The sequence below is a fragment of the Azospirillum sp. ST 5-10 genome (assembly GCF_051225715.1).
Classification (GTDB): domain Bacteria; phylum Pseudomonadota; class Alphaproteobacteria; order Azospirillales; family Azospirillaceae; genus Azospirillum.
In genome coordinates, this window is record NZ_JBPJSP010000013.1 from 1 (window position 1) to 110,104 (window position 110,104).

A 110,104-nucleotide genomic window follows, 5' to 3' on the forward strand; every position below is an offset into this window, starting at 1 on the left:
GCGTCGGGTGCGCGGGTGCTGGTGACCCTCCTGCACGAGATGCAGAAGCGCGACGCCAAGAAGGGCCTCGCCACGCTCTGCATCGGCGGCGGCATGGGCATCGCCCTCTGCGTCGCCCGCGACTGAGCGATCGTCGGTCCGGCGGTCCCGTCCCCCTGCGGTTTCCCCGCGATCCCCAGGGGACGGGACCGCCGCTCTCCCCCCGGCGGCGCAAGACCGGAAGATCGAACCTATCGGGTCGGCGTCGGTGAAGAGAAGATATATAAATGCGATAAATGTCAGTGGGGTGTTCAATTGTTTCCCGGATGTCGTGTCCTGACACGGGTAACAAGGCGCCACTCTTTCAAATGTTATTAACACACCCTGGGTAATTTTCCCGCCCAGATGAATTCTGTTCTGTGACGGCTGACTGCCGGTAGAGGAGATCATGGGCGTGTTAAGCAATCTGTCCATCCGGACGAAGCTCACCATTCTGGTCGTGGTGTCGGTCATCGTGCCGTTCGCGGTGATCGCCGTCAGCGGCACGCTCAGCCACCAGCGCATGGTCGATGACCGGGTGGCGACGGTGCGCGCCGTCGTGGAGACGGGGATCGGGCTCGCGAAGGGGCTCCAGGCCGAGGTCGAGGCTGGCACGCTGACGCGGGACGAGGCGCTGGAGCGGTTCCGCAACGCCTTGCACAGCATGTATTACAACGGCGGCGCGGACTACATGTATGCCTACGACATGAAGGGCATCGCGGTCGCCAACCCGTCGAACCACAAGGCGGTGGGCACGGACCGCACGGGGCTCAAGGACAAGAGCCCGGAGCAGAAGCTGTTCGTCCGCGAGATGGTCGACACCATGCAGCGCCAGGACAGCGCGATCGTCCACTATTCCTGGCCGAAGCTGGGCTCCGAGGTCCCGCTGGAGAAGACGAACTACGTGCAGCGCTTCCAGCCGCTCGGCGTCATCATCGGCTCGGGCGTGTACACCGACGACATCGACGAGGCGTACCAGGCCTTCATGGTGCGCCTGGCCACGACGGCGCTCGCGCTGATCGGCGTCCTGGTGGCGACCGCGTTCCTGATCAACCGTGACATCCACCGCTCGCTGCTGGCGCTGCGGACGAGGATGTCGGCCCTGGCCGCCGGCGACCTCACCGTGCGCTTCCCCGAGGCCGGCCGCCGCACGGAGATCGGCGCCATGGCGCAGGCCCTGGAGGTGTTCCGGGAGAACGCCGAGACCCGCCAGCGCCTCGAGGCCGAGCACGCCGAGATGGTCGAGCGGACGGCCAAGGAGAAGCGCCTCGCCATGGAGACGCTGGCCGCCACCTTCGAGAACTCGGTGGGCGACGCCATCCGGTCGATCACCGCCGAGACCGAGACGCTGCAGAAGCAGGCGCAGACGATGCTCGCCGCCGCCAGTGAGACCGGCAAGCTGGCGACGACCGTGTCGGCGACCACCGAGCAGACCTCGACCAACGTGCAGACCGTCGCCTCGGCCTCGGAGCAGCTCTCCGCCTCCATCGACGAGATCAGCCGGCACGTCAACGTGTCCGGCCGCATCGCCGGCGAGGCCGTCGGCCAGGCGCAGCGCGCCAACACCAAGGTCGGCGGTCTCGCCGAAGCGGTCGAGAAGATCGGCGCCGTGGTCGGGCTGATCAACGACATCGCCTCGCAGACCAACCTGCTGGCGCTCAACGCCACCATCGAGGCGGCGCGGGCCGGCGAGGCCGGCAAGGGCTTCGCCGTGGTGGCGAGCGAGGTCAAGCAGCTCGCCACCCAGACCGCCAAGGCCACCGAGGACATCACCGTTCAGATCTCCGGCATCCAGACGGTCACCAACGACGCCGTGCTGGAGATCCGCGGCATCGCCGAGGTGATCGGCCAGATCAACGAGAACACGATCACCATCTCCTCGGCGGTCGAGGAGCAGGGGGCGGCGACCCGCGAGATCGTCCGCAACATCCAGGAGGCGGCGTCCGGCACGCGGGAGGTCGCGTCCGACATCGGCGGCGTCAGCGGTGCCGCCGACCAGAGCGGCAAGGCGGCCCAGGGCGTCCTCGGCACCTCCCAGCTCCTCGCCTCGCAGGCCGACGCGCTGAACCGGGAGGTCGCGACCTTCCTGCGGACGGTCCGCCAGGCCTGACGGACCGGCCCGGCGGCGCGGCTCAGCGCGCCGCGCCGCCGGGCGCGGCCGTGCCCGGCGGCACCGCCGCGGTCTCGCCGGCGCGGACCGCCGCGGCGTCCTCGGCGATCGGCCGCTTCAGCAGGATCAGCGCCGCCGTGGTGACCAGCGTCCCGGCGACGATGGCGACGATGTAGGGCAGCAGCGGCGCCACCGCGTTGGGGATGGCCAGCACGAAGATGCCGCCGTGCGGCGCCCGCAGGCCGCAGCCGAACCACATGGAGAGCGCCCCGGCGACCGCCGAGCCGGCCATGCAGGCCGGGATCACCCGCAGCGGGTCCTTGGCGGCGAACGGGATGGCGCCCTCGGTGATGAAGGCGAGGCCGAGCACGGCGGCGGCCTTGCCGGCCTCCTGTTCCTGGGCGTTGAAGCGGCTGCGGGCGACCACGGTGGCGAGCGCCAGGGCGAGCGGCGGCGTCATGCCGGCGGCCATGGTGGCGGCCATCGGGGTGAAGGTGCCCGACGCCAGCAGGCCGACCGAGAAGGTGTAGGCCGCCTTGTTGACCGGCCCGCCCATGTCGAGCGCCATCATCGCCCCCAGCAGCAGGCCGAGCGCCACCGCGTTGGCGCCGGTCATGCCCTGGAGGAAGGCGGTCAGCCCGGCCATGATGGCGGCGACCGGCGTGCCGATGACGTAGACCATCAGCAGCCCGACCGCCAGGGTGGCGAGCAGCGGGATGATCAGCACCGGCTTCAGCCCTTCGAGCGTCGCCGGCAGGCGGATGGTGTCGCGCAGCCAGCGGGCGACGTAGCCGGCGAGGAAGCCGGCGACGATGCCGCCGAGGAAGCCGGCGCCGATCTTCGAGGCCAGCATGCCGCCGATGAAGCCGGGCGCCAGCCCCGGCCGGTCGGCGATGGAATAGGCGATGTAGCCCGCCAGGACCGGCACCATCAGCGCGAACGCGCTGCCGCCGCCGATCTCCATCAGGGCGGCCGGCAGGGTGCCCTCCTCCTTGAACGCCTCGATGCCGAAGACGAAGGAGAGCGCGATGATCAGGCCGCCCGCCACGACGAACGGCAGCATGAAGGAGACGCCGGTCAGCAGGTGCTTGTAGGGGCCGGACTGCGCCTCCTTCTGGCGCGCCTTGGCGGCGGCCACGGAGTCCGCGTAGCCGGCCGCGGCGGCCGACGGCGGCGGCAGGGCCAGCGCCGCGTCGATGACGCGGGCCGGCTGCTTGAGCGCCTCGCCGACCGACGTCTTCAGGAGGCGCTTGCCGGCGAAGCGGTCGGTGGCGACGTGGGTGTCGGCGCCGATGATGACGGCGTCCGCTTCGGCGATCTCGGCGTCGCTCAGCGCGTTCTTGGCGCCGACCGAGCCCTGCGTCTCCACCTTGATGCGGTAGCCCTTGGCCTCGGCCGCCCGCTTCAACGCCTCGGCCGCCATGAAGGTGTGGGCGATGCCGGTGGGGCAGGCGGTCACCGCGACCAGCAGCCCACCGCCCCCGGCGGGCGCGGCGGCCGGCGCCGGTCCGGGCGCCGGGGCGACGGCCGCCGCGGCCGCCACCGGCGGGCTCTGGGCCAGCGCCTCGTCGAGCACGCGCCCGGTTTCGCGGATGGCGGTGGCGGTGGTGGTGCGCAGCACCGGCTTGCCGGCGAAGCGGGATTCGTCGACGGCGATGTCGGTGGCCAGGATCACCGCGTCGGCGGCGGCGATGGTCGCGGCGTCGAGCGGGGTCCTCGCCCCTTCCGCGCCCTGGGTCTCGACCTCGATGGTGTGGCCCCTCAGCGCGGCGGTGCGGCGCAGCGCCTCGGCGGCCATGATGGTGTGGGCGATGCCGGTGGGGCAGGCGGTCACGGCCACGAGCTTTGCCATGGCGATCCTCCGCTATTCCAGGGTCTCGACGCGCACGGCGTCCATCAGTTCGGCGATCCGATCGGGCGGCGGCAATTCGGGGCCGAGGCGGGCCAGGGTGCCGGCGGCGAAGGCGGTGCCGCGGCGCGCGCAGGCCTCCAGGTCGCCGCCCTCCAGACGGGATGCCAGCACCCCGGCGACCATGGCGTCGCCGGCGCCGACGGTGCTGGCGACGGTGACCGGCGGCGGCACCGCCAGCAGGGCGTGCCCGTCCGCCACGAACACCGCCCCGTCGGCCCCCAGCGAGACCACCACCAGGGCGATGCCGGACGCGGCGAGGTCGCGCGCCGCGGCGACCACCGCCCCGCGGTCGGCCAGCGGCCGGCCCAGCAGCTCCGCCAGCTCGTGCACGTTGGGCTTGACCATGTCGGGGCGGGCGGCGACGGCGCGGCGCAACGGCTCGCCGCTGGCGTCCACCGCGACGAAGGCGCCGTGGCCGCGCAGGTGCGCCACCAGCTCGGCGTAGGCGGTGTCGGGCACGCCGGCCGGCACGCTGCCGGCCAGCACGAAGGTGTCGGCGTCGGCCGCCAGCTCCTCCACCGTCTTGATCAGGGCGCGCCAGGATTCCGCCGGCACGTGCAGGCCGGGCAGGTTGATGTCGGTGACCGAGCGGGCCTCGCGGTCGACCACCTTGATGTTCACCCGGCTGGTGCCGGGCAGGCGCAGGCAGCGATCGCGGATGTGGCGGCGGCGGAACAGCGCCTCGAACACCGCGGCGTTCTCCTCGCCGAGGAAGCCCGTCGCGGTCACCGGCCGCGGGCCCCCGGACAGGAAGGCGGCGACGTTGATCCCCTTGCCGCCGGCGGTGCGCGTCTCCGCCACCGCGCGGTTCACCGCCCCGGCGGTGAAGCCCGGCACGTCGAGGGTCTGGTCGACCGCGGCGTTCAGGGTGACGGTGACGATGGCGTTCTTCATGCCGCACCTCCGGCGCCGGCGAAGCGGTCGCGCACCAGCGCCCGCACCTCGGCCGCGTCGGCGCAGGCCAGCGCGTCGCGGGCGGCCGCCTCGGCGTCGGCCATGGCGATGCCGCGCAGGCGCGCCTTGACCGAGGGCACGGCGGGGATGGCGACGCTCAGCTCGCTCACGCCCAGGCCGGCGAGGACGACGGCGCCCGCCGGATCGCCGGCGATGCCGCCGCACGCCCCCACCCAGATGCCGGCGTCGCGGGCGGCCGCCACCGTGCGCTCGACCATGCGCAGCACGGCCGGGTGCAGCCCGTCGGCGCGCGGGGCGAGCACCGGGTGCAGCCGGTCCATCGCCAGCACGTACTGCGTCAGGTCGTTGGTGCCGATGGAGAAGAAGTCGACCTCGCGGGCCAGCCGGTCGGCCATCATGACCGCCGAGGGCACCTCGATCATGATCCCCAGCTCCACCGGATCGGCACCGACCTCGCGGCGCACCTCCTCGGTGATCGCCTTGGCCCGTGCCAGCTCGTCGGGGGTGGCGATCATCGGATACATGATGCGGACGGGACCGTCGGCCGCAGCCCGCAGCATCGCCCGCAGCTGGGTGCGGAACAGGTCCTCGCGCTCGAAGCACAGGCGGATGCCGCGCACGCCGAGGAACGGGTTGGCCTCGGCCGGCAGGCGCAGGTAGGGCACGTTCTTGTCGCCGCCGATGTCGAGGGTGCGCAGGATGATCGGCAGCCCGTTCATGGCCCGCACCATGGTGCGGTAGGCCGCGAGCTGCTCCTCCTCGTCGGGGGGCAGGTCGCGCTGCAGGAACAGGAACTCGGTGCGCATCAGCCCGACGCCCTCGCCGCCGGCCTCCACCGCCTGGGCGGCCTCGGCGGGGTCGGAGATGTTGGCGGCGACCTCCACCCGCTTGCCGTCGGTGGTGATGGCCGGCTTGTAGCGGTCGAGCCGCTCGGCCTCGCGCCGCTCGCCCACGGCGACGCGGGCGGTCTCGGCGCGGGCGCGGTCGCGCTCGCTGGGGTCGGCCACCAGCACGCCGCCGTCGCCGTCGAGGATGGCCTCCCGTCCGTTCTCCAGGTCGAGCACCGCCGGGCCGGCGGCGACCACGGCGGGGATGTCGAGCGAGCGGGCGATGATCGCCGTGTGCGAGGTGGCGCCGCCGCCGCCCGTGCACAGCCCCAGCACCATGGCGGGGTCGAGCTTGGCGGTGTCGGACGGCTCCAGGTCCTCGGCGAGCAGGATGACGGGGTGGTCGGGCAGGGCGGCGGCGGTCCCGCGGACCTCGGCCAGCAGGCGCAGCACCCGGCGGCCGACGTCGCGCAGGTCGGCGGCGCGGCCGGCCAGCAGGGCGTCCGAGAGCTGCGCCAGGGTGGCGGCGCGCTCCTCGTACACCGCCCGCCACGCCCAGCCGGCGCTTGCCCCCTGATCGATGCGGGCGTGCGCCTCGGCGACCATCTCGGGATCGTCCAGCAGCTCCTGGTGGGCCTTGAAGATGGCCGCCTTGGCGGCGCCGGCCTTCTTCCAGAACGCCTCGTGCAGGGTGCGCAGGTCGGCGGCGGCGCCGGACAGCGCCTCGTCCAGGCGGCGGTGCTGCACCGCCGGGTCGGCGGCGGTCTCCGCCACCCGCAGCTCCTCGCGCTGGAAGCGCCAGACCGTGCCGATCGACACGCCGGGCGAGGCGGCGATGCCGACGATGGCGTGCCCGTCGTAGTCGAGGTCGGCCGGCGCGGCCCGCGCCGGCGGCGGCGCCGGCGGCGGTGCGGCGGCGGCGGCCGGCTCGTCGAGGCCGGCCGCGAAGGCGTCGGCGATGGCGGCCAGCGCGGCGTCGGCGTCGTCGCCCGCCGCGGTGACGGTGATCGGCTGGCCGCCCGACACGCCGAGGCGGAGCAGCGACACCAGGCTGCGGGCGTTGGCGACGCCGTCGCCGTGGCGCACGGCGATTTCGGCGCGGAAGCGCTTGGCGACCTCCACCAGCGCGGTGGCGGGGCGGGCGTGCAGGCCGTGCGGCACCGGGGCGACGAGGTCGATCGAGCGGCCGCCGGCCGGCGTGGCGGCGGCGGGCGCCGCGGGCGCCGGCGCCGCGGCGCCGTTGAGCGTGGCGACGATCTCGTCCGGGTCGGTGGTCGTGCCCAGCCGTTCCGCCTGCGCCGGGTCGCCGAGCACGCCGGTGAGGCGTTGCAGGACGGCGATGTGCTCGTCCGACTTGGCGGCGATGCCGACGACGACGCGGGCCGGCTCGCCGGTGCCCCAGTCGACCCCCCGGGGGAACTGGGCGACGACGACGCCGGTGCGGCGCACGAGGTCGCGCGCCTCGGGCTGGCCGTGCGGAATGGCGATGCCGCTGCCGAGATAGGTGCCGGCGATGCGCTCGCGCCCCAGCATGCTGTCGACGTATCCGGGCTCGATCAGGCCGCTGTCGACCATGAGCTGGCCGGCACGGCGGATGGCGTCGGTCTTGTCCGTCGCCGTGAGCCCCAGGCGCACCTGCGCCGCGCTGACCTTCAGCATCGGCTGTTCCCTCCCTTGGAGAATTTCTGTGCCGATCGGGTGGTGCTCACGACACCACGGCACGGCTTGCCTTATCAAGAGGTGTAACGCCGCATGCCGGGCGGCGTTCCTCGAACGGCCGGACGTGCCGTCGGCCGCCGGCCGCTGTTGGTGGTGTGCCGCATTGCAACAGCCCGACGCCCGCATACCGCCGATGGACAGCCCCGACCGCACTCCCCGCGACCCCGGCCCGCTCGCCGGCGACCGCTCGCCCCGCGTCGTCATCGTCGGCGCCGGATTCGGCGGCCTCGCCTGCGCCCGCGAGCTGGGCCGCCGCGGCGTCCACGTGACGGTGATCGACCGCAACAACTATCACCTCTTCGTGCCGCTGCTCTACCAAGTCGCCACCGCCGCCCTGTCGCCGGCCGACATCGCCACGCCGATCCGCTCCATCCTCGGCCGGCACCGCAGCGTGGAGGTGCTCCTGGCCGAGGTGACCGGGGTCGACACGGCGGGCCGGCGGGTGCAGCTGGCCGGCGGCGCCGCCGTTCCCTACGACCGGCTGGTGCTGGCGACCGGCTCGGTCTACAGCTATTTCGGGCATGCGGACTGGCCGGCCTTCGCCCCCGGCCTGAAGACCGTGGAGAACGCCCGGCACATCCGCACCCGCCTGCTGACGGCGTTCGAGCAGGCGGAGATGTGCGACGATCCGGCCCGCCGCGAGGACCTGATGACGACGGTGATCGTCGGCGGCGGTCCGACCGGCGTCGAGATGGCCGGGGCGGTGGCCGAGCTGACCCGCTTCGCCCTGGCCCGCGACTTCCGCCGCATCGACCCGCGCTCGGCCCGCGTGCTGCTGGTGGAGGCGGGACCGCGCATCCTCGCCGCCTTTCCCGACGATCTCGCCGATTACGCGCGGCGCCGGCTGGAAGGGCTGGGGGTCACGGTGATGACGGGACAGGCGGTGGAGCGGATCGACGCCGCCGGGGTCACCGTGTTCGGGCGGACCATTGCCGCCGGGACGGTGGTCTGGGGGGCCGGCGTGGCGGCCTCGCCGGCCGGCCGGTGGCTCGGCGTGGAGACCGACCGCGGCGGGCGCATCCGCGTCGCCGCCGACCTGTCGGTGCCCGGCCGTGACGGCGTCTACGCGCTGGGCGACACGGCCCTGGCGGCCGGCGACGACGGCAAGCCGCTGCCGGGGCTGGCCCAGGTCGCCAAGCAGCAGGGCGAGCATCTCGGCCGGGCGCTGGCCGCCGACCTGCGCGACGGCACGCCGCCGCCGCCCTTCCGCTTCCGCAACCGCGGCAACACGGCGATCATCGGCCGCAACGCCGCGGTGTTCGATTTCGGCCGGCGTCGGCTCAAGGGCTGGCTCGCCTGGGTGCTCTGGGCCATCGTCCACGTCTACCTGCTGGTGGGCGGCGAGAAGCGCCTCCTCGTCACCACCCAATGGCTGTGGCGCTATCTCACCTACGAGCGCGGTGCCCGCCTGATCGCCGACGGCCCGCCGCCCGTCCCGGACGCCGTGGCCGCCGAACGGCCACGGCGCCACGGCTGAGGCTTTCGCCCCCGATGCACGGAGCAGCGACCATGCCAACGTCCAGCATCGCCGATCCGCAGCCGGGCGGCGTCATCCCGACGCGCGTCCACGGGCTGATCGATTACGCCGCCGGGGCGGCGCTCGCCGCCGCGCCGCGGGCGATGGGCTGGCACGGCGCCACCGGCCGGCTGATGACGGCGGCCGCCGCCGGCAGCGCCGCCTACGCGCTCGCCACCGACTACGAGTGGGGCGTGGCGCCGCTGCTGAGCATGGACGCGCACCTCGCCATCGACGCGGTGCAGGGGGCCGGCTTCCTCGGCGCCGCCCTGCTGCTCCGCCGCGAGCCGGTGCCGGCCCGGCTGGCGATGGCGGGCTACGGCCTGTTCGCCCTGGCGGTCGTCGCGCTGAGCGAACGGCGCCCCGGGCGATGATGTATTCTTGAACGCCGCCCGGTCGTGCGCGATGCGCCGGGCAGCCGGGTCGCCGCCGAGATCTCCCCGCCGGCCGCGGGGCGATTCCGGGCCGGCGCCCGCCCCGACCCCCCTGTTCGATCGGAGAGCAACGATGCGACTCGACGGCTCCTGCCATTGCGGCGCGGTGCGGTTCTCGGTGGAGGCCTACGCGCCGGTCCCCTTCCTGCGCTGCTACTGCTCGATCTGCCGCAAGACGGCCGGTGGCGGCGGCTACGCCATCAATCTCGGGGCCAAGGCGCCGACCTTGACGGTCTCCGGCGAGGAGGCCATCGGCGTCTTCCACGCCACCGTCGACGGCCGGCCGAGCCCGGCCGAGCGCCGCTTCTGCACGCGCTGCGGTTCGGCCCTGTGGCTGTGGGACCCGCGCTGGCCCGACCTCGTCCATCCCCACGCCAGCGCCATCGACACGCCGCTGCCCGAACCGCCGGAGCAGGTGCACATGATGCTGGGGTCCAAGGCCAACTGGGTGCGCGTCGACGCCCGGCCCGACGAGGGGCGGTACGAGGACTACCCCACCCAGTCGCTGGAGGACTGGCACCGGGAGCACGGGCTGCTGGACGAGGGGTGAGACACCGCCGGCATTGTTGTGCATCGAGCAACATAGAGGCGATCAATGCGCTGATTATCTCCAGGTTGGGAGTGCCTATCTTCCTGGTCAGACGAGGCCCGCGGCGATCCCGCCCGGGCCCAAGCGACAGGAGACCCGCAATGATCGTCGTTCGTCCCGCCGAAGAGCGTGGTGCCGTCGATTTCGGCTGGCTGGACAGCCACCACACCTTCTCCTTCGGCCATTACCACGATCCGCGCCACATGGGGTTCGGCGCGCTGCGCGTCATCAACGACGACCGCGTGGCGCCGGGCGGCGGCTTCGGGGCGCACCCGCACCGCGACATGGAGATCATCTCCTACGTGCTGGACGGCGCCCTGGAGCACAAGGACAGCCTCGGCACCGGATCGGTGATCCGGCCCGGCGACGTGCAGCGGATGAGCGCCGGCACGGGGATCGTCCACAGCGAGTTCAACCACTCCGCCAGCGATCCCGTGCACTTCCTGCAGATCTGGATCATCCCCGAGTCGCGGGGGCTGGCGCCCGGCTATGAGCAGCGGTCGTTTCCGGCGGCCGAGCGTCAGGGCGCGGCGCGTCTGGTGGCGTCGCGCGACGGCCGCGACGGCAGCCTGACCGTGCACCAGGACGTCGACCTCTACGCCACCCTGCTCGGCGCCGGCGGCACGGTCGCCCTCGACCTGCGGCCGGGCCGGCGGGCCTGGGTGCAGGTCGCCCGCGGCGCCGTGACCCTGGACGGCACGCCCCTGAAGGAGGGTGACGGCGCCGCCGTGACCGACGCCGCCCGCCTCACCCTCGCCAGCGAGCACGGTGCGGAGGCCCTGGTGTTCGACCTCGCCTGATCCTTCCGAGGTCGTTTGACACGCGGACATTGCGTTGATATCAACGCAATGTCCGTCGCCGTGACGACCAACAGGGAGGGAAGGATGACACCGGCCGAACCGCACGCGATGCATCGCTGGCTTCAGACGCTCGTCGGGGACTGGGCGGTGTCCTGCGAGGCGCCGCCGGGGGCGCCGCCGGGAACGCCGATGCCGGACTGGACCGAGACGGTGCGGTCGCTGAACGGCCTGTGGGTCGTCGCCGAGGGGCGCGGCGAAATGCCCGGCGGGGGAACCGCGACGACCGTCATGACGCTCGGCTACGATCCGCAGCGGGAACGCTTCGTCGGCACCTGGGTCGGCTCGATGATGACCCACCTCTGGGTCTATGACGGGACGCTGGACGGGAGCGGCCGCACGCTCACCCTGGACACCGTCGGGCCCGACATGGCGGGGCAGGGAAAGCTCGTCCGCTACCAGGACATCGTCACCGTCGAGGACGGGGATCACCGGGTGCTGCGGTCGCAGGCGCTGGGCGACGACGGCGTCTGGAAACCGGTCGTGACGATGCGCTACCGGCGGACGGCGTGACCGCGCCGCCCCTCGATCCGTCCACAGGGAGACATCGGATGTCCAGTGTTCAAGGCCGGTTCGTCTGGTACGAGCTGATGACCACCGACGCCACGGCCGCCCTGGCCTTCTACCGCGACGTCGTCGGCTGGGACGGCCGCGACGCCGGCATGCCGGGCATGGCCTACACCATCCTGTCCGCCGGAGAGGCCGCCATCGGCGGGCTGATGGATCTGCCGGAGGAAGCCCGCGCCGCCGGCGCACGGCCGGGCTGGATCGGCTACGTCGCGGTCGACGACGTCGACGCGGCGGCGGCGGCCGTGACGGCCGGTGGCGGCGCGGTCCACCGCGCCCCGGCGGACATCCCCGGCGTCGGCCGCTTCGCCATCGTCGCCGATCCCGGCGGCGCCGTGTTCGCGCTGTTCGTCGGCGGCCCGTGCGACGGCCCGGCCGCCGCGCCGCCCGTCGCGCCGCCTGCCGCGCCGATGGGCAGGCCGGGCCATGTCGGCTGGCACGAGCTGTACGCCGCCGACCGCGAGGCGGCCGCCGCCTTCTACGCCGGCCTCTTCGGCTGGACCAAGGGGGACGCCCTGGACATGGGCCCGCTGGGGATCTACCAGCTGTTCGCCCGCGACGGCGAGACCTTGGGCGGCATGATGACCCGGCCGGACTCGGTGCCGGCGCCGTTCTGGCTCTACTACGTCCAGGTCGCCGGCATCGACGCCGCGGCCGATCGCGTGTGGGCGGGCGGCGGCCGCATCCTGCTCGGCCCCCAGGAGGTGCCGGGCGGGGCGTGGATCGTCCAGTGCCTCGACCCGCAGGGCGCCATCTTCGCCCTGGTTGGCCCCAGGGGCTGAGCGCGGCGGCGGCGACCGGGCGGATCAGGCCCGCTGCCGCCGCTCGATGTCCTGGACGGACTCGCGCACCACGCGCACCAGCGCGGTGCGCAGATCGTCGACGCTCTTCGACACGGTGCTGGCGGCGGCGCGCAGGTCGGCCGCGCGGCCGCCGCTGGCGCCGGCCTCGGTGGAGACGGTGGCGATGCGCGTCGACACCTCCTGCACCGCGTGTGCCGTCTCGCCGACGTTGCGGCTGATCTCCTGGGTGGCGGCCGCCTGCTCCTCCACCGCCGCGGCGATCGACCCGGCGACATGGTCCATCTCGGCGATGGAGCGGCCGATCTCCGCCACCGCGTTCACCGCCCGGCCGGTGACCGTCTCGATCTCGGCGATCTGCGCGGCGATCTCCTCGGTGGCCTTGGCGGTCTGCGTGGCCAGCGTCTTCACCTCGCCGGCCACCACGGCGAAGCCCTTTCCCGCCTCGCCGGCGCGCGCCGCCTCGATCGTGGCGTTCAGCGCCAGCAGGTTGGTCTGGCTGGCGATGCTCTGGATCAGCTTGGTGACGTCGCCGATGCGGACCACGGTCTCCGACAGGGAGCGGATCGTCCGATGCGCCCGTTCGCCGCTGTCGACCGCGGTCTTGGCAACCGCGCTGGCGTGGACGACCTGGCCGCCGATCTCGCGGATCGACGCCGCCAGCTCCTCGGTCGCCGAGGCGACGGCCTGGGCCGTCTGCATCGCCTGGGCGGCGGCGGCGGCCACCGACTGGGAATCCGCGCCCACCGCCTCGGCCGACCGGGCCATGGCGCCGGCGCTGTCGTCCATCCGCCGGGCATGCCCGCCGACCTGGGTGACGGCGTCGGCGGTGGCACGCTCGACCGCCTGGGCCAGTTCCGCCAGGGCGTCCATCATGGCGCGCGCCGCCTCGGTCCGATGCCGCTCCTGGACGGCGAGCAGGCGCCGGTTCTCCAGCCCGTTGCTCTTGAACACCTCGACCGCCCGGGCCATGGCGCCGATCTCGTCGCGCGCCCCGGTGGCGGGGATGGCCACGCCGTAGTCGCCGCCGGCCATCCGCTCCATGGTGTCGGTCAGGCGGTTGACCGGCCCGACCACCCGGCGCTGCACCACCGCGGCGGCCCCGGCGATGGTCACCGCCGCCACCCCCAGCAGCAGCCAGGACACCAGCGTCGCCTCCTCGTGGTCGGCCTGGGCGGCGGCGTAGCTCTCGCCGGCCACCCGGACCTGCAGGTCGATGAGCGCGCCGATCCGTTCGGTCACGGGGTCGATCGTCTGATAGAGGGTGTTGCGCACGAAATCGTCCAGCGCCGCGGCGTCCCTGGCCGACAGGATGCCCTGCAGGCGCTCCACCGCGCGGTCGGCCGCCGCCATGAGCGGCTTGGCCTGCTCCGCCAGCGCGGCCTCCTCGGCGACGAGCCTGGTGGCGAGGTAGGCCTGCCAGCGGGCGCGGATGTCCTTCGCGGCGGTGGCGACGGAGCGCTGCCCCTCCTCCCACACGAAGTTGCCGTTGCGCACCTTGTGCGAGGCGTCGACGATGAAGACGGCGTAGGCGTCGGAGACGATCTTGAGATCGCGCAACGGCACCACCCGGTCGGCATAGACGGTTTCGAGGCCGCGGTTGGCGGTGGTGAGGGCGCGCATGCCGACGAGATCGCTCAATGCCAGCAGGCCGCCGAGGACGGCCAACAGCGCCAGCAGAACGAACCGGATGGTCAAACGCATGGGGAAATCCTTCCGAGTGCGTCCGTCGAACCGCCGGCCGGTGGGGAACGCGATCGGATGCTAAACCTAAAATTTGCGCTCCTCAACAGTATCCGCCTGTAACAAACGCCGTCGTCACCCGTGCCTATGCAGTGAACGCGACGTATCGCGCGACAGCTTCTTGCGTGTTACTTGATTGAAACAAACCTGTCGTAGTGCCGTTTTTCCTGTGCCGCTGCACCTCGGGCGCCGGCCCCGCCTCCGCGACGAGATCCCCGTCCCGCCGCCGGGAGAGGGGATCGGTCCCGGCGGGGCGGGGACGAGGCGGGCGCCGGATGCCGGTGAACCGGCCGCTCAGCCGAACTTGTAGGAGATGCCGTAGCCGCCGCGCGGGTAGTCCCAGAGGATGTTGCCCTTGTCCTGGCACACCACCCGGCAGGTGCCGCACTCCAGGCAGCCGTCGGTCGCCAGGTTCACCGCACCGTTCTCGTCCTTGGTGTAGCAGGCGGCCGGGCAGCACCAGGTGCAGGGCTGCGTCGCGCAGGTCCGGCAGGTCTCCTCCGCCTTGATGCGGATGTGCGGCCGGCTCTCGTCGACGATGTAGCGGTTCTGGTAGAGCTTGTCTTCGACCTTGATCGTCATGTGGCTCATCGGAAGGCCCTCGCCAGCTTGATCGCGTCGCCCATCAGACCGAGGAAGGAGCGCTTCTTCACGAAGGAACGCATGATCTCCTTCTCCTTGGTCAGCTTGTCGACGCTGTCCACGGTGAACAGGGAGTGTGCCGCGCCGTTGATCAGGTCCGGGTAGGCCCCGAAGAACTGCTTGTTGGCGTGCATGATGTCGGGCAGGTCCTTGTACTTCTTCAGGTCCTTCATGACGAAGGAGGCGTCCAGCCGCTTCTTGTAGGCGGCGAGGTTGGCGGCGGTCGCCGGCTTGCCCGCCCGCTTCAGCTCGACGATGGTCTCCGCCGCCATGCGGCCCGACGCCATGGCGAGGTTGGAGCCCTCGCGGTGGGCGGCGTTGTTGAGATGGGCGGCGTCGCCCACCACCATCCAGCCGTCGCCGACGAGGTCCGGGACGGCGTTGTAGCCGCCCTCGGGGATCATGTGGGCGGCGTACTCCTTCATCTCCGCGCCGTCGATCAGCGGCTTGATGACGGGATGGTTCTTCAGGTCCTCCAGCAGCCGGTAGGGCGCCACGCCGGCCGTCTTGAAGTCGGAGATCAGGCAGCCGATGCCGATCGTGAGCGACTCCTTGTTGGTGTAGAGGAAGGCCGTGCCCACCATGCCCTTGGTGACCTTGCCCATGATCTCGATGACCACGCCTTCCTCGTCCTTGAGGCCGAAGCGCTGCTCGATCAGCTCGGGGTCGATGAACAGGATCTCCTTGACCGCCAGGGCCACGTTCTGCGGCGCCAGTTCCGGGTGGAAGCCGGCGCGCTTGGCCAGCAGCGCGTTGACCCCGTCGCCCATCACCACCACGTCGGCGTGGATCTCGCCGCCGGCCCGGTCGGTGCGCACGCCGTAGACCCGGCCCATCTCGTCGCGCAGCAGCTCGGTCACCGTGGTCTCGCAGATCTGCAGGCCGCCGGCCTTGCGGATGCGCTCGGAGAACCACTTGTCGATGTTGGCGCGGATGATGGTGTAGCGGTTGGGGGCGTCGCTGTTGAAGCTGTCGGAGCGGTAGTTGGTGCCGATGTAGCTGTCGTCGCCGAGCAGCCAGATCCGCTGCTCGATGATGTGGCGCTCGGTGGGGCAGTCGTCGCGGAAGTCGGGGATGATCTTCTCCAGCTCCGCGGCGTACATGATGCCGCCCTGCACGTTCTTGGCGCCGGGATACTCGCCGCGCTCGAGCTGGAGCACGTTCAGGCCGGCCTTGGCCAGGGTGTAGGTCGCCGCGTTGCCGGACGGGCCGGCACCGATGACGATGGCGTCGAACGTCTCGACCATGTCCTGTGGACCTCCTCGTCCGTCAGCTTGCCAGCCGGTTGACCGCGAGCCGCGACGAGAAGGCGGCGGTCAGGGCGGGCAGGATCTTCAGCGCGTCGCCGACGATGCCCTGGTGGGCGAAGTCGAAGATGGGCGCGTTGGGGTCGGTGTTGATGGCCAGGATCAGGTCGGACTTCTCCATGCCGACCCGGTGCTGGATGGCGCCGGAGATGCCGGCGGCGATGTAGAGCTTCGGGCGCACCGTCTTGCCGGTCTGCCCCACCTGGCGGTCGTTGCCGACCCAGCCCGCCTGGACCAGCGGGCGCGACGCGCCGACCTCGGCCCCGAGGACCCTGGCGAGGTCCCACACCAGGCTCATGTTCTCGGGCTTCTGCAGCCCCTTGCCGGCGGCGACGATGACGTCGGCGAAGGCGAGCTGGGCCTCGTTGCGCTCGCTGTCGGGGATGAAGCTCAGCACCTTGGTGACGAAGTCCTCCTCGGCCAGGGTCGGCGTCACCGGGACGACGCGGCCGACGCGGCTCTCGTCGCGCTCCGGCATGGCCATGACGCGCGGGCGCACGGTCGCCATCTGCGGCCGGTAGGCGAGCGTCTGGATGGTGCAGAGCAGGGTACCGCCGAAGGTCGGCCGGGTCGCCGCCAGGCTGCGGTTCTCGGCGTAGATGTCGAGCTCGGTGCAGTCGGCGGTGAGGCCGGTGGTGAGCGTGGTGGCGATGGCGCCGGCGAGGTCGCGGCCGAGCGTGGTGGCGCCCAGCAGCACGATCTCCGGCTTGTGGGTGTTGACCACCTCGGTCATCACCCGGGCGTAGGGGTCGGTGCGGTAGTCGGCCAGCACCGGGTGGGTGACCCGGTAGACGAGGTCGGCGCCGTAGCCGAAGGCCTCGCCGCAGATGCGGTCGATGTCGGGGCCGTCGGCGCCCAGCACCACGGCGCCCACCTCGACGCCCAGCTTGTCGGCGAGCTTGCGGGCCTCGCCCACCAGCTCCCAGGACACGGAATGGACGGCGCCGCGCTCCTGCTCGACGATCACCCACACGCCCTGGTAGGCCTTCAGGTGCTCGGGCAGTTGGAAGCGGCGGCCCTGCGGCTTGCTCGGTGCGGCTTCGCTCATGGCTTCTCTCTCGACGCGGGGAGGGGTGGGGTGGGGGAGGGCGGCCTAGAAGCCGGCCGCGGCGCGGGCCAGAAGGTCGGCGGCCAGCTTGGGCTGGGCGGCGAAGACCGTGTCCACCGCGGCCGCGGCGAGCGCCGCGGGGGCGCCGCCCTCCGCCTCGATGAAGCGGGCCTTCTCGGCGCGCGGCTTGGGCACGAACACCTTGGACACGACGGTGGGCGAGCCCTTGAGGCCCACCTTGCTCTCGTCCTCGACGCAGTCGTCCTTGCTCCACACCTTGATCTCGGTGCGGGCGGCGCGGAACAGGTCGTCCATGGTGCCGAAGCGGATGGCGTTGGTGCCCTCCAGCATCGTCACCATCACCGGCAGCCTGGTCTTGAGCACCTGCACGCCGCCCTCGGAGCGGCGGTGCACGGTGACCTCCCGCCGCTCCAGGTCGAGGTCCTCGATGGCGGAGATGTAGGTGAGCTGCTGCAGGCCGAGCCGGGTGGCGATGCCGGGGCCGACCTGGGCGGTGTCGCCGTCGACCGTCTGCTTGCCGCAGAACACCATGTCGACCGGCTCCTCCTCGCCCAGCTTGCGGATCGCCGAGGCGAGCGCGTAGGAGGTGGCGAGCGTGTCGGAGCCGGCGAACTTGCGGTCGGTCAGCAGCACCGCCCGGTCGGCGCCGAACGACAGCGCCTTGCGCAGCGACGCCTCGGCCATCGGCGGGCCCATCGTCAGCATGGTGACCCTGGCGCCGGTCCTGTCCTTGATGCGCAGCGCCTCTTCCAGCGAGAACAGGTCGTAGGGGTTGATGATCGCCGGGACGCCCTGGCGCATGATGGTGTTGGTCACCGGGTGTATGCGGATCTGGGCGCTGTCGGGCACCTGCTTGATACAGACGACGATGTGCATCCCGGTCTCCTGAAAACGTGCGTGCCGCTTGCCTCCCTCCCGTACAGCAAGCGGCGTGCCAGCGGATCGGGAGGCTCTAACGGCTTGGTTTTCCCAGGATTCCTCCCGGACGGGACGGGTGCGCCGACGTGTCGCGATTCCGACACGGGCGGGGTTTTGTCGGGTTCGGGACAGGCGCGGCGGTGCGGGCGGACCGGCCGTTCCTCGAGGCCCCCCGCCGCCCCGGGCCGGACCGGGAGAGGGGCGGGCCGCCCGCCGGGAGATGTGTGGCTCCGCTAGCCGACGCCGGGAGCGGGATCGGGTGGCGGCGCGTGGCGCGGCGCGAGGGAGCCCAGGGGCCGTTTCTGCAGCGAGCGGAAGAAGGCGGTCACGCACGCCTGCGCCGGGGCGACGGCCGCCTCGGGGGTGTCGCTCTGCAGCATGCGGTCCAGCAGGCCCATCATCAGGGCGTGCATGGCGAGCGCCGCCGTGGCCGGCGTCCACAGCGGCGACAGCTCGCCGCGCTGGGCCGCCCGCTCGAAGAAGCGCGCCGCCCGCTCGATCATCTGGTCGATGTGGTCCTGCTTGCGCTGGGCGATCGCCCGCATGTCCTCCACGAACTCGCAGCGGTGGTGGAGGATGGTGAAGACCCGGCGGCGGCGGAGGTCGGTCGCCATGACGGCGATCACGTCGTTGAGGGTGTCGCAGAGCCGCGCCACCGAGTCCTCGTGATCGGTGTCGAGCAGCCATTCCAGCACGTCGGCCTGGGGCAGGCGGGCGCGCGCCTGCATCGCCTCGAACAGGGCGACCTTGTCGCGGAAGTGCCAGTAGACGGCGCCGCGCGTCACCCCGGCCGCCCGCGCCACCTCCTCCAGGCTGGTGCGGGCGACCCCGCGCTCGTGGAACCGTTCCTCCGCGGCGTCGAGGATCGCGTCGCGGGTCCGCTCCGCCTCCTCCTTCGTCCGTCGCGCCATCAGCGTTTCCCCCCGCCGGCCGGTGACCGATCTTTACATACATACATGATTGTCGGTATATAGCGGGCCAAGTGTGCGCTGCACAAGCTCCGCGGGATCCACCATGACCGGCCGTTCAGCACCCCGCCTTTCCACCGTTTCCGCCGCCTTCCTCGTCCTCGGCGTGCTGGCCCTCGCCGCCTGCGACGATTCGCCCAAGGCCGCCCAGGCCCAGCAGGCGCCCCCGCCGCCGCCCGAGGTGGTCGCCATGACGACGGCGGCGCGCGACGTGCCGCTCGGCTTCGAGTACGCCGGCCGGGTGACCGGATCGCGCGAGGTCGAGGTGCGGGCGCGGGTCGGCGGCATCCTCCTGGAGCGCGCCTACGTCGAGGGGGCGGTGGTCAAGCAGGGCGAGGTGCTGTTCCGCATCGATCCCGAGCCCTACCGGGTGAAGCTGGCGCGGGCCGAGGCGCAGCTGCGCCAGGAGCAGGCGCGGCTGCTGCAGGCCGAACGCAACTGGAAGCGCATCGCGCCGCTGTACGACCGCGGCACGGTGAGCGGGCGCGAGCACGACGAGGCGCTGTCGGCGCTCGACCTCGCCAAGGCCAGCGTCGCGGTGGCCGAGGCCGAGCTGGAAGCGGCGCGCATCGACCTCGCCTACACCGAGGTCAGGGCGCCGGTCAGCGGCGTCACCAGCCGCGAGGTGGTGTCGGAGGGCAGCCTGATCGGCACCGCCACCGACGACAGCCTGCTGACCCACATCACCCAGCTCGATCCGGTCTACGTGAACTTCGCCATTCCCGACGCCGAGGCGGCGCTCTACCGCGGCGCCGTGCGGCGCGGCGACGTGGCCCTGCCCGCCGACGGCCGCCTGGCGGTCGAGGTCCGCACCACCGCCGGCGGCGTGCTGGGGGCCGGCCGGCTCGACTACACCGACCGCACGGTCGACCCCAGGACCGGCACGATCCAGGCCCGCGCCGTCGTGCCCAACCCCGATGGCACGCTGATGCCCGGCCAGTTCGTGCGGGCGGTGGTGAAGGGCATGACCCTGAAGGACGCGGTGACGGTGCCGCAGAAGGCGGTGATGCAGGGTCCCCAGGGCCCCTTCGTCTACGTCGTGCCGGGCGAGGGCGCGGTGCAGGCCCAGGTGCGCCCGGTGGCGCTGGGGCGCAGCGTCGGCCAGGACTACGTGGTGGCCGACGGGCTGAAGCCCGGCGAGCGGGTGGTGACCGAGGGCGTCATCAAGGTGCGCCCGGGCGCCACCGTGCGCGCGGTCCCGCCGCCGGTCAAGGAGGCCGCGGCCGAGACGGGGCAGGCGCGATGATCTCCCGCTTCTTCATCGACCGTCCGGTCTTCGCCACGGTGCTCTCGGTGATCATCGTGCTGGCCGGCCTCGTCGCCATGCGGGCGCTGCCGATCTCGCAGTATCCGGAGATCGTGCCGCCGGAGGTGGTGGTCTCCGCCACCTATCCCGGCGCCAGCGCCGAGGTGATCGCCGAGACGGTGGCGGCACCGCTGGAGCAGCAGATCAACGGCGTCGACCGCATGCTCTACATGCGGTCCAGCAGCTCGTCCTCGGGCACGGTGTCGGTCACCGTCACCTTCGAGATCGGCACCGATCCCGACCAGGCGACCATCGACGTCAACAACCGCGTCCAGGCCGCCCAGGCCCGCCTGCCCGAGGAGGTCCGCCGCCAGGGGGTGACGGTGCGCAAGCGCTCCACCTCGATCCTCCAGGTCGTCACCATGTCCTCGCCGGACAAGCGCTACGACCCGGTGTTCGTGTCGAACTACGCGCTCCTCAACGTCATCGACGACCTGAAGCGCACCCCGGGCGTGGGCGACGCCTCGCTGTTCGGGGCCAAGGACTACTCCATGCGCATCTGGCTGCGGCCGGACAAGCTGGCGCAGTTCGACCTGACGCCCAGCGACGTCGCCGCGGCGGTGCGCGAGCAGAACTCGCAGTTCGCCGCCGGCCGCTTCGGCGAGGAGCCGATGGCCTCGCCGCAGACCTTCACCTACAGCGTGACGACGCCGGGCCGCCTGCTCGATCCGGAGGAGTTCGGCAACATCATCCTGCGCTCCGACAGCAACGGCGCGGCGCTGCGCCTGAAGGACGTGGCGCGGGTCGAGCTGGGCGCCCAGGACTACAACTTCGTCGCCACCTACAACGGCAGCCCGGCGGTCGCCATCGGCGTCTATCTGCAGCCCGGCGCCAACGCCCTGGCGACGGCGGAAGCGGTGCGCGTCAAGATGGCGGAGGTCGCCAAGCGCTTCCCCGAGGGCATCGCCTATTCCATCCCCTTCGACACCACGAAGTTCGTCCAGGTCTCCATCGACGAGGTGATCCACACCTTCGTCGAGGCGCTGATCCTCGTCGTCGCCGTGGTGTTCATCTTCCTGCAGAACTGGCGGGCCACCCTGATCCCGCTGCTGGCGGTGCCGGTGTCGCTGATCGGCACCTTCGCCGGCATGTACCTGCTGGGCTTCTCCATCAACCTGCTGACCCTGTTCGGCATGGTGCTGGCGATCGGCATCGTCGTCGACGACGCCATCGTCGTGCTGGAGAACGTCGAGCGCATCATGAGCCAGGACAAGCTGTCGCCGCGCGACGCCGCGTTCGAGGCGATGGAGGAGGTGAGCGGACCGGTCATCGCCATCGTCCTGGTGCTGTGCGCGGTGTTCGTGCCGGTGGGCTTCATGGGCGGGCTGGCCGGGCAGATGTACAAGCAGTTCGCCATCACCATCGCCGTCTCGGTGGTGATCTCCGGCATCGTCGCGCTGACCCTGACGCCGGCCTTGTGCGCGCTGATCCTCAAGCCCGGCCACGGCGAGCCGGCCTGGCCGTTCCGGGTCTTCAACCGCTGGTTCGACGGGGTCACCCGCGGCTATCTCCGCGGCGTGCGCTTCTTCACCCGCCGCGCCGTGCTCAGCCTGACCCTGTTCGCCGTGCTGATCGGCGGCACCGTGGCGCTGTTCCAGCGCGTCCCCGGGGCGCTGGCGCCGGAGGAGGACCAGGGCTACGTCTTCATGATGCCGGTGCTGCCGCCGGCGGCGTCGCTGAGCCGCACCGCGGCGGTCACCGACACCGTCAACGGCATGCTGATGAACCACCCGGCGGTCGCCGACGTGGTGACCTTCGCCGGCTTCGACCTCTTGTCCATGTCGAACAAGACCAGCGCCGGCGTCTCCTTCGTGACCTTGAAGGACTGGTCGGAGCGCCGCGAGCCGTCGCAGGACGCGCGCGCCCTGACCGGCGCCTTCATGGGCATGGCGTCGGGCATCAAGGACGCCATGGTGCTGTCCTTCAACCCGCCGCCGATCACCGGCATGAGCACGACCGGCGGCTTCGAGCTCTACGTCCAGAACCGCGGCGGCGGCGACGCCGAGGCGCTGATGCAGGCGACCAACGCGCTGGTGCAGGAGGCGGCCAAGCGCCCCGAGCTGGCCGGCGTGCGCACCACCTTCTCCACGTCGGTGCCGCAGTTCCGGGTCACCGTCGACCGCGACAAGGTGAAGGCGCTGGACGTGCCGCTCAACGTCATCTTCGACACGATGCAGAGCACCTTCGGCAGCCTCTACATCAACGACTTCACGCTCTACGGCCGCGCCTACCGGGTGAACCTGCAGTCGGAGCCGGAGTTCCGCGAGAAGCCGGAGGACCTGCGCCACGTCTTCGTGCGGGCCAACTCCGGCGAGATGATCCCGCTGGACAGCCTGGTGACGGTCAAGCGCATCATCGGTCCCGACCTGATGGAGCGCTTCAACGTCTTCCCCGCCGCCAAGGTGATGGGCAACCCGGCGCCCGGCTACAGCTCCGGCCAGGCGCTGGCGGCGATCCAGGAGGCGGCGGCCAAGGTGCTGCCCGACACCTTCTCCGTCGGCTTCGTCGGCTCCGCCTTCCAGGAGCAGGCGACCCAGGGCACGGCGGCGCAGGCCTTCGTCTTCGGCATCATCATGGTGTTCCTGATCCTGGCGGCGCAGTACGAGCGCTGGTCGCTGCCCATCGCCGTGGTGACGGCGGTGCCGTTCGCGGTGTTCGGGGCGGTGCTGGCGATCTGGTTGCGCGGCCTGCAGAACGACGTCTATTTCCAGATCGGCCTGGTCACCCTGATCGGTCTGGCCGCCAAGAACGCCATCCTGATCGTCGAGTTCGCGGTGCAGCGCCAGCACGAGGGCCTGAGCGTCTTCGACGCGGCGATGGACGCGGCGCGCCTGCGCTTCCGCCCCATCGTCATGACCTCGCTCGCCTTCATCCTGGGCTGCGTGCCGCTGGCGATCAGCTCGGGCGCCGGTGCGGGCAGCCGTCACTCCATCGGCACCGGCGTCATCGGCGGCATGCTGGCGGCGACCTTCCTGGCGATCTTCTTCGTGCCGCTGTTCTTCCGCCTGCTGTCGCGCGAACGGCGCGGCAAGAGGGCGGTGGCGGCCGTCCAGGGTGAGACGCCGACCCAAGCCTGATAAGGGCGCTCTCCGGCTTCGGGGGCGTTCGGATGAAAAGCGCAAAGATTGTAAGATCGAAAGATTATAATAATTCTTATATTCTTATGATCTTATAATATTCCTATTATACATCGGAACTATTCACGAGCGCAGGGTCAGCGCATCGAGCGGCACGAAGCGGTCGCTCATCTTGCGTGCCTCCTCCTTGTGGACCTTGAAGGTCTTCTCGGCGACGGCTGACGAGGTGACGAAGTCGGTGTAGGCGCGCAGCAGATGGGCGCGGTAGCGCGCCGCCAGCGCCTCGTCGTCCAGCCCGTCCATGGGCGCGTCGGCGCCGAGATAGTCGTGGAAGCGCTGCAGGATGTGCAGCCGGTTGACGTGGACCACGCGCTGGTCGAAGGGCACGCCGAGGAAGCTCAGGAAGTCCTCGGCGGTCTCCAGGTCCTCCAGCTCGTCGTTGAAGCTCATGGGGTGGCACTCCGGCGGGTGGGGGTGGGGGGAGGGGCGGCGACGGTGCAGCAGCCGTCCTGGTCGCAGAGGTCGCCGCAGGCGGCGCAGACGATGCCGCCGAGCCGCGCCCCGTCGAAGGGGGCGGCGGCCGCCTCGGCGGCGGTGTGCGCCTCCAGGCGGGCCTCGATGCGGTTGATGTGGTCGATCAGGCAGGCGATCGCCTTGCCCACGGGATCGGGCATGAGGTGGTGGTCGAGGTCGATGCCGTGCTGCGGCAGCGCCTTGGGCGTCGGGCGCACGACGCGGCCGGGGATGCCGACCACCGTCATGCCGTCGGGGACGTCCTTGGTGACGACCGAGTTGGCGCCGACCCGGGCCCCCCGACCGACGGTGATCGGCCCGAGGATCTTGGCGCCCGAGCCCACCAGCACGCCGTCGCCCAGGGTCGGGTGGCGCTTGCCGCGGTTCCACGAAGTGCCGCCCAGCGTCACCCCGTGGTAGAGGGTGACGTCGTCGCCGACCTCGGCGGTCTCGCCGATCACCACGCAGGCGCCGTGGTCGATGAAGAAGCGCCGGCCGATGCGCGCCCCGGGGTGGATGTCGACGTTGGTGAGCGCGCGCGCGAGGTAGGCGAGGAAGCGGGCCGGCCACAGCAGGCGGCGTTTCCACAGCGCGTGGGCGACGCGGTGGCCGATCACCGCCTGCACCCCGGGATAGCAGGTCACCACCTCCCAGCGCGTGCGCGCCGCCGGGTCGCGGTCGAACACGCAGGCCACGTCTTCCTTGAGCAGGGTCCAGAGAGCGGCGGCCATGGCGGCGTCTCCCTTCAGGCGGGAACGGCGACGGACAGGGGGGCGGGCAGGGTGGCGGCGGCGAGGAAGGCGCGCAACTCGTCCGACGACGGCGGCCGCTTGGCCCGGGTGGCGAGGGCGCGCACCTCGGCCAGCACGAGCCGGGCGGTGGCGTCGTCGACGGCGATGCCGAGCTGCCGGTAGGCCATCCGCACCGCCGCGGTGCCGGAGTGCTTGCCCAGCACGATGCGGTGCTCGCGCCCGACCTCGGCCGGGTCGAAGTTCTGGTAGGTGCGGCGGTCGCGCAGCAGCCCGTCGACGTGGATGCCGGCCTCGTGGGTGAAGACGGCGTCGCCGACGATCGACTTGTTGACCGCGACCGGCCGGTTCGACGCCGCCTCCACCAGGTCGGAGATGGCGCCGAGCGCCTGGGTGTCGACCCCGGTGTCGCGGCCGTGCAGCACCTTCAGCGCCATCACCACCTCCTCCAGGGGCGCGTTGCCGGCGCGCTCGCCCAGGCCGTTGACGGTGGTGTTGACGTGGGTGGCGCCGCCCAGCACGGCGGCCAGCGAGTTGGCGTTGGCGAGACCGAGGTCGTCGTGGGCATGGATCTCGATCTCCAGGTCGGTGGCGCGGCGCAGCCGCTCGATGCGGGCGCGCGTCTCGAACGGGTCGAGCACCCCCAGGGTGTCGGCGAAGCGGAAGCGCCGCGCCCCGGCGAGCTGGGCCACGGTCGCCGCGGTGACCAGGAAGTCCATGTCGGCGCGGCTGGAATCCTCGCCGCCCAGGCTGACCTCGCAGCCCCGGTCGCGCGCCGCCTTGATCTTGCGCTCGATCTCCGAGAGCACCCAGGCGCGGGTGCGGCCGAGCTTGCGGGCGATCTGCACGTCCGACAGCGGCATGGACAGGTTGACGAAATCCACCCCGCAGCCGGCGGCGGCGCGCAGGTCGGCGTCGTGCATGCGGCACCACAGCATCAGCCGGGCCTTGAGGCCGAGGGCGGCGACGGCGCGGATGCCCTCGCACTCCTCCTCGCCCATCGCCGGGATGCCGATCTCCAGTTCCGGCACGCCGGCAGTGTCGAGCGCGCGGGCGATGGCGAGCTTCTCCTCCAGGGTGAAGGCCACGCCCGCCGTCTGCTCGCCGTCGCGCAAGGTGGTGTCGTTGACGGTGACGAACCCGGACTTCGGCATGCTCGGCATCCTCGGGAGGCGATACGCGTTCGGGGAGCGTGGTTGCGCCAGCCCCCCTCCTAACCTCCCCCCACTTCGCGGGGGGAGGAACCGTTCCCTCCCCCGCGTCAGTGGGGGAGGGTTGGGTGGGGGGTCGGCGCAACCACGTCCCCCTGGTCCCGGCGCTACGCGTAGACCGGCTGGAACGCCTTCGGCGCCGCGCCGGCCCCCGACCAGTAGGGCGACAGCGCCCGCAGGCGGGCGATGATCTCCGGCATCACCCGGACGACGGTGTCGATCTCCTCGTCCGTCGTCTCCCGCGACAGGGAGAAGCGGGTGGCGCCGTGGGCCGCCGTGTAGGGCACGCCCATGGCCCGCATGACGTGGCTCGGCTCCAGCGAGCCCGAGGTGCAGGCCGACCCCGAGGAGGCGGCGATGCCGTGCTCGTTGAGGAGCAGCAGGATCGCCTCGCCCTCGATGTACTCGAAGGCGACGTTGCAGGTGTTGGGCAGCCGGTTGTCCGGGTTGCCGGTGACGAAGCAGTTGGGGATGGCGTCGAGCAGGCCGCGCTCCAGCCGGTCGCGCAGCGCCCGCACCCGGGTGTTCTCCTCCGCCATGTGGTGCAGCGCCAGCTCCGACGCCGCCCCCAGCCCGACGATGCCGGGCGCGTTCTCGGTACCGGCGCGGCGCGAGCGCTCCTGGTGGCCGCCCCGCAGCAGCGGCCGGAAGCGGGTGCCGCGCTTGACGTAGAGGGCGCCGACGCCCTTGGGCGCGTGCAGCTTGTGGCCCGAGAGCGACAGCAGGTCGATGGCGCTGTCGGCCAGCCGCATGGGGATCTTGCCGACGGCCTGGACGGCGTCGGTGTGGAACAGCGCGCCCGCCGCCTTGGCCCTGGCCGCCAGCTCCTCGACCGGGAAGAGGGTGCCGGTCTCGTTGTTGGCCCACATGATGGAGACGATGGCGACGTTCTCCGAGAGGGCCCGCTGGTAGGCCTCCAGGTCGAGGTCGCCCTTGCCGTTCACCGGGATGCGGTGGACGGTGTAGCCGCGCTTCTTCTCCAGGTACTCGCAGAGCGACAGCACGGCCGGATGCTCGACCACGCTGGTGACGATCTCGCGCTTCTTCGGGTACGCCTCCAGGGTCGAGAGGATGGCGGTGCTGTCGCTCTCGGTGCCGCCCGAGGTGAAGACGATCTCGCTGTCGTGGGCGGCGCCCAGGAGCGCCTGCACCTGCTGGCGCGCCCATTCGATCTTGCCGCCGACGGCGCCGCCGAAGCCGTGCATGGAGGACGCGTTGCCGAACTGCTCGGTGAACAGCGGCAGCATCTCCGCCAGCACCAGCGGGTCGACGCGGGTGGTGGCGTTGTTGTCGAGATAGATCCCGGTCATCGTCTCAGGCCCCCGCCGGCATCAGGGAGGCGGGCTTGACCCGCACGAACTCGCCCAGCTTCTCCACCAGCTTCATCTGCACCCCCATCATGGTGCCGGCCGACTGGGAACAGCCGGAGCAGGCGCCGCTGAGGCGCACGTAGATGTCCTTGCCGTCGATGTCGACGAGTTCGACGTCGCCGCCGTCGCGCTGGACCTGCGGCCGGATCTCCTCGATCGCCAGCATGATCGCCTGCATCCGCTGCACGTTGGTCATCTTGCCCGCCGCGGTCGGCGCCGGGGTCTTGGCCTGCAGCGGCTTGATGGCGTCGAGGCCGACCATGCCGCCGACCATGCCCTTCTGCGCCTTGGCGCCGATCTCCTTGCCGGCCTTGGCGAGGACCGCCTCCAGCACCTCCTCGATCTTCTCGTGGCAGGTCTGGCAGGAGCCGCCGGCCTTGGTGTAGTGCGTCACCTCCTCGAGCGTGGAGAGGTTGTTCACCGTCACCGCCCGCTCGATCATCGCCGCGTCGACGCCGAAGCACTTGCAGACGAGCTCGCCCTCCTCGTGATCGTCGGCCCACGCCTCGCCCTTGTAGGCGGCGATGGCGGCGTGCAGCGCCTCCGCCCCCATGACCGAACAGTGCATCTTCTCCGGCGGCAGGCCGCCGAGATAGTCGGCGATGTCGCGGTTGGTCAGCGCCAGCGCGGCCTCGACCGTCCGGCCGATGATCAGCTCGGTGAGCGCCGAGGAGGAGGCGATGGCCGAGCCGCAGCCGAAGGTCTGGAAGCGCGCGTCCTCGATCACCTCGGTGTCGGGGTTGACCTTCAGCATCAGCTTCAGCGCGTCGCCGCAGGAGATGGAGCCGACCTCGCCGACCGCGTTGGCGTCGTCCAGCACGCCCGCGTTCTTCGGGTTGAAGAAGTGCTCCTTGACCTTGTCGGTGTAGTTCCACATGGCGGGATCTGCCTTTTCCTGGGTCGGCGTGGGGGTGCTCAGTGGGCGTGGCTGCCGCAGCCGCCGGCGGCGGACGCGGGCGGCGTCGAGCAGGTCCCGGCCGAGAACGACTTGCCGCAGCCGCAGGAGCCGGTGGCGTTGGGGTTGTCGAAGCGGAAGCCCGAGCCCTCGATGCCCTCCACGAAGTCGACGACGACGCCGTCGAGGAACGGTTGGCTGGCGGCGTCGACGAAGACGGTGACCGGGCCGAACTCCAGCACCGCGTCGTCGTCGCCCGGCTCGACCTCCAGACCCATCTGGTACTTCAGCCCGGCGCAGCCGCCGTCGGCCACGGCGATGCGCAGGCCGCGCGCCGCCGGAGCGGACCCCGCCAGCACCCGTTCCAGAGTGGCCACCGCCGAATCCGTCAGCGTCACCATGTCTCGCCTCCTTGCTGGTCAGCGTGTCTGCCCGTGCTTCAAGCAACTCTCGGGCCAACCAAAGGATGCGTGCGTTTCCAAGGGCTTGGGTCGGCCTTGTGGTGCGGCGACCTGACGCGTTTGCGACAAGGGGCTGTCGGGTTCACGACAAGACCCCCCGGATTCGGGCCGGCCTGCCGCTTGCATGGGCGCGATGACGCCACACGGAAAATGTGGGTATTGGGCGAGGTCCGACAGAAAAGGGGGAGGGGATGGTCCGACCGATCGAACTGCGCATTCCCGACGGCCGCATGGCTTTCGGCGATGTGCCGGAGCGCGTCGACGCGCTGCTGCAGGAGGCGGTGGCGGCGCGCCACGACGAGGCGCGCTGCGAGGCGCTGCTGTGGCAGGCGCACCAGGCGGGGCCGCGGGTGCTGCCGGTGTTCTTCGCGCTCTACAAGTTCTACTTCAACCGCGCCCGCTACGCCGACGCCGAGCGGGTGGCGCTGATCGGCCTGGACGGCGCCGCAGCACTCGGCGGCTGGCCGGCCGACTGGCGGCTCCTGGAGGCCGGCGGCACCGACTGGCCGGCGCCGGGGGCGCCGCGCTTCGCCCTGTTCACCCTCAAGGCGCTGGCGTTCATCCGCCTGAAGCGCGGCTTGTTCGCCGAGGCCAACGAACTGCTGGCCAAGCTGGAGCGGATCGACCCCGACGACCACGTGGGCTGGAGGGTGATCGCCGGCCTGGCGCGGGACGTGGCGGGGGAGGGGGAGTAGCGGGGGTGGACGTGGTCGCGTCGGGCGGCGCCCGACGCGACCAACTGCCTCGCGACTTCTCCGCACATATAAAATCTTGTATGATCCATCGCCATGAAGGACCCCAAGCCCATCGCCTTCCGTGGCAGTGCCCTCGACGGCCTCCGGGCCTTCCCGGAAGGGGCGCGGCGGAATGCGGGCTTCCAACTCGACAAGATTCAGCGCGGCGGCGAGGAAGGACTGGAAGCCGATGCCGTCGATCGGCTCCGGGGTTCAGGAGATCCGCATTCGCGATCCCGATGGAGCCTTCCGGGTCATCTATGTGGCGAAGTTTGCGGAAGCGGTTTACGTGCTGCACTGTTTCCAAAAGAAGACGCAGAAGACGGCCGGCGCGGACATCGAATTGGCCGCGCGGCGGTATGGCGACCTGCTGAAGGAGCGGCAACGATGAGTGAAGACCGGTTCGCCAGCGTCTGGGACGCAATCGAGGATACGCCGGCCGAGGCGGAAAACATGAAGCTCCGTGCGGCGTTGATGATGGAACTGGAAGCGCGCATCCGCGAGCAGGGCTGGACCCAGGCCGAGGCGGCTCGGCGGCTCGGCGTGACCCAGCCGCGCATCTCCGACCTGATGCGCGGCAAGATCGCTCTGTTCGGTCTGGACACGCTGGTCAATATGGCGGTCGCCGCCGGTCTGCGCGTCGAGATGCATCTGGTGAAGGCTGCCTGACGATAACTGCTCAAACCCGGTGCCGGGATCGGCTTCCTGCGTAGGATGTTGAGGATGGCGCGGAGATCGCGTTCCAGCCTTTGCCGGTATTGGCGTCGCGTGCTGGCGCCAGGGCGTGGCGTCGCCGGGCCAGGGCGAAGACGCGCAGGAAGAGCGCCTTCATCCGTGGGGAAGGCCGCATCGCCTGCCTCGATGGCGGAAGTGCAGTCGCGCAACTGATGCGCGGGACAGACCTGCCAATCGTGGCATGGTCTTGCTGGGAGCGGTGGAGCTCGGACACCCGCAGCGCCGGGCGATGCGCGCCGAGCACCTCGGCCACCACCACCGCGGCGCGGGTCGGGCGGATGATGTGGATGACCACCGCCTCGTTCTGGAACACCCGGTTGCAGCAGGTGTGGCCATCGATGCGCAGGGCGGTTTCATCGGAGTTGCGTCAGAACAAATCCCCCTGCACCGGTGCCTTGTAGGGTTTGTGCTCCTTCACCGCCGGCTTCTCGCGCATCACGGCCGGGCGCTTCGCCGCACCGTCCACCGTCGCCTCGGCGCGTCCGTCGTGGAAGACGAGCGTGACCGGCCGACCCGGGGTGGCGTCGGCGGCGCTGGTCAGAGGGCGGCCGTCGCGGTCCTCCACCAGGGCGAAGCCGCGGGCCAGCACCCCCTTGTAGGAATAGCTCTCCAGGAGCTGGCCGGCGGCGGCGAGGCGGGCGGCGCGTTCCTCCACCGCCTTGGCGTAGCCGCGCTCCAGCCGCGGCGTCAGGTCGGCGAGCCGGCGGGCGCCGTCGGCGACGCGGATCGTCACCGGGCGCAGGGAGAGCCGCCCGGCGGTGCGCTCGAACTGGCTGCCGGCCCGCAGCACGGCCTGGCGCAGGCCGGCGTCGAGGCCGCGGGCCTGCAGGGTCAGGGCGGCGCGGGCGTCGGACAGCTTCTCCCGGGGGTGGCGCAGGCGGGCGCCGAGCTCGGCGGCGCGGGTGCGGCGGCGCTCCAGCAGGGCGGCCAGCGCCAGGTCGAGGCGCTCGGCGCGGTCGTCGAGGCGCTGGGCGTGGCCCTCCAGCAGCGCCCGCGGATCGCCGAGGCCGCGCGCCAGCCCTTCGATCCGGTTGCGCCGCTCCTCCAGCAGGCGGTGGGTGCAGCCGACCATCCGGCGGGCGCCGTCCAGCACCTGGGCCAGCAGCTCGGCGCGCACCGGCACCGCCATCTCGGCCGCCGCGGTCGGGGTCGGGGCGCGGCGGTCGGCGGCGTGGTCGATCAGGGTGGTGTCGGTCTCGTGGCCGACGGCGGAGATCAGCGGAATGGCGCTCGCCGCGGCGGCACGCACCACCACCTCCTCGTTGAAGGCCATCAGGTCCTCCAGCGAGCCGCCGCCGCGCGCGACGATCAGCACGTCGGGGCGCGGCACCGGGCCGCCGGGCGCCAGACGGTTGAAGCCGGCGATGGCGGCGGCGACCTGGGCCGCGGCGGCCTCGCCCTGCACCGCCACCGGCCACAGCAGCACATGGCGCGGGAAGCGGTCGTCGAGACGGTGCAGGATGTCGCGGATCACCGCCCCGGTCGGTGAGGTGACGACGCCGATGACCTCGGGCAGGAAGGGCAGCGGCTTCTTGCGCGCCGGGTCGAACAGCCCTTCGGCGGCGAGGCGGTGCTTGCGCTCCTCCAGCATCTTCAGCAGCGCGCCCTCGCCGGCCAGCTCCATGGTCTCGATGACGAGCTGGTACTGCGAGCGGCCGGGATAGGTGGTGATGCGCCCGGTGACGATGACCTCCAGCCCCTCCTCGGGCTTGACCGCCAGCTTGGCGACGGTGCCGCGCCAGCACACCGCCTCCAGCACGGCGGTGTCGTCCTTCAGCCGCAGGTAGCAGTGCCCCGAGGAATGGCGCTTGGGCTGCGAGATCTCGCCGCGCACGCGGACGAAGCCGTAGGTGTCCTCCAGCGTCCGCTTGAGGGCGCGCGCGAGGTCGCCGACCGAGTATTCCGGCAGGTTCGACCCCGGGCGCGGAGCAGGGGCGACGAGGGGGGAGGGATCCAGGTCTTGAGTCATGGCGGCGCCATGATACAAGGCTTGGTGTCGGCAACAAGCGTGAAGGATGGGGTGCCATGAAAGTCCTGGTCGTCCGCTCGGAACAGGACGGGCATGCCATGGGTGAGGCGCATTGAATGGTCAGGCACAGGCCGTCGCGCTGTCCGGAGGATTTTGCCGACGCGGCGAAACGCCATTGGCACGACGCAGAGGAACTGTACGCAACGCGTACGGCGGCGGCGGACCACCATGTCGGCATCGCTGCGGAATGCGCGGTGAAGCATGCGATCTGCACGTCCTATGCGACGTCGCTTTCCGGTGCGCCGCGGATGCACATCGACAAGCTCTGGGGGCAGGCTGCGGCGTTGATCGACCCCGTGCGTTTCAATCAGCTTCAGGCGACGCTCAGCGGCGCAAATCCGTTCGATTCCTGGAGCATAGACGACCGGTATGCGAACACGGCGTTCATCTGCAATGATATTGACGCCGACGATGGCGGGGGGCCGCGCCGGGACGTTCGCCGGAGGGCGGTGCAAGTCATCCTCCGGCAGGCTGGTTTGATGCCCTAGGGGCGCAAGGGGGAATCAGGATGGATCGTCCGGTTATGTTCGACGACGCCCTGGACAATGCCAACACCCTGATCGTGTCATGGATCGGGGACGGGCGCATCCACATTCCCCAAGGGCGGTTCATCGTCATTACCCGCGATCCGTTCGGGCGGTGCGGCGTCGTTCTGCCCGTCGACGATGCCTTCGGGGAAGGCAGCGGGGGCATCGACGGCTTTCGCGATGCGTTGCGCCCGCTGCTTGGCCGCCATGGTCTGCCGGGAGATGACATCGCTCTCCTGCCGGGCGAGCATATCGCCCCGAACCTGATCTTTGATGATCCCACACTTGTTTTGGTTGATCGTTCGGAACCTCGCATCCGCCTCCTTGATCGTTTGCAAACGAACCAGGATTGGTTGCGTCCGCCACTGCGTGTGCAGCCGGTGTTGCCGCTCGGTGTCGGCTTCAGCATCAAGGGCGGTGTCGGCCGCAGCACCGCGCTTGCGGTTCTCGCGCTGGCGCTGGCGCGCGACGGCCACCGCGTGACGGTCATCGACCTCGATCTTGAGGCTCCCGGAATGGGAGCGTTGCTTCTCGGCGAGGACCTGCCGGATTTCGGCGTGGTCGACTGGTTGACCGAGGCGCTGGTCGGCGACGCCCCGGCGTCGTTGGTCGACGACTTCCGTATCCGCGCGCCGGCGGTCAACGCCAACGGGTTCAGCGGCGATGTTCAGGTGATTCCCGCCTATGGCCACAAGACCCGCGACTACGTCGCCAAGGTCGGGCGCGTCTATATGCCCACGGCCTTTCCCGACCACGGGCTTGAGCGCCTGGCTGATCGCCTGGACCGCCTTGTCTCTACGTTGGCCAGGGATCCAACGCCGCCGGATGTGGTGCTGATCGACGCGCGCGCCGGTCTGCACGACACCGGGGCCGCCGTGGTGACCCAACTCGGAGCACAGGTGTTCCTCTTCGGAAGGGACGAGCCTCAGAATTGGGATGCCTACGGGCGATGGCTCGATCATCTCCGCCGCTCCGCCCAGATCGGGACGAGCGACGAATACGACGATCTTCGTCTGCGCCTGAAGTGCGTGGCGTCAATGCTGGAAGATGTCGGCGAGTCGCAAGAACGCTGGCGCCGACGGTCCTATGAGACGTGGCAGCGGATCTACGATGAAGGCGATGGCCCCTATTCGTTCATCGAGCAGGATGAGGCTGCCCCTCATTTCCCATTGCCGACTGCATTCACGGCTGCCGTGCGCCGGGCGAACCTGACGGACCGGACCCTGGAGGACCAGTGGGCTCTGATCGGTCCGGCATTTCAAGCATTCATTGGCGGAGCCAAAGAGCTCCTGCTCTTGAGAAACGACGGAGCCTGATCGTGGCCGCAATGATGCTTCCGACGCTGCCCGTCCGACGCGTGTTGGAAAAGCTGACGCCGAACCTCGTGCAGGCTCAAGAGGACCTGAATCCGCCGCCGCCGCCGAAGGTCTTTCTGCCGCCGGGGCACCGCAATGCCTTCGACTGGAACAGCAGCATTGTGGTTGGCATGCGGGGAGCGGGCAAGAGTCTGTGGACCGCGGCACTGACGGACGACACTCTGCGACAGATCATGGCTCGGGAGTGGCGGATCGACCTGCTGAAGGACTTGGAGGTTCATGTCGCGTTCGGTCAGGCGCAATGGAATGAACAGTTTCCATCTCCCGACACGCTCACTCACCTCGTTGCGGACTTCGAACCACGGCTCATCTGGAAGACGGTGGCGGTCAAGCGCGCAATAGCCAATCAGGAAAGCGCCTTTGCGGGTCTCGACGATTGGCAGGGGCGGGTCGCCTGGGTGTCATGCCATCCCGAGAAGTCCGATCGCCTGCTCCTCGGATTGGAGCGGGAGCTCACGGAAGGTGGCAGGCGGTTGATTTTTGTTTTCGATGCTTTGGATCGTCTCTCCAGCGACTGGGGCGTCATGCGTTCCCTGGTGAAGGGGGCGCTGCAGTTTGCGCTGTCTTTGCGCATGACAACCGGTATGCGGGCCAAGTTGTTTCTGCGTCCGGACATGGTCGATGATGCCGAGATCTGGACCTTCCCCGACAGCTCAAAGCTGCGGCAGAGTCAAGCGGGCTTGAATTGGTCCTTTCTCGATCTATACGGTTTGATCATACAATACACGATTAATGACGATGAGCATGGATCGGAAATTCGCAGCTCTATTTCCCAATTTGTTGAGGACGGACGAGAGCGGGGGTATGTGATAGCGAGAGATTGGCGAAATGAGGATGCCTTCATCCGCCGCGTCGTCGAAGCCATGGCAGGACCCTACATGGGAAGGGACCCGCGCCGCGGTCGCACCTTCACCTGGATTCCCAATCACCTCGCGGATGCCGAGGGGCAGGTAAGCCCGCGCACGATGCTTCTGGCGTTCGGGGAATCGGCCATTCAGACCGACCGGAAGTTCCCGGATCATCCTCTCGCGTTGCATTTTCGTGCGATCAATGACGGTGTGACGCGGTCGTCGCGGACGCGGGTGAACGAACTGCGTGAAGACTACCCCTGGGTGCAGCCCTTGCTCGAGGCGTTGAGGGGGCTTACCGTTCCCTGCAACCCGGAACTCCTATTCGAACGGTGGGATGCCGCAACGATCGACAGCATGGCCTCCGGAGGAAAGCTGCCGCCCAAGAAATTCACGACCGATCCCGTCCGCCGCGGCAAGGTCGAGGTCCTGATCGAGGATCTGGAGGATTTGGCGGTTCTGTCGAGGGCCGAAGGTGGTCGCATCAATTTCCCCGACATCTTCCGCGTGGCAGCCGGGATGAAACGGAAAGGCGGCGTGCCGGCGGCGCGCTGACGCCCGCAAGCGGTATCCAGGGCTTGAGTCGGGCCGACGCCGCGACTACAAGGCGTCACGTCGCCAACACGCGTGAGGGATGGGGTGCCATGAAAGTCCTGGTCGTCGGGTCCGGCGGGCGCGAGCACGCCCTGTGCTGGGCGATTTCGGGCTCCCCCTTGTGCGATGCCCTCTACTGCGCGCCCGGCAACGCCGGGATCGCCGACGTCGCGACCTGCGTGCCGATCAGGGCCGACGACGTCGACGGTCTCCTCGCCTGGGTGAAGGACAACGCCATCGACTTCGTCGTCGTCGGGCCGGAGGGGCCGCTGGTCCTCGGCCTGGTCGACCGGCTGACGGCGGCCGGCGTCAAGGCCTTCGGGCCGAGCGCCAGGGCGGCGGAGTTGGAAGGCTCCAAGGGCTTCATGAAGGACGTGCTGGCCCGGTACGGCGTGCCGACCGCGGCCTACGGCCGCTTCACCGATGCCGGCGCCGCCAAGGAGTTCGTGCGCGCCAACGGCGCGCCCATCGTGGTCAAGGCCGACGGGCTGGCCGCCGGCAAGGGCGTCACCGTCGCCCGCACCCTGGACGAAGCCTTCGCCGCCATCGACGAGGCGCTGGTGGGCGGGCGCTTCGGCGCCGCCGGCGCCGAGATCGTCGTGGAGGAGTTCCTCGCCGGCGAGGAGGTCAGCTTCTTCGCGCTGTGCGACGGCGAGACGGCGCTGCCGCTGGCCTCGGCCCAGGACCACAAGGCGGTGGGCGAGGGCGACACCGGCCCCAACACCGGCGGCATGGGCGCCTATTCCCCGGCCCCGGCGCTGACGCCGGAGCTGCAGGAGCGGGTGATGCGCGAGATCGTCCTGCCGACGGTCCGCGGCATGGCCGCCGAGGGACGGCCCTTCACGGGCGTGCTGTTCGCCGGCCTGATGATCGTCGACGGCCCCAGCGGCAAGGTGCCGAAGACGCTGGAGTTCAACGTCCGCTTCGGCGATCCCGAGTGCCAGACCTTGATGATGCGCATGAGGTCCGACGTCCTGGCGGCGCTGGTGGCCGCCGCCGACGGCGTGCTCGGGAGCTTCGACGTGCGCTGGCGCGACGAGGTGGCGCTGTGCGTGGTGATGGCCGCCAGGGGCTACCCCGGCGACTACGCGAAGAACACCGAGATCCGCGGCCTCGCCGCCGCCGCCGCGGTGGAGGGGGTGACCGTCTTCCACGCCGGCACGGAGCGCGCCGCGGACGGGCGGGTGCTGGCGACCGGCGGCCGGGTGCTCGGCGTCACCGCCAGCGGCGCCACCGTCGCCGAGGCGCAGCGGCGCGCCTACGCGGCGGTCGACCGCATCGACTGGCCCGACGGTTTCTGCCGCCGCGACATCGGCTGGCGGGCGGTGGGGCGCTGAGTCACTTCGGCCTGGGGCGTCGGATGGCGGCCGCGGCCAGCGTCATGCCGTGTCTCTGTCTTGGGCCGCCACCATCCGCGCCCTGGACGTGCGCGGGCGCCGCCGTCACGCGTCGCCGTCGTCCGACGGGGCCGGCGGACACGGTGCGCCATCGGCTGGAGCATCTGCGGGCGGGGCCTCCGCGGAGCCGTCGGTCGGCACGGCATCCACCACCAACGCGTCGGCAGGCATGTCCCCAACCGCGACGCGGTTCAGGAGCCGGACATTCCAGGTGTCGGCGGTGGTGGAGGAACGCCTGAAATCCTGGCGCAGACGGCGCGCCTCCTCGATGGCCTTGCGCGCCCGCTGCATCAAGTCCCGCCGGTGACGCCTGAGGCGTTCAAGCTCCTGATCGTCCATTTCCCATGTCCCGCGCCGCGGCTGATCGCCGGTTGTGCGTCCAACGAAGCACGACGGGCGGCGATGGTCGGTACGCTACCGCGCATAAAGGCCCGGTGCCTTTGACGCGGTGCGCCTGTTGACCCCGGGGAGGATTCCCACGTGACAGCGTCAGGGGCATCACCATGGAGAGCGGCAACCACATTCTCGGCGGCCTCTCGCCCGAGGAGGAGGGGGTGCTCCGGCCCCATCTGGAGGCGGTCGCCTTGCCGCACAAGATGACGTTGTTCGGACCGGACGAGGAGATTGCCCACGTCTACTTCATCGAGCGGGGATGCGCCTCGCTGCTCAACGTCCTGCCGGACGGTGAAGCGGTGGAGGTGGGAACGATCGGCAACGAGGGGCTGGTCGGCACCGCCGTCGTGCTCGATGCCGATCGGATGCCATGCCAGTGCGACATGCAGATCCCGGGCGATGGCTGGAGGATGCGCTCGCACGCGTTCAAGGCCGCCGTCCGCGAGAGCGACACGTTGCGAAGCAAGCTCTTGCGCTTTGCCCAGGCACACTTCAACCAGGTCGCCCAAACCGCGGCGTGCAACCGGCTCCACTCCATCGAGGAGCGTTGCGCCCGCTGGCTGCTGATGACCCGCGACCGGGTCGGCGAGGAGTTCCCGTTGACCCAGGAGTACCTGGCCATGATGCTCGGCGTGCGGCGGGCCGGGGTCACCGTCACGGCGAGGCTCCTGCAGAACGCCGGATTGATCCGCTACACGCGGGGGCGCATCACGATCCTCGATCCGGCCGGGCTGGACGAGGTCACGTGCGACTGCTACCGGATCATCCGCGACGAGTTCCGCCGCCTCGTCCCGGGAGGGGGGACCTATCCGGCGGGGGGACGGCAAGGCGAGCCCAGCCGCTGAAGGCCGGAAAGCCGGGCCTGCCGGTCGGTCCCGCCGCTCACCCGCAGCCGCTGCAGCCCGGTGCGGCGGACGGCTGCACGAAGCGGGCGACGAACGCCAGCGCCTCGTCGTCGCTGGCCGCACGGTTGGTGCGCTGGTAGAGCCGGGCCGCCGCGTGCAGTGCCGCGTCGTGGCCGTGCCTGGCGGCGTTCTGCTGGTAGGCCTTGATCAGGAAGCACCCTTGGGCATTCGCGCACATCGTCGCCTCGGCGGTTCGGGATCGGCGGTTCGGGAGCGGTGTCGGCGCACCACCGTCGGGCGTTCGTCGCGCGGTGGCAACCCCGGACGGAGTGGGGATTGCAACTCTTGATCTGGATCAGGAGCGCCCGGACCATGCCGCGGCGAACCGGTCGAACAGGTCGCCGCCGCCCATCTGGCCGCCCTTGAGCATCAGCCACACGTCGCCGCGGCCGGGCGTGCGGCCGGTGCAGACGGCGACGCCGGGATCGAGGGTGCCGCGGTAGGCGAGGCTCGCGAAGCCGAGACGCCGGACGACCACGCTGGAGGTGTCGCCCCCCGCCACGCCGAGCGCGCCGACCGGCGCCGCGGCGACGATGTCGGCCGCCAGGTCGGCGAGGCGGCGGGCGAGGGTGAGGGCGTTGACCCCGTAATCGCGCTCCGGAACCAGGTGCGCCAGCACGTTGCGGCCGCCGCCCAGGGCCGCCGCCACTGCGGCGACGAGCCGCGCCGCCGCGGCGCCGTCGGCGACCGCCTCGGGCGTGACGGCGACGCGCTCGAAGCGGGTCGCCGCGGCGACCTGCGCCGCCGTCACGGCGGAGCGGCTGCCGGCGACGACCAGGCAGGGACCGGCCGCCGGCGCGGCGGCGGTCGCCACCGCGGGCGCCCCGGCGCCGGCACCGGTGCCGGCCGTCAGGCTCTCGGCGACGCTGCTGGCGCCGACCAGCACGATCGGCCGGCCGCCGGTCTCCAGCCGGCGCAGGGCCGCGCCGAGGGTCGCGAGCTGGGCCGTCTCGGCGACGTCGACCAGCAGGCGGCTCCCGCCACCGGCCCCTTTGCCGGCCCGATTGTCGGCTCCATTGCCGTCCCCGCTGCCGGCGAGCAGGCCGGACAGCCGGGCGGCGAGGGATGCGGCGTCGTCGCCGATCTCCGTCCACGGCACCAGGGCCAGGCCGGCGAGCCCCTGGGCTTCGAGGTGGAGGCGCAGGTCGGACTCGGCCATCGGCGTGGTCGGGTGCGTGCGCATGATGGGGTGGCGGTCGATCCGGTGCACCGTCCCGTCGGCCGCGGCGGCGAAGAGATGGCCGAACAGGCAGTAGCGGCGCAGGCTCGGCTGCCCGCCGACCACCGCCACCAGGGCCGGCCCGAGCCGCGCCTCCAGGGCGCGCACGGCGGCGCCGATGTTGCCGGTCTGCGGCCCGCTGTCGAAGGTCGAGCAGACCTTGTAGTGGACGAAGCGCGGCCGAACCGCGGCGATCGCCCCGGCAATCGTGTCGACGCGCCGGTGGATCGCCTCGGGATCGAGGGCGCGCAGCTCGGTCGCCACCCCGACGGCGTCGAGCGGTTCGGCGGCGAGTGCCGCCGCGTCCGGCGGGTCGAGGAAGAGGCGCGTCCGGCGGCCGGCCCGGGCCAGGGTCGCCAGGGTGTCCGACGCGCCGGTGAAATCGTCGCCGACGAAGACGATCTCCGGGCCGCGGCCGGCCGGGCCGGTCATGACCCGAAGAACTCCAGCGCCGCCCGCAGCTCCGGCCACGCCGCCGCCGCGTCGGCGAGGGACCGCCCCTCGGCCAGCGCGTCGTGGGCCTGGCGCAGGCTGCGGACGCCGGCGGCCGGGCCGCCGGGATGGGCGAGGATGCCGCCGCCGGCGAGGAACATGAAGTCGGCACCGCCGACCGCCTGCAGCGTGCGCGGCAGGGTGCCCGCCCACTGGCCGGAGGAGAACACCGGCAGCACCGCGTCGCCGGCGTCCGCCGCGTCGGCCGCCAGCCCGGCCAGGCAGCGGCGCGCCGCCGTCTCGACCTCGTCGGCGGCGTCGGCGAACTTGCCGCCGATGCCGTGGACGTGCAGGTGGTCGACGCCGGCCAGCCGGTAGAGCGCTTGGTAGGCGTCGAAGCCGATGCCGAGCGCGGGGTGGCGGGCCATCGCCCCGAAGCCGTTGCGGTGGCCGTGCACCGCCAGGGGCGTCCAGCGGCGCAGGGTCTCCGCCCCGGACAGCCCGATCCAGTTGAGGCTGGCCATGACGCAGGAGCCGCCCTCGCGCTCGACCAGGTCGGCGTGGCGCCGCATGGCGTCGGTCTCGTCGGTGATGTTGAACGCCACCATGACGTCGCGCCCGGTGCGGTCGCGGTGGGCGCGGACCTTCGCCATGACCGCCGGCACGCGCTCGGCGAGCGGCGCGTGGTCGGGGTCGGCGCAGATCTCGTCGTCCTTGATGAAGTCGACGCCGGCCTCGCACAGCGCCGCCACCAAGTCGGCGATCGCCTCGGCCGACAGGCCGACGTTGGGCTTGATGATGGTGCCGAAGAACGGCCGGCCGTGCACGCCGAGGCGCTCGCGGGTGCCGGCGACGCCGAACGCCGGCCGCTCGAAGCGCGCCCGCAGGGCGGCGGGCAGCGCGACCGAAAGGAGCCGCAGCCCGGTCACCTCGCCGAGGTCGTAGAGGTTGCCGGCGACCGTCGCCGCCAGGGTCGGCAGGTTGCGGCCGGTGTTGGCCGCGGGATAGGCGATCCGCACCCGGGCGCGCCGCCACGGGCCGGCGGTTCCCTTGCGCTGCAGGTAGGCGCTGGCCAGGCTGGGCGCCGCGGCCGCCTCGGTCTCGTCCACCGCCAGCACCCGCGCCGCCGCCCGCCGGCGCAGCTCGTCGGTCTCGCCGGCGACGCGCACGAAGGTGCCGCAGCTCTGCTCGCCCGCCATGATCCCGGCGACCGTCTCGGGGTCGAGAGGCGTCTCGATCAGGTAGGTCGCTTCGACGAAGTCGGGGCTCATGGCGGGCTCACAGGGTCGCCAGGTCGGGGAACGGGCGCACCGGATCGGCGCCGCTCCAGCCGGACGAGGACTCGCGGATGAGGTCGAACAGGCGGCCCTTGGGGCCGACCACCTCCGACAGCTCGATGACCGTGCCGGGGTGCGCCTCGCGGTCGAAATAGACGAAGCGGCCGTTGGCGCCGACGTTGCCGCTCATCCTGACGCGGAAGCCCTGCGCCTCCATCCGGGCGAGGTCGGCGTCGAAGCTCTGGGTCCAGTAGGCGACGTGCTGCAGGCCGCGGTGGCCGGCCCGCTTGAAGTCGCGGTACATCGACGGGGCGTCGTTGCGGGTCTCGATCAGCTCGACCTGCACCGCGCCGCTGTTGGCGAGCGCCACCGCGTTGTGCACCTCGTAGCGGCGGCCGTCGTAGATGTAGTCCTCGATCGGGACCTTCGGGTTGTAGAACCAGGGGCCGACGCCCATGACCTCGGACCAGTGGGCCATGGCCGCCTCGATGTCGTCGACGACGTAACCGAGCTGGCGGATCTCGCCAAGGAATCTGCTCATCGGGAAGCCTATTGGACGAAGAGGTTGGGGAGCCACGTCGACACCGCCGGGACGGCCGAGACGACGAGCAGGGAAAGGAGCAGCGACACCAGGAAGGGCAGGCAGCCGCGGATCACCGAATGGACGGGCATGTCGGCGATGATCGAGACCATGTAGAGGCTCATGCCCAGCGGCGGCGTCAGCAGGCCGATCATCAGGTTGAGCACGAAGACGATGCCGAGCTGCAGCGGGTCGACCCCGGCGGCGTGGAGCGCCGGCGCGACGATCGGCGCGATGATGAGGATCGCCGCGATCGACTCCAGCACCATGCCGACCAGCAGGAGCAGCACGTTGACGAGGAACAGCAGGACCAGCGGGTCGTCGGAGAGGCCGAGGAGGAAGGTCCCGGCCAGCGCCGGCACCCGGTCGAAGGTCAGCACCCAGGCGAACACCGCGGCCGCGGCGACGATGAAGAGGATGCTGGCGGTGGCGTCGACCGTCTCGCCCAGGCACTCCCAGACCGCCCGCCAGGTCAGCGTGCGGTAGACGGCGAAGCCGATCACCAGCGCGTAGGCGACGGTGACGCCGGCCACCTCGGTCGGGCCGAAATAGCCGCTCAGCAGGCCGCCGATCAGCAGCACCGGCGCCATCAGCGCGGGGAACGAGACGACGGCCTTGCGGGCGATCGCCGCCAGGGAGGGACGGACGTCGTCGCGCGGCAGCCCCTTCATCTTGGCCATCACCGCCACCTGGCCGATCAGGCACAGGGTGATGAGGAAGGCCGGGACGATGCCGGCGAGCAGCAGCTTCACCGCCGAGACGTTGGCGACGCTGGCGTAGATGATGATCGGGATCGACGGCGGGAAGATCGGCCCGATCGTCGCGGCCGCCGCCGTGAGGCCGGCGGCGAACTCCTTGCGGTAGCCCTGCCCGGTCATCTGGCCGATCTGGATCTTGCCGAGCGCCCCGATGTCGGCGAGCGCCGCGCCCGAGACACCGGAGAAGATCAGGCTGACGAGGATGGTGACCTGGGCCACGCCGCCGCGGATGCGGCCGACGAGCAGGCGGACCAGGTCGAAGAGATGCGTCGTCACGCCCATGGCGTTGAGCAGGCTGGCCGCCAGGATGAACAGGGGAACGGCCAGCAGCGGGGTGGAGTCGAGCGCGTTGACGGCGCGCTGCGCCAGCACGTTGACCGGCAGGCCGAAGCCGACGATGACCAGCGCCGACGACAGGCCGAGCGACACGGCGATCGGCACGCCCGCCAGCATGAGGGCGATGAAGAGGCCAAGCAGAAGAAGGCTCACGACCGCTCTCCTTCGCCGTTCCGGGAGCGGGTAGCGGGATCGGCGATGCGCTCCAGGGTGACCAGGGCCAGCAGGAGGTAGCCGACGACGGCGGGGGCGTAGAACAGCCAGTTGGGAAGGCCGATGGCCGGCGTCACGAACCCGCCGGCGCGGCCCAGGAAGGCGTGCAGGCCGTAGAGCGCCAAGCCGCTGAACAGCAGGACCGCGACCTCCACGGCGACGGCCAGCGCCCGGCGCTGGCGCAGGGGCAGCAGCTGCGGGACCATGTCGACCGCCACGTGCTGGCCCCGCAGCGCCAGCACGGGCACGGCCAGGAACACCAGGGCGATGCCGGAGAAGCGCGCCAGCTCGTCGGCCCAGGCCATGCCGAGGTTGAACAGGTTGCGGCCCGCCACCTGCGCGACCACCAGCCCGGCCACCAGCGCCAGGGACAGGATCGCCACGGTGCGGCAAGCGACGACGACGGACGTCAGCGCCCGCACGCGGGCGCCTCCCGTTCTCACGGCCATCATGCCCTGGTGCTCCCGATCGGCCGGACCGTCAGGCGACGGCCTTGATCATGTCGTAGAGCTTGCCGTACTTGGCGCCGAAGCGCTCCTGCACGAGCTTGCTCACCGAAGCGCGGAAGGCCTCGACGTCGAGGCCGTCCTCGGGGCCGATCACCGTCATGCCGAGCTTGCGCAGCGCCTCGGTGTCCTTGGCCTCGTTGTCCTGGATCGCCTTGGTGGCGCGTTCGCGGATGTCGGCGGCGGCGGCCGTCACCGCCTCCTTGTGGGCCGCCGACAGGCCCTGCCAGGCGTCCTCGTTCATCACCACCACCTCGGCGTTCGCCATGTGCCCGGTCAGCATGAGGTGCGACTGCACCTCGTAGAGCTTGACGCTGAGGATGACGTTGACCGGGTTCTCCTGGCCGGCGACGATGCCCGTCGCCAGCGCCGTCGGCACCTCCGACCAGTCGACCGGGACCGGCGCGGCGCCCATCCCTTCCACCGCCGTGGTGTAGATCGGGAAGGGAACCGCCCGGATCTTCACCCCGGCGAGATCCGCCGGCGTGCGGACGGCCTTGTTGCAGCTCAGGTTGCGGCGGCCGAAGTAGTGGGCGTAGATGACGCGGATGTTGGCCGCCTGGATGAGGCCCTGGTTCAGTTCCGTCATCACCGGCGAGTTCACGTCCATCACCTTCATCAGGTGCTCGACGTCGCGGTAGAGGTAGGGGGTGTCGAGGGCGGCGAAGGGCTCGTAGAGCGAGCCGATGCCGCCGGCGGTGTTGTGCGAGAAGGCGATGGTGCCGAGCGACACCGCCTCGGCCAGCTCCTTCAGCTTGCCGAGCTGGGAGGACGGGAAGACATCGACCGTGAGGTCGCCGCCGGAATGCGCGCCCACCGCCTGGGCGAACCAGTCGGCCTGGGCGCCGGCCACGCTGGCCGGCTCGTTGTTGTGGCCGTAGCGCAGCTTCACGGACGCGGCGCGGGACGGCCCCGGCATCATCGCCGCGGCCCCGGCCCCGAGTCCGAGGGCCAGCGCGGTGCGGCGCGTGAGGCGATGGCTGGCGAAGCGGAGCGGCGTGTCGGTCATCCTGTCCTCCCATGATGCGTTATGAGGTATGGTGTTCGCGACGCCCCAATTGTCTCGACACCAGCAATCCGTTTGAACGACGTTATGAACATGGGCCGTCGAGTTCAAACGGGATTAGATGATGGGTTTTGATGTGTCGGCGGCGTCCGCCCCCGCGTCCGCCCCGGTGCTGCCGCGGGCGCCGCGGCTGAACGACGTCGCCGCGGCGGCGCGGGTGTCGCCGGCCACCGTCGACCGCGTCCTCAACCGCCGCAAGGGGGTCAAGGAGCGCACCGTGCAGCGCGTCCTGCGGACGGCGCTCGACCTCGGCTACCTGACGGCGGCCGAGGTCGAGCGTCTGTCGAGCCCGCGGCCGCCCAACGTCGCCTTCCTGCTGCCGATGGGCAGCAACCCCTATCTGCGGCTGCTCGGCGAGAAGCTGCGGGCGCTGGCCGCCTCGAAGTCGCGCGACGGCGCCCGCGTCCGCTGCTTCTTCATCGACAGCTTCGACGCCGACGCGCTGGCCGCCTCGATCCGCCGCCAGGCGGCGTGGGCGGACGGCATCGTCTTCCTGGCCATCGACCACCCGGTGGTGCGCGAGGCGGTCGAGGACGTGACGGCGGCGGGCAAGCACGTCGTCACCGTCGTCTCGGACCTGCCGCACCCGGGACAGGCCGCCTATTTCGGGCTGGACAACCGGGCGGCCGGGCGCACCGCCGGCTATCTGCTGGGCCGCTTCTGCGGCCGTGCGGGCGGCAGCGTCGCCCTGGTCGCCGGCAGCCCCATCTACCGCGCCCATTCCGAGCGCGAGTCCGGCTTCCTCGGGGTGATCGCCGAGATGTTCCCCCGCCTGCGGCCGGTCGGCACGCGGGAGGGGCACGACGACAGCGACGAGAACTACCGGCACACCGTCTCGCTGATCGAGCAGAACCCGGACCTCGTCGGGATCTACAACGTCGGCGGCTCGTCCCAGGGGATCGGGCGGGCGCTGCGGGAGAAGGGCCGGGCGGCGGAGGTGGTCTTCATCGGCCACGGCCTGTCGGCCGACACCCGGCAGCTCCTCATCGAGGGGACGATGGACGCCGTCATCAACTCCGATCCCGACGCCGTCCTGGCGGGGGCGCTCGACCTGGTGCACCGCCTCCAGCGCGGCGAGGAGGCGTCGGCGGTGCCGCCGATCAAGCTGGACGTCTTCTTCCGCGAGAATCTGCCGGCCGGCTATCTCCGGCCGCCGGTCCGGCCGTGACCGCCCGTCCTCACGCCCGGCGGTCGCGGAAGAAGGTCCGCAGCAGCGCCGCCGCCTGCGTCTCCGCGAAGCCGCCGTAGACCTCCGGGGCGTGATGGCAGGTGGGCTGCGCGAAGAAGCGCGGCCCGTGCTCGACGCCGCCGCCCTTGGGGTCGTAGGCGCCGAAATAGACGCGGCGCAGGCGGGCGAAGCTGATCGCCGCGGCGCACAGGGCGCACGGCTCCAGGGTCACGTAGAGGTCGATCCCCGGCAGGCGCGGCGCGCCCGCCGCGGCGCAGGCGGCGCGGATCGCCAGCACCTCGGCGTGGGCGGTCGGGTCGTTCAGCGCCTCCGTGCGGTTGCCGGCGCGCGCCAGCACGCGGCCGCTCGCCGGCTCGACGAGCACCGCCCCAACCGGCACCTCGCCGCGCGCCGCCGCGGCCTGCGCCTCGGCCAGGGCCAGCGCCATGTAGGGGGAGTCACGCATGGCGGCGAACGTGGCCCGCCCCCGGCCGGGCGTCAAGCGCGGCCGCGTCACCAAGGGACGTTGATCGCGGCACCGTTCGGGACCAAGCTGGACGTCCGACCCCAACCCGGCGAGGACAGCGGCCATGGAGAACCACGTCTACAAGAAGATCGAGATCGTCGGCACCGCCGAGGGCAGCATCGACGACGCCATCAAGAACGGCGTGGAGCGGGCCGCCCGGACGCTGCAGCACCTCGACTGGTTCGAGGTCCAGGAGATCCGCGGCTCGATCCGCGGCGGCACGGTGGCGCAGTACCAGGTGGTCATGAAGGTGGGGTTCCGCCTGGAGGAGTGACGGCCGGCGCGCCCGCTTCCCCGTTGCGGGTGGGGCGGCTTGGCCCTATGGTCCCGGCCATGGACACGCCCCCTTCCGACACCCCCCACGACCCCCTGGCCGGCCAGGGCGATCCGCCGGATTCCGGCGGCGAGCGCATCGCCAAGCGGCTGGCGCGCGCCGGCCTGTGCTCGCGCCGCGACGCCGAGCGCTGGATCGCCGAGGGCCGCGTCGCCGTCAACGGCCGCACCCTCGACAGCCCGGCCTGCGTGGTGTCGGCGGGCGACGTCGTGCTGGTCGACGGCCAGCCGATCCCGGAGCCGGAGCCGACCCGCCTGTGGCGCTACCACAAGCCGGCGGGGCTGGTCACCACGGCGCGCGACGAGAAGGGACGCTCCACCGTCTTCGAGAAGCTGCCGCCGGGCATGCCGCGCGTCGTCTCGGTGGGCCGCCTCGACCTCAACACCGAGGGGCTGCTGCTCCTCACCAACGACGGCGAGCTCGCCCGCTTCCTCGAGCTGCCGGCCACCGGCTGGACGCGCCGCTACCGCGTGCGCGTGCACGGCACGGTGGACGAGCGCCAGCTCGCCGGCCTCGCCAAGGGGCCGACCATCGAGGGCGTGACCTACGGCCCCATCGAGGCGGCGCTCGACCGGGTCCAGGGCACCAACGCCTGGCTCACGGTCGGCCTGAAGGAGGGCAAGAACCGCGAGATCCGCAAGGTGATGGAGAGCCTCGGCCTGCAGGTCACCCGCCTGATCCGCACCGCCTACGGCCCCTTCCAGCTCGGCAAGCTGGAGGAGGGGACGGTCGAGGAGGTGCCGCGGCGCGTCGTCAAGGACCAGGTCATGGGCTTCTTCCGCAACCGCGACGGCGCCGCCGCGGCCGAGGCGCCGTCGGGCCACGCCAAGGCGGCGCCGCGCAAGCCGGGACCGCCGCGCGCGGCGCAGGGCCGGCCGGGCGGGCAAGCGCCGGCGGGCAAGCCGTCCACCGGCAAGCCGTCCGCCGGGAAGACCTCGGCCGGCAAGGCGGCGTCCGGCCGATCCGGTGCCGGCAAGCCACCCGCCGGCAAGCCACCCGCCGGGAAGGCGCCGGCCGGCACGCCGTCGGCCAAGCCCGCGGCAGCGCGCCCGGGCGACCGCAGCGGCGGCAAGCCGGCGCCGCGGGACGGCGGCCGTGCGGATCGTCGGCGGTAGCCACCGCGGCCGGCGCCTGACGGCCCCGGCCGGGCGCGACGTGCGGCCGACCAGCGACCGCACCCGCGAGGCGATCTTCAACATCCTGGCGCACAGCGGCTGGGGTCCCGGCGGCGGCTCGCCGGTCGACGGCGCCGCCGTGCTCGACGTCTTCGCCGGCACCGGCGCGCTGGGGCTGGAGGCGCTGTCGCGCGGCGCCGCCGCCGCCACCTTCCTCGACGCCGGCCGCGCCGCGCTCGACGCGCTGCGCGCCAACGTGGCGGCGCTGGGCGAGGAGGGGCGCTGCACGGTGCTGCGCGGCGACGCCACCCGGCCGCCGCGGGCAGGCACCCCGGCGACCCTCGCCTTCCTCGACCCGCCCTACGGCCGCGATCTCGCCCCGGCGGCGCTGACGGCGCTGGCCGCGGCCGGCTGGCTCGCTCCGGGGGCGGTGCTGGTGGTGGAGGAGGCGGCCGACGCCCCGCTGGCGCTGCCGACCGGCTTCCGTGCCCTGGACGAGCGCCGCTACGGCGACACCCGCGTGCTGTTCGCCGCGGCGGAGGAGCCGTGATGGCCTGGTCCTATCTGGTGGTGGCCGGCCTGCTGGAAATCGTCTGGGCGATCGGCCTCAAGCACAGCGACGGCTTCACCCGCCTCGGCCCCTCGCTGGTGACCGGGGCGGCGATGCTGGCGAGCATCGTCCTGCTGGCGCTGGCGCTCAGGGAACTGCCGGTGGGCACCGCCTACGCCGTGTGGACCGGCATCGGCGCGGTGGGGACGGTCATCTTCGGCATCGCCCTGCTGGGCGAGCCGGCGGGCTTGGCGCGGCTCGCCTGCATCGGCCTGATCGTCGCCGGCATCGTCGGGCTGAAGCTGGTCAGCCCGCACTGACGGGGCCGCGCCGCCGTCACGCCGCCAGCCGGTTGGAGGCGCGGATCTCCCCCAGGAACGCTTCGACGTGGTGTTCCAGCGCCTCCGACTGCTGCACCAGCTCGTCGGCGGCGGCCGAGACCAGGGTCGAGGCCTCCAGGGTGCCGGTGGCGGCGACCGACACGTCGGCGATGTGGGCGTCGATCTCGCCGGTGCCGTGGGCCGCCTGCTGCACGTTGCGGCCGATCTCGGCGATGGCGGCGTGCTGCTGGTGGATGGCCGAGGCGATGGAGGCCGAGGTCTCGTGGATGTCGTGCACGGTGCGGCCGATCTCGCCGATCACCGCCACCACCTGCTGCGTCTGCTGCTGGACGACGGCGATCTGGGCGGCGATCTCGTCGGTGGAGCGGGCGGTCTGGGTCGACAGGCCCTTGACCTCGCTGGCGACGACGGCGAAGCCCTTGCCGGCCTCGCCGGCGCGCGCCGCCTCGATGGTGGCGTTCAGCGCCAGCAGGTTGGTCTGGCCGGCGATGGCGCGGATCAGGTCGACCACCTCGCCGATGCGCTCCGCCGCCTCGGCGAGGCCGCGGATCACCTGGTTGGAGCGTCCGGACTGCTCGGCCGCCGCCTGGGCCACGGCGGCGGCGCGCTCGACCTGCCGGCCGATCTCGTGGCTGGCGGTGTTCAGCTCCTCGGTGGCGGCGGCGACCGTCTGCACGTTGGCCGAGGCCTGGCGGCTGGCGGCGGCGACGGCGGTGCTCTGGCTGCTGGTCTGCCGGGCGTTGGCGGTCATGGTGCCGGCGGCGGCGTGCAGGCGTTCGATGACCTTGGCGATCGAGAGCACCATGCCCTGCACCCGCTGCTCCATGGCGTCGGCCATCGCCAGCATCGCCTGCTTGCGCTCGTCGATGGCGCGGCGTTCGTGCTCCTCCTGGGCGCGACGCATCTCCTCCAGGCGCCCGACGTTCTCCTTGAACACCTGGACCGTGCGGGCCATGTCGCCGATCTCGTCGCGGCGGTCCAGGGCCGGCACGGCGACCGTGGTGTCGCCGTCGGACAGGCGCAGCATGGCGGCGCGCATGGCGCCGACCGGACCGGTGATCGAGCGGCTGACCGCCCACGCCACACCCTGCACCGCCACCAGCACCAGGACGAAGAGGGCGGCCAGCTGCAGGGCCTTGGCGCGGAAGACCTCGTCGACGTCGTCGACGTAGATCCCGGTGCCGACCACCCAGTTCCAGCCGGGGATGCGGCGGACGTAGGAGATCTTCGGCGACGGCTCGGCCTCGCCCGGCCTGGCCCAGCGGTAGGCGACGAAGCCGGCGCCGTCGCGCCGCGCCTCCGCGATGAAGCGCTCGAACATGGGCAGGCCGTCGGCGTCGCGCAGGTCGAGCACGCTCCGGCCGATGCGGTCGCTCAGGGTCGGGTGCGCCAGCAGCCGCCCGTTCAGGTCGTTGACCCAGAAGTAGTTATCGCCCTCGTAGCGCAGCGTGGCGACCGCCTCCAGCGCGGCGCGCCGGGCGTCCTCCTCCGGCATGGCGCCGCGGCGCGCCAGTTCGGCGTAGCGCAGCACCAGGCTGGCGGCGCTGTCGACCAGGTCCCGCGTCTTCAGCTTGCGGTCGTTCATCAGCTCGCCGTGCAGGCTGAGCAGCGCCGTGACGCCGATCACCACCATGCCGATCAGCGCGATCGACGCCATGGCCGTCAGCCGGCCGCGCAACCTGAGCCCCATCGCCGTCGCTCCGCTGTCACGCCGCGCCGGAACTCGCCCCGTGCGGCGGTGCTGCAGGTCATAGCACCACGAATGTCCGCATTCAATTGGGGTTTATTCGCAGCAGCGAAGGCGGCCGATGGCGACGTTCCGGCGCCGCGGGAGCGCCGGGCGCCGTCCCCCTGTTCTTCCCCGGGAAGATGGAGGAACGTGCATGATCAACGATCTCTGGTACAAGAACGCGGTGATCTACTGCCTGTCCGTCGGCTCCTTCATGGACGCCGACGGCGACGGGGCGGGGGACTTCAAGGGGCTGATGCGCCGGCTCGACTATCTCCAGGGGCTCGGCGTCTCGACCCTCTGGCTGATGCCGTTCCAGCCGTCGCCGCGCCGCGACCACGGCTACGACCTGACCGACCATTACGGCGTCGACCCGCGCTACGGCTCGCTCGGCGACTTCGTGGAGTTCGCCCACGCCGCCAGGCAGCGCGGCCTGCGCATCATCATGGACCTGGTCATCAACCACACCTCCGACCAGCATCCCTGGTTCCAGGCGGCGCGGCGCGATCCCGCCTCGCCGTTCCGCGACTACTACGTCTGGTCCAAGGACAAGCCGCCGAACGCCGACCAGGGCATGGTCTTTCCCGGGGTGCAGAAGACCACCTGGACCTGGGACGAGGAGGCCGGCGCCCACTACTTCCACCGCTTCTACGCGTTCCAGCCGGACCTCAACATCGCCAACCCGGCGGTGCGGGCGGAGCTGCTGAAGATCATGGGCTTCTGGCTGGAGCTGGGGGTGGCCGGCTTCCGCATCGACGCCGTCCCCTTCATCATCGAGCGCGAGGGGCCGAACGTGACGCAGCAGGGGCCGCGCTACGACCTGCTGCGCTTCTTCCGCGAGTTCGCGCAGTGGCGCCGCGGCGACGTGGTGCTGCTCGCCGAGGCCAATGTCCCGCCCGAACAGAACGACGACTATTTCGGGCGCGACGCCGACCGCATGAACATGATGTTCAACTTCCCGCTCAACCAGCGGACGTTCCTGGCCATGGCGACCGGCGACGCCCGGCCGGTGGCGGAGGCGGTGGAGGCGACGCGCGGCATTCCCGACGCGACGCAGTGGGCCACCTTCCTGCGCAACCACGACGAGCTCGACCTCGGCCGCCTGGAGCCGGACCAGCGCCAGCGCGTCTTCGAGGCGTTCGGTCCGGAGCCCGGGATGCAGCTCTACGGCCGCGGCATCCGCCGCCGGCTGGCGCCGATGCTGGGCGGCGACCGCCGCCGGCTGGAACTGGCCTACAGCCTGCTGTTCTCGCTGCCGGGCTCACCGGTGCTGTTCTACGGCGACGAGATCGGCATGGGCGACGACCTGTCCCTGAAGGAGCGCGAGTCCGTCCGCACGCCGATGCAGTGGTCGAGCGAGCACGCCGGCGGCTTCACCGCCGCCGCGACGCCGTTCCGCCCGGTGATCGCCGACGGGCCGTTCGGCTGCGGCCGCGTCAACGTCGCCCACCAGCGCCGCGACCCCGGCTCCCTGCTCAACTGGATCGAGCGTCTGATCCGCCTGCGCAAGGAATGCCCGGAGATCGGCTGGGGCACGGTCACGGTGATCGACGCCGGCGACCCCGCCGTGCTGGCTCTGCGCTACGACTGGCGCGACACCGCCATGGTGTGCCTGCACAACGTGGCGGGGGAGCCGCGCCCGGCCGTCTTCGATCCCGGTCCGGGCGGCAAGTCCGACTGCCTGGTCAACCTGCTCTCCGAGGAGCACAGCCGCGCCGACGGCGGCGGCGTGCACCGCCTGCGCCTCGACGCCTACGGCTACCGCTGGTTCCGGGTCGGCGGGATGGACGAGGTGCTGCGGCGTAGCGACCTGTAGCGCCCCTCTGGGCGCGGCCGGGGGGGCCGCGGTCCCTCCTTGTCACACGACTCGGCGCACAAGGGGTGCCACATTCGGGGCAGGCCACCCCGAAAGCGCAGCCCCCGATGAGCACCATTGCCCCCCTGTCGCCCGAACAGGCGGCCGCCGCCCTCCTGTTTCCCATGCCGGACATGGTGGCGGTCTGGAACACGTCGTCGTCGGCGCCGGCCACCCTGACCTACCGGTTCGAGGACCGGATGCCGACGGACCGGCCCTGGGGCCAGGTCGACGGGTTCGAGGCGCTCGACGAGTCCGAGCGCGCGGTGGTGCGCGACCTGCTGACCCGCTACGAGGCGGTCGCCAACGTCCGGCTGGTGGAGGCGGCCGACGGGGTGGACGCCGACATCAGCTTTGGCAGCGCCTCGATGCGGGGGATGGGCGGCAACACCCAGTTCTACTACGACTACCGCTACGACGGCGCCGGCCAGGTGACGAGCCGCGACCTCGACGCGCTGGTGCTGGTGCACCGCGCCATCCCGCTGGACTCCGCCTACGGCCGCGACGTGATGCTGCACGAGATCGGTCACGCCTTCACGCTCAAGCACCCCGGCGCCTACGACGCCGGCGGCGCCTCGGCGCCGGGCCCCTTCCTGGCCGACGACCAGGACAACAACCTGTTCACGGTGATGTCCTACAACGCCAACCCGCACACCCACGAAGGGTGCGACTCGCTGGCCCTCTACGACATCGCCGCCCTGCAGCAGCGCTGGGGCGCCAACCTGGGCACCGGTGCGGGCGACGACGTCTACACCACGCCGGAGCCCGCCACCCTGTGGGACGCCGGCGGCGTCGACCGCCTGGACTTCTCGGCCTACGCCACCAACCAGCGGCTGGACCTCGGCGCCGGCCACTTCTCGTCGGTCGCCGGGCCGGACGACTTCGCGATCGCCTTCGGCGTCACCATCGAGCAGGCGACCACCGGCGCCGGCAACGACCGGCTGGTCGGCAACGGCGCCGACAACCGCCTGGACGGCGGCGCCGGCAACGACGTGCTGGTGGGCGGCGCCGGCGCCGACCGCTTCGTCTTCGGCGCCGACAGCGCCGACAACTGGATCGTCGACTTCCGCCCCGAGGAGGGCGACCGGCTGGAGCTGGCGGCCGGCGGCCCGTACAGCGTGGTGGCGGGGCCGGACGGGGCGGTGCTGTTCTTCGCCGGCGGCAACGTCACCCTGGCCGGCGTCGACGCGAACCGGGTCGAGGACGGCTGGTTCGCGACGGCGTGAAAGGAGCGCCGCTCTACCGCCGCCCGAACAGCCGCTCGATGTCGGCCAGCTTCAGCTCCACGTAGGTCGGCCGGCCGTGGTTGCACTGGCCGGAGTGGGGGGTGGCCTCCATCTGGCGCAGCAGCGCGTTCATCTCCTCCACGCTCAAGGTGCGGCCGGCGCGCACCGAGCCGTGGCAGGCCATGGTGGCGCACACCTCCTCCAGCCGCTCCTGGAGCGACGGCGCGTCGCCCAGCTCGGCCAACTCGTCGGCGAGGTCCTTGACCAGCGCCTTGGCGTCGGCGCGGCCGAGCAGGGCCGGCACCTCGCGCACCATGACGCAGCCGGGGCCGAAGGGCTCCAGCACCAGCCCCAGCTCGGCCAGCTCGGGGGCCCGGGCCACCAGGCGGGCCGCCGACGGCTCGTCCAGCTCCACCACCTCGGGGATCAGCAGCCCCTGGCGCTTGACGCCGCCGGCCACCAGCGCCGCCTTCATGCGCTCGTAGACCAGCCGCTCGTGGGCGGCGTGCTGGTCGACGATGACGATGCCGGTCTCGGTCTGGGCGACGATGTAGGTGTTGTGCACCTGGGCGCGCGCCGCGCCGAGCGGGTGGCTCGCGGCGGGCGGCGTGGCGTCCGCGGCGGCGGCGTAGTCCGGCGGGCGGGCCGAGGGGGCCGCCGCCAAGCCGCTCAGCGGCGCCTGGAAGGCGCTGGCGCGCTCGGCCAGCCCGCGCGGCACCGACGAGGACGGGGTGGGGTAGACCGGGCCGCCGCCCCACGGGGGACGGTGCGCCATGGGCGCCGCGGCGGCGCCCTCGGGGCGCAGGGCGCCCAGGGTGGCGACGCCGACGGTCGAGGAGGCGCGGTGGCCGGCCTCGGCGAGCGCGTGCTTGAGGGCGCCGACGATCAGGCCGCGCACCAGCCCGGTGTCGCGGAAGCGCACCTCGGCCTTGGCGGGGTGGACGTTGACGTCGACCTCCAGCGGGTCGAGCTCCAGGAACAGGGCGAGCAGCGGGTGGCGGTCGCGCGGCAGGAAGTCGGCGTAGGCGCCGCGCACCGCCCCGACCATCAGCTTGTCGCGCACCGGACGGCCGTTGACGAACAGGTGCTGCTGGCGCGCGGTGGGCCGGTGCAGGGTCGGCAGGCCGATCCAGCCGGCCAGCCGCGCCCCCTCGCGGGTGGCGTCGACCGGCACCGCGTTGTCCTGGAAGTCGCGTCCCATCAGGGCGCCGAGGCGGGTCAGCCGGGCGTCCAGCAGGTCGCCCTGGGCGGCCGACAGGCGCAGCACCGAGCGGGCGTCGTCGGCGAGCGTGAAGGCGACGCCGGGGTGCGCCATGGCGAGGCGCTCCAGCGTGTCCTGGACGTGGTCCAGCTCGGTGCGGTTGGCCTTGAGGAACTTGAGCCGCGCCGGCACGGCGGCGAACAGGTCGCGCACCTCGACCCGGGTGCCCTGGGCCAGCGCCGCCGGCTGCGGCCGGCCCTTGGCACCGGCGTCGACGGTGATCGCCCAGGCGCTGTCGGCGCCGCGCGGGCGGCTGGCGATGGTCAGCCGGCTGACCGCGCCGATCGAGGGCAGGGCCTCGCCGCGGAACCCCAGGCTGCGGATGTCCAGCAGGTCGTCGGACGGCAGCTTGGAGGTGGCGTGGCGCTCCACCGCCAGCTCCAGCTCCTCCGGCCCCATGCCGCAGCCGTCGTCGGTGACGGCGATCAGCGCCTTGCCGCCGTCGCGCACCACCACGTCGACGCGGCCGGCGCCGGCGTCGAGGGCGTTCTCGACCAGCTCCTTGACGGCGGCGGCGGGGCGTTCGACCACCTCGCCGGCGGCGATGCGGTTGACCAGGGTGTCGGGCAGGCGGCGGATCGGCATACGCCAAATATAGGGCTCCGACGCCGGCCGCGCTACCAGGGAGACGAGGTCGGGACGAAAGGCGTGCGGATCAGAAACGCAAGGGATGAAAGAATGGAAGGATGACTCGCCTTATCAACGTTCACATCGGGCTCACGACGTATCGGCCTGTATCGCCCACCGGGATATCCTGCTGGATCGCCATCGGCCACCACCCCGGTCCGTTCTGCTCCAACGCCGCGCCCGGGCCCTGACGGTTCCGCCGCGGCCTCGCAAAGCGTTTGCGCCCCGATCATATGATCCTATATGATAGGTTCAATTGGTCGGAGGACGCCATGCAGATTCAGGAGATCGTCACCATCATGGGCGGCCTCGCGGCGTTCGGGCGCGCGGTGACCACCCCGCTGGATCTTCAGCGCAGCATCGGTGCCGGCCTGAAGGTGGCGGCGCTCGACCGGGTCGCCGGGCACGTCTACTCCGACCCGACGGCCCGGCGTGGTCTGATGACCCGCGTCGTGCCAGAAGGCACGCTGAAGCGCCGCCTGCGGGAAGGCCGGCTCAGCCCAGCGGAAAGCGAGCGCGCCGCGCGCTTGGCCAACGTCATCGCCCACGCCGAGTACGTCTGGCGCGACGTGGATCAGGCGCGGCAGTGGCTTACCACACCGCACCCGGAACTCGGCGACCGCGCTCCCATCGACGTGGCGGTCGACGAGTTCGGCGCCCGGCACGTCGAGGAGATCCTCGATGGAATTCTGCACGGGCTGCCAGCCTGACGATGCCCTCTCACCCGACCGGCCCGTTGACGGCGTTCCGGATTGCCGACGACCGTTTCCCGCTGTTGGATGGCGGTGGCGCCTTCCGAACCGGTGGACGCTGGAACAGCAAGGGCCGCTACGTCATCTACGCCGGGATCGGCTTCGCCACCGCCATGCTGGAGAAGTTGGTGCGGACCCGGATCGGCGTGGTGCCGGCCGGGCAGCAGTTCGCCGAGATCTTCATCCCCGGCAACCTCACGGTCGAAGAGGTGGGGCCGAGTGACGTTGCCGGCTGGAGCGATCCCGGCTATGCGGCGAGCCGTGCGTTCGGCGACGCCTGGTACGACAGCCGGCGCTCGGCGGTGCTGATCGTGCCGTCGCATCCGGCCATGGGGTTCGAGCGCAACGTGCTCATCCATCAACTGCACGCGGACTTCGCGGACATCCGCGCCGCACGGCCACGGCCGGTGCTGTGGGATGCCCGGCTGTTCGCACCTTTGCCTTGAAGGATGGGGCCGCGTCACCGTCCGGTCACCCGGCCGTCCGTCAGGTCGGCGCCTTTCCGGTCCGTCCTACCGGTGCTCGCGGTACCAGGCGATCAGGCCGTTGGTCGAGGAATCGTGGGCGGTCGCCGCGGGTGCGTCCTCCTGCAGCTCGGGCAGGATCTTGCCGGCGAGCTGCTTGCCCAGCTCCACCCCCCACTGGTCGAAGGAGTTGATCTCCCAGACGATGCCCTGGACGAACACCTTGTGCTCGTAGAGCGCGATCAGCGCGCCCAAGGTGCGCGGGTCGAGCCGCTCGAACAGGATGCTGTTGGACGGCACGTTGCCGGGAAACACGCGGTGCGGCAGCAGCGCCTCGATCGCGTCGGCCGGCCTGCCCGCCGCCGTCATCTCGGCGCGCACCTCGTCGGCCGTCTTGCCGCGCATCAGCGCCTCGGACTGGGCGAAGACGTTCGACAGGAGGATGCGGTGGTGGTCGCCCACCGGGTTGTGGGTCTGCGCCGGGGCGAGGAAGTCGCAGGGGATCAGCTCGGTCCCCTGGTGGATGAGCTGGTAGAAGGCGTGCTGGCCGTTGGTGCCGGGCTCGCCGAACACCACCGGGCCGGTGGCGTAGTCGACCGGCTCGCCGCGCCGGTTCACCCGCTTGCCGTTGCTCTCCATGTCGAGCTGCTGGAGATAGGCGGGGAAGCGGTGCAGGTACTGGTCGTAGGGCAGCACCGCGTGGGACTTGGCGCCCCAGAAATCGATGCACCACACGCCCAGCATGCCCATCAGCGCGGGCATGTTGCGCTCCAGGGGGGCCGTGCGGAAGTGCTCGTCCATGGCGTGGGCGCCGTCCAGCAGCTCCGTGAAACGCTCGAAGCCGATGCCGAGCGCGATCGGCAGGCCGATCGCCGACCACAGGGAGTAGCGCCCGCCCACCCAGTCCCAGAAGCCGAACATGTTCTCGGGGTCGATGCCGAAGGCGCGCACCGCCGGCTCGTTGGTGGAGACGGCGACGAAGTGCCTGGCGACGTGCGCCTCGTCCGCCGCCGTCTCCAGGAACCAGCGGCGGGCGGTGTGGGCGTTGGTCAGGGTCTCCTGGGTGGTGAAGGTCTTCGAGGCGATGACGAACAGGGTGGTTTCCGGGTCGAGCCACTCCAGGGTCTGCTGGATGTGGGTGCCGTCGACGTTGGAGACGAAGTGGAAGGCGATCTCCGGGTGGAGGAAGGGGGTCAGCGCCTCGGTCACCATGACCGGCCCGAGGTCGGAGCCGCCGATGCCGACGTTCACAACGTCGGTGATGCGCTGGCCGGTGTAGCCGGTCCACTCCCCGTCGCGCACCCGCTCGACGAAGCGCTCCAGGCGCGCCAGCACGCCCTGCACGTCGGGCATGACGTCGCGGCCGTCGACCAGCACCGGCCGGCCGGTGCGGTTGCGCAGGGCGGTGTGCAGCACCGCCCGGTCCTCGGTCGTGTTGATGCGCTCGCCGGCGAACATGCGGTCGCGCCAGCCCTCCACGTCCTGCTGGCGGGCCAGCGCCAGCAGCGCCTCGACCGTCTCCGCGGTGATGCGGTTCTTCGAGTGGTCGAACAGCAGCCCGGCGGCCTCCAGCGAGAAGCGCTCGAAGCGGCCGGGGTCGGCGGCGAACAGGTCGCGCATGTGGACGCCCTCCATCGCCGCGCGGTGACGGAGCAGGGCTTGCCAGGCGGGGGACTCGGTGAGCGCGGACATGGCGGGACTCTCCTCGGGAGAAACGGCGCGGACGGTTCGGGATCAGAGGATCTTGACGAGGGCGGCGATCAGGGCAGCCTGGCCGAGCAGCAACGGCACCAGCCAGCGCAGCAGGTCTGTCTTGGCGTCGGCGATGCTGGTCGCGATGCGGGAGTCGAGGCGGGCTTCCAGGGCGGCGAGATCGCTCTTCGTCGGCAACTCGGCGCCGGTCATCGCCTCGGCGATCGCCGCCGCGGCCGTGCGTGCCTGCTCCGGCGTGAAGCCGCCGGCCTGCAGGCGCTCGGCAAGCTTGAGGGTGTCGAAGGGGATCGCGGTCATCGCCCGTATCGGCCTGTTCCGTGATGCGTCGCCCACATTCTAACACGTTCCGCGGGAAATCGATCAGCGACCGCGCCGTCTCTCTCTGACCGCGAGCCGAAGCATCGCCACCTATTTGCCCCCGCCCCAACCCTCCCCCGCTTCGCAGGGGAGGGAGCAAGACCTGCTCCAAGGCCTTGACTGCGTGGTATCAACTCCCCCCGTCCACCGTCTGCCCGTCGGTCACGCCTTCCGGCCGGCCGACCAGCACGGTCAGCAGGCGGGCAGGGTCGAGCAGGCGCTTGGCGACGCGCTGGACGTCCTCGCGGGTCACCGCGTTGATCAGGTCGTCGCGGCGGTCGAGATAGTCGATGCCGAGGTCGTCGCGCTTGACCTGCAGGAGGATGCGGGCGATCGCCGAGGTCGACGAGAACTGCAGCGGGAAGGAGCCGGTGAGGAAGGTCTTGGCGTCGGCCAGCTCCTCCTCGGTGACCCCCTGTTCGGCCATGCGCTTCCACTCCGCCCGCATGATCGCCAGGGCCTCGCCGGCCTTGTCGTTGACGGTGGAACCGCCGGCCATGATCAGGGCGGTGTGGTCCAGCGGGATGAGATAGCTGTAGACGCCGTAGGAGAGGCCGCGCTTCTCGCGCACCTCCTCCATCAGGCGCGAGCCGAAGCCGCCGCCGCCCAGCACATAGTTCATCACCGTGGCGGCGTACCAGTCCGGGTCGGAGCGCTCGATCCCCTCCTGGCCCATGAGGATCACGGTCTGCGCCGTCGGGCGCTCGACCACCAGGGTGCGACCCTCGCCCTTGGGCGCCGCGTCGGCCAGCGGTGCCACCGCCGTGTCCGTCGGCAGGCCGCCGAACACGGTGTCGAGGGCACGCCCCAGCTCCTCCGGCGTGACGTCGCCGGAGGCGGCCACCACCAGACGCGAGCGGGCGAGCTGGCCCTGCACGAAGCGCTTCAGGTCCTCCGGCCCGATGCGCGGCAGGCTCTCCAGGGTGCCGCGGATCTCCCCGCCATAGGGGTGGCCGGGGTAGGCGGTGGAGAAGAAGGTGCGGCGCGCCACGAAGTCGGGGTCCGACTGGTCGCGGCGCAGGCTGGTCATGATGGCGGTGCGGATGCGCTCGACCGCCTCCGGGTCGAAACGCGGCTCGGCCATGGAGAGGCGGGCCAGCTCCAGCGCCTCGTCGCGGTTGCCGGTGAGCGTGCGCAGGCTGCCGGTGAAGGCGTCGCGCCCGGCGTCGAAGCTGAGGGCGATGGCGGCGTCGGCCAGCCGGCCCTGGAAGGCCTGGGAGTCGTAGGGCCCGGCGCCCTCGTCCATGGTCGAGGCGGCGAGGTTGGCGAGGCCGTCCAGCCCCTCGGGATCGCTGGCGCCGGCCCCCTCGAACGCCCATTCCAGGGCGATGATGGGATTCTTGTGGTCCTCGATCAGCCAGGCCTCGATGCCGCCGGGGCTGACGACGCGCTGCACCTCGACGGCGCGGGCCGGCAGGGCGAGGCCCGCGAGCAGAAGGACCGCGCCCAGGAGGCTCGGGATGGCGGCGCGGGCGAAGCGGTGCGACATCATGCCTCAGCTCCCCTTGTCCTGCTTGGGCTCCGGCCCCGGCAGCAGCAGGCCGGTGACGTGGTTGGTCTGGCCGAGCACGGCCCTGGCGGCCGCCTCGACCTGCTCTTCGGTGACGGCGGCGATGCGCACCGGCCACTCCTCGACGTCGTCGGCGCTCTGCCCGGTGGTCAGCGCCGTCCCCAGCGCCATGGCCGGGCCGGTCAGGCTGTCGCGGGCATAGGCCGCCTCGGCGAGCATGCGCTTCTTGGCGCGCGCCACCTCCTCGGCGGTGACGCCCTGGTCGAGCAATGTCCGGACCTCCTCCAGCAGCGCCGCCTCGAGCTGGTCCATGGAGACGCCGGGCGCCGGCGAGCCGCCCATGTGGAAGGCGGTGCGGTCCCAGGAGGAGGGGCTGTAGCCCATCCAGGCCGCGGTCGCGACCTTCTTCTCCGTCACCAGATCGCGGTAGAGCCGGCCGGTGGCGCCGCCGCTCATGATCTCGGTCAGCACCTGCAGCGCGTAGGCCTGGCGGTCGGGATCGATCCGGTAGGAGGGCGCCAGCCAGGCCCGCCGCCAGGTCGGCAGCCGCACCTCGGGATCGTTGAGGATGACCCGGCGGGCTGCGGCGATCGGCGGCTCGGCGACCCGGTGGCGCTCGGGCACGGCGCGCCGCGGCACGGCGCCGTAGTACTTCTCGGCCAGCGGCTTCAGCTCGGCCGCGGTGATGTCGCCGGAGACGACGAGGACGGCGTTGTTGGGGGCATACCAGCTGCGGTAGAAGGCCACCGCCTCCTCGCGGGTGAGGTCGGCGATCTCCGGCATCCAGCCGATCACCGGCGTGCCGTAGGGATGGTGGACGAAGAGGGTGGCGTTGAACTGCTCGCCCAGCCGGTCCGACGGCTCGTTCTCGGTGCGCTGGCGGCGCTCCTCCATGACGACGCTGCGCTCGGGGTAGACGACCTCGTCGGTGAGCTGCAGGTCGGCCATGCGGTCGGCCTCCATCCGCATCACCAGCTCCAGCCGGTCGCGCGCCACGTTCTGGTAGTAGGCGGTGTAGTCGTAGGAGGTGAAGGCGTTGTCGCGCCCGCCGTTCTTGGCGACGACGCGGCTGAACTCGCCGGGCGCCAGCTCGTCGGTGCCCTTGAACATCAGGTGTTCCAGGAAGTGGGCGATGCCCGACTGGCCGAGCGGGTCGTCGGCGGCGCCGACCCGGTACCACACCATGTGGGTGACCACGGGCACCCGGCTGTTGGTCACCACCACCACCCGCATGCCGTTCGACAGGGTGAAGGTCTCCGGGAAGAAGACCCCCTTCTCCACCGTGCCGCCCGCCGGGTCGGCGGCCGGTTCGGTGGCGGCGAGCGACGGCGGGGCGAGGGCGGCGGCGAGGGCGAACGCGCCCGCCGCGGCGATCCGGCGCGCGGTCCGGCGGGCGGTGCGGATGGCAACGAGCATCGGGGCTACGACTCCGGAATTGGCGGGGCCGGCGGCGGGGCCGCCGGAATCGAAAAAGGGGCGCCCCGGCGGGGCGCCCCTTGATACTGGGTGCGGCGGTCGCTCAGAACAATCCTTCCAACGGCGCCTTGCGCTTGCGCACGATGGTCGGCACCACCCCTTCGTTGAGCGGCTTGCCCTGGGCCTGGGCCTCGCGCAGGCGCTGCGCCTCCTTGGCCGGGTCGACCAGGGTGGCCGGCTCGCTCTGCTTCTGCCAGAACAGCAGGGAATCGATCCAGCTGCGGTCGGCGACGATGAGCTGCGTCGTCTCCTGGTCGACCTTGGCGCGGATGTCCGGCTCGGCGCGGTCGGCGCCGGCCCGGGTCAGCAGCGCCACCTCGCCCGAGCTCTCCGTCGAGCGGCCGCCGCGCGGCACCGTGCCGGCGCCGAATACCGTGGCCTCGGCCATGGCGGTGGGGCTCGGTTCGGTCGGCCGGGGGGCGCCCGGCCGGGGTGCCGGCAGGCGCATGTCGGGCGGCATGGTCAGGGGCGCGCGCGACACCACGGCGAACTCGTCGGGGCTGGTGCGGTCCAGGCCGATGGTGCGCCGGACGTCCGAGCAGCCGGCGAGCGCCAGGGCGGCCAGCGCCAGGCCCAGGATCGGTCGCGCCGCGCGGCGGCGCCGGAGGAGGGAAGGCATGCGGTACACGGCCATGGTGTCTCGTCGCTGGGGCGGCTCAGTTTTCCGTCCGCTCTATTACGACGTTTCGGGGGCCCTGAACAACCCGTCTATGACGAGCAGCGCAACGCCGACGGTGATTCCGCTGTCGGCGACGTTGAAGGCCCAGAAGTGCCAGCCGGCGGCGTGGAAGTCGAGGAAGTCGGCGACCGCCCCGAAGCGCAGGCGGTCGATGACGTTGCCGATGGCGCCGCCGATCACCAGCCCCAGGGCGAAGGCCGCCAGCCGGGTCTCGGCCCGGCGCAGCCACACCACGAGGAAGCCGGCGATGCCCACCGAGATGCCGCTGAGCACGTAGGGCATGAAGGCGTCCTGGCTGGCGAAGGTGCCGAAGCTGACGCCGTAGTTCCACACGAGGACGAGGTTGAAGAAGGGGGTGACCTCGATGACGTGGGGGATGGGCTGCATCACCACCTCGAGGATCCACCACTTGGTGAGCTGGTCGAGGACCAGCACCAGGACGGCGACCGCCAGCCCGAGGGCGAGGTGCGAGCGCCCCGGTGGCGGTGCGACGAAGGCGTTCATCGGGCCTCTCTCGTGTTTCTCATGACCCCTCCCTCGGCTTCGCCGGGGGAGGGTGGTGCCGAAGGCGCCGGGTGGGGGCAAGGTGTTGCCGGCAGGCTGGCGCCTCGGACGTGGCAAGAATGACAACGCTGGGCATTGGGGACCTCGCCCCCACCCCGGCCCTCCCCCACCGGAGGCGGGGGAGGGAGGTGAGTCACGCCGCCCCTACGGCGTCGGCGCAGCGGTGGCAGAGGGTGGGGTGGGCGGGGTCGCTGCCGACCTCGGGCAGGACCTTCCAGCAGCGCTCGCACTTCTCGCCCTCGGCCGGGGTCGGGATCACCGCCACGCCGGCCACGTCGGGCAGGGTGAAGGCGCCGTCCGGCGCGGCTCCCGCCTCGACCGCGATGCCCGAGGTGATGCAGACGTCGTCGAAGGCGACGCTGTCCAGCACCGCCTTGGTGTCGGCGTCGACGTAGACGGTCGGCCGCGCCTGCAGGGAGGAGCCGATCCGCTTGCTGGCCCGTTCGAGCTCCAGCGCCCCGGTGACCACCCGGCGCACCTCGCGCACCGTCGCCCACTTGGCCGCCAGCGCCTCGTCGCGCCACGCCTCGGGCACGTCCGGGAAGAGGCGCAGGTGCACGCTCTCGGCGTCCCAGCCCGGCTCGCCCTTCAGCCCGTCCGGACGGGCCAGCCAAGCCTCCTCGGCGGTGAAGCACAGCACCGGCGCCAGCCACGCCGTCAGGCACGACAGAAGCTGCTCCATCACCGTGCGCACGGCGCGGCGGCGGTCGCTGCCGGCGGGATCGCAGTAGAGGCTGTCCTTGCGGACGTCGAAGTAGAAGGCCGAGAGGTCGACCGCGCAGAAATTGTGCAGCGCCGTCGACAGGCTGTGGAAGTCGTAGGACTCGATGGCGGCGCGGATCTCGCGGTCCAGCTCGACCAGCCGGTGCAGCACCCAGCGCTCCAGCTCCGGCATCGCCGCCGGTTCCAGCCGCTCGGCCGGGCTGTAGTCGGCCAGCGCCCCCAGGAGGTAGCGCAGGGTGTTGCGCAGGCGGCGGTAGAGGTCGGCCTGGTACTTGATGATCTCCGGGCCGATGCGCTGGTCCTCGGTGTAGTCGGTGCCGACCACCCACAGGCGCAGGATATCGGCGCCGAACTTGTCGCACACCTCCTGCGGGGCGACCACGTTGCCCAGCGACTTCGACATCTTGCGGCCCTGCTCGTCGAGCGTGAAGCCGTGGGTCAGCACGGCGTCGTAGGGCGCGCGGCCGCGGGTGCCGCAGCTCTCCAGGAGCGAGGAGTGGAACCAGCCGCGGTGCTGGTCGGAGCCCTCCAGGTACAAGGACGCCGGCCACGCCAGTTCCGGCCGCTGCTCCAGCACGAAGGAGTGGGTGGAGCCCGACTCGAACCAGACGTCGACGATGTCGCGGATCTGCTCGAAATCGTCGGCCCGGTGGGCGTTGCCCAGGAAGTCCTGGGGATCGCGGGCGAACCAGGCGTCGGACCCCTCGGCCTCGAAGATCGCGGCGATGCGCTCGTAGACGGCGGGGTCGCACAGCAGCCGGCCGTCGGCCTTGCGCACGAACACGGCGATCGGCACGCCCCAGGCGCGCTGGCGGCTGATGCACCAGTCCGGCCGCTGCTCGATCATGGCGCGGATGCGGTTCTCGCCCTGGGGCGGCACCCAGCGGGTCTCGGCGATCGCCTTCAGCGCCACCTGGCGCAGGCCGTTCGTCTCCATGGAGATGAACCACTGCGGCGTGGTGCGGAAGATGAGCGGCGCCTTGGAACGCCAGGAGTGGGGATAGGAGTGCTTGAGCCGCCCCTGGGCCAGCAGGCCGCCCGCCTCCTGCACGGCGCCCAGCACGGCCTTGTTGGCCTCGCCCGGCTTGCCCTGGTCGGTGTAGACGCGCAGGCCGGCGAACAGCGGCACGTGCTCGTAGTAGCGGCCGTCCTCGCCGACCGTCTGCGGCACCTCCACACCGTTGGCCGTGCCGAGGTGGAAGTCGTCCTCGCCGTGGCCGGGGGCGATGTGGACGACGCCGGTGCCGGCGTCGGTGGTGACGAAGTCGCCGGCCAGCATCCGCACGTCGAAATCGTAGCCCCGGCCGGCCAGCGGGTGGCCGCACACGGTGCCGGCGAGGCGCTGGCCGGGGACGCGGTGCAGGCACGCCCAGTCGGCGATCCCCGCCTCCTTGGCGACGGCGTCGGCCAGCGCGGTGGCGAGCACGAGACGCTCGCCGGGGACGGCCAGCGAGCCCTCCTCGACCGCCGTCACCTCGTAGACGCCGTATTCGATCTCGGCGCCGTAGGCCAGCGCCCGGTTGCCGGGCAGGGTCCAGGGGGTGGTCGTCCAGATCACCACCTTGGCGCCGCCGAGCTCCGGCGTGCCGGGGGTGCGCACGGGGAAGCGCACGAAGCAGGTGGTGGAGGTGTGGTCGTGGTACTCGACCTCGGCCTCGGCGAGCGCGGTCTTCTCGACCACCGACCACAGCACCGGCTTGGCGCCCTTGTAGAGGCCGCCGTTGAGGGCGAACTTGTGGATCTCGCGGACGATCTGCGCTTCCGCGGGGAAGGTCATGGTGGTGTAGGGGCGCACCCAGTCGCCCTCGACGCCGAGGCGCTTGAACTCCTCGGTCTGCACCCCCACCCATTGCTGGGCGAACTGGCGGCACTCCGCGCGGAACTGGACGATCGGCACCTCGTCCTTGTCCTTGCCGGCCGCCCGGTACTTCTCCTCGATCTTCCACTCGATGGGCAGGCCGTGGCAGTCCCAGCCGGGGACGTAGTTGGCGTCGTTGCCCAGCATCTGGCGCGAGCGGACGACGATGTCCTTGAGGATCTTGTTGAGGGCGTGGCCGATGTGGATGTTGCCGTTGGCGTAGGGCGGGCCGTCGTGCAGCACGAACTTGGGCCGGCCGGCGGCGGTCTCGCGCAGGCGGCGGAACAGGTCCAGCTCGGCCCAGCGCTTCAGCAGCTCGGGCTCCTTGGTCGGCAGGCCGCCGCGCATGGGGAAGTCGGTGCGCGGCAGGAAGACGGTGGATTTGTAGTCGGTCATCGGGTTTCCTGGGGCGAAAGCGTCGGCGCGCAGCGGCCCGGCTGCCGACGTCAGCGGATACGGACGGTCATCCCGGCCCCCCTCAGGGGGCCGGGCCGGTAATTCGACGGAATCGCCCGAAGGCCCAGGCCGAGTGTGTCATGGCGCGGGATAATAGCGGCCGGCGGCGAGGGGTCAAGGTGGACCGCAGAGGGACCGCACGGCCGGCCGCGGGCTCACCCGCCGTTCGCCGCCGCCGGGCGCAGGCCGAACCAGCCGCCGTCGGCGTCGAACAGCACGTCGAATCCCCGGATCACGTGCCGGCCGGTGTTGACGAAGGCCGGCGTGCCGGGGCGGTTGACGATCACCGCGCTGGGCGCCAGCGGGTCGCCGGAGCCGACGGTGAAGCCGTAGGTGGCGATCGGCCGGCCGGCGCCGGGGAACCGCACCTCCACCCGGCTGTCCGGGGCCAGGCCGCTCACCCGCTTGCCCGTCTCGCTGGCGGTCTCGATGGCGACGGTGCGCAGGCCTCCGGGATCGGCGACGGTGAGGTACATCTGGGGAATGCCGGTGTCGATCAGCACCGGGCCCTCCTGGGGCGCGCCGCCGTCCACCGATACGGCCATCGTCGCCTGCGCCCAGTCGCGCGGATCGGCGGAGGCCGGCTGCCCCGCGGCGTTCAGGCTGCGGTCCCGCAGCTTGGCGAAGGCGAAGCCCTTCGCGTTCGCCGGCGTCAGCCCGATGTGGACCCCGTCCCGCGTGACGATGTAGCCCGCGCGCAGGCTGCCCGGCGTCACCGCCCGGTCGCCGACGGCGGTGAGGTTCAGCAGCGGGTTCTTGTCGGGCGTGCCCTGCGGCTGCCCGTCGTGCTCCCGGCCGAAGCCGACGCCCAGATAGGCGATCCCCGTCGGCATCCGGCTCGTCCGCGTGGGCTGGTCGCAGGTCGGGAGGTTGGCCGTCTCGCTCCACCCCGGGCAGATGTGTTCGGTCTCCACGGCCAGGACGGGCACCGTCGCGGTCGCCAGCGGGTCGCCGCGGCCGTTGAGGAACACCAGCTCCCGCGTCAGCCAGTGGCCGATCCACAGGCGCTTGCTGCTGGACAGGAACTCCCAGCCCTGCGGGCTGCCCGCCGCCTCGTCGGCGGTGTAGCCGGGAAGGTCGGCGGCGGAGACGACGACGCCGGTCGAGCCGGTGTCCATGGTCATGGTGAAGAGGTCGCGCCGCGGGGTGTCCGGCGCCGGGGCGCCGGCCGGCGCCGGGATGCGGAAGGCCAGCCGGGGCGCGTCGGCGAGCGGCAGGCCGCCCCCGGCGTCCTTGGCGAAGGGAACGAACCGGGCGGCGGAATAGGCCTGCAGGTCGGGTCCGGACTGTGCGGCGGCCGGCGCGGCCAGCAGCGCGGCGGTCGCCAGGGCGGCGGCGAGCCCGACGGCGGAGCGGCGGGGGCAGGGCGGTCGTATGCTCATCGGGCGGCTCTCGCAAAACGGGGAAAACAATGTCCGCCGCATTGAATAACGGTAGAGCCCCGGGCGCCAGCCCCATCGCACCGCGACGCGGGGGCGGGCGCATCCACCACCCCGCCCCGGCCGGCGGCGGCGGTCCCCGCCGCCCGGCGCCGCGACTCCGGATCAGGGCAGGATGGCGAAGACCCGTGCCGGGAAGCCCGAGCCCTGCGCCGGCTTGGGGAAGGTGACGACGGCGATGGCGCCGGCCTCGGGCACGCGGTCGAGATTGGCGAGCAGCTCGATCTGGTAGCGGTCGCGCGACAGGACGTAGGTCTCCAGCGAATAGTCGTCCTTGCTGGTGGCGGTGCCGGGATCGGTGTCCGTCGTCTCGTGGCCCGACGCGGTGATGCCGCGCTCCTCGTAGAGGTAGGTCAGCACCGCGCGGCTCCAGCCGGGGTAATGGGCGGTGCCGGAGGCGTCGGCGTTGCGCATGGCCGCCGGATCGGGCCAGCGCTTCGACCAGTCCGTGCGCATGGCGGCGAAGGCGCCGGCGGGCACCGGGCCGTGGCGCTGCTCCCAGGCGCGGACGTCGTCCATGGTGATCTGGTAGTCGGGGTCGGCGGCCGCCTTGGCCGAGACGTCGAACACCACCAGCGGCAGCATCATCTCCTTGACGCCGATGTCCTCCACCGTGCGCAGCCCCTTGATGAAGTGCGCGGGCGGGTCGACGTGGGTGCCCCACTGGCCGACGTGGCAGTATTCCTGGGCGAAGAAGCCGGCGCCCTTGGTGCCCCCGCCGGCCTCGTAGGAGTAGAGGGTGGTGCGCCGCTCGTCGTCGAACCCGGGCCAGTGGGGGATGCCCGGGCCGAACGCATGGGTCAGGTCGACGAATTCCTTGCCCTGCAACTGCGCCAGCGCTCTCCACAGGCCGGGGCCGTCCCCCGCCGCCAGGGCGGCGCCGGGGCCGCCCAGCGCCAGAGCCAATCCGCAAGCCGCCGCGAACAACCGTGTCGTCATCGTGCCCCTCCGTCAGGGGCGCCGGGCGGCCGTCGCGTCGCGCCGCTTCAGTCGAAGCTGGCCTTGCCGCCGTGCGCCGCCGACCACTCTATGGGGTTGTGGAGGAACTTCTCCACCTCGTTCAGCGTGTTGGCGTCGAAGTAGGCGTTGCGCCGCGCGACCTCCAGGACGTCCCACCAGGTGCACAGCGCGTGCAGCCGCACGCCCATCGCCTCCATGGTCTGCTTCGACTGCGGGAAGATGCCGTAGTGGAAGACGACGAAGGTGTCGGTGACCTGCGCCCCGGCGGTGCGCAGGGCGGTGACGAAATTCTCCTTGCTCTTGCCGTCGGTGGCGAGGTCCTCCACCAGCAGGACGCGCTGCCCCTCGCCCAGCACGCCCTCGATCTGGGCGTTGCGGCCGAAGCCCTTGGGCTTCTTGCGGATGTACTGCATGGGCAGGCCCATGAGGTCGGCGATCCAGGCGGCGAAGGGGATGCCGGCGGTCTCGCCGCCGGCCACCGCGTCCACCGACTCGAAGCCGATCTCGCGCTGGATGGTCGCCACGGCGAAGTCCATCAGCGCCCGCCGGGCCCGCGGGAAGGAGATGATGCGCCGGCAGTCGGTGTAGACCGGGCTCGCCCAGCCCGAGGTGAAGATGAAGGGCTTCTCGGCGTTGAAGTGCAGCGCCTTGATCTCCAGCAGGATGGAGGCGGCCGTTGCGGCGATCGCGTCCCGGTCCGGGTGGGCGATGGCGGCGGTGGTGGGCGTGGACATGGCAGGACTCCGCACGGGCTTTCGGGCGAGCCCCTGTGTAGAGCCCGGGCACGGGAATGGCAACGGGTTGGGCGGGCGGGAATGCTCACGCCGGTCCGTGACGACCGGCCGGCAGGAATTCGTCGTCGAGGATCTGCTCCAGGGTGTAGGGGCACTCGTTCGGCAACGTGGCCGGATCGACGCCGTCCAAGAGTTCCATCGCCTTGCCGGCCTGCTTCCTGGCTCGGCGCCAGGCATGCGGCAGCAGCTCCGGCAGCTTCCGTTTCAGGGTGCCGCTGCGTTCGCAGGCGAACTCGACCCGTCCGCGGTGCTCGATAACGCTGAGTATCCACTTGCGGCGCGGGTCCGCGGCCGGGGAATGCTCAAGCTTCAGCAGGTGTTCGATGACGCGGATCAGATCGCTCTCCAGCGCGCCCAGGTCGCCGTTGCCCATGTCCTCGACGGCCTCCGCGAGATGCTCCAGGTCGAGTTCGGTGTTGGTGCGGCGGGCGGCCATCCGGCGCAGGGCGGCGGCCTGCTCCAGGGTCCAGGCGTAGAAGTCGCGTTCGTAGAGGCTGCCGTCGGGCATCGCCTTCCTCCACCGTCGGGGCGTCGGATGATAACAGCGCCGTCGCCCGCCCTACAACGCCTCCGGCTCCGCCAGCGCCACCCGTGCCGCGGCGGCGTCCTGGACGATCTGCCCCTTGAGTTCGTCGAGGCCGGAGAACTTGCGCTCGGGGCGCAGGAACTCCACCAGTTGCACGCGCAGGTGCTGGCCGTAGAGATCGCCGTCGAAGTCGAGGATGTGCGTCTCCAGCCGCTCCACCAGGCCGCCGACGGTGGGGCGGCGGCCCAGGTTGGCGACGCCGTCCCGCCATACGGTGGCGCGGCCCTGGTCGACGCCGGTGCGCACGGCGTAGACGCCGAAGGCCGGGCGCAGGTACTCGCCCAGCTCGACGTTGGCGGTGGGGAAGCCGATGGTGCGGCCGCGGTGGTCGCCGTGCTCGACCCGGCCCTCGATCTCCCAGGGGCGGCCGAGGATGTGCGCCGCCTCGCGCGGGCGCCCCTGGACCAGGGCGTCGCGCACCCGGGTGGAGGAGTAGACGCCCCCTTCCGGGTCGGCGACCGGACCGATGGCGGTGACGCCGAAGCCGTGCCCGTGCCCCAGGCGCTGCAGCAGCGCGACGTCGCCGCGCCGCCCGTGGCCGAACAGGAAGTCCCAGCCGCACACGGCGTGGCGGATGCCGAGGCCGCGCACCAGGTCCTCCTCGACGAACGCCTCGGCCGACTTGTGCAGGAATCGCTCGTCGAAATGGACGACCACCAGCAGGTCGACGCCCAGCGCCTCGACCTGGCGCGCGCGCACCCGCAGCGGCGTCAGCCGGAAGGGCGGCTCGTCCGGCCGGAAGACGGAGCGCGGGTGCGGTTCGAAGGTGAGGACGCCGGCCGGCGCCCCGAGCGCGCGGGCGCGCGCCTGCGCCTCGCCGATCACCGCGAGGTGGCCGCGGTGGACGCCGTCGAAGTTGCCCAGCGCCACCACGGCGCCGCGGGCGTCGTCGGGCAGGTCGTCGGTGTGTCGGAACAGTCGCATGCCGGCCTTGGTACCTTCTCGCCCCGGGCGCACGCCCGCTGCCGCAAAAGGGCCCGGCCCGCCGCCCCGGGAGGGCGCGCGGGCCGGACCGCTGGGCGAGTATATAGACCGGCGCCGCCGCGGGGTAAACGCACCCGGCCGGCGATCGGGATCAGCCGCGCGACGGGACCATCAGCAGCGCCTCGCCCTCCAGCACCACCGTCTCGCCGGTGGTGCAGACCGTGCGCATGACGACGCGCCGCTTCTCCGGCACGATCTCGGTCACCGTGGCGCGGGCGGTCACCGTGTCGCCGACGCGCACCGGCGCCTTGAACTTCAGGGTCTGCGACATGTAGATGCAGCCCGGCCCCGGCAGCTTGGTGCCGAGCACGGCGGAGATGAAGCCGGCGGTCAGCATGCCGTGGGCGATGCGGCCCTGGAACATCGTCGTGCTGGCGTATTCCTGGTTCAGGTGCACCGGGTTGGTGTCGCCCGAGATGCCGGCGTAGAGGACGATGTCGGCGTCCGTCACGGTCTTGGCGTAGGACGCCGTCATGCCGACGGACAGGTCCTCGATGAAATGGCCGTCGAACTCCCTCGAGGTCTGACGAACGTCGTCCATGTGCGGGTCCTCTTTCGCCTGTTCTTGAAGGAATGCGTGTCCGGCGCGTGCGCCGCAACCGGCGATGTTGCAGCGCAATATAGGCGTCCGGCCGGCCTCCTGGCAAGCGGCACCATCGAAGAGAAAAGTAAACGCGCGTTTAACGGGGGTGCGGGAGCGGCGGTTCCGGCCGCCGCGCCAAGCAGCGGGCGGGCCGCGGCAAGAGAAAGGCCCCGGATCGGCGATCCGGGGCCTTCGGCGCGGCCGGGCAGGGGTGGGGGGAAGGCCGCCTCACGCGCCGACGGTGAGGAGCACGTCGTCGACGAAGGCCTTGGCGCGCGGCACGTCGGCTTCGTCCAGGTGCTCGATGATCAGCGGGATGTTGGGATGCAGCCGGCTGAGCCGGCTCAGGTACAGGTGGTAGTTCAGCGAGCCCAGACCGGGGGCCGGCAGCTCGACGGCGCCGGCGCCGCGGAAGGTGTGGGCCTCCGAGGCGTCGATGTGGGCGTGCTTCTCGCCGGTGTCGGCGGCGCGCTTGCAGTCCTTGGCGTGGGCGATGCGGATGCGCTCGCCCAGCGCGTCGAACATGCGGTTGATGGTCAGGTCGACGTGGTTGATGGTCACGTCGTCGAAGTAGTTCGTCGGGTCCATCAGCAGCCCCAGGCCGGGGTGCGGCAGGTCGGCGAACAGGCGCAGCACCTCGTCCACCGAACCGACGACGTTGTTGACGTAGTTCTCCACCAGGAACACGGCGCCGTGGTCGTAGGCCTCCTGGGCCAGGTCGGCGATCACCTCCAGCGCCTCGGCGTAGCCTTCCGGCGTCTTGTTGCGGGGGTGGTGGACCCAGTCGCTGTCGGGGTCGAAGGTGCCGGTCTCGGACACCACGTAGGGCGTGCCGATGTCGCGGGCGTGGCGGATGATCTCCTTCAGCGCCTCGACCCGGCGGGCCCGCTCGGCGCGGTCGGGGTGGACGATGTTGGTGTAGCCCGACACCACCGAGATCGGCAGGTTGGCGCGGCGGAAGGCGTCGCGCACGGTGTGGCACGTCTCCCGGGTCAGGCTGCCCGGCGTGAAGTCCATGCCCTTGAAGGCGAGGTCGAGCTGGACCGTGCTGAAGCCGTGCTGCTTGAGCTTGGCGATCACGGTGGCGAGGTCGTAGGGGAAGTAACCGGTGAAGATGCCGACGGGAATCATGGTGTTCACTCCCTCCAGGGCGGAACGCGGCGGGCCGGTTCAGGGCTGCGCGTCCGTCACGATTTCTTCCAGATGCACGGTGCGATCCTCGGCGATCGACCGGTAGCAGGCCTCGACGCAGGCGAGCGTCTTCAGGTTGTCGCGGCCCGAGATCTCCGGCTCGGTCCCGCTTTCCACGGCGCGCAGGAGCTGGGCCATGGTCCCGGCGAAGGCGTCGGGGAACCACACCTTGTCCCAGCTCGGGGTGATCCAGCAGTGCGGCGCCTGGCGCGTGGTGAAGGTGAGCGTGCTGGGCGTGCGCACCGGGTACTTGGGCCAGCCGATGGTGCCCTGGGCGAGGCCCTCGGTGCCGACGACCCGCCACTTGATGTAGATGTCCTGCTCCGCCTCGCCGCCGGGGCCGGCCCACACGTCGTCGAGGCTCGACGCCATGAAGTCGTCGGCGTACTTGAACGTGTACTGGGAGATGCCGTCGCGGTGGGGGAAGGTGGTGCGCGGGTCGCTGCGCGTCACCGCGGTGATCTTCAGCGGGTCGCCGAACAGGTAGCGGAAGCTGTCGATGTGGTGGATGCCCATGTTGAGGATCTCCACCCGGTCGTACTTGCGCAGGAAATCCTGCCAGTGGGGGATCGCCCGCATCTCGATGGTGGCGAGCACCCGCTGCCCGAGGATGCCGTGGTCGAGCAGCGACTTCAGCGCCCGGATCGACTGGTCGTAGCGCATGTTGGAGTTGACGCCGAGCGGGATGCCGGCGCGCGCGCACAGCGCGACGATCTCCCGCGCCTCGGCGAGGTCCATGGCGAGCGGCTTCTGGGCGAGGATGCCGCGGATGTGGGAGGATTCCTTGACCGCCTCGCGGACGATGGCGAGCTGCTGGTCCGGCGGCACGGCGATGTCGAGGATCTCCACCTCGGGATCGCGCACCACCTGCTGCCAGGTGTCGTGCACCACCGGCACGCCGCGCGCCGCCGCAACCGCCTCGGCCTGGGCGCGGTCGAGGGAGGCGATGGCGTAGGGCCGGAAGCCGACGTCGTTGTAGGCGACGAGGTGGCAGTCGCGCATGATGAAGCCGGCGCCGACGCAGCCGATGCGGAAATCCCGGCGTTCGGGCAGGACCGGGTCGACGGCGAGGTCGAACTCGACGAGCGGGGCCTTGGCCATGGCGGCCTCCTTCAATCGGTCAGGGCGGGAACGACGCGGCCTTCGATGCGCTTGCGCCGCTCCAGATAGGGCGGCAGGACCTCGGTGTTGGAGTCCGGCCGGAACCAGGCGAAGGGATCGGTGCTGGCGACCAGGGCGAAGTTGGCCCAGGGGTTGAACGACCCGGAGCGCACGACGACCTTGGCGCGGTGCGCGTAGTCGGCGCACAGCTCCTCATGGGTCGTTCCTTTGAAGACGGCGCCGGAGCCGGTGTAGATGTCCTGGATGCGGGCGTAGAGGTCGGGGTTGCAGTCGCGCACCTCGGTGGCGAAGTGGACCTCCTCGACGAAGATCTCCTGGCGCAGGACGCGCAGCACGTCGCAGACGTCGGGCAGCCCCTCGTAGAAGCCGAGGTCGATGCGGTTGGCGGCGGCCGGGATGGGGAAGCCGGCGTCGGTCACCATGACGATGTCGGTGTGCCCGAGGGTGGCCAGCGCCCTGGCCAGCTCGGGGTGCAGGATGCGGTTGGGTCTCATGGCGGGGTCTCCGGATCGCGTCGGGGCGGCGTGGCTCAGGCGGCCTGGGCCAGGAAGCGCTCGACTTCGGCACGGGTGTGGTAGGAGGGGACCGTCTCCCAGCGGGTGCAGCACAGGGCGGCGACGGCGGCGGCGAAGCGGGCCGCCTCGCGCAGCGGCCGGCCCTCCGACAGGGCGACGGCGAGGGCGGCGTTGAAGCTGTCGCCGGCGCCGTTGCTGTCGACGACGTCGACCCGGAACGGCGCCACCGTGAAGCCGCCCTGCCGGTCGAAGCCGGCGACCCCGGCCTCGCCGAGGGTCATGACGACGGCGCCGCAGCCGGTGTCCATCAGGCGCCGCGCCACCTCGGCGTTGGGCAGCGCGGCGTCGGGGGGCAGGCCGAGGGCGACGCGGGCCTCCGTCTCGTTGGGCGTCAGGATGTCCACCACCGCCAGGTCGGCGCCGCGCAGGTCCTGGGCGGGGGCCGGGTTGAGGATGGTGGTGGCGCCGGCGGCGCGGGCCCGGCCCAGTCCGTAGAGCGCGGTGTCCAGCGGGATCTCGAGCTGGGCCAGCGCCACCCGGGCGCCGGCGATCTGCGGCGCCGCCCGGTCGACGTCGGCGCGGTCGAACAGGGCGTTCGCCCCCATGTCGACGACGATGACGTTGTGCCCGGCCTCGTCCTTGACGATGAAGCCGGCGCCGGTCGGCCGTTCGGCGGTCACCCGCAGGGCGCCGATGCCGATGCCCTCGGCCTTCATCAGCTCGACGAACTCGTGCCCGAACACGTCGTTGCCCACCACCCCGACGAAGGCGACGGGGCTGCCCAGGCGGGCGGCCTGCACCGCCATGTCGGAGCCCTTGCCGCCGAAGGTCTGGCGGAAATTCCACCCCAGCAGCGTCTCGCCGACGGTGGGGATGCGCGCGGTCGTCATGACCAGCGCCTTGGCGTAACTGCCCAAGATGACCACGGACATGGGATCGGTCCTCCCGGCTGTGTGGGCCTTGTCGACGGCGGCCCGTTCGTTCAGTAGGCGTGCGCGTCGCCGGCGACGCCCTCGACGATCTCCGGCCCGGAACTGGTGCCCACCAGCTCGGCGCCGGCGGCGAACAGGGCCATCATCTTCTCGCGCGTGTTGACCTTGCCGGACACCTTGACCCGGCACGGCGCCTGGACGTTGGCCTTGAGGATGGCGACGTCCTCGGTGGTGGCGACGCAGCCGCCCTTGCCCCAGCCGCTCGACTGCTTGACCCAGTCGATGCCGGCCTCGCAGGCGAGCCGGGCCGCCTCGGCCTTCAGCTCGGGCGTGGTGATGTAGCCGAACTCCAGCATCGCCTTGATGGCCATCCCCTCCTCGTGGGCGACGCGGGCCATCTCGCGCAGCTCCTCGGCGTAGGCCTCGGCCATGCCGCCCAGCAGCAGGCCGGGGTTGGGCGGGAAGTCGAACTCGTCGGCCCCCTCCTTGGCGAGCATGCGGACCACCGCGAGCTTCATGGCCAGCGTGTCGTTGGCCATCGGGAAATTGACGGTGGAGGCGACCTTGACGCCGGTTCCCTTGAGCGCCTCGCGCGCCAGCGACACCCAGCAGGGGCCGACCATGGCGGCGTCGAACCCGTACTCGGCGCAGGTGCGCACGTGGGCCAGCAGGCCATCGCGGGTCAGATCGGGATTGACGTTGGTGTATTGGATGGCCTTGGCGACCTGATGCCGGTCGGTGAAGTCGATCATGACCACGGCTCCTCTGGTGTCGACTGCGGGGGGAGTCTGCCAGAGCGGCCGAAGCGAGACCATGGCGGGCGCTCTCAAAGACATGGATGAAAGTCTCAAGTGGCGGCCGCAGGCGGGGCCCTGTGTGCGACGCACAAGTATTTGCTGCAACGCAGCATGAATTCGCCGTTTTCTTTGGAACGATGTCAAGGTGGGAGGTGCGGGCCGCCTACCACTTCTCCTGATCGCGGAACTGGCTGGGCGAGACGCCGACGTGCTTCTTGAAGTCGCGCGAGAAATGGAGCGGGTCGTCGTAGCCGACCCGCCGCGACACGGTGGCGACCGGGGCGTCGGTCTCCAGCAGCAGGCGCTTGGCCTGGGCGATGCGGAAGTCGCGCAGCCAGTGCAGCGGCGTCTGCCCGAAGGCGGCCTTGAACAGGCGGAAGAGGTGGGACTTGCTGACCCGGCAATAGCCGGCGAACTTGTCGATGTCCCAGGCGTCGTTGTAGTGGATGTGGATCTCGGCCATCAGGCGGGCGAGCCCCTGGTGGGCGGTGACCTGGGGCTCCAGCACCCGGTTGCTGCGGCTTTCCAGCAGCCGTTCGATGAGCGACGCGACCAGCGTGTCGCACGAGGCGTTGGCGAGGAGCGACGACGGGCTGACGTGGGACAGCACCGCGTCGAACAGGCCGCGCACCTCCGCCGGCCTGGCGAACCGGAAGACCGGCTCGGCGCGCACCGCCAGCACCGCCATCAGGGTGTCGAGCTTGGGGCCGTCGACGCGCAGCCACAGGAGCTCCCAGGGATCGTCGCGGTCGGGGGCGTGGGCGTGCGGCCACTGCACCGGCAGCCACGCCAGTTCCCCCGGCAGCACCCGGTGGCTCCTGTTGTCCACCTTCACGTAGCCGGCGCCGCCGACGCAGAACAGGAACTCGTGGCCGGGAACGTTGTCGCGGGCGATGCGGTAGCCGGGGCCGGTGCGGATGTGGCCGGCCCGCAGCACGCGGTAGTTGAACAGGCCGGCCCAGCTGTCGAGGCCGGCATAATAGGACTTCAGGATCTGCGTCGGCGCCGTGTCGCTGCCGGTCATCGCCGTCACCCGGCCGTGCCGCACAGGGCGTCGCGGTGGCCGCGCAGCGCCGTGACGGCGGGGCCGACGGTGCCGGCGACGGCCGCGACCAGCGGCGCCGGATCGGCGTCGCCGCGTTCGAGCGCCAGCTCCAGCGCCTGGGCGGCGTGCCTCAGGCGCGTGCAGCCGTAGACGCCGGCGACGCCGGCCATCTTGTGGGCCATGGCCGATACCGTCCGGCGGTCGCCCGCCCGCGCCGCCGCGGTCAGCGCGGCATGGTAGGTGTGCAGGGTGTCGACGGTGCCGTCGATCAGCCCGGCGACGCGCTCCGCCGGCAGCGCCTCGGCCATCTGCCGCAGGGTCTCCTCGTCCAGGACGGGCCCGTCGGCCGCCGTTGCCGCGGCGGCGGGCGCGGTCGCCGGTCCGGCCGTGGCGGCCCGTTCGGCGAACAGGCGCAGCAGCAGCGGCTGCAACGTCTCGTTCTGCAGCGGCTTGGGCAGGACGGCGTCGGCTCCGGCGGCGCGGCAGCGCTCGGCGTCTTCCGGCACGATGCTGGCGGTGAGCATGACGATGGGCACCCGGGCGCGCACCGGGTCGGCGAGCGCGCGGACGCGTCCGACCGTCTCCAGCCCGTCCATCACCGGCATCCGCAGGTCCATCAGCACGAGGTCGAAGGTCGCCCCGCGGACGGCCTCCAGCGCCTGCCGGCCGTCGGCGACGACGGTGACCGTGTGTCCGGCGCGGCGCAACAGGGCGGCCCCGACCATCTGGTTGATGCGTTCGTCCTCGGCCATGAGGATGGCGAGCGGCGGGACGGCGCCGGCCGGCGGGGGGAGCGGTGCCGGAAGCGGCCGGTCCTGCGCCGCCGTGGCCGGCCCGGCCGACCGGCGGCCGAGCAGCGCCGCGGCGAGGGCCGTCAACGCCGCCGCCAGGGCCGCCGCCGGGGCCACCAGGTCGAGGGCGACGGCAGCCCGCCGGCGCGCCGCGTCCGCTTCGTCCTGCAGGGTCAGCGCCAGGCGCCGGGCGAGCTGGGCGACCTCGGCCGCGCGGTCGTGGCCGTGGCGGGTGAGGTCGGCGATGGCGTCGGTCGTGCGCAGCAGGTCCTGGCGCAGGTCGAAGACGTTGCCGGTGTCGATTCCCAGGGCCATGAGCTGGCGCGCGGCATCGGCGCGGCGGGCGCTGGCGAGGCCGATGGGCAGCCGGTCGAGCAGCGCCTCGAGCCGGCCGGCGGTGTCGCGGAAGGTCTCCTGGGTCGCGGCCAGCCGGGCCGCCCGGCCCTCGGTGCCGGCGGCGAAGAGCTGGTCGGCGAGCGACCGGCCGAGGTCCTCCAGGGTGTCGCGGAGGCGCAGCCGCTCGGCCGTGGCCTCCGGCGCCTCACCGGGCGCGGTGGCGCGCAGCGCCTGCAGGGCGTCCTCGCGGACCGTCGACAGCGCGCCGCGGAAGGCGGCGTGGCGTTCCGGGACCCGCTCCACCGCGGTGCGCAGGTCCTCCTCCAGGCCGATGCGCCGTTCGACCATGTGGTTGAGGTCGTCGAGATGGATTTCCAGACCGACCAGCAGACGCCGCAACGCCTCCCCCGCAGCGGGGTCGAGCCGTGCCGCGCCGCCCCCGGTGCCGGTCAGGCCGCCCAGCAGGCCGCTCACCCGTTGCGTGTGCTGGCGCAGGCCGGCGTAGACGTTCTGCCGGCGCAGGCCGTCGGCTGCGCCCTCCAGATAGGGTGTGCCGATGGCGAAACGGTCCGTCGCCTCGGCGAGGCGCAGGACGTCGAGGGCGGTGGCCATCGCGGCGCCGGCACGGTCGCCCGACTGGCGGGCCAGGGGAACGGCGACCAGCCAGGCCGTCCCGCCCGACGCCAGGGCGGCCAGCGCCGCGGCGCCGGCGACCGTCATCGGCCAGCGCCGGCGCGGCCGCGCCGGCGGTCGGTCGGGGCCGGACTCGTCGGCGTCCCGCACCGGCGTCGCGAATGCGGTGTCGCGTGGCGTCATGGCGTGGCTACCCGTCCGCTTCCGGTTCGATGTCCCGCCCCGGAGGCGGGGCGCCGTCGCGTGCCGGCGGCTTTCCTGCACCGACTCTTGTATACCGGTCCGGCGCCCGCTTTCCACCGCTGGTTGGAATTCGTTCGTCGGCGGACGGTGGCGGTTCCTGGGGTCGCGCGGCGGGGAGGGGCCGGGGTGTTGGCGCGGCCCGATCGGGGAAGGGGGCGACGCGGTGCTTCGCGCACCGGCGCTGTGGCGTTTCGGCCATCGTCGCGCCTACCGGCGCGCAAGGTCATCGCGCCTACCGGCGCGCAGGATCATCGCGCCTACCGGCGCGCAAGGTCATCGCGCCTACCGGCGCGCAAGGTCATCGCGCCTACCGGCGCGCAGGATCATCGCGCCTACCGGCAAGCTGGGTTGTCGCGCCTATCGGCGCGCAGGGGCGCCGGTGTGGACCGACGCCCCGGTGGTGCGTGGACGCGCGCCGCGCCCCGTGGCGGCGCCGCGCGTCACGGCCGTCCTGTCCGGCCGAAGGAGAGTGACGCCGCCGGCGGTCAGGCGGCCAGCGCCTCGTGGCGGATACAGCTCTTCGAGCAGACCTTGGCGCAGCTCTCGCAGCCGATGCAGTTGGCCGCTTCCTTGATGCTCATGACCTTCTTCTCGGCCTCGTCGTCGAAGGCGTCGACGATGTCGCCGTCCTCGGTGATGCCGATCAGCTCGAGGACGCCGCGTCCGCAGACCTTGAAGCAGCGGCCGCAGCCGATGCATTGCCCCTGGTCGATGCGGTCGACGAACTTCGGGGTCCACGCGGCGCCGCCGCGGGTCTGGCCGGTGACGAAAGCAGTCATGGGGGCGGTCATGAGAGGTCGCTCCGGTTCGGTGGGGACGGTCGGTTTCCGCCCCGTTCCCGGGGCGGGAGAGGCGGCGTCACTCCAGGGCCTTCAGCGCGGCGCGCTTCTCGCTGAGCACCTTGAAGGCGTCGTAGGTCTCGGCGGCCACCTCGAGGATGCGCTCCCAGTTCTGCGGCAGCTCCTCCGACAGGTCGTGCAGGTCCATCTTCTTCTGGGTGGCGCGGGCGTTGAGCTTCTTGATCTCGTCCTTGAGGGCGGCGGGATCGGACACGGGTCGGGCCTCCTGCGGGTCTCTTCGGGGGCGGGGGGTGCGCCGGCGTCAGATGCGGGCGACCTCGGGGTGCTTCTCCACCAGCGCCACGGCCTCGCGCACCAGCTTGGCGCCGTCGGCCTTCAGCTTGTCGCCGCTGGGGAAGCCGAAGCGGTGGACGTCGCGCAGGTGCTTGGACACCACCACGAGGCGGCCGGCGATCAGCACGACCCGGCCGAAGCCCTCGTGGCTCATCTTCAGCATCGGCGTCGCCATGACGCCGGTCAGCTTCTCGATGCAGATGCCGACGGCCTTGTAGAAGAGCTCCAGCCGCCACAGCGTGTCGGGATCGGGGTCGCCGATCAGCGGGATGGCGGCGCGCGCCTCCTTGTCCAGCACGAAGGGGGCGAGGATCACCTCGTCGCTCTTGCTCTCCCAGGCGCCGTAGCTGTCCTCGGCGCGGAACAGCATGACGAGCATCTTGTGGAACAGCTCTTCCACGTCGGTGGTCACGGTGTCGGACATGGCCGCTCAATCCTCTTCGTCGTCGAAATCGATGGTCCGCGGCTCGCCGCGGGTCAGCGCCTTGCGCAGCCAGGGCGGCGGGTTGCCGTTGATGGTGGCGAGCAGGCGGTCGAGCAGGACGGTGATCTGGTCCGTCGCCTCGACCTTCACGGGATGGATCTTCTTGGCGACGACGCGCGCCGCCGCCGAGGCGCCGATCGCCGAGAGGTAGACGATGGCGCAGTCGCCGATCGCCTCCAGCTTCGGCACCAGCTTGTCCTCGTTGCCGTCCTCGAACATGGAACCGCCGAACTGGCACGTCTCCAGGAAGCGGTAGCCCTGGCGGTCCACCTCGTAGACCGCGATGTTCTTGGCCCAGCCGAAATGGGCGTCCACGTGCTGCATGTCCTGGGTGCAGAACGCCACCTTCATCGCTCCTCCTCGGGGGCGCGCGGCCCCGCCGTCGTCACCGCCGTCGCCACCGCCGTCGCCACCGCCTTCGATCAGCTTCAGCCGCCGCTGCATCCGCATTGACCGCCCCCATGTCCGCACCCGTGGCCCCCCTCGTGCCCGTGCCCGTGATCGCCATGCTCCAGCTCCCGGGCGAGGAACAGGTTGCCGATCTCGAAGAGCAGGTCCCGCGTGCCGCGGTAGCCGACGCTCACCTTCAGGCCGGCGCCCAGGCGGTCGAACACCGGCAGCCCCATGCGGTGCAGCGGCGTGCCCAGCCGCGCCGATCCCATGCGCCCATGGGCGTTGGAAACGAGCAGGTCGGCGCCGCGGGCGACCGCCTCCAGGTCGGAGTGGTCGCCGACCATGACGGCGGTGGCGCGCAGCTTCTCCAGCACCGGCGCCTGGGTCGGCGACACCGCGGCGACGACGCTGGCGCCCATGTCGGCGAGGAAGCTGGTGACGGCGAACAGCAGGTCGGGTTCCAGCGCCACGGCGATGCGCTTGCGCGAGAAGAAGAAATGCCCGTCGAGCATGGCGTCGACCAAGCTCTCCCGCTGGCGGCGCAGGCGCGCCGGCGCCGGGCGTCCGGAGATGTCCGCCAGCGTCCTGATGAAGCGGTCCGACGCCTCCAGGCCGGTCAGCCGGTCGAAGAAGACGGTGGGCACGTCGGTCTTCAGCTCCAGGGCGGCGGCCGGCATGCGCATGTGCTCGCCGATCACCAGGGTCGCCTCCGACGTGCCCATCAGGCGCACCTGCTCCAACGTCGTGCCGCCGAGGGAATAGGCGGTGAAGTCGGCCGGCTGGCGGCCGCACAGGGACAGGGCGAGGTCGGGCAGGATGATCGGCTTCATCCCGAACTGTTCGATGACGTCGCGCAGTTCCTCGACGTCGCCGGGCGACAGGTGGCTGCCGGCCAGCACGTTGACCTGGCGCCGCACCCGGGTGGCGGCCGGCTGGACGAAGCGCTCGACGATGCCGGCGACCGCCGCGGCGAAGCCGTCCTCGAAGCCGCCGGCGAAGTCGGGGGTGTTGACGAACACCAGGCCGAGGTCGTCGAGAGCGGGGTTGCGCTGGCGGAACGTCGCGTAATGGCCGGCGAGATCCTCGCCCTTGGTCTCGGTGACGCCGGTGGTGCACACGCCGATCAGCGCCGGCGCCATCCGCTCGTGGATGTTGCGGATCGCCGCCTCCAGGTTCTCGTAGCCGCCGAGGATGGTGGAGACCTGGTCCATCGCCGTGGTCTGCAGCGGGATCGCCTCGCGGAAGTGGCGGACCAGCAGCACCAGGCCGAAGGCGGTGCAGCCCTGGGAGCCGTGGAACAGCGGCAGGCAGCGGTCCATGCCGAGGAAGGCGAGCGCCGCGCCCAGCGGCTGGCTCATCTTCAGGGGGTTGGTGGCCGCCGCCTTGGCGGCGGTGGGGACGCGGTGGAGGTGGGTCATCGCCGGGCCCTCACTGCCAGGGGGCGGGCTGGCGGACCTGCCGCCAGATCGGGTTGGACAGCGTCTTGTCGATCTCCTCGCACAGGTTGACGATGCCCTCGTACCCGGCGAAGGGATGGTGGCGTTCCTGGTTGACGTCGAGCCAGGGCACCTTGGCCTTGAGCGCGATGAACTGCGAGCGCCCGCCCGACAGCATGATGTCGGCCTCGGAGTCCCGCAGCATGCGGTACATCTCGCGCGGCTTCAGGTCGTCCCAGGTGTGGAACTCGGCACCCTTCATCTGGCGGATGCGCTCCTTGTCCTCCTTGGTCGACTTCTTGGTGGAGGTGCCGACGATGGTCAGCCCGGCCTCCTCCAGGGCGGTCACCATCGACCAGCTCTTGACGCCGCCGGTGAACAGCAGCACCCGCCGGCCCCGGAAGCGCGGCCGGTAGACCTCCAGGCGGCGCCGCACGCGGGCCTCCTCGCGGGCGATGACGCCCTCGGCGCGGTCGACGAGGTCGACGGGGGCGCCGCGCTCCACCAGCATGCGGGCCATGGTGCGCAGGGTGTCGGAGGTGTCGCTGACGCCGTAGAAGGAGCCCTCGAAGTAGGGGATGCCCCAGCGCTCCTGCAGGGTGCGGCCGATGTTCACGAGCGCTTGCGAGCACACCACCATGGTGACGCGGGCGCGATGGGCGCTGGCGACGTCCCGGTAGCGGCCGTCGCCGGAGATCGACGACAGGACGCGGATGCCGATCTCGTCGAGCAGCGGCGTCACCTGCCACATCTCGCCGGCGAGGTTGTACTCGCCGACGATGCAGACGTCGGTGGGCGTGCTGCGCTCCGGCTCGACGGTGCCGATGACGTGATCGAGCAGCGCCTTGCCGGCCAGCTTGTTGCCGAGGTTCTTGGAGCCGACGAAGCCGGGCGACACCACCGGGATGACCGGCTTGCCGAACTTGGCCGAGGCGTGCTTGCACACCGCCTCGACGTCGTCGCCGATCATCGCCGGGACGCAGGTCTGGTAGACGAAGACGGCCGGCGGATCGTACTGCTGGACGATCTCCTTGATCGCCTTGAACAGCTTCTTCTCGCCGCCGTGGACGACGTCGAGCTCGGACAGGTCGGTGGTGAAGCCGGTGCGGTAGAGCTGCGGGCCCGACGAGCGGGTGCCGCGGTTGTCCCAGGAGTTGCCCAGGCAGGCGATGGGGCCGTGCACGAGATGCGCCACGTCGGCGATCGGCTGCAGCGCGATCATCGCCCCGTCGTAGGCGCAGCCGCCGGCCGCGGCTCCCGGCTTCAGCGCCTTGGTGCAGCCCTTCTTGCGCTCCTTGTCGGACTTGGCCTGGTTGACCGCGCAGCCCGGCTCGTTGAACGCCTCCTGGATCTTTTCCTGAAGCATCGGTGCATCTCCCGCGGCTCGTGTGACGGGAGCTTATGCATGCCGCATGCCAGTCGAGGGAGGCGCCTAAGTCCTTGTTCTTCCAGGGTTGCCGGTCGGTGCCGATCTGTGCGGAACCCGACACGGCGCGGTCGATTGTCGGCGTCGGCTGTCGGGTGTCCGACAACGGGGCGGTGCGACGGGCGGGGCCCGGCGCGGGCGCGCCGGGCCCCGCCGCAAGGAGGTCAGGCGACCTTCTCCACCGTGCCGTCGAGGGACATGAGCAGCAGCTCGACCTCCAGGTCGGGATGCTTTTCCTTGATCATGCCGCCGAGCTTGCTGAGGGTGGCGGTGTGGACCTCCGTCTCCTTGGCGCGGTCGGTGGAGAAATCGGCGCCGAGGAACACCTTGTAGGCGCCGCAGTCGCGGTGGTCCATCACCATCACCTTCTTGATGTGATGGAGCTGCTTGGCCACGTCGACGTGGTTCCAGAAGGTCTCGTTCCAGGCGACCTTCTGGTCGGTCAGGGCGCCCAGGCTGGCGCCGGCGAGGATGACGTGGTCGTAGTTGTTGGTCAGGCCGCGGCCGTCCATGTAGCGGGTGGTGTCGTCGACCAGCCGGTAGTCCATGCAGCTCAGCAGCAGCGCCTCGACGCTGCCGGCGGCCTTGGCGTCGCGGGCGGCCGGCAGCCCCAGCAGCATGGCGCCGCCGCCCAGAGCGGCGATCTTGAGAAAGCGCCGGCGGCTTCCCGGCGAGGTGGTGGCTTGACAGGTGCAGTCGTCGGCGTGGGCGTGCATATGATTCTCCTCCGCGCAATCAGTCGGCGTACCCGACGGTATGACACGCAATCGGAAAAAGACGAGTCTGTTTTTCGTACCGTGGTAAAGGTCACAGGCGTCGCGGCAAGGCTTTTACTTCATTTGTGTTTAAAGCTCTGTATCGGCACTGGCCGGCGCCGGGCGTCGCGGGCCGTCGCCGCGGCCGAGGACACGCCGCCGTCATCGGCGGATCATCGCGTCAGCAGCGCGCGCCAGCGACCGGGCGGCACGCCGTAGGTGCGCGTGAACAGGCGCGTCATGTGGCTCTGGTCGGCGAACCCGGCGTCGGCGGCGGCCTCCGCCAGGGGGACGCCGCCGCCGATCAGCGCCCGCGCCCGGTCGAGGCGGCGCAGGGTGAGATAGCGGTAGGGGCTGGTGCCGAGGACCGCGCGGAAATGGCGGGCCAGGGCGAAGCGGCCCAGCCCGGACACCGCCTCCAGGTCGGCCGAGGTGACGGTCCGGTCCGGCGGCTCGTCGAGGAACGCCCGCGCCCGCGCCACCGCGCCCGCCGCGGCGGCGCCCAGCGGCCGCCGGGCGACGGTGGGATCGAGCGCCGCCAGCGCCTCGGCGACGGCGAGCACGGCGCCGTCGCCTTCCAGCTCCTCCGGCATGCGGTCGAGATCGTCCAGGGCCGCGTGCAGGGCCCGCAGCAGGCGCGGGTCGGCCGAGACGGCCGGCCGCACGAAGGGCAGGGGCGTGCGGTGGCCGAGCGCCTCCTGGACCAGGCGCGGTTCCAGATAGAGGATGCGGTAGCGGAAGCCGGCCTCGCTGCCGGCCCGGCCGTCGTGCACCTCGTCGGGATGGAGCACGACGGCGTGCCCGGCGGGGCTGTCGCAGCGGGCGCCGCGGTAGTCGAAGGTCTGGACGCCGCCGAGCGTGATGCCGATGGCGTAGGTGTCGTGGCGGTGGGGCGCGAAGGCGCGGCCGGCGAAGCGGGCCTCGATGCGCTCCATCCCGGGGCGCGACGGGGCCGGGCGCACCCAGTCGCACGATCGTTCGAGAGCGGGCCGGCGGCCGTGCGTCATGCTGCTCCCCCTGCGAGGTGGCGTCGCGGTGGCCACCCTACACGCGCCGCCCCGCCATCGCCACCGGCAGGGCCACCGGCAGGACCACCGGGTGGGTCTCCGCCCGAAGGTCCGCTCACGGCCTTGGGCGGATGGTCCCGCCGTCGTCGCCGATCGGACGGATGACCCGCGCCGGATTGCCGCCGACGAGGGTGTTCGGGGGAACATCCTTGGTGACGACCGAAGCCGCGGCCACGACCGCGTTTTCGCCCACCGTCACCCCGCCGACGATCGTTGCGCCGGCTGCGATCCAGACGTTCCTGCCGATCACGATGCGCTTGCCGATCGTGGCGGCGCGGCGGCGCGACGGTTCAAGGGGGTGGCCCGTCGTGATGATGCTGACGTTCGGCCCGATCATCACGTCGTCGGCGATGTGGAGGCCGCCGAGATCGTAGAACGTGCAGTTCTGATTTATGAAGACGTTCCGCCCGACCCGGATCTCGTCCCCTCCCGCCGTGTAGAACGGGGGGATCAGCCGGAAGCTCTCGTCGACCTTTCTGCCGATGAGTTGGCTGAACAAGGCCCGAACTTCGTCCGCGTCGTCGAACGTCAACCGGTTGAGGGTGGCGGTGAGGGCCATCGCGCGTCTGACGTTGGCCAGCATCGCCGCGGATTCCGGCGTTCCGCTGCGAATCGTCTTGGTGCCATCCTCATGCGCCATTCGTCGGCGTCCTTGCGAAGGTGGAAACGGGAAGGCGCCCGGTCGGTCGCGGACCCAACGGCGCGCCGGCGCCGGGCGTCACACCGGCCGCAGCGGCCGGTGCGGCTCCGGCGGCGGGACGACGCCGATCGCATCGCCCGGCCGCACGGCGCCGCCGGCCACGACGACGGCCATGACGCCGGCCTTGCGGACCACCCGGCCGGCGGCGTCGCGGTCGAGCACGGCGGCCATGAGTCCCGGCTGGAAGCGGTCGATCTGCCGGCAGGGGCTGCGCAGTCCGGTGATCTCGACCACCGCCTCGCCGCCGAGCCGCAGCCGGGTGCCGGCCGGCAGGCCCAGCAGGTCGATGCCGCGGGTGGTGACGTTCTCCCCCATCTCACCCGGCCGCACCGTGAAGCCGCGCCCGCGCAGGTCGTCGAACAGCTCGCCCTCAAGGAGGTGGACCTGCCGCAGGTTGGGACGTGCGGGGTCCTGCGCCCGCTGGTGGCGGTGGCGGACGGTCTCGCCCAGATGGGCGTCGCCCTCGACGCCGAGGCCGGCGATCAGGACGATGCGGTCGCGCACCGGCTTGCTGAAGCTGTGCGTCGGGCCGGCGGCGACGGCGATCACCGTTGCGGTCATTCGAGTGGCCTTGCGATGGCGGGCGGAAAGGGTCAGGAGGCGGGCCCGGGGGATTCGGCTTCCCGCTCCAGCTCCGTCACGTGCCGCTCGAGGCTGGAGCGGAGCTGGTGATGCAGGAAGGCCGCGTAGCGCGTGCCATCGGTGCCGGACTGTCGGTCTTCGATGGCCTCCAGATAGGCTTGGCGGACGTCCGGACCGATCGCCACCGGCGGGTAGCCGGCCTTCAGCAGGATCAGGTTCATCAGCAGGCGCGCCGTGCGCCCGTTGCCGTCCGAGAAGGGGTGGATGGCGACCAGACGGAAATGCGCCTCGAACGCCGCGTCCGGCGTCGGCGGAGCCGTCTGCAGCCAACGACCGAAGTCGCCCATCAACGGCGGGATCTCCGCCGGTGTCGGAAAACGGACGGTGGAGCCGGCGATGAATCGCTGACGTGCACTGTAGCGTCCCGCCTCGTCGGGAAGGCTGCGGGTGAACAGGAGCCGGTGGATCTCCCGCACGTCGGCTTCCCGGACCGCCTCTCCACGCGCGGCCAGAGCCCGGATGTAGCCGACGGCGTGGTGGTGGTCGACCGCTTCGAGGTGGTCGCGCAGGGGCTTGCCGCCGACGGTGATCTCCTTCTCGATGACCAGCGCCGTTTCGCGCCGGGTCAACGTACCGCCTTCGATGGCGTTGGACGTGTAGGTCAGTTCGACGTCGAACCAGGCGTCGAACGCGCGCGCGCTGTCGGCGAAACGGGCCCGGAGGCCGTGCCAGCGGTCGCGCAAGGTTTCAAGGTCCGTCATCGCCGATCCGCCGCCCGCGGTGAGATGGTCTGCGATCCACATAAGCCGCAGGCCTCGACGAAAAGCAACCGGCGCCCGTCCGCAGGGACGGGCGCCGGCTTCGGCCGCCGCTCGCGGGGTGCGCCCCCTCCCGGAAGGTGGAGGAGGGGGCGGCCCGGGATCAGCGGATGAGGTCGAAGGAGATGTCGGTCACGCCGACCACGCTGGTCTGCTGGTCGAGGTCCTCGAAGATGCGGTCGAGGATGCGGACCATCACGTTCAGCGCGCCCTGGTAGCCCCAGGTCGGGTAGCGGTGGTGGTGGTGGCGGTCGAAGATCGGGTAGTTCAGGCGGATCAGTGGGATCTTCGTGTCACGCTCCAGGTACTTGCCGTAGCTGTTGCCGATGATGTAGTCGACCGGATCGGTGAACAGCAGCGAGCGCATGTGCCACAGGTCCTTGCCGCCGTAGGCCTCGCCGTTCTTGCCGAAGGGCGAGCCGTCGAGCAGCTTCTTCACCTGCTTCTCCCACTTCTTGGAGCCGGAGGTGGAGAGCACGTGCACCGGCTCCGCCCCCAGCTCCAGCAGGAAGCGGGTCATGCCCAGGCAGAAGTCGGGGTCGCCGTAGACGGCGAAGCGCTTGCCGTGGAAGTAGGCGTGGCTGTCGGCCATGGCGTCGACCAGGCGGCCGCGCTCCAGGCGCAACGCGTCCGGCACCGGCTTGCCCGTCAGCTCGGCCAGCTTCATCAGCAGCTCGTCGGTGGCCGCCACGCCCATGGGGTAGTTGAGCTTGGCGACCTCCTGGCCCTTCTCCTTGCAGAACTGCAGGGTCTGGGTCGTGCAGTACTCCATCATGGAGATCGTCGCCTTGGCGTGCTTGGCGGCGGCGGTCGCCTCCAGCGGCGTGCCGCCGGCGTACATGCGGTACTCGCCGTCGCCCGGGGTGTCGAAGGTGTCCGACACGTCCGACAGGATGGTGACGTCGATGCCGAACGCCGCGGCGATCCGCTTCAGCTCGCGGTTGTTGCCGACGGCGTAGCCGTCGAAGCCGGGGACGACGTTGATCGTCCCGGTCTTGGCGACGTCGAACTCCTCCTCCTTGTTCCAGAAGTGGGAGAGGATGCCCTTCATCATGTTGTCGTAGCCGGTGATGTGGCTGCCGACGAACGCCGGGGTGTGGGCGTACGGGACCGGGAAGTCCTGCGGCACGCTCTCCTTGTTCTTGGCGTTGACGATGAAGCCGCCGAGGTCGTCGCCGATGACTTCGGCCATGCAGGTGGTCAGCACGGCGATCATCTTCGGCTTGTACAGCGAATAGGCGTTGGCCAGGCCGTCGATCATGTTGTTGAGGCCGCCGAACACCGCCGCGTCCTCGGTCATCGACGAGGAAACCGCGCTGTTGGGCTCCTTGAAGTGGCGGGTGAGGTGGGTGCGGTAGTAGGCGACGCAGCCCTGGGAGCCGTGCACGAAGGGCAGGGTGCCCTCGAAACCCTGGGCCGCGAACATCGCCCCGATCGGCTGGCAGGCCTTGGTCGGGTTGATGGTCACCGCCTCGCGGGCGAAGTTCTTCTCACGGTACTCCGTGGACTTGGTCCATTCCGAGACCTCGGCGACCTTCTCGTCGGAATGGCCGAACTCGAACTCCTGCTTCTTGCGCTCGAAGAGGTCCTTGTACTCGGGCTGGCGGAAGAGCGTGAAGTGGTCGAGGACCTTCTCGGCGCTCTGGGAAACGGGGAAATCCGACATGTCTTGCGTGCTCCTATTCCCGAGGCGCGGTCAGAAGGGGGCCTTGGTCATGCCCCAGACGGGGTTGTTGATGGCCATGTCCATGTCGCGGGCGAAGATGGCGAAGCCGTCGTAGCCGTGGTAGGGACCGGAATAGTCCCACGAGTGCATCTGCCGGAACGGCAGGCCCATCTTCTGGAAGACGTACTTTTCCTTGATGCCCGAGGCGACGAGGTCGGGGCGCAGGCCCTTGACGAACTCCTCCAGCTCGAAGCCGGTCACGTCGTCGTAGATCAGCGTGCCTTCCTTCATGTAGTGGGTGGTGCGCTGGTAGTCGTCGTTGTGGGCGAACTCGTAGCCCGTGCCGATGATCTCCATGCCGAGGTCGTGATAGGCGTCGGCGACGTGGCGCGGCCGCAGGCCGCCGACGTAGATCATCACCTTCTTGCCCGCCAGGCGGGGACGGTACTTGGCGATGACGGCGTCGACCACCGGCTGGTACTTGGCGATGACACGCTCGGCGTTCTCCTTGATCGTGTCGTCGAACAGCGCGGCGATCTTGCGCAGGGACTCGGCGATCTGCGACGGGCCGAAGAAGTTGTACTCCATCCACGGAATGCCGAACTTCTCCTCCATGTGCCGCGCGATGTAGTTCATCGAGCGGTAGCAGTGGATGAGGTTGACCTTGGCCTTCGGCGTGTTCTCCAGCTCGGCCAGCGTGCCGTCGCCCGACCACTGGGCGATCACGCGCAGGCCGATCTCCTCGAGCAGGATGCGGGAGGACCAGGCGTCGCCGCCGATGTTGTAGTCGCCGATGATGGTGACGTCGTAGGGGGTCGACTGGAAGCCCGGCACCGGCTCGGTCTTCTCGAAGATCCAGTCGCGGATGGTGTCGTTGGCGATGTGGTGGCCGAGCGACTGCGACACGCCGCGGAAGCCTTCGCAGCGCACCGGGACGATCGGCTTGCCGATCTCGGCCGACTTGGTGCGGGCGACCGCCTCGATGTCGTCGCCGATCAGGCCGATCGGACACTCCGACTGGATCGACAGGCCCTTGGCCAGCGGGAACAGGTCGTTGATCTCGTCGATGACCTTGGCGAGCTTCTTGTCGCCGCCGAAGACGATGTCCTTCTCCTGGAAGTCGGAGGTGAAGTGCATCGTGCCGAAGCTGTCGACACCGGTGTCGCCGATGTAGTAGTTGCGCCGCCCCGACCACGAGTAGTAGCCGCAGCCCACCGGGCCGTGGCTGATGTGGATCATGTCCTTGATCGGCCCCCAGACCACGCCCTTCGAGCCGGCGTAGGCGCAGCCGCGGATGGTCATGACGCCGGGGATGGACTTGATGTTGGACTTGACGCCGCAGTCCTTGGCTTCCGCCTCGAGGACGTTGAGGTGCTTGGCACGCCGCTTGCGCGACTTCTCGGGATAGGCTTCGAGGACCTTGTCGACCAGACCCTTCACGTCGACGCCCTGGTTCACGGACAGGCTCATGGTGCCGGACTCCTGGAAAGAACTCTCCGTTCGCGCCGTCTCGTCACGGCGCGGGACCGGGCCCCTCCCTCCCATCCCCGCCGAGGTCGATGCGGGGATGGGCTGGGGACGGGGCCAGTTGGATCGCCGGGGGACCGGGCGTCAGGCGCTGGCGGCCTTGGCCGCTTCCTTGGCCGCCAGCTCGGCGAGCTGCTGCTCCTCGGTCTTCATGATGCCGAAGTCCATCAGCATCTCTTCCAGCTCTTCCATGCTGATCGGCGTGGGGATGACGCCCTTGCCCTTGTTGTGATGGATCTTGCTGGCGAGCTGGCGGTACTCGTCGGCCTGCTTGCTGTCCGGCGCGTACTCGATCACCGTCATGCGGCGCAACTCGGCGTGCTGGACGATGTTGTCGCGCGGCACGAAGTGGATGAGCTGGGTGCCCAGCCGCTTGGCCAGCGCGTCGGCGAGGTCGATCTCCTTGTCGGTCTGCCGCTCGTTGCAGATCAGGCCGCCGAGGCGCACGCCGCCGGAGTTGGCGTACTTGAGGATGCCCTTGGAGATGTTGTTGGCGGCGTAGAGCGCCATCATCTCGCCGGACATGACGATGTAGATCTCCTGCGCCTTGTTCTCGCGGATCGGCATGGCGAAGCCGCCGCACACCACGTCGCCCAGCACGTCGTAGGAGACGTAGTCGACGTCGTCGTAGGCGCCGTTCTCCTCGAGGAAGTTGATGGCGGTGATGACGCCGCGGCCGGCGCAGCCCACACCCGGCTCGGGCCCGCCGGACTCGACGCACTTGATGTTCTTGTAGCCGATCTTGACGACGTCCTCGAGCTCCAGGTCCTCGACCGAGCCGGCCTCGGCGGCCAGGTGCAGCACGGTGTCCTGGGCCTTGGCGTGGAGGATCAGACGGGTGGAGTCGGCCTTGGGGTCGCAGCCGACGATGAGGATCTTCTGATCCATCTCGACCAGCGCCGCCAGCGTGTTCTGCGACGTCGTCGACTTGCCGATGCCGCCCTTGCCGTAGAAGGCGATCTGGCGAAGACCGGGAGTGCTCATGGTGCTCGCTCCTGTGGTGTGTCCCAGTGGATCGGTGTCCGGGCCCCGTGGCCCCTGCGGCGCGGTCGCTCGCCGCGTCCCGTCCCCGGTTCTGCACAAGGCGTGCCAAGTCGCATCTGCCAAGTTAAGCCGCTGGATCGTATAGTGAATTCCGTGATTGTAGAGATTGCGACGGGGCCGGCCGGGCGAACGCCGGCTGTGATGAACCCGACAATGACCACAATTTTTGTCCGGTCTAACACAGCGGCCGGAGCCCGCCGCCGGGCGACTCTACGCCGTCGGCTCCAGGGCGGCGCGCACCGTGGCGGCGCGGCCGTCGAGGATGTTGGCGGCGGCGGACCGCTCCATGGCGCGCATCAGCCGGGCGACCTCGTGGGCGCGCTGCAGCAGGTCGTCGGCGGCGGCCCGGCTGGCCGGGCGGTGTTCCGCCGCGGTCGCCAGCAGCGCCGCGGTGCGGCGGGCCAGCGCCTCGCCCTGGGCCAGCAGGAAGCCGCACAGCGTGTCGAGGGCCGGCGGCCGCTCGGCGTGGCCGACGCCGAGGCGCGAGGCGAAGCGGTGCAGCCACTTCGCCTTGCGCACCAGGGCGACGAACAGCAGGTTGTCGAAGCCGGGCTCGGGCAGCACCGTGTGCAGCAGGTCGAACACCGCGCGCCCCAGCCGGTTGGCGGCGTCGACATAGTCCTCCAGCGCCTGGGCGTCGGCCGGCTTGACGAAGGGGCTGGGCCTTTCCTCGCGGTCCTGGAGGGAATCGAGCATGCGCATGGCGAGCACGATCAGGCTGTCGACGGCGGCGATCACCGCCAGGCTGCCGTGCAGCGTCACCAGGGAGCGGTTCTCGACGAAGCCGTTCAAGGTCGCCGCACAGTGGCGCAGCGCCAGCCGCGCCACCCGGCGGGACTCGAAGGCGGTCTCGGCGAGCGGGCCCTGGCCGGCCCCCAGCGCCTCCATGACCAGCCGCTGCCCCTCCAGGCGCAGCAGGGCGTGCGACAGCTCCGCCACGCCGCCGGGGCGGCCGACCGACCGGTCGGCGCGGACGATGGCCTCGACCTGGGAGCGGCATTGCCCTTCGAGGCTCGCCAACACCGCCTGCAGGTGATGGCGTCCCGCACCGCGCAGGGCGATCAGCAGGGTGCGCATCGCCCCGGCGATGTCGACCGCGCTCGGCAGCCCCTCGATCTCGGCCGGTTCCGGCACGCCCTGGGCGGCGGCGAGCGGACCGAACAGGCGGTCGTGCAGGTGCTCGCGGCAGGCCGGCAGCAGCACGTCGATCAGCACCGGCGAGGCGTGGCGCATCGCCGTTTCCTGGAGCCGTGCCTGCGGCTGGCCGGCCAATCCGTAGAATGGATTGCCGGCGCTGGGCAGCCGGACGCGGCGGCGGTAGGGCTCCAGGAGCGCCAGCAGCTCCTCGGCGGCGGCCAGCGTCATCGGCCGCCGCAGCAGGTCGGCGGCGCGGACGGCGTCGTGGGCTTCGTGGGCGTGGCGCAGCCGCCGCGGCGGCAGCCGGGCGGGAGGCGGCTCGCTGCGCCGCCGCTCGGCGGCGGGCGGGCGGTCGGTCGGCCAGCCGATCGCCGGCGACGTCGCCAGTTCGCTCTTGTGCGGTGCGCTCCGGCGGCGCAAGCCCCACATCGCCTCGCTCCCGTCCCGTTGCCGACTCCCGGCCGGAGTCCTCGATGGCCGCCGTTCTGCCGAACACCCCCAGATTCTCTGGGTGTTTCTTCGCCCATGGTGATCTGTTCGAACGGCTATTATGCGTGGTGCACGCGAACCATACAAGTGGGTGAATAAATCCTTAAGAGAAGCCTCTTTCGTCGATTGCATTTTCGGCGATTTCGTTCCGTTTTCTTCCGGGGGCGTCGCCGGGCACGGCGGGCGCCGGGATTCCCGTGGCCCGCGGCCTTATGCCGAAAGCCTTGTGCGGGATGGCGAAACCCGGCCGGAAGCGTTATAGGGCGCCGCCGCCGGTTGCGATTAGGATCGCCCCCGTGAGTGTTCTCGGCGGCCCCGGCGCGCCGGGGTGGTTGTCCCATGGCTGTTCGAAGGCGTGATGACGGTAGGAGAGGCGGTGTCCGCGCCGCGATGCGTGGTGTTCAGCGTGGCGGACCGCAGCCTGGCCCTGCCCGGCGACGCGGTGCGCCGCGTCCTGCCGATGCCCCGGCTGGAGACGCTGCCGGCGATGCCGCCGGTCCTGGCCGGCGTGATGGTGCTCGCCGGCGCGGCGGTGCCCGTCCTGCGCCTCGACGTGCTGTTCGGGCTGGAGCGGCGCGAACCCGGCCTCTACACGCCCCTGCTGCTGCTCGACCGCCCTGACGGCGCGCTGGCGCTGATGGTCGACCGGGTGGTGGAGGTGGTGACGGTGCCGCAGGGCGGGCTCGTGCCGGTGGACGCCTCGGCCAGCTTCAACCGCTGTGTGCGCGCCACCTGGGTGCGGCGGGGCGAGGCGGTGCACCTGCTCGCCCCGGACGAGCTGCTGAGCGCCGCCGAGGAGGCCCGTCTGCGCGACCTGCGCGCCATCGCCGAGGAGCGGCTGGCGGCCTGGCAAGGCGTCGCGCCATGAGCCGCGGCGTGACCACCGCCGCCGTGATGCAGCATCCGGCGTTTCCGCGGATCAAGGCCCTGGTGATCGACCGCACCGGGCTCGCCTACTACCTCGACAAGGATTCGGCGCTGGCGGAACGGGTGCGGCGCCGGGTGGAGGCGCTCGACCTCGCCGACGCCGGCCGCTACGCCGCGGTGCTGGAGGAGGCGCCGGCGGCGGGTGGCGAGTTCCAGGCGCTGGTCAACGAGATCACCGTCGGCGAGACCTTCTTCTTCCGCTACCTCGAGCAGTTCGAGGCGTTGCGTGCGGTGGCCGTGCCGGAGTGCCTGCGCCGCAACGCCGGGACGCGGACCTTGCGGATCTGGAGCGCCGGCTGTTCCACGGGGGCCGAGCCCTATTCCGTGGAGATCCTCTTGAAGCGCCATTTCGCGAAGGATCTCGAGGGCTGGCAGGTCACCATCGTCGGCACCGACATCAACCGTCACTTCCTGCGCCAGGCCCAGGACGCGGTCTACAGCGACTGGGCCCTGCGCGGGCTGGCACCGGAGATCCGCAGCGCCTGTTTCGAAGCGACCGCGGCGGGGACCTGGGCCTTGAACCGGCCGTTCCGCGAGTGGACGCGCTTCGGCTACTTCAATCTCAGCACCGGAGCGCTGCCGTCCTGGGCCGACGGGCTCGCCGCGTTCGACATCGTGCTGTGCCGCAACGTCATGATCTACTTCGACGAGCCGACGCGCATGCGGCTCGTGCGCGGCCTGCACGACGTCCTGGCCGACGGCGGCTGGCTGTTCGTCGGCCATGCCGAGGCGGGCCTGGAACTGGCGTCCCCCTTCACCACGGTGCCGGTGCCCGGCGCCACCCTCTACCGCAAGCCGCTGCCGGTGGCGATCGCGGCGCCGCCGCCGCCGCCCGTGGCGGCGCGGCGGGAACCCGGGTCGCTCCAGCCCGACCCGCCGCGGGCCCCGCTGGAGCCGCCGCGCGAAACGGTCCCGCCGCCGGACGTCGGTCCGGAGCCGGCGCCGCCGCCGCCGGGGGATGCGGTGCCGACGCTGGACGATCTGGTGGACCTGGCCGACCGCGGCGACTGGACGGCGGCGCTCGACGCCTGCGAGGCGCTGGTCGACGCCCGGCCGACCCAGGCGGCCGCCCACTACTACCGCGGCCTGATCGAGGAGCACCTCGGCGTCGGCGACCCGGTGGCGGCGTTCCGCCGCGCCCTCTATCTCGACCAGGAGCTGGCGCTGGCGCATTATCATCTGGCGCTCGTCCATTGGCGGCGCGGCCAGATGGAGCCGGCGCGCCGCCACTTCCGCAACGCCCGCCTGACGCTGGTCGGCCACGACCCGGACGAGCCCGTCGCCTACGGCCGCGGCCTCAGCGTGCGCGAGCTGGCGGCGATGATCGACCTGTGGCTGCCCGGCCGCGGCGCCGGCGGCGGCGCCGGGCGGAGGACCAGGGCATGAGCGGCGGCGCCGAACGCATCGACTGGGACGCCCTGCGCCGCCGCCTGGCGCGCAACCGCGCCGCCTTCCACGACGCCGTCGCCGGTCGCGGCCGGTGGACGGAGGACCTGCTGGAGCGCCGCACCGCCGAACTGGCCCGTCCCCCCGACGAGACGGCGGGGGCGGGCGGAACCGTGCGGTTGCTGCTGGCGCGCGGCGCCGGTGGGCGCTACGCCTTGGACGTCCGGCACGTCGCCCGCGTCCAGCCGGTGTCGCGGTGGACGCCGGTGCCGGCCGCGGAACCGCACCTTCTGGGCCTCATTGCGGTCGGCGGACGGGTGCTGCGCCTGTTCGACGTCGACCGTCTGTGCGGCGCGCCGCCCGGGCTGGACGGCGCGCCCGGCGGCTACGCGGTGCTGCTGCGCGGCCACCGCAAGGTTCCGGTGGCGCTGCGCCTGCGCGCCGTCGAGACCGTCGAGGAGCGGCCGGAAGGGGCGCTGCGGCCGCCGCTGGGGGTCGTCCTGTCGTTCGTCAAGGCGCTGGGGGAGGACGGCCTGCCCCTGCTCGACGCCGAGGCCATCGTGAAGGAATTGGACGGGGACTGAGAACCGATGAGATTTACCGTCGCACAGAAGCTGGCCCTGGCGTTCGTCCTGGTGAGCGCGTTCGCCCTCGCGCCCATCGCCTATCAGTTCCGCCAGTTCGACACCGCCTTCGGGGTGATCCGCTCGGTGGCGATCGACGACGTGGGGGCGGCGGCGCTGCTGGAGGAGATCACCACCTCCCAGGCCATGCTGCGCAGCCGGCGCGAGGTCGCCATCACCGATGCGGCGCTGGCCCGCATCGACGGCCGCGCGGTCGACATCCGCGGCATCGGCGAGCAGTACCAGTCCTACGGGCGCGACAACCTCGCCCAGGTCGCCGACCTGATCCGCCTGACCGCCGAGCAGGCGGCCGATCCCGCCTCGCCGGCGCGCGGCGTGGTGTGGCGCGAGTTCAACGACTTCGCCCGCGCCCTCGAGCGCAGCCAGCGCGAAGCCATGCAGATCGGCCAGCAGTTGTTCGACCTGCTGAGCGCCGGCGATCTCGACGGCGCCCTGGCGTTGCGCCCGCGCCTCGTGGCGCTGCGCGACGCCTTCGACGAGCAGATGGACCGTGCCAATGAGATGCTCGGCCGGCTGACCGCCGCCGGTCGCCAGCGCATCGCCGAGACCTACGACGAGATGGTGCGCTCGGCGGTGATCGCCACCGTCGGGCTGCTGGCGGCCGCCCTCGCCATCGCCTTCCTGATCGGCCGCTCGATCACCAGCCGCCTCGGCCGCGCCATCGGCGCCGTGCGCCAGATCGGCGAGGGCGACCTGACGCGCCGCGTCGCCATCACCGGCAAGGACGAGCTGGCGCTGCTCGGCGACCATCTCAACACCATGGCGGAGGGGCTGCGCTCCATCGCCCAAGGGGTGCGCGGAGCGGCGGAGAACGTGCACGCCGCCACCTCGCAGATCCGCGCCTCGACCCAGCAGCAGGCGGCCAGCGTCGCCGAGCAGCTGGCGGCGGTGGAGGAGACCATGGCGACCCTGTCGGAGATCACCGCCTCGGGCGCCCAGATCTCCAAGCGCGCCCAGGACGTGGCGGCGGGGGCGCAGAACGCCTCGGCGTCGTCCAACTCCGGCCTGCGGGCGGTGGACGACACCATCCAGGCCATGGACGCCATCCGCGAGCAGGCCGAGACGGTGGCCGAGACCATCGTCATGCTGTCGGAGCGCACCCAGGCGATCAGCGACATCATCGTCACCGTCAACGACATCGCCGAGCGCAGCCATCTCCTGGCCCTGAACGCCGCCATCGAGGCGGCCGCCGCCGGCGAGCACGGGCGCACCTTCTCGGTGGTCGCCTCGGAGATCAAGAGCCTGGCCGACCAGGCCAAGGACGCCACCGCCCAGGTGCGCTCCAACCTGTCGGAGATCCAGCAGGGCATCAACGCCTCGGTGATGCTGACCGAGGAGGCGGTGAAGCGGGTCGCCGCCGGCAAGCGGCAGAGCGACGCCACCCAGGCGACGATCCGCCAGATGGCCGACAACATCCAGGAGAGCGTGCTGGCCTTCCAGCAGATCGTCGCCGGCACCAACCAGCAGCAGATCGGCCTGGAGCAGGTCATCCAGGCCTTGCAGAACATCCGCCAGGCCAGCACCCAGACGGCGGCCGGGACCCGCCAGCTCGAAGGGGCGGCGGCCAACCTCAACGACCTCGGCCAGGGTCTGGTCGAGGCGGTCCGGAACTATCGCGTGTGACCGACATCCGCCAGCGGCTGCTCGCCGCCTTCGACCTCGAACACAAGGAGCATCTGGCGGAGATCCGCCTTGCCCTGCGGGCTGCCGCCGAGGGCGGCCAGCCGCTCGACCTCGACGAACTGCACCGGCGCGCCCACAGCCTGAAGGGGGCGGCGCGCGCCGTCGACCTGCCGGGGGTCGAGGCGGTCGCCCACCGCATGGAGTCGGTCTTCCTCGCCGTCCAGGCGGGGCGCGTCGCCCTCGACGAGCCGGTGGCGGCCCTGCTGTTCCGCGGCCTCGACGCCATCGAGGACCTCGCCGCGGCGGCCGCCCAGGGGAGCGACGCCGCTCCCCCGGCCGACCTGCTGGGCGCCCTCGAGGACCTCGGCGGCGGGGCGGCCCTGCCGGTGCCGCCGCGCCGCGCCGAGCCTCCGGCGCCGGCACCGCGGCCCGCCGCGGCTCCAGCTCCAGCTCCGGCTCCGGCGCCCGGCCGCGGCGCGGCCGCCGGGCCGGCTGCACCGCGGCCGCACCTGGTGCGCATCAACGCCGCCACGCTCAGCCACTTCGTCGACACCGCCGCGGCCCTGCTGCCGGAACTGGAGCGACAGGCCGACGTCGCCGCCGAACTGAAGCGCCTGCGTGCCGAGTGGAGCGGTCTGGAGCAGCACTGGCGCCGCCTGCGCGGCGGGCTGGAGCGCGGGGGGTGGCGGGCGTCGAACAACAGCATGTCCGGCCACGTCGAGGCCTTCGAGCGGCGCCTGCGGACCGCGTCGGACCTCATGGACCGCGTCGGCCGGACGTACCAGCGCAGCCACTGGGGCCTGAAGCTGTGGGGCGGCACGCTGCAGGAGGACGTGCGGCGCCTGCGCATGGTGCCGGCGGAGACCCAGTTCGCCGAGCTCGGGCGCATGGTCCGCGAGATCGCCCGCGGCCAGGGCAAGGAGGTCGAGATCGACCTGCTGGGCCTTGCCGTCGAGGCGGACCGCGAGGTGCTGCAGCGTCTCAAGGACCCCGTCGTCCATCTCCTGCGCAACGCCGTCGGCCACGGCATCGAGCGGCCCCAGGAGCGGCTGGACGCCGGCAAGCGGGCGGCCGGGCGGATCGCCGTGACCATCGCCACCCTGGTCGGCCGGCTGCTGGTGACGATCGAGGACGACGGCCGCGGCCTCGACGTCGGGGCCATCGCCCGCACCGCGGTGGAGCGCGGCCTGCTGAGCCCCGAGGAGGCGGACGAGGCGACGCCGGAACGGCTGTCCGCCATCGTCCTGGAACCCGGCTTCACCACCGCCGGCACGGTCACCGAGCTGTCGGGCCGCGGCATGGGGCTGTCGATCGTGCGCGAGGCGGTGCGGCGCCTGCAGGGATCGCTGAGCGTGACGCCGCGGGCCGGCGGCGGCACCGTCGTCGCCCTGTCGGTGCCGGTCCTGCTGTCGACCCAGCGGCTGCTGTTCGTCGAGGTGCAGGGCCACGTGCTGGCGCTGCCGGGCGCCGCCGTGATGCGGCTGCATCACGTCGACCTGGGGGACGTGTTCTCCGTTGCCGGCCGGCCGATGCTGCGCCTCGACGACGAGGACCTGCCGGTGGCCTCGCTGTCCGCCCATCTCGGCCTCGGCGGTGTCGAGCCGCCACCGGAGCGGCTGGCGGTCGCCGTGGTGCGCGGCGCCGCCGGACCGGTGGCCCTGATCGTCGATTCCTTCCTGGCGGCGCGCGACGCCATGGTGTCCTCGATCGACGAGGTGGCGCTCGACCCGGCCCGCTTCGTCGGCACCGTCCTGCAGGAGGACGGCGCGCCGGCCCTGGTGGTCAACCCCGACGGCATCGGCCAGCGGGCCGAAACGGGCGTCGCCTTCGTTCCGGAGGAGCGCGCGCCGGCGGCGGCGCCGCCCACCATCCTGGTGGTCGACGACAGCATCACCACGCGCACCCTGGAGCGCAGCATCCTCGAGGCGCACGGCTACACCGTGGTGCTGAGCGTCGACGGCCGCGACGCGCTGGAGCGGCTGGGCGAGACGGCGGTCGATCTGATCGTGTCCGACGTCGAGATGCCGCACATGGACGGGTTCACGCTGTTGCAGGTGGTCAAGGGCGATCCGCGGACCGCCGGCATCCCGGTCATCCTGGTGACGTCGCGCGACAGCGACGAGGACCGGGAACGTGGCCTGCGGCTCGGCGCCGACGCCTACATCGTCAAGACGCGGTTCGATCAGGGGGAACTGTTGGAAGGGATCAAACGCCTGCTATGAGCTCCGCTTCGAGCATCGCACGCCGGATCAGGGTGCTGGTCGTCGAGGACTCCCCCGTCGTCCAGGAACTGCTGGTCCACATCATCGGTCAGGACCCGCGCCTGGAGGTGGCCGCCGTCGCCTCGTCGGCGGAGGTGGCGCTGCGCCTGCTGGAGAGGATCCGCCCCGACGTCGTCTCGCTCGACATCCGCCTGCCCGGCATGAACGGCTTCGAGGCGACCAAGCGGATCATGAACCAGCACCCGGTGCCGATCGTCGTCGTCGCCAACGGCGTCCACGACGCCAGCATGAACATCTCGATGAACGCGCTGCGGGCGGGCGCGCTGGCCGTGGTCGAGAAGCCCGGCAGCATCAGCCGCGCCGACTACGACGCCGTGGCGCGCCATCTCTGCACCCAGCTCTACGCCATGAGCCAGGTGCGCGTCATCCGCCAGCGCTTCCGCGCCGCCACCCAGCCCCAGGCGGCGGCACCGCCGCCGCCGGTGCCGGAGGCGGTGGACCGCACCTACGAGGCGCTGGGGCTGGTCGCCTCGACCGGCGGTCCGAACGCGCTGGTCAAGGTGCTGAACGGGCTGCCCGCGGACTTTCCCCTGCCCATCCTGGTGGTCCAGCACATCGGCGCCGCCTTCGTCGCCGGCTTCGCCAACTGGCTCGACACGGTGTGTCCGCAGACGGTCGTGCTGGCCGAGGATCGCATGGAGCTGCGGCCCGGCCGTGTCCACGTGGCCCCCGGCGACCACCACCTGGAGCTGGCGCGCGGTCAGGTCCGGCTGGGCGGCGGGGCGCCGGTGTGCGGCCAGCGCCCGTCGGGCAGCGTTCTCTTCTCCTCGATGGCGGCCCATTGCGGGGCCACCGGCATCGGCGTCCTGCTGACCGGCATGGGCGAGGACGGCGCCGAAGGTTTGTTGGCGTTGCGTCGGGCCGGGGGCTACACTGTCGCCGAGGATGCGTCCACCGCCGTCATCCATGGCATGCCCGGAGCGGCCATCGCTCTGGGAGGTGCCGTCGAGGCGCTGCCGCTCCACAAGATCGCGGCGCGTCTGTGTGAACTCGTATCGCCGAACGCGGGGTCTTGATGCCAGCCCGTCCGATTGTCGTCATCGACGCCTCGCCGACCCAGAGCCTGATGTACCGGCTGCGGTTCGAGGAGAAGGGGCTGGAGGTGGTGAGCGCCGAGTCCCTGGCCGAAGCGCTGCCCACGCTGCGGCGGACCGCGCCGGCGGCGGCGGTGGTCAATCTGCGGACGGTGGTCTGCGACGGCGATGCGGCGGTCGCCGGGCTGCGCGCGGAAATTCCCGACCTTCCCGTGGTGCTGGTCGGCGAGGAGGAGAGCGGCGCCGCGCCTCCCGGCGTGCACCGCGTCGCGGCGCCGGACGCCGACCTGGTCGTCGCCGAGATCGTCCGGATCGTCGGCCGGCCGGCCGGCGGGGCGCCGGCCGCGCCGCAGGCGGCCGCATCGTCGCCGGCCGCATCGTCGCCGGCTGCCGTCGGCCGTCCCGCGGACGAGTCGGTGTTCCGGCGCGGCCATGTCCTGGTGGTCGACGACAGCGTCACTTACCGCGAGTTCCTGCGCCTGGAACTGGAGGATGCCGGCTGCCACGTCGTCGCCGCCGGCGGCGCGCCGGAAGCCTACGCCGCCTTGGAACGGGACGACTTCGACGTCGTCATCGTCGATCTCGTGATGCCCGGCGTGTCGGGGACGGAGCTGTGCGAGGCCTTCGACCGCTTCCGGCGCGAACGCCGGCGGATGTTCGACATCCTCGTCCACACCAGCCAGGATCGCGCCGAACTGCTGGTGTCCTGCCTGCGCGACGGAGCCGATGAATTCGTCGGCAAGTCGCAACCCCTGGACGTGCTGAAGGCGCGGCTCCTGTCCCTTCTCCGGCGCAAGTTCTTTATCGAAGACACCTTCCTCGTCTGAGCGTGGCCGGTGGAACATTTCGGGCGGCGGGCCCCGACGTTCGGACTAGGATCGGTCAGGGCCGCTACCACTTCTGATAGATTTGCGGAAACAAAGGCAGCATCTAATTTAGGGCGTTCCGTCGGGGCCGGGCCAGCGTGATCGGCGAGGCCTCCAGGACCGTTCGGCGTGCGGGGAGCGGGCCGGAGGAACGGCACGCAGGAATGAGAAAGGGAATTCGTGGACCGTTCCGGCAAGCGCACCCTGGACGCCTCCATCGGAGAGGAGGCGAGCTGGCCTGACACCCTGCGGAACGCCTATCGGATCTGCCGGGCGCACGATGCACCGGCGATGGTGTTCGCAGGTCCCGAGCACGCCGTCTTCGGCAACGAGGCCTTCCAGCGCTGTCTGGCCGCCGATGCGGCCGCCGCCGGTGCGCCGCCGGCGCGCTTCTGGGGAAGCGGCTGGGCGACGCTCGGGCCGGCGCTGAGGGCGCTGCATGCCGATCCCGACGGCGGCGGGGAGGGACGCAGCGTGCGCGTCGACGGCGCCGCGCTGCGCAGCCCGCTGACGTTGCGCCTGGTTCCGGTGCTCGACGGTCGCGCCGTGGCGGGCGTCTACGCCGCCGTCGAGCCGGCGGCGCCGGGAGAGCGGGAATGCGACCATGCCCAGGAGTGGGAGCGGGTGCGTTCGGCGGCGCGCGAGGAGACGCGGCGCGCCAACGCCGCCAAGGCGCGCTTCCTGGCCGCCGCCAGTCACGACCTGCGCCAGCCCTTCCAGGCGATGCGGCTGTTCCTCGGCGTCCTGGAACAGCAGGTGGGGACGGAAGGGGCGGTGAGCGTGACCGTCGAGAAGCTGGGCAACGCGCTGGAGGCGGGAGAGCGGCTGCTGCACGCGCTGCTCGACATCTCGATCCTCGATTCCGGCCAGCTCACGGCCAAGCCGACGGACGTCGACCTCGACCCGCTGCTCGCCAACCTGCTCGAGGAGGCGCGGCCGCAGGCGACGGCCAAGGGCCTGACCCTGCGCGGCCGGCTGTGGCCGGCGCGCGTCCACACCGATCCGGTCCTGCTGGAGCGGATCGTCCGCAACCTGCTCAGCAACGCCATCCGCTACACCCGCACCGGCACGGTGCTGGTGGCGATGCGCCGGCGCGGCGACGGCGTGCGCATCGAGGTGTGGGACACCGGCTTCGGCATTCCCGAGGAGCAGCGCGCCGCCATCTTCGAGGAGTTCCACCAGCTCGAGAATCCCGAGCGCGACCGCGCCCGTGGCTTCGGCCTCGGGCTCGCCATCGTCCACCGGCTGGCCGGGCTGCTGAACCTGCCGCTCGACGTGCGCTCGCAGGTCGGCCGCGGGTCGGTGTTCGCGGTCGGCGTGCCGCTCAGCCGGACGGCGGCGCCGCCGCGGGTCGAGGCGGTGGCCGGCGACGCCCGGGGCGAGAGGCTCGCCGGCCGCACCGTCCTGGTGGTCGACGACGAGGAGATGGTGCTGTTCGGCCTGCGGATGATGCTCGAGTCCTGGGGCTGCACGGTGGTCGCCGCGGCCGACCTGCGCGAGGTCATCGCCGGCCTCGACCAGATGACCAGGCCGCCCGACCTGATTCTCACCGACCTGCGCCTGCCCGGCGACGCCAGCGGCTTCGACGTGATCCAGCGGGTGCGCCGCCTCTACCGCCGCGACGTCCCCGCCATCGTGCTGACCGGGGAGACGTTCGAATCGCCCCTGGCCGGCGGCAAGCAGCCGAACAGCTGGATGCTGCGCAAGCCGCTGCAGCCCGAGGAACTGCGCGACGTGCTGACCTCCGCCCTCGAAGCCTCCTGACCGGAAACGGCGACCCCGCTCCCCAACTCGCCCGCTCCCCCGCCGAGACACCGGACCGCCGGCCTGCGGCTGCGGAGCGCGGCGGGACGTGTTGTCGTGCACGGGCCGATGCCACTCCGGGAAGCATAATTCGCATCGATGCGACGTTATACAAAGTATCGATTATTGGAATGTGCGCGTTGTTTCTAATCTCCTCCGAGCATCGACGATCCTTGGATGAGAACCATGAAGATTGCCGTGATCACAGGCGGTTCGCGGGGTATCGGGCGGGCCAGCGCCATCGCATTGGCGAAGCGGGGCTGCGCGACCGTCATCAACTACGCCGTCTCGACGGCGGACGCCGACAGGACCGTTCGTGAGATCGAGGCATTGGGCGGAACCGCCGCGGCGGTGCGCGCCGATGTCGCCGCCAGCGCGGAGGTTCGGACGCTTTTCGACACCACCACGCGGATGTACGGCGGTGTCGACATCGTCGTCGCGAGCGCCGGGATCATGACGCCGTCGGCACTCGCCGACGCCACCGACGAGGATTTCGACCGTCTCGTCCGGGTCAACCTGCGCGGCACGTTCACCGTCTTTCGCGAGGCCGCCCGCCGGGTGCGCGACGGGGGCCGGTTGATCGGCTTTTCCAGCACCACGCTCGCGCTGAACGCGCCCGGCTACGGCATCTACAACGCTACGAAGGGCGCGGTGGAAGGGATGGTCCGCGTCGCCGCCAAGGAGCTTGGACCGCGCGGCATCACGGTCAATGCGGTGGCGCCAGGACCGATCGAGACCGAACTGTTCCTGCGTGGCAAGTCGGCCGCCGACATCGAGCGCATGGCGGGAATGGCACCGCTCGAACGGATCGGCCAGCCCGAGGACATCGCCCACCTCGTCGCCTTCCTTGCCTCTCCCGAGGCGGCCTGGATCAACGGGCAGGTCGTCCGTGCCAATGGCGGGATCGCATGACGACGGGCGCCATGGACCGGCAGGTCGTCCTGGTGACCGGTGCCGGCTCCGGGATCGGCAAGGCCATCGCCACCGTCCTCGCACGGGCGGGCCACATCGTCTATGCCAGCCTTCGTCTCGCCCGACCGGACGCCCGGAGCCGGGCCAGCGCCCTGCGTGAACTGGCCGCCACCGAGACGCTCGACATGCGGGTCGTCGATCTCTACGTCCTTTCCGAGCCGAGCTGCCGGGCCGCGGTGGACCAGATCCTGGCCGAGCAATCCCGCCTCGATGTCGTCGTCAACAACGCCGGGATGCTGATGACCGGCGTCACCGAGGCGTTCGACCCGGAGCAGGTTCAGCGCATCTTCGACACGAACGCCACGTCGTGGCTGCGCGTCAACCGGGCCGTGCTGCCGGTGATGCGGCGCCAGGGCGCCGGCACGCTCGTCTACACCGGCAGCACGACCGCCCACCTGTCCGAACCCTTCCTGGGACCGTACGCCGCCGCGAAGGCGGCCGGGAACGTCCTGGCCGAGGTGATGGGCATGGAGGTGCGCCCCTTCGGCATCGACACCATCATCATCGTCCCGGGCGCCTTTACCAGCGGAACCGAGCATTTCACCCACGCCGTCGCACCCGCCTTTCCGGCGGTCGTCGCCCAGTACGGCGACCTGCCGGCACGGGCCGAAACGCTCGGCGAGCGCCTTCAGGCGATCGACGACGCCAACGGCGGGTCGTTGAGCGTGACCGCCGTCGGCGAGGCCCTGCGCGACGCGCTCGCCAAGCCGGTGGGGCAGAGGCCCTACCGCATCGCCGTCGACGCCCAGCGCAAGGGCGTCGACGACGTCCTGGCGGTTCAGGACGCCCGTCGGACCGCTCTTCTGGGCGCCTTCGATCTCACCGATCTCGCTCCGCCGCCCTCCTGACCCGTTGCCGCCTGCTCCATCCCGGACGTCGGAAACCACAGGAACCATACCATGGGACACCTCACCATCGCCGTCGGGGCCCTTGCCGCCCTCACCGCGCCGGAACCGGACACGGCGCGGCTTCAGGCCACCGACGCGAACGGTGCCGTCGCCATCGTGCGGCCGCTCTACGAGGCGTTGACGGCGTCCTCCCCCGAGGACGTGCGCGCGCGCCTGGAGGCGGCGACCGCTCCCGACTGGCAGAACTGCGCCTTCAACGACACCTGCGAGACGCGGGAGGCGACGATCGCCCGCTGGAGCGCCCGCATCGCCCGGATTCCCGATTTCAGCTTCGAGATCCGCGAGGTCCTGGTGTCGGGAAACCGCATCATCGTCCGCAGCGAGGCCGGCGGTGCGCCGGTCGGTCCGTTCATGGGGGTCGATCCCCGGGGCCGGTCGTTCCGGATCATGACGCTCGACGTCCACGAAACGCGCGCCGGCAAGATCGTCCGCACGTTCCATGCCGAGGATTGGGCGCGGGCGGCGCGTCAGGTGACGGGCGAGCCGTGACGCACGCCGGCCCGCGCGGCCGCGTCGTTGCCGAGCGGGGGCACGAGGCTCCGTGCGTTCGTCGGTGAACGCGCGGAACCGCGGACCCGACATCTCCACGGTGCGGCGGACCCTCCCGTGCCCTGCGACCACGAGGCGTGACCGGCGGCGGTCCGGTGTCCGGCCCGGCCCGCCGCGATCCCGGCGCGCCTATGCCCGCTGCCGGACGTACCGGACCGCCGGGCCGATGAACTCCGGGTTCTCCCAGGTGGCGTAACGGTCGCGAAGGCGTCGCTGCACCTCGGCATCCGACGGCCCGCCTTGTGTGCTCTCGCGGAGGGACCGGAAATAGGCGAGGATCGACTCCGGGATGTCGATGCCGCCGAGGTTCCCGTGGCCGGGGACGATCATCCGCGGCTGCAGTCGAATGATGTCGGCGAGCGCCAGCTCCCACCGCGCCACGTCGATGTCCTGGGCGGCGATCATCGGCGGGAAGAACGGGACGATCGGAAACATCCGCTCTTCGATCAGGTCGCCGCCGAACACGATGCCTTCGCGCGGCAGGAAGACGATCTGGTCGCCGGGGGAATGGGCGGTTCCCCAGGTCCGCAGCCGGACCTCGCGGCCACCGAGATCGAGGACCGTCTCGGCGGTGTCGTAGGTGTCGTGCGGTGGCGTCAGCACGATGCCGTCCAGCAGGTGCTTGTGCGGTTCGGGAAGGACGCCGGCCCTGAATCCGTCGAGCAGGGTCTGGCCCGCGCGCTCGAAATAATCGCGTTGCGCGCGGTTGTAGTGGATGCGCCCGTCGTTCCTGAAGACCTGGGCGCCGAAGCCGTGTTCGGGATGGGCATGGGTGACCGTCAGGATGATCCGGCGCCGCGGCGCGAGCGTGCGGGTCAGGCGCAGGACGTTCTCGGCGCTGTCGATCCCGAGCCCGCAATCGACCACCAGCACGCTGTCCGTGCCGACGATGATGCCGATGTTCGGGACGAGCGGGATGCGTTTGTCCGGCACGACGAACACCCCCGGCGCCATCTCGGCCGGAAAGCGCGTATCCACCGTCGGCAGGGGCCGCGCGGCGGGGCGGAAGGGTACCTCCTCCTGGGCGCCGGCGGGAGCGGGAAGCGCACCGGTCAGTCCAGCCAGCGCCGCCAGTTTCAGCACATCCCGTCGGTCCGCCCTCGACATTCTCTCGCTCTGCATCACCCTCCTCTGTTCCGCGGCCCCTGTGGCGACGTTGGCGGCCGCTCGGTCCGCCAGCCGGCGGGATGCCGGCCGGCGGCCCGGCGGGTCAGTCGATGACGACGATGATCTTGCCGCGTGCCCGGCCGGATGCCTGGTGGGCGAACGCTTCGGCGATGCCGCGCAGCGGCGCTTTGCGATCCACCAGCACCTCCACCCCGTGTCCGTCGATCGCCTCCACCACGCGCCGCAGGCGTTCGCCGTCGGAACGGTGGAAGACGAAGCCGGCTTCGACCTTGTGCGCCTTGGCCAGCGCGTCGTCCGGCGGCAGGGCGGTCGCGAGGAGACGCCCGCCGACGCGGAGCACCTGATAGGATTGCCGCTGCGTGTCGCCGCCGATCGTGTCGAGCACGACATCGACGTCGCCGACGACCTGGGTGAAGTCGCTCGACCGGTAGTCGATCACCGTGTCCGCCCCGAGCCGCCGGGCGATGGCGACGCCGTCGCCCGAGGCGGTAGCGCTCACGCGGGCGCCGGCGTTGCGGGCGAACTGGATGGCGAAGCTGCCGACACCGCCGGCACCGGCGTGGATGAGCACGGATTGACCGTGCGTCAGGTCGACGCTTTCGAACAGCGCCTGCCAAGCCGTGCCGGCGGCCGTCGCGATGCCGGCGGCCTCGTCGAGCGGAACGCTCGTGGGGGCCTTGGCGAGATGGGTGGCCGGCACCACGACGCACTCGGCCAGCGCACCGCCGGCGGTCGGATCCGTCCTGGCGACGATCGTGTCACCGATGGCCCAGCCCTGGACATCGGAGCCGAGTTGCTCGATCTCGCCCGCCAGGTCGGTTCCGAGCGTGTACGGAAACCGCAGCGGGAAGAACCGCTCCATGGACCCGCGCTGCAACTTGACGTCGAGCGGATTGAGGCCGGCGGCGGCGACGCGGACCAGGACCTCGCCGGCGCCCGGCGCCGGGGTCGCGACCTCCTCGAGCGTCGGCGCGGCGCCGTAGCCGTTGATGCGGATGGCTTTCATGATGCGTTCTCCGGTCCGCCGGCCGGCGGCCATGCACCGACCTGGACGAACCAGCCCAGCCAGTCCTCCAGATGCCAGGTGTGGGTCAGCTTCCCGTCGGTGATGCGATGGAATTCGTGGATGGGGATGTCGAAGGACCGGCCGGTCGGCGCGACGCCCAGCCATTCGCCGCGGTGAGTCGCCGACAGCGACGCGCGCACGGCGACCCGGCCGGCGGCGCCGATGATCTCGTGGACGGTGACCTTGGTATCGGGGAAGGCCGCGTTGAACCCGTCGATGAGCGGCTTCATGCCCTCGCGCCCCGGCGGTTGCTGCGGAGCGAGCGGAATGTCCTGCCAGTCTTCGGCGACGGCTCGGTCCAGCAGCTCGGGCCGCCCTTCGAACGCCCTGTAGAAGGTCTCGACGGCGGTCCGCTCCTCGATCGTGAGGCCGACCACGTCCGTCTCGTGGGCTTTCGTCATCGGAAGTCCTCTTTTCGTTGACCACGCCAAAATAGGGCGGCGCAGCGCATGCTTGAAATCGATATACATTATGCGTGATTATCCATCTTATGGATTTACACGGGATCGATCTCAATCTGCTGGTGGCCTTCGACGCGCTCATGGCGGAGCGGAGCGTGACGCGCGCGGGTGCGCGCATCGGCCGGACCCAGCCGGCGATGAGTGCCGCGCTGTCACGCCTGCGCACGCTCCTGCGCGATGAGCTGTTCATACGCGGTCCGAGCGGATTGCAGCCGACGCCGCGCGCCGTCGATCTCGCCGAACCGATCAGCCGCGCTCTGGGCGAGATACAGCGGACGCTGGAGTTCACGCAGGACTTCGACCCGACGACGTCGACGGTCGCGATGAAGCTCGGCCTGTCGGACCACCCGACCTTCCTCCTCCTGCCCCGCCTGGTGGCGGTCCTGCGACGCAAGGCGCCGGGCATCGTCTTGAGCATCCGCAACTTCACCAACCGCGACGATGCCATCGCCATGCTCGACGGTGGTGCCGTCGACATCACGATCGGTGTCCCGCCGACGCCGACGGGGCGCATCCTCGGCACCTGCCTTTTCGAGGAGCGTTTCGTCTGCATCGTGCGCCGGGGCCATCCGGCCGCCGCCGGCCGGCTCGATCTCCAGACCTTCCTGTCCCTGTCGCATCTTCTCGTCTCGCCGGAGAACGAGCGTTTCGGCGTGGTGGACGCCGCGCTGGCGAAGATGGGCCTCAAGCGACGGTTGGCCCTGACGCTGCCGCAGATGTATGCGGCACCCGCGCTCGTCGCGTCGTCCGACATGATCGCCACCGTCATGGCGGGGGTTGTGGCCGCCTCGGGTTGTGCCGACGCGCTGAGCATCCTGGAGCCGCCCCTCGACCTCGACCCCGTCCCGTTCCTGATGTCGTGGCATCGGCGGAACGACACGCATCCGGCCCAGCGTTGGTTCCGGAGCTGCATCGTCGACGCCGTCCCCGATGCAGACCCCGGTGGCAGACCCCGGTGAATGACCGCTGCGACTCCACGCCGGGCACCGCCGCGGTGGCCGGGTTGTGCACTTTCGGTGAGATCGCCGCCCCCGCAAAGTTTCCTTAAGAGCGCCGTCCCACCCTCGGCGCGCGCCCGTCGGGGCGCCGGGTTTCCAGGAACGAGGGATCGGGCATGACGTGCATTGTCGGTTTGGTCGAGGGCG

105 protein-coding genes and 1 pseudogene (1 of these 106 cut by a window edge) are annotated in these 110,104 nt (G+C 71.5%); 40 read left to right on the forward strand and 66 right to left on the reverse strand.

Translation table 11 applies throughout. The features are described from left to right. Together ACSBPG_RS15770 and ACSBPG_RS15775 are read left to right on the forward strand one after the other, a co-directional pair. A pseudogene (locus tag ACSBPG_RS15770) lies at positions 1-126 on the forward strand (acetyl-CoA C-acetyltransferase); the annotation flags it as partial. A gap of 301 nt (positions 127-427) precedes the next feature. After that, positions 428-2,128, forward strand: coding sequence for a methyl-accepting chemotaxis protein (locus tag ACSBPG_RS15775; protein ID WP_435538138.1), 1,701 nt, complete (start codon positions 428-430; stop codon positions 2,126-2,128). 22 nt (positions 2,129-2,150) lie between these two features. Here the strand turns inward: ACSBPG_RS15775 and ACSBPG_RS15780 are convergent, their stop codons facing one another. Genes ACSBPG_RS15780 through ptsP form a run of 3 tightly spaced genes read right to left on the reverse strand, consistent with a single transcriptional unit; the run spans position 2,151 to position 7,441 of the window. After that, a complete protein-coding gene (locus tag ACSBPG_RS15780) occupies positions 2,151-3,980 on the reverse strand; it encodes a PTS fructose-like transporter subunit IIB (RefSeq protein ID WP_435538139.1) in 1,830 nt (609 codons plus the stop codon). A 12-nt stretch (positions 3,981-3,992) separates the two neighbouring features. Further along, positions 3,993-4,934: a 1-phosphofructokinase gene (gene pfkB, locus ACSBPG_RS15785; protein WP_435538140.1), complete on the reverse strand. Its 942-nt coding sequence runs from the start codon at positions 4,932-4,934 to the stop codon at positions 3,993-3,995. Next, positions 4,931-7,441, reverse strand: coding sequence for a phosphoenolpyruvate--protein phosphotransferase (ptsP, locus tag ACSBPG_RS15790; protein ID WP_435538141.1), 2,511 nt, complete (start codon positions 7,439-7,441; stop codon positions 4,931-4,933). Before ptsP ends, pfkB begins: the two co-directional genes overlap by 4 nt. 193 nt (positions 7,442-7,634) lie before the next feature. On the opposite strand from ptsP, the gene ACSBPG_RS15795 reads away from it, so the two are divergent. The 6 genes from ACSBPG_RS15795 to ACSBPG_RS15820 all read left to right on the forward strand — a co-directional run bounded on the left by ACSBPG_RS15795 (position 7,635) and on the right by ACSBPG_RS15820 (position 12,246). After that, complete coding sequence (locus ACSBPG_RS15795; RefSeq protein WP_435538142.1) at positions 7,635-8,978, forward strand: NAD(P)/FAD-dependent oxidoreductase; 1,344 nt, start codon at positions 7,635-7,637, stop codon at positions 8,976-8,978. 32 nt (positions 8,979-9,010) lie between these two features. Beyond that, complete coding sequence (locus tag ACSBPG_RS15800) at positions 9,011-9,391, forward strand: hypothetical protein (RefSeq protein ID WP_435538143.1); 381 nt, start codon at positions 9,011-9,013, stop codon at positions 9,389-9,391. Positions 9,392-9,524: 133 nt separating this feature from the next. Next, complete coding sequence (locus ACSBPG_RS15805; RefSeq protein ID WP_435538144.1) at positions 9,525-10,001, forward strand: GFA family protein; 477 nt, start codon at positions 9,525-9,527, stop codon at positions 9,999-10,001. A gap of 140 nt (positions 10,002-10,141) precedes the next feature. Continuing rightward, on the forward strand, positions 10,142-10,840 hold the full coding sequence (locus ACSBPG_RS15810) for a pirin family protein (RefSeq protein ID WP_435538145.1): 699 nt from the start codon (positions 10,142-10,144) through the stop codon (positions 10,838-10,840). An 84-nt stretch (positions 10,841-10,924) separates the two neighbouring features. After that, positions 10,925-11,410, forward strand: coding sequence for a DUF1579 domain-containing protein (locus tag ACSBPG_RS15815; protein ID WP_435538146.1), 486 nt, complete (start codon positions 10,925-10,927; stop codon positions 11,408-11,410). Between the two features lie 38 nt (positions 11,411-11,448). Continuing rightward, positions 11,449-12,246 carry a VOC family protein gene (locus tag ACSBPG_RS15820; protein ID WP_435538147.1) on the forward strand — a complete coding sequence of 266 codons (798 nt, stop codon included), beginning with the start codon at positions 11,449-11,451 and terminating at the stop codon, positions 12,244-12,246. 24 nt (positions 12,247-12,270) lie between these two features. On the opposite strand, the gene ACSBPG_RS15825 is transcribed toward ACSBPG_RS15820, so the two are convergent. From ACSBPG_RS15825 to ACSBPG_RS15850, 6 genes are all read right to left on the reverse strand, one after another. Then, a complete protein-coding gene (locus ACSBPG_RS15825; RefSeq protein ID WP_435538148.1) occupies positions 12,271-13,968 on the reverse strand; it encodes a methyl-accepting chemotaxis protein in 1,698 nt (565 codons plus the stop codon). A gap of 333 nt (positions 13,969-14,301) precedes the next feature. Further along, a complete protein-coding gene (locus ACSBPG_RS15830; RefSeq protein WP_435538149.1) occupies positions 14,302-14,598 on the reverse strand; it encodes a ferredoxin family protein in 297 nt (98 codons plus the stop codon). After that, a complete protein-coding gene (locus ACSBPG_RS15835) occupies positions 14,595-15,896 on the reverse strand; it encodes an FAD-dependent monooxygenase (protein WP_435538150.1) in 1,302 nt (433 codons plus the stop codon). The genes ACSBPG_RS15830 and ACSBPG_RS15835 overlap by 4 nt, the downstream gene beginning before the upstream one ends. A gap of 22 nt (positions 15,897-15,918) precedes the next feature. Then, complete coding sequence (locus tag ACSBPG_RS15840; RefSeq protein WP_435538151.1) at positions 15,919-17,004, reverse strand: electron transfer flavoprotein subunit alpha/FixB family protein; 1,086 nt, start codon at positions 17,002-17,004, stop codon at positions 15,919-15,921. Positions 17,005-17,049: 45 nt separating this feature from the next. Beyond that, a complete protein-coding gene (locus ACSBPG_RS15845; protein WP_435538152.1) occupies positions 17,050-17,901 on the reverse strand; it encodes an electron transfer flavoprotein subunit beta/FixA family protein in 852 nt (283 codons plus the stop codon). A gap of 275 nt (positions 17,902-18,176) precedes the next feature. Next, on the reverse strand, positions 18,177-18,854 hold the full coding sequence (locus ACSBPG_RS15850) for a TetR family transcriptional regulator (protein WP_435538153.1): 678 nt from the start codon (positions 18,852-18,854) through the stop codon (positions 18,177-18,179). Positions 18,855-18,957: 103 nt separating this feature from the next. Between ACSBPG_RS15850 and ACSBPG_RS15855 the strand changes: the two genes are divergently transcribed. Further along, positions 18,958-20,157 carry an efflux RND transporter periplasmic adaptor subunit gene (locus tag ACSBPG_RS15855; protein ID WP_435538154.1) on the forward strand — a complete coding sequence of 400 codons (1,200 nt, stop codon included), beginning with the start codon at positions 18,958-18,960 and terminating at the stop codon, positions 20,155-20,157. Then, entirely contained in the window at positions 20,154-23,294 is a 3,141-nt protein-coding gene (locus tag ACSBPG_RS15860) for an efflux RND transporter permease subunit (RefSeq protein ID WP_435538155.1), read from the forward strand. Before ACSBPG_RS15855 ends, ACSBPG_RS15860 begins: the two co-directional genes overlap by 4 nt. Before the next feature lie 123 nt (positions 23,295-23,417). Here ACSBPG_RS15860 and nifW read toward each other — a convergent pair whose 3' ends face one another. From nifW to ACSBPG_RS15890, 6 genes are all read right to left on the reverse strand, one after another. Further along, positions 23,418-23,744 (reverse strand): nitrogenase-stabilizing/protective protein NifW, encoded by a 327-nt coding sequence (nifW, locus tag ACSBPG_RS15865; protein WP_435538156.1) that lies wholly within the window; start codon positions 23,742-23,744, stop codon positions 23,418-23,420. After that, positions 23,741-24,538: a serine O-acetyltransferase gene (cysE, locus tag ACSBPG_RS15870; protein ID WP_435538157.1), complete on the reverse strand. Its 798-nt coding sequence runs from the start codon at positions 24,536-24,538 to the stop codon at positions 23,741-23,743. Before cysE ends, nifW begins: the two co-directional genes overlap by 4 nt. Before the next feature lie 14 nt (positions 24,539-24,552). After that, positions 24,553-25,710 carry a homocitrate synthase gene (nifV, locus tag ACSBPG_RS15875; RefSeq protein ID WP_435538158.1) on the reverse strand — a complete coding sequence of 386 codons (1,158 nt, stop codon included), beginning with the start codon at positions 25,708-25,710 and terminating at the stop codon, positions 24,553-24,555. 164 nt (positions 25,711-25,874) lie between these two features. After that, the gene (gene nifS / locus ACSBPG_RS15880; RefSeq protein WP_435538159.1) at positions 25,875-27,077 is read right to left on the reverse strand and encodes a cysteine desulfurase NifS; all 1,203 of its coding nucleotides are present in this window, start codon (positions 27,075-27,077) and stop codon (positions 25,875-25,877) included. Positions 27,078-27,081: 4 nt separating this feature from the next. Beyond that, a complete protein-coding gene (nifU, locus tag ACSBPG_RS15885; RefSeq protein ID WP_435538160.1) occupies positions 27,082-28,014 on the reverse strand; it encodes a Fe-S cluster assembly protein NifU in 933 nt (310 codons plus the stop codon). Between the two features lie 38 nt (positions 28,015-28,052). Further along, complete coding sequence (locus ACSBPG_RS15890; RefSeq protein WP_435538161.1) at positions 28,053-28,433, reverse strand: HesB/IscA family protein; 381 nt, start codon at positions 28,431-28,433, stop codon at positions 28,053-28,055. A gap of 251 nt (positions 28,434-28,684) precedes the next feature. Between ACSBPG_RS15890 and ACSBPG_RS15895 the strand changes: the two genes are divergently transcribed. The 3 genes from ACSBPG_RS15895 (at position 28,685) to ACSBPG_RS15905 (ending at position 29,896) form a co-directional block, all read left to right on the forward strand. After that, the gene (locus tag ACSBPG_RS15895) at positions 28,685-29,188 is read left to right on the forward strand and encodes a hypothetical protein (protein ID WP_435538162.1); all 504 of its coding nucleotides are present in this window, start codon (positions 28,685-28,687) and stop codon (positions 29,186-29,188) included. 172 nt (positions 29,189-29,360) lie between these two features. Next, entirely contained in the window at positions 29,361-29,618 is a 258-nt protein-coding gene (locus tag ACSBPG_RS15900; protein WP_435538163.1) for a type II toxin-antitoxin system RelE/ParE family toxin, read from the forward strand. After that, positions 29,615-29,896, forward strand: a complete 282-nt coding sequence (locus ACSBPG_RS15905; RefSeq protein ID WP_435538164.1) for a helix-turn-helix domain-containing protein — start codon at positions 29,615-29,617, stop codon at positions 29,894-29,896. The genes ACSBPG_RS15900 and ACSBPG_RS15905 overlap by 4 nt, the downstream gene beginning before the upstream one ends. 10 nt (positions 29,897-29,906) lie before the next feature. Here the strand turns inward: ACSBPG_RS15905 and ACSBPG_RS15910 are convergent, their stop codons facing one another. Both ACSBPG_RS15910 and xseA read right to left on the reverse strand, forming a co-directional pair. Then, complete coding sequence (locus tag ACSBPG_RS15910; protein ID WP_435538165.1) at positions 29,907-30,257, reverse strand: hypothetical protein; 351 nt, start codon at positions 30,255-30,257, stop codon at positions 29,907-29,909. Positions 30,258-30,329: 72 nt separating this feature from the next. Further along, a complete protein-coding gene (gene xseA / locus ACSBPG_RS15915) occupies positions 30,330-31,931 on the reverse strand; it encodes an exodeoxyribonuclease VII large subunit (protein WP_435538166.1) in 1,602 nt (533 codons plus the stop codon). A 116-nt stretch (positions 31,932-32,047) separates the two neighbouring features. On the opposite strand from xseA, the gene ACSBPG_RS15920 reads away from it, so the two are divergent. The 4 genes from ACSBPG_RS15920 (at position 32,048) to purD (ending at position 36,673) form a co-directional block, all read left to right on the forward strand. Then, the gene (locus ACSBPG_RS15920; RefSeq protein WP_435538167.1) at positions 32,048-32,479 is read left to right on the forward strand and encodes a hypothetical protein; all 432 of its coding nucleotides are present in this window, start codon (positions 32,048-32,050) and stop codon (positions 32,477-32,479) included. Positions 32,480-32,514: 35 nt separating this feature from the next. Next, on the forward strand, positions 32,515-33,834 hold the full coding sequence (locus ACSBPG_RS15925) for a KGGVGR-motif variant AAA ATPase (RefSeq protein ID WP_435538168.1): 1,320 nt from the start codon (positions 32,515-32,517) through the stop codon (positions 33,832-33,834). 2 nt (positions 33,835-33,836) lie between these two features. Next, positions 33,837-35,297 (forward strand): hypothetical protein, encoded by a 1,461-nt coding sequence (locus ACSBPG_RS15930; protein WP_435538169.1) that lies wholly within the window; start codon positions 33,837-33,839, stop codon positions 35,295-35,297. Between the two features lie 89 nt (positions 35,298-35,386). Beyond that, the gene (purD, locus tag ACSBPG_RS15935) at positions 35,387-36,673 is read left to right on the forward strand and encodes a phosphoribosylamine--glycine ligase (RefSeq protein ID WP_435538170.1); all 1,287 of its coding nucleotides are present in this window, start codon (positions 35,387-35,389) and stop codon (positions 36,671-36,673) included. 105 nt (positions 36,674-36,778) lie between these two features. Here purD and ACSBPG_RS15940 read toward each other — a convergent pair whose 3' ends face one another. Then, entirely contained in the window at positions 36,779-37,072 is a 294-nt protein-coding gene (locus ACSBPG_RS15940; protein WP_435538171.1) for a hypothetical protein, read from the reverse strand. 164 nt (positions 37,073-37,236) lie between these two features. Here ACSBPG_RS15940 and ACSBPG_RS15945 point away from each other — a divergent pair, with 164 nt between their 5' ends. Continuing rightward, a complete protein-coding gene (locus ACSBPG_RS15945) occupies positions 37,237-37,971 on the forward strand; it encodes a Crp/Fnr family transcriptional regulator (protein WP_435538172.1) in 735 nt (244 codons plus the stop codon). Between the two features lie 37 nt (positions 37,972-38,008). Here the strand turns inward: ACSBPG_RS15945 and ACSBPG_RS15950 are convergent, their stop codons facing one another. The 7 genes from ACSBPG_RS15950 to ACSBPG_RS15980 form a co-directional block, all read right to left on the reverse strand. Then, positions 38,009-38,209, reverse strand: a complete 201-nt coding sequence (locus ACSBPG_RS15950) for a hypothetical protein (protein WP_435538173.1) — start codon at positions 38,207-38,209, stop codon at positions 38,009-38,011. Positions 38,210-38,326: 117 nt separating this feature from the next. Beyond that, entirely contained in the window at positions 38,327-39,682 is a 1,356-nt protein-coding gene (locus tag ACSBPG_RS15955; RefSeq protein WP_435538174.1) for a four-carbon acid sugar kinase family protein, read from the reverse strand. Further along, positions 39,679-40,953 carry a RuBisCO large subunit C-terminal-like domain-containing protein gene (locus tag ACSBPG_RS15960; RefSeq protein ID WP_435538175.1) on the reverse strand — a complete coding sequence of 425 codons (1,275 nt, stop codon included), beginning with the start codon at positions 40,951-40,953 and terminating at the stop codon, positions 39,679-39,681. The genes ACSBPG_RS15955 and ACSBPG_RS15960 overlap by 4 nt, the downstream gene beginning before the upstream one ends. Before the next feature lie 7 nt (positions 40,954-40,960). Continuing rightward, on the reverse strand, positions 40,961-41,500 hold the full coding sequence (locus ACSBPG_RS15965) for a VOC family protein (protein WP_435538176.1): 540 nt from the start codon (positions 41,498-41,500) through the stop codon (positions 40,961-40,963). A gap of 8 nt (positions 41,501-41,508) precedes the next feature. Beyond that, positions 41,509-42,786 carry a TRAP transporter large permease gene (locus tag ACSBPG_RS15970; protein ID WP_435538177.1) on the reverse strand — a complete coding sequence of 426 codons (1,278 nt, stop codon included), beginning with the start codon at positions 42,784-42,786 and terminating at the stop codon, positions 41,509-41,511. Beyond that, a complete protein-coding gene (locus ACSBPG_RS15975) occupies positions 42,783-43,298 on the reverse strand; it encodes a TRAP transporter small permease (RefSeq protein WP_435538178.1) in 516 nt (171 codons plus the stop codon). Before ACSBPG_RS15975 ends, ACSBPG_RS15970 begins: the two co-directional genes overlap by 4 nt. Before the next feature lie 28 nt (positions 43,299-43,326). After that, on the reverse strand, positions 43,327-44,361 hold the full coding sequence (locus ACSBPG_RS15980) for a TRAP transporter substrate-binding protein (RefSeq protein WP_435538179.1): 1,035 nt from the start codon (positions 44,359-44,361) through the stop codon (positions 43,327-43,329). Positions 44,362-44,479: 118 nt separating this feature from the next. On the opposite strand from ACSBPG_RS15980, the gene ACSBPG_RS15985 reads away from it, so the two are divergent. Beyond that, positions 44,480-45,586, forward strand: coding sequence for a LacI family DNA-binding transcriptional regulator (locus ACSBPG_RS15985; RefSeq protein ID WP_435538180.1), 1,107 nt, complete (start codon positions 44,480-44,482; stop codon positions 45,584-45,586). Between the two features lie 10 nt (positions 45,587-45,596). On the opposite strand, the gene ACSBPG_RS15990 is transcribed toward ACSBPG_RS15985, so the two are convergent. Continuing rightward, positions 45,597-46,052, reverse strand: a complete 456-nt coding sequence (locus tag ACSBPG_RS15990; RefSeq protein ID WP_435538181.1) for a nucleoside deaminase — start codon at positions 46,050-46,052, stop codon at positions 45,597-45,599. A gap of 124 nt (positions 46,053-46,176) precedes the next feature. On the opposite strand from ACSBPG_RS15990, the gene ACSBPG_RS15995 reads away from it, so the two are divergent. Genes ACSBPG_RS15995 through sugE form a run of 4 tightly spaced genes read left to right on the forward strand, consistent with a single transcriptional unit; the run spans position 46,177 to position 48,431 of the window. Next, positions 46,177-46,386 carry a dodecin gene (locus tag ACSBPG_RS15995; protein ID WP_435538182.1) on the forward strand — a complete coding sequence of 70 codons (210 nt, stop codon included), beginning with the start codon at positions 46,177-46,179 and terminating at the stop codon, positions 46,384-46,386. A 59-nt stretch (positions 46,387-46,445) separates the two neighbouring features. Continuing rightward, positions 46,446-47,561: a pseudouridine synthase gene (locus tag ACSBPG_RS16000; RefSeq protein WP_435538183.1), complete on the forward strand. Its 1,116-nt coding sequence runs from the start codon at positions 46,446-46,448 to the stop codon at positions 47,559-47,561. Then, the gene (rsmD, locus tag ACSBPG_RS16005; RefSeq protein ID WP_435538184.1) at positions 47,542-48,111 is read left to right on the forward strand and encodes a 16S rRNA (guanine(966)-N(2))-methyltransferase RsmD; all 570 of its coding nucleotides are present in this window, start codon (positions 47,542-47,544) and stop codon (positions 48,109-48,111) included. Before ACSBPG_RS16000 ends, rsmD begins: the two co-directional genes overlap by 20 nt. Next, positions 48,111-48,431: a quaternary ammonium compound efflux SMR transporter SugE gene (gene sugE, locus ACSBPG_RS16010; RefSeq protein WP_435538185.1), complete on the forward strand. Its 321-nt coding sequence runs from the start codon at positions 48,111-48,113 to the stop codon at positions 48,429-48,431. The genes rsmD and sugE overlap by 1 nt, the downstream gene beginning before the upstream one ends. Before the next feature lie 16 nt (positions 48,432-48,447). Here the strand turns inward: sugE and ACSBPG_RS16015 are convergent, their stop codons facing one another. Further along, positions 48,448-50,142 (reverse strand): methyl-accepting chemotaxis protein, encoded by a 1,695-nt coding sequence (locus tag ACSBPG_RS16015; protein ID WP_435538186.1) that lies wholly within the window; start codon positions 50,140-50,142, stop codon positions 48,448-48,450. A gap of 193 nt (positions 50,143-50,335) precedes the next feature. Here ACSBPG_RS16015 and ACSBPG_RS16020 point away from each other — a divergent pair, with 193 nt between their 5' ends. Both ACSBPG_RS16020 and ACSBPG_RS16025 read left to right on the forward strand, forming a co-directional pair. Then, on the forward strand, positions 50,336-51,997 hold the full coding sequence (locus ACSBPG_RS16020) for an alpha-amylase family protein (protein ID WP_435538187.1): 1,662 nt from the start codon (positions 50,336-50,338) through the stop codon (positions 51,995-51,997). A 107-nt stretch (positions 51,998-52,104) separates the two neighbouring features. Beyond that, positions 52,105-53,262 carry a M10 family metallopeptidase C-terminal domain-containing protein gene (locus ACSBPG_RS16025; protein ID WP_435538188.1) on the forward strand — a complete coding sequence of 386 codons (1,158 nt, stop codon included), beginning with the start codon at positions 52,105-52,107 and terminating at the stop codon, positions 53,260-53,262. A gap of 13 nt (positions 53,263-53,275) precedes the next feature. Here the strand turns inward: ACSBPG_RS16025 and mutL are convergent, their stop codons facing one another. Next, a complete protein-coding gene (gene mutL, locus ACSBPG_RS16030) occupies positions 53,276-55,108 on the reverse strand; it encodes a DNA mismatch repair endonuclease MutL (RefSeq protein WP_435538189.1) in 1,833 nt (610 codons plus the stop codon). 314 nt (positions 55,109-55,422) lie between these two features. Here mutL and ACSBPG_RS16035 point away from each other — a divergent pair, with 314 nt between their 5' ends. Together ACSBPG_RS16035 and ACSBPG_RS16040 are read left to right on the forward strand one after the other, a co-directional pair. Next, positions 55,423-55,860, forward strand: a complete 438-nt coding sequence (locus ACSBPG_RS16035; RefSeq protein ID WP_435538190.1) for an antitoxin Xre/MbcA/ParS toxin-binding domain-containing protein — start codon at positions 55,423-55,425, stop codon at positions 55,858-55,860. Positions 55,861-55,886: 26 nt separating this feature from the next. Beyond that, positions 55,887-56,348 (forward strand): RES family NAD+ phosphorylase, encoded by a 462-nt coding sequence (locus ACSBPG_RS16040; protein WP_435538191.1) that lies wholly within the window; start codon positions 55,887-55,889, stop codon positions 56,346-56,348. Between the two features lie 66 nt (positions 56,349-56,414). Here ACSBPG_RS16040 and pgi read toward each other — a convergent pair whose 3' ends face one another. The 35 genes from pgi to ACSBPG_RS16215 form a co-directional block, all read right to left on the reverse strand. Next, entirely contained in the window at positions 56,415-58,058 is a 1,644-nt protein-coding gene (gene pgi / locus ACSBPG_RS16045; RefSeq protein WP_435538192.1) for a glucose-6-phosphate isomerase, read from the reverse strand. 42 nt (positions 58,059-58,100) lie between these two features. After that, on the reverse strand, positions 58,101-58,376 hold the full coding sequence (locus tag ACSBPG_RS16050; protein ID WP_435538193.1) for a hypothetical protein: 276 nt from the start codon (positions 58,374-58,376) through the stop codon (positions 58,101-58,103). 190 nt (positions 58,377-58,566) lie between these two features. Then, the gene (locus ACSBPG_RS16055) at positions 58,567-59,928 is read right to left on the reverse strand and encodes a M16 family metallopeptidase (RefSeq protein WP_435538194.1); all 1,362 of its coding nucleotides are present in this window, start codon (positions 59,926-59,928) and stop codon (positions 58,567-58,569) included. 3 nt (positions 59,929-59,931) lie between these two features. Continuing rightward, positions 59,932-61,362, reverse strand: a complete 1,431-nt coding sequence (locus ACSBPG_RS16060; protein WP_435538195.1) for a M16 family metallopeptidase — start codon at positions 61,360-61,362, stop codon at positions 59,932-59,934. Between the two features lie 103 nt (positions 61,363-61,465). Next, positions 61,466-62,041, reverse strand: coding sequence for a DUF3035 domain-containing protein (locus ACSBPG_RS16065; RefSeq protein WP_435538196.1), 576 nt, complete (start codon positions 62,039-62,041; stop codon positions 61,466-61,468). A gap of 57 nt (positions 62,042-62,098) precedes the next feature. After that, positions 62,099-62,605, reverse strand: coding sequence for a signal peptidase II (gene lspA / locus ACSBPG_RS16070; protein WP_435538197.1), 507 nt, complete (start codon positions 62,603-62,605; stop codon positions 62,099-62,101). A gap of 193 nt (positions 62,606-62,798) precedes the next feature. Beyond that, positions 62,799-65,642, reverse strand: coding sequence for an isoleucine--tRNA ligase (gene ileS, locus ACSBPG_RS16075; RefSeq protein WP_435538198.1), 2,844 nt, complete (start codon positions 65,640-65,642; stop codon positions 62,799-62,801). A 215-nt stretch (positions 65,643-65,857) separates the two neighbouring features. Beyond that, complete coding sequence (locus ACSBPG_RS16080) at positions 65,858-67,084, reverse strand: hypothetical protein (RefSeq protein ID WP_435538199.1); 1,227 nt, start codon at positions 67,082-67,084, stop codon at positions 65,858-65,860. Positions 67,085-67,246: 162 nt separating this feature from the next. Beyond that, a complete protein-coding gene (locus tag ACSBPG_RS16085; RefSeq protein ID WP_435538200.1) occupies positions 67,247-68,080 on the reverse strand; it encodes a cyclase family protein in 834 nt (277 codons plus the stop codon). A 47-nt stretch (positions 68,081-68,127) separates the two neighbouring features. Beyond that, positions 68,128-68,835 carry an orotate phosphoribosyltransferase gene (locus ACSBPG_RS16090; RefSeq protein WP_435538201.1) on the reverse strand — a complete coding sequence of 236 codons (708 nt, stop codon included), beginning with the start codon at positions 68,833-68,835 and terminating at the stop codon, positions 68,128-68,130. Positions 68,836-68,920: 85 nt separating this feature from the next. Next, complete coding sequence (locus tag ACSBPG_RS16095; RefSeq protein ID WP_435538202.1) at positions 68,921-69,403, reverse strand: DUF29 domain-containing protein; 483 nt, start codon at positions 69,401-69,403, stop codon at positions 68,921-68,923. A gap of 51 nt (positions 69,404-69,454) precedes the next feature. After that, entirely contained in the window at positions 69,455-70,405 is a 951-nt protein-coding gene (locus ACSBPG_RS16100) for a bifunctional riboflavin kinase/FAD synthetase (protein ID WP_435538203.1), read from the reverse strand. Positions 70,406-70,556: 151 nt separating this feature from the next. After that, positions 70,557-71,006, reverse strand: coding sequence for a MaoC family dehydratase (locus ACSBPG_RS16105; protein WP_435538204.1), 450 nt, complete (start codon positions 71,004-71,006; stop codon positions 70,557-70,559). A 270-nt stretch (positions 71,007-71,276) separates the two neighbouring features. Next, positions 71,277-72,179, reverse strand: a complete 903-nt coding sequence (locus ACSBPG_RS16110) for a sugar phosphate isomerase/epimerase family protein (protein ID WP_435538205.1) — start codon at positions 72,177-72,179, stop codon at positions 71,277-71,279. A 39-nt stretch (positions 72,180-72,218) separates the two neighbouring features. Further along, positions 72,219-73,340: a Gfo/Idh/MocA family protein gene (locus ACSBPG_RS16115; protein WP_435538206.1), complete on the reverse strand. Its 1,122-nt coding sequence runs from the start codon at positions 73,338-73,340 to the stop codon at positions 72,219-72,221. A gap of 11 nt (positions 73,341-73,351) precedes the next feature. Continuing rightward, positions 73,352-73,855: a D-ribose pyranase gene (gene rbsD, locus ACSBPG_RS16120; protein ID WP_435538207.1), complete on the reverse strand. Its 504-nt coding sequence runs from the start codon at positions 73,853-73,855 to the stop codon at positions 73,352-73,354. A 35-nt stretch (positions 73,856-73,890) separates the two neighbouring features. Next, positions 73,891-74,808, reverse strand: coding sequence for a ribokinase (locus ACSBPG_RS16125; RefSeq protein WP_435538208.1), 918 nt, complete (start codon positions 74,806-74,808; stop codon positions 73,891-73,893). 50 nt (positions 74,809-74,858) lie between these two features. Continuing rightward, a complete protein-coding gene (gene deoC / locus ACSBPG_RS16130; RefSeq protein ID WP_435538209.1) occupies positions 74,859-75,560 on the reverse strand; it encodes a deoxyribose-phosphate aldolase in 702 nt (233 codons plus the stop codon). Between the two features lie 208 nt (positions 75,561-75,768). Next, the gene (locus tag ACSBPG_RS16135) at positions 75,769-76,629 is read right to left on the reverse strand and encodes an AraC family transcriptional regulator (RefSeq protein ID WP_435538210.1); all 861 of its coding nucleotides are present in this window, start codon (positions 76,627-76,629) and stop codon (positions 75,769-75,771) included. Between the two features lie 5 nt (positions 76,630-76,634). Beyond that, positions 76,635-78,593, reverse strand: a complete 1,959-nt coding sequence (locus tag ACSBPG_RS16140; RefSeq protein ID WP_435538211.1) for a response regulator — start codon at positions 78,591-78,593, stop codon at positions 76,635-76,637. 545 nt (positions 78,594-79,138) lie between these two features. Beyond that, a complete protein-coding gene (gene fdxB / locus ACSBPG_RS16145) occupies positions 79,139-79,432 on the reverse strand; it encodes a ferredoxin III, nif-specific (protein ID WP_435538283.1) in 294 nt (97 codons plus the stop codon). Positions 79,433-79,511: 79 nt separating this feature from the next. Further along, positions 79,512-79,706 (reverse strand): CCE_0567 family metalloprotein, encoded by a 195-nt coding sequence (locus tag ACSBPG_RS16150; protein WP_435538212.1) that lies wholly within the window; start codon positions 79,704-79,706, stop codon positions 79,512-79,514. Positions 79,707-79,754: 48 nt separating this feature from the next. Further along, positions 79,755-80,210, reverse strand: a complete 456-nt coding sequence (locus ACSBPG_RS16155; protein WP_435538213.1) for a NifX-associated nitrogen fixation protein — start codon at positions 80,208-80,210, stop codon at positions 79,755-79,757. A gap of 6 nt (positions 80,211-80,216) precedes the next feature. Next, positions 80,217-80,714 carry a nitrogen fixation protein NifX gene (gene nifX / locus ACSBPG_RS16160; RefSeq protein ID WP_435538214.1) on the reverse strand — a complete coding sequence of 166 codons (498 nt, stop codon included), beginning with the start codon at positions 80,712-80,714 and terminating at the stop codon, positions 80,217-80,219. Then, complete coding sequence (gene nifN / locus ACSBPG_RS16165; protein ID WP_435538215.1) at positions 80,699-82,081, reverse strand: nitrogenase iron-molybdenum cofactor biosynthesis protein NifN; 1,383 nt, start codon at positions 82,079-82,081, stop codon at positions 80,699-80,701. Before nifN ends, nifX begins: the two co-directional genes overlap by 16 nt. A 10-nt stretch (positions 82,082-82,091) precedes the next feature. Further along, positions 82,092-83,465: a nitrogenase iron-molybdenum cofactor biosynthesis protein NifE gene (gene nifE, locus ACSBPG_RS16170; protein ID WP_435538216.1), complete on the reverse strand. Its 1,374-nt coding sequence runs from the start codon at positions 83,463-83,465 to the stop codon at positions 82,092-82,094. Positions 83,466-83,689: 224 nt separating this feature from the next. Next, positions 83,690-84,241, reverse strand: a complete 552-nt coding sequence (locus ACSBPG_RS16175) for a carbonic anhydrase (RefSeq protein ID WP_435538217.1) — start codon at positions 84,239-84,241, stop codon at positions 83,690-83,692. Positions 84,242-84,453: 212 nt separating this feature from the next. Then, positions 84,454-85,287, reverse strand: coding sequence for an AraC family transcriptional regulator (locus ACSBPG_RS16180; protein WP_435538218.1), 834 nt, complete (start codon positions 85,285-85,287; stop codon positions 84,454-84,456). A 115-nt stretch (positions 85,288-85,402) separates the two neighbouring features. Next, positions 85,403-85,987 (reverse strand): DapH/DapD/GlmU-related protein, encoded by a 585-nt coding sequence (locus ACSBPG_RS16185; RefSeq protein WP_435538219.1) that lies wholly within the window; start codon positions 85,985-85,987, stop codon positions 85,403-85,405. Positions 85,988-86,065: 78 nt separating this feature from the next. Further along, a complete protein-coding gene (locus ACSBPG_RS16190) occupies positions 86,066-86,608 on the reverse strand; it encodes an MOSC domain-containing protein (RefSeq protein ID WP_435538220.1) in 543 nt (180 codons plus the stop codon). Positions 86,609-86,640: 32 nt separating this feature from the next. After that, positions 86,641-87,432 (reverse strand): Fic family protein, encoded by a 792-nt coding sequence (locus tag ACSBPG_RS16195; RefSeq protein ID WP_435538221.1) that lies wholly within the window; start codon positions 87,430-87,432, stop codon positions 86,641-86,643. Positions 87,433-87,550: 118 nt separating this feature from the next. Then, positions 87,551-89,113 carry a nitrogenase molybdenum-iron protein subunit beta gene (gene nifK / locus ACSBPG_RS16200; protein ID WP_435538222.1) on the reverse strand — a complete coding sequence of 521 codons (1,563 nt, stop codon included), beginning with the start codon at positions 89,111-89,113 and terminating at the stop codon, positions 87,551-87,553. 30 nt (positions 89,114-89,143) lie between these two features. Next, positions 89,144-90,583, reverse strand: coding sequence for a nitrogenase molybdenum-iron protein alpha chain (gene nifD, locus ACSBPG_RS16205; RefSeq protein ID WP_435538223.1), 1,440 nt, complete (start codon positions 90,581-90,583; stop codon positions 89,144-89,146). Between the two features lie 141 nt (positions 90,584-90,724). After that, a complete protein-coding gene (nifH, locus tag ACSBPG_RS16210) occupies positions 90,725-91,624 on the reverse strand; it encodes a nitrogenase iron protein (protein ID WP_435538224.1) in 900 nt (299 codons plus the stop codon). Positions 91,625-91,894: 270 nt separating this feature from the next. Then, positions 91,895-93,250: a hypothetical protein gene (locus ACSBPG_RS16215; protein WP_435538225.1), complete on the reverse strand. Its 1,356-nt coding sequence runs from the start codon at positions 93,248-93,250 to the stop codon at positions 91,895-91,897. Between the two features lie 436 nt (positions 93,251-93,686). Here ACSBPG_RS16215 and ACSBPG_RS16220 point away from each other — a divergent pair, with 436 nt between their 5' ends. The 11 genes from ACSBPG_RS16220 (at position 93,687) to ACSBPG_RS16270 (ending at position 106,244) form a co-directional block, all read left to right on the forward strand. After that, positions 93,687-94,178, forward strand: a complete 492-nt coding sequence (locus tag ACSBPG_RS16220) for a chemotaxis protein CheW (protein WP_435538226.1) — start codon at positions 93,687-93,689, stop codon at positions 94,176-94,178. Further along, positions 94,175-95,623, forward strand: coding sequence for a CheR family methyltransferase (locus ACSBPG_RS16225; protein ID WP_435538227.1), 1,449 nt, complete (start codon positions 94,175-94,177; stop codon positions 95,621-95,623). The genes ACSBPG_RS16220 and ACSBPG_RS16225 overlap by 4 nt, the downstream gene beginning before the upstream one ends. Then, positions 95,620-96,207, forward strand: coding sequence for a chemotaxis protein CheW (locus ACSBPG_RS16230; protein ID WP_435538228.1), 588 nt, complete (start codon positions 95,620-95,622; stop codon positions 96,205-96,207). The genes ACSBPG_RS16225 and ACSBPG_RS16230 overlap by 4 nt, the downstream gene beginning before the upstream one ends. Before the next feature lie 6 nt (positions 96,208-96,213). Beyond that, positions 96,214-97,890, forward strand: coding sequence for a methyl-accepting chemotaxis protein (locus tag ACSBPG_RS16235; protein ID WP_435538229.1), 1,677 nt, complete (start codon positions 96,214-96,216; stop codon positions 97,888-97,890). Next, entirely contained in the window at positions 97,887-100,112 is a 2,226-nt protein-coding gene (locus ACSBPG_RS16240; protein ID WP_435538230.1) for a response regulator, read from the forward strand. The genes ACSBPG_RS16235 and ACSBPG_RS16240 overlap by 4 nt, the downstream gene beginning before the upstream one ends. Then, entirely contained in the window at positions 100,109-101,188 is a 1,080-nt protein-coding gene (gene cheB / locus ACSBPG_RS16245) for a chemotaxis-specific protein-glutamate methyltransferase CheB (protein WP_435538231.1), read from the forward strand. Before ACSBPG_RS16240 ends, cheB begins: the two co-directional genes overlap by 4 nt. Further along, complete coding sequence (locus ACSBPG_RS16250; protein WP_435538232.1) at positions 101,188-102,033, forward strand: response regulator; 846 nt, start codon at positions 101,188-101,190, stop codon at positions 102,031-102,033. The genes cheB and ACSBPG_RS16250 overlap by 1 nt, the downstream gene beginning before the upstream one ends. Positions 102,034-102,252: 219 nt before the next feature. Continuing rightward, positions 102,253-103,836, forward strand: coding sequence for an ATP-binding response regulator (locus ACSBPG_RS16255; RefSeq protein WP_435538233.1), 1,584 nt, complete (start codon positions 102,253-102,255; stop codon positions 103,834-103,836). A 225-nt stretch (positions 103,837-104,061) separates the two neighbouring features. After that, positions 104,062-104,787 carry an SDR family oxidoreductase gene (locus ACSBPG_RS16260; RefSeq protein ID WP_435538234.1) on the forward strand — a complete coding sequence of 242 codons (726 nt, stop codon included), beginning with the start codon at positions 104,062-104,064 and terminating at the stop codon, positions 104,785-104,787. Further along, complete coding sequence (locus tag ACSBPG_RS16265; protein WP_435538235.1) at positions 104,784-105,695, forward strand: SDR family NAD(P)-dependent oxidoreductase; 912 nt, start codon at positions 104,784-104,786, stop codon at positions 105,693-105,695. Before ACSBPG_RS16260 ends, ACSBPG_RS16265 begins: the two co-directional genes overlap by 4 nt. Positions 105,696-105,746: 51 nt before the next feature. Next, positions 105,747-106,244 carry an ester cyclase gene (locus tag ACSBPG_RS16270; protein ID WP_435538236.1) on the forward strand — a complete coding sequence of 166 codons (498 nt, stop codon included), beginning with the start codon at positions 105,747-105,749 and terminating at the stop codon, positions 106,242-106,244. Between the two features lie 189 nt (positions 106,245-106,433). Here the strand turns inward: ACSBPG_RS16270 and ACSBPG_RS16275 are convergent, their stop codons facing one another. The 3 genes from ACSBPG_RS16275 to ACSBPG_RS16285 form a co-directional block, all read right to left on the reverse strand. Continuing rightward, positions 106,434-107,387: an MBL fold metallo-hydrolase gene (locus ACSBPG_RS16275; protein ID WP_435538237.1), complete on the reverse strand. Its 954-nt coding sequence runs from the start codon at positions 107,385-107,387 to the stop codon at positions 106,434-106,436. Positions 107,388-107,514: 127 nt separating this feature from the next. Then, positions 107,515-108,471, reverse strand: a complete 957-nt coding sequence (locus tag ACSBPG_RS16280; RefSeq protein WP_435538238.1) for an NADP-dependent oxidoreductase — start codon at positions 108,469-108,471, stop codon at positions 107,515-107,517. Beyond that, positions 108,435-108,899: an ester cyclase gene (locus ACSBPG_RS16285; RefSeq protein ID WP_435538239.1), complete on the reverse strand. Its 465-nt coding sequence runs from the start codon at positions 108,897-108,899 to the stop codon at positions 108,435-108,437. The genes ACSBPG_RS16280 and ACSBPG_RS16285 overlap by 37 nt, the downstream gene beginning before the upstream one ends. A 74-nt stretch (positions 108,900-108,973) precedes the next feature. Between ACSBPG_RS16285 and ACSBPG_RS16290 the strand changes: the two genes are divergently transcribed. Continuing rightward, on the forward strand, positions 108,974-109,918 hold the full coding sequence (locus ACSBPG_RS16290; RefSeq protein ID WP_435538240.1) for a LysR family transcriptional regulator: 945 nt from the start codon (positions 108,974-108,976) through the stop codon (positions 109,916-109,918). A gap of 155 nt (positions 109,919-110,073) precedes the next feature. Beyond that, positions 110,074-110,104 carry the 5' portion of a hypothetical protein gene (locus ACSBPG_RS16295; RefSeq protein WP_435538241.1) on the forward strand. 539 nt of this gene lie beyond the right edge of the window, so the window shows 31 of its 570 coding nt (coding positions 1-31); its start codon is at positions 110,074-110,076; its stop codon lies beyond the right edge, outside the window.

What these genes read in the sequence shown, in the direction of transcription:
- ACSBPG_RS15775 (WP_435538138.1), top strand. Translation starts at nt 428, where the DNA reads ATGGGCGTGTTAAGCAATCTGTCCATCCGGACGAAGCTCACCATTCTG.
- ACSBPG_RS15780 (WP_435538139.1), bottom strand. Translation starts at nt 3,980, where the DNA reads ATGGCAAAGCTCGTGGCCGTGACCGCCTGCCCCACCGGCATCGCCCAC.
- pfkB (WP_435538140.1), bottom strand. Translation starts at nt 4,934, where the DNA reads ATGAAGAACGCCATCGTCACCGTCACCCTGAACGCCGCGGTCGACCAG.
- ptsP (WP_435538141.1), bottom strand. Translation starts at nt 7,441, where the DNA reads ATGCTGAAGGTCAGCGCGGCGCAGGTGCGCCTGGGGCTCACGGCGACG.
- ACSBPG_RS15795 (WP_435538142.1), top strand. Translation starts at nt 7,635, where the DNA reads ATGGACAGCCCCGACCGCACTCCCCGCGACCCCGGCCCGCTCGCCGGC.
- ACSBPG_RS15800 (WP_435538143.1), top strand. Translation starts at nt 9,011, where the DNA reads ATGCCAACGTCCAGCATCGCCGATCCGCAGCCGGGCGGCGTCATCCCG.
- ACSBPG_RS15805 (WP_435538144.1), top strand. Translation starts at nt 9,525, where the DNA reads ATGCGACTCGACGGCTCCTGCCATTGCGGCGCGGTGCGGTTCTCGGTG.
- ACSBPG_RS15810 (WP_435538145.1), top strand. Translation starts at nt 10,142, where the DNA reads ATGATCGTCGTTCGTCCCGCCGAAGAGCGTGGTGCCGTCGATTTCGGC.
- ACSBPG_RS15815 (WP_435538146.1), top strand. Translation starts at nt 10,925, where the DNA reads ATGACACCGGCCGAACCGCACGCGATGCATCGCTGGCTTCAGACGCTC.
- ACSBPG_RS15820 (WP_435538147.1), top strand. Translation starts at nt 11,449, where the DNA reads ATGTCCAGTGTTCAAGGCCGGTTCGTCTGGTACGAGCTGATGACCACC.
- ACSBPG_RS15825 (WP_435538148.1), bottom strand. Translation starts at nt 13,968, where the DNA reads ATGCGTTTGACCATCCGGTTCGTTCTGCTGGCGCTGTTGGCCGTCCTC.
- ACSBPG_RS15830 (WP_435538149.1), bottom strand. Translation starts at nt 14,598, where the DNA reads ATGAGCCACATGACGATCAAGGTCGAAGACAAGCTCTACCAGAACCGC.
- ACSBPG_RS15835 (WP_435538150.1), bottom strand. Translation starts at nt 15,896, where the DNA reads ATGGTCGAGACGTTCGACGCCATCGTCATCGGTGCCGGCCCGTCCGGC.
- ACSBPG_RS15840 (WP_435538151.1), bottom strand. Translation starts at nt 17,004, where the DNA reads ATGAGCGAAGCCGCACCGAGCAAGCCGCAGGGCCGCCGCTTCCAACTG.
- ACSBPG_RS15845 (WP_435538152.1), bottom strand. Translation starts at nt 17,901, where the DNA reads ATGCACATCGTCGTCTGTATCAAGCAGGTGCCCGACAGCGCCCAGATC.
- ACSBPG_RS15850 (WP_435538153.1), bottom strand. Translation starts at nt 18,854, where the DNA reads ATGGCGCGACGGACGAAGGAGGAGGCGGAGCGGACCCGCGACGCGATC.
- ACSBPG_RS15855 (WP_435538154.1), top strand. Translation starts at nt 18,958, where the DNA reads ATGACCGGCCGTTCAGCACCCCGCCTTTCCACCGTTTCCGCCGCCTTC.
- ACSBPG_RS15860 (WP_435538155.1), top strand. Translation starts at nt 20,154, where the DNA reads ATGATCTCCCGCTTCTTCATCGACCGTCCGGTCTTCGCCACGGTGCTC.
- nifW (WP_435538156.1), bottom strand. Translation starts at nt 23,744, where the DNA reads ATGAGCTTCAACGACGAGCTGGAGGACCTGGAGACCGCCGAGGACTTC.
- cysE (WP_435538157.1), bottom strand. Translation starts at nt 24,538, where the DNA reads ATGGCCGCCGCTCTCTGGACCCTGCTCAAGGAAGACGTGGCCTGCGTG.
- nifV (WP_435538158.1), bottom strand. Translation starts at nt 25,710, where the DNA reads ATGCCGAAGTCCGGGTTCGTCACCGTCAACGACACCACCTTGCGCGAC.
- nifS (WP_435538159.1), bottom strand. Translation starts at nt 27,077, where the DNA reads ATGACCGGGATCTATCTCGACAACAACGCCACCACCCGCGTCGACCCG.
- nifU (WP_435538160.1), bottom strand. Translation starts at nt 28,014, where the DNA reads ATGTGGAACTACACCGACAAGGTCAAGGAGCACTTCTTCAACCCGAAG.
- ACSBPG_RS15890 (WP_435538161.1), bottom strand. Translation starts at nt 28,433, where the DNA reads ATGGTGACGCTGACGGATTCGGCGGTGGCCACTCTGGAACGGGTGCTG.
- ACSBPG_RS15895 (WP_435538162.1), top strand. Translation starts at nt 28,685, where the DNA reads ATGGTCCGACCGATCGAACTGCGCATTCCCGACGGCCGCATGGCTTTC.
- ACSBPG_RS15900 (WP_435538163.1), top strand. Translation starts at nt 29,361, where the DNA reads ATGCGGGCTTCCAACTCGACAAGATTCAGCGCGGCGGCGAGGAAGGAC.
- ACSBPG_RS15905 (WP_435538164.1), top strand. Translation starts at nt 29,615, where the DNA reads ATGAGTGAAGACCGGTTCGCCAGCGTCTGGGACGCAATCGAGGATACG.
- xseA (WP_435538166.1), bottom strand. Translation starts at nt 31,931, where the DNA reads ATGACTCAAGACCTGGATCCCTCCCCCCTCGTCGCCCCTGCTCCGCGC.
- ACSBPG_RS15920 (WP_435538167.1), top strand. Translation starts at nt 32,048, where the DNA reads ATGGTCAGGCACAGGCCGTCGCGCTGTCCGGAGGATTTTGCCGACGCG.
- ACSBPG_RS15925 (WP_435538168.1), top strand. Translation starts at nt 32,515, where the DNA reads ATGTTCGACGACGCCCTGGACAATGCCAACACCCTGATCGTGTCATGG.
- purD (WP_435538170.1), top strand. Translation starts at nt 35,387, where the DNA reads ATGAAAGTCCTGGTCGTCGGGTCCGGCGGGCGCGAGCACGCCCTGTGC.
- ACSBPG_RS15940 (WP_435538171.1), bottom strand. Translation starts at nt 37,072, where the DNA reads ATGGACGATCAGGAGCTTGAACGCCTCAGGCGTCACCGGCGGGACTTG.
- ACSBPG_RS15945 (WP_435538172.1), top strand. Translation starts at nt 37,237, where the DNA reads ATGGAGAGCGGCAACCACATTCTCGGCGGCCTCTCGCCCGAGGAGGAG.
- ACSBPG_RS15950 (WP_435538173.1), bottom strand. Translation starts at nt 38,209, where the DNA reads ATGTGCGCGAATGCCCAAGGGTGCTTCCTGATCAAGGCCTACCAGCAG.
- ACSBPG_RS15955 (WP_435538174.1), bottom strand. Translation starts at nt 39,682, where the DNA reads ATGACCGGCCCGGCCGGCCGCGGCCCGGAGATCGTCTTCGTCGGCGAC.
- ACSBPG_RS15960 (WP_435538175.1), bottom strand. Translation starts at nt 40,953, where the DNA reads ATGAGCCCCGACTTCGTCGAAGCGACCTACCTGATCGAGACGCCTCTC.
- ACSBPG_RS15965 (WP_435538176.1), bottom strand. Translation starts at nt 41,500, where the DNA reads ATGAGCAGATTCCTTGGCGAGATCCGCCAGCTCGGTTACGTCGTCGAC.
- ACSBPG_RS15975 (WP_435538178.1), bottom strand. Translation starts at nt 43,298, where the DNA reads ATGATGGCCGTGAGAACGGGAGGCGCCCGCGTGCGGGCGCTGACGTCC.
- ACSBPG_RS15980 (WP_435538179.1), bottom strand. Translation starts at nt 44,361, where the DNA reads ATGACCGACACGCCGCTCCGCTTCGCCAGCCATCGCCTCACGCGCCGC.
- ACSBPG_RS15985 (WP_435538180.1), top strand. Translation starts at nt 44,480, where the DNA reads ATGATGGGTTTTGATGTGTCGGCGGCGTCCGCCCCCGCGTCCGCCCCG.
- ACSBPG_RS15990 (WP_435538181.1), bottom strand. Translation starts at nt 46,052, where the DNA reads ATGCGTGACTCCCCCTACATGGCGCTGGCCCTGGCCGAGGCGCAGGCC.
- ACSBPG_RS15995 (WP_435538182.1), top strand. Translation starts at nt 46,177, where the DNA reads ATGGAGAACCACGTCTACAAGAAGATCGAGATCGTCGGCACCGCCGAG.
- ACSBPG_RS16000 (WP_435538183.1), top strand. Translation starts at nt 46,446, where the DNA reads ATGGACACGCCCCCTTCCGACACCCCCCACGACCCCCTGGCCGGCCAG.
- sugE (WP_435538185.1), top strand. Translation starts at nt 48,111, where the DNA reads ATGGCCTGGTCCTATCTGGTGGTGGCCGGCCTGCTGGAAATCGTCTGG.
- ACSBPG_RS16015 (WP_435538186.1), bottom strand. Translation starts at nt 50,142, where the DNA reads ATGGGGCTCAGGTTGCGCGGCCGGCTGACGGCCATGGCGTCGATCGCG.
- ACSBPG_RS16020 (WP_435538187.1), top strand. Translation starts at nt 50,336, where the DNA reads ATGATCAACGATCTCTGGTACAAGAACGCGGTGATCTACTGCCTGTCC.
- ACSBPG_RS16025 (WP_435538188.1), top strand. Translation starts at nt 52,105, where the DNA reads ATGAGCACCATTGCCCCCCTGTCGCCCGAACAGGCGGCCGCCGCCCTC.
- mutL (WP_435538189.1), bottom strand. Translation starts at nt 55,108, where the DNA reads ATGCCGATCCGCCGCCTGCCCGACACCCTGGTCAACCGCATCGCCGCC.
- ACSBPG_RS16035 (WP_435538190.1), top strand. Translation starts at nt 55,423, where the DNA reads ATGCAGATTCAGGAGATCGTCACCATCATGGGCGGCCTCGCGGCGTTC.
- pgi (WP_435538192.1), bottom strand. Translation starts at nt 58,058, where the DNA reads ATGTCCGCGCTCACCGAGTCCCCCGCCTGGCAAGCCCTGCTCCGTCAC.
- ACSBPG_RS16050 (WP_435538193.1), bottom strand. Translation starts at nt 58,376, where the DNA reads ATGACCGCGATCCCCTTCGACACCCTCAAGCTTGCCGAGCGCCTGCAG.
- ACSBPG_RS16055 (WP_435538194.1), bottom strand. Translation starts at nt 59,928, where the DNA reads ATGATGTCGCACCGCTTCGCCCGCGCCGCCATCCCGAGCCTCCTGGGC.
- ACSBPG_RS16060 (WP_435538195.1), bottom strand. Translation starts at nt 61,362, where the DNA reads ATGCTCGTTGCCATCCGCACCGCCCGCCGGACCGCGCGCCGGATCGCC.
- ACSBPG_RS16065 (WP_435538196.1), bottom strand. Translation starts at nt 62,041, where the DNA reads ATGCCTTCCCTCCTCCGGCGCCGCCGCGCGGCGCGACCGATCCTGGGC.
- lspA (WP_435538197.1), bottom strand. Translation starts at nt 62,605, where the DNA reads ATGAACGCCTTCGTCGCACCGCCACCGGGGCGCTCGCACCTCGCCCTC.
- ileS (WP_435538198.1), bottom strand. Translation starts at nt 65,642, where the DNA reads ATGACCGACTACAAATCCACCGTCTTCCTGCCGCGCACCGACTTCCCC.
- ACSBPG_RS16080 (WP_435538199.1), bottom strand. Translation starts at nt 67,084, where the DNA reads ATGAGCATACGACCGCCCTGCCCCCGCCGCTCCGCCGTCGGGCTCGCC.
- ACSBPG_RS16085 (WP_435538200.1), bottom strand. Translation starts at nt 68,080, where the DNA reads ATGACGACACGGTTGTTCGCGGCGGCTTGCGGATTGGCTCTGGCGCTG.
- ACSBPG_RS16090 (WP_435538201.1), bottom strand. Translation starts at nt 68,835, where the DNA reads ATGTCCACGCCCACCACCGCCGCCATCGCCCACCCGGACCGGGACGCG.
- ACSBPG_RS16095 (WP_435538202.1), bottom strand. Translation starts at nt 69,403, where the DNA reads ATGCCCGACGGCAGCCTCTACGAACGCGACTTCTACGCCTGGACCCTG.
- ACSBPG_RS16100 (WP_435538203.1), bottom strand. Translation starts at nt 70,405, where the DNA reads ATGCGACTGTTCCGACACACCGACGACCTGCCCGACGACGCCCGCGGC.
- ACSBPG_RS16105 (WP_435538204.1), bottom strand. Translation starts at nt 71,006, where the DNA reads ATGGACGACGTTCGTCAGACCTCGAGGGAGTTCGACGGCCATTTCATC.
- ACSBPG_RS16110 (WP_435538205.1), bottom strand. Translation starts at nt 72,179, where the DNA reads ATGATTCCCGTCGGCATCTTCACCGGTTACTTCCCCTACGACCTCGCC.
- ACSBPG_RS16115 (WP_435538206.1), bottom strand. Translation starts at nt 73,340, where the DNA reads ATGGCCAAGGCCCCGCTCGTCGAGTTCGACCTCGCCGTCGACCCGGTC.
- rbsD (WP_435538207.1), bottom strand. Translation starts at nt 73,855, where the DNA reads ATGAGACCCAACCGCATCCTGCACCCCGAGCTGGCCAGGGCGCTGGCC.
- ACSBPG_RS16125 (WP_435538208.1), bottom strand. Translation starts at nt 74,808, where the DNA reads ATGTCCGTGGTCATCTTGGGCAGTTACGCCAAGGCGCTGGTCATGACG.
- deoC (WP_435538209.1), bottom strand. Translation starts at nt 75,560, where the DNA reads ATGATCGACTTCACCGACCGGCATCAGGTCGCCAAGGCCATCCAATAC.
- ACSBPG_RS16135 (WP_435538210.1), bottom strand. Translation starts at nt 76,629, where the DNA reads ATGACCGGCAGCGACACGGCGCCGACGCAGATCCTGAAGTCCTATTAT.
- ACSBPG_RS16140 (WP_435538211.1), bottom strand. Translation starts at nt 78,593, where the DNA reads ATGACGCCACGCGACACCGCATTCGCGACGCCGGTGCGGGACGCCGAC.
- fdxB (WP_435538283.1), bottom strand. Translation starts at nt 79,432, where the DNA reads ATGACTGCTTTCGTCACCGGCCAGACCCGCGGCGGCGCCGCGTGGACC.
- ACSBPG_RS16155 (WP_435538213.1), bottom strand. Translation starts at nt 80,210, where the DNA reads ATGTCCGACACCGTGACCACCGACGTGGAAGAGCTGTTCCACAAGATG.
- nifX (WP_435538214.1), bottom strand. Translation starts at nt 80,714, where the DNA reads ATGCAGCGGCGGCTGAAGCTGATCGAAGGCGGTGGCGACGGCGGTGGC.
- nifN (WP_435538215.1), bottom strand. Translation starts at nt 82,081, where the DNA reads ATGACCCACCTCCACCGCGTCCCCACCGCCGCCAAGGCGGCGGCCACC.
- nifE (WP_435538216.1), bottom strand. Translation starts at nt 83,465, where the DNA reads ATGCTTCAGGAAAAGATCCAGGAGGCGTTCAACGAGCCGGGCTGCGCG.
- ACSBPG_RS16175 (WP_435538217.1), bottom strand. Translation starts at nt 84,241, where the DNA reads ATGCACGCCCACGCCGACGACTGCACCTGTCAAGCCACCACCTCGCCG.
- ACSBPG_RS16180 (WP_435538218.1), bottom strand. Translation starts at nt 85,287, where the DNA reads ATGACGCACGGCCGCCGGCCCGCTCTCGAACGATCGTGCGACTGGGTG.
- ACSBPG_RS16185 (WP_435538219.1), bottom strand. Translation starts at nt 85,987, where the DNA reads ATGGCGCATGAGGATGGCACCAAGACGATTCGCAGCGGAACGCCGGAA.
- ACSBPG_RS16190 (WP_435538220.1), bottom strand. Translation starts at nt 86,608, where the DNA reads ATGACCGCAACGGTGATCGCCGTCGCCGCCGGCCCGACGCACAGCTTC.
- ACSBPG_RS16195 (WP_435538221.1), bottom strand. Translation starts at nt 87,432, where the DNA reads ATGTGGATCGCAGACCATCTCACCGCGGGCGGCGGATCGGCGATGACG.
- nifK (WP_435538222.1), bottom strand. Translation starts at nt 89,113, where the DNA reads ATGTCGGATTTCCCCGTTTCCCAGAGCGCCGAGAAGGTCCTCGACCAC.
- nifD (WP_435538223.1), bottom strand. Translation starts at nt 90,583, where the DNA reads ATGAGCCTGTCCGTGAACCAGGGCGTCGACGTGAAGGGTCTGGTCGAC.
- nifH (WP_435538224.1), bottom strand. Translation starts at nt 91,624, where the DNA reads ATGAGCACTCCCGGTCTTCGCCAGATCGCCTTCTACGGCAAGGGCGGC.
- ACSBPG_RS16215 (WP_435538225.1), bottom strand. Translation starts at nt 93,250, where the DNA reads ATGTGGGGCTTGCGCCGCCGGAGCGCACCGCACAAGAGCGAACTGGCG.
- ACSBPG_RS16225 (WP_435538227.1), top strand. Translation starts at nt 94,175, where the DNA reads ATGAGCCGCGGCGTGACCACCGCCGCCGTGATGCAGCATCCGGCGTTT.
- ACSBPG_RS16230 (WP_435538228.1), top strand. Translation starts at nt 95,620, where the DNA reads ATGAGCGGCGGCGCCGAACGCATCGACTGGGACGCCCTGCGCCGCCGC.
- ACSBPG_RS16235 (WP_435538229.1), top strand. Translation starts at nt 96,214, where the DNA reads ATGAGATTTACCGTCGCACAGAAGCTGGCCCTGGCGTTCGTCCTGGTG.
- cheB (WP_435538231.1), top strand. Translation starts at nt 100,109, where the DNA reads ATGAGCTCCGCTTCGAGCATCGCACGCCGGATCAGGGTGCTGGTCGTC.
- ACSBPG_RS16250 (WP_435538232.1), top strand. Translation starts at nt 101,188, where the DNA reads ATGCCAGCCCGTCCGATTGTCGTCATCGACGCCTCGCCGACCCAGAGC.
- ACSBPG_RS16260 (WP_435538234.1), top strand. Translation starts at nt 104,062, where the DNA reads ATGAAGATTGCCGTGATCACAGGCGGTTCGCGGGGTATCGGGCGGGCC.
- ACSBPG_RS16265 (WP_435538235.1), top strand. Translation starts at nt 104,784, where the DNA reads ATGACGACGGGCGCCATGGACCGGCAGGTCGTCCTGGTGACCGGTGCC.
- ACSBPG_RS16270 (WP_435538236.1), top strand. Translation starts at nt 105,747, where the DNA reads ATGGGACACCTCACCATCGCCGTCGGGGCCCTTGCCGCCCTCACCGCG.
- ACSBPG_RS16280 (WP_435538238.1), bottom strand. Translation starts at nt 108,471, where the DNA reads ATGGCCGCCGGCCGGCGGACCGGAGAACGCATCATGAAAGCCATCCGC.
- ACSBPG_RS16285 (WP_435538239.1), bottom strand. Translation starts at nt 108,899, where the DNA reads ATGACGAAAGCCCACGAGACGGACGTGGTCGGCCTCACGATCGAGGAG.